Genomic DNA, 115,343 nt, shown 5'->3' on the forward strand with positions numbered 1-115,343 from the left:
TGCCGATGTGGAGCGGGTGATGTCACTTTGTAGCCGAGATTGGATAAAACTGACCTAATGTTTAATCCGATTGGTATGATGTGGCTGAGGCGGAGGACGAGTCAGCCTGGGTCAAGGTCTGTTAAATGGACCAGTGCAGGCGTGACTCAAGCTGGCGGGCAACCGGGGCGAGGGGCTCCTGCATGTCTCCGATGAGCACCATGTTGGCCCCCTTGAGCGGCAGTATCTCCCCCTTGAGGGTCCCGTCTGCAAAATCGGACTGGATCGTCAGTGGCAGATGCTTGGGGACGAGGAACAGGGTGACCGGTCCCATCTTGCCCTGGAGCACCATGTGCAGGGCCGGTCCCTGGTAGAAGGCGCAGTGGTTGACATAGGTTACCTTCATGCCCGGCATCTCGCTCAGGGTGGCACCATATTTCTCCATTTTTGCGTTGATGGTGTGCAGGCTGACCCGCTCATCCACCGCATGAATGAAGGGCTCTTCCCCATAAACGTGGGACATGGCGACCTGAGCCAGCGACAGGGTGTCCGGTGCCACAGGCCAGCTGATCCAGCGGGTGCTCATGCCGAGCAGGAAGGCGACCGAGGCTGCGATGGCCAGAGCGCGCCATTGCGTGCGTGCAGGAGTGGCGGGTAGCGAGACCACCTGCTCCTCTTCGGCTGCCATCGCCTGTCTGAGCAGGATCCGCTCCGCAAGACCGGCCGGTACGTCCACTTCCAGAGTGCTGCGCACCTGGCGCTCGAGCTGCTGCATCTCGTCCAGATGCTTGCGATTGGCCGGTGACGCCTCGGCGGCTTTCAAGAAGGCGGGATCCCTGTCCGAGGGGTGAGTGATGGCCCGGCGGCGAAATTCAAGCTCATCCATTGGTGTGTCCTCTCTGTTGTTTCGCAGACTCCATGGCCTCTTTTATCTGGTTGCGGGCGCGAAACAGCCTTGTCATGACGGTGTTCTTGTTCAGGCCGAGTTGCTCGGCGATCTCCTCCCCGCTGAATCCCCCCAGTACCTGCAGCAGCAGCGGCTCCTGATACTCGGCAGGCAGGCGGGCGATGTGGCGCCTGAGCCATTCGTGCTCCATCTCCTGCTCGCTTGGCAGGACACCCTGATCCCGCAGGGGGTGCTCGTCGAGGTCGACGAGATCGAACTGCTTTCGCTCAAAGCGGCGGGCATTCTCCCGCCGCAATATGGTGATGAGCCACGCCTTGGCAGCCTTGTCGTCCAGCAGGGTATCTATCGCCTTCCAGGCGCGCAGGAAAGTCTCCTGCACCAGATCCTCGGCGATTTGCGGATCCCGGCACAGCCAGTAGGCGTAGCGGTAGATGTCCCCGTGCAGGGCGTGCACCAGGGCTTCGTACTTGGTTTGTTTGTCTGCCATCTCCCCATAGACCGGAGACGCGCAGGGATCCTTTCCCGTGTCGGCCCTTTTTCTTCTGAAAAAACCTAACGCCATAAAGGGGTGTCCTGTTTCATGAGGGGCGCATCATGCACGCATCCACGCCAGTATTCGAAGACCATAGGCTATCGCAAAGCTCTCCCAGGTGCACAACTCCCTGGCGAGCGCCTGCCTGGGCAGGTGTTCGCCAGGGACTCGTTTGGGGGAAAAACAGGCCCGATCCAGGCCGTCCAGCAGCGCCCCCATGGCGGGGTCGCGGTGACAGGGCAGCCTGGCCAGATGCAGACAGGGGGTGTCCCAGCGCAGGACGGCCCAGGTCAGCAGGGTTTCCCTGGCCTCGTCAGGAGATCCCGTGGCGAGGGCCCGTTGCAGGCGATAGAAGGCGCGCCAGCGCGGCCAGCGGCGCATGAATGCCCGCAGCAGGATGGCCAGGAGCACCCAATAGAGATACTGGACCCCTGGTGCGGGGGAGGCGGGAGTGGCGCTCTCCCTTGCCGTGAACACCAGAGAATGTGCGGGCAGGCGCGCCTCCTCGATGCGGCCGCTCTGGGTGTTGAACCAGCGCAGGGTCTGGGGGGGCAGCACATAGCGCCCCGCCTCGTCGGCGGTCAGGGCCTGGCGCCACTGGCGCTCGAAGCGAAGCGCCCCCTCGGCCACGAATCGCTCCTGTTGCTGCTCGCCGTCCGGCTTCATGGAGAGGCCGGCGGGCAGGGGCGGGGCCGGCAAGGGGGGCAGGCGGTTGCCATCCCCCCCTTCCATCACCAAGGTGAGGATGCGGATCACCGGCTCACCCACCCTGGCCTGCGCCGGGCTGAACTGCTGGCGCAACACCAGGCTGCTCGCCACCGGCTCCAGGGGGGCCTTGTCCACCTTGATGAAGAGGGTCGCCGCCCTGGCGGACAGCAGATCCCCCGCGTTGCCCGGCGCGGTCGCACCGGCCTGGTCCTGGTGCGGCAACCGCCCCTGGAAGCGGGGGGATTCGACGGGATGGAGTCCGGGTCCTTTGGCCTGCAGCAGCCATTTTCTCGTGAGACGCCCGGGCAGGCCGGGGCTGGCAGGAGAGTCCCAGCGGTCCTCGCCAAGGCGGCGAATGGTAAAGGCCGGGGTGATGGGCTCGCCGAGGTTGGGGGCCTCCAGGTTGGCGGGCAGCCAGAGGGTCAGCTCATAGATGAAGGGCTGGCCGGGGTAGAGATTCCCCTCATGGAGCGCCCGGGCCTGCAGCTCGACCGGAGAGAATACCGGGTCTTGTGCCGGCATCAGGGTGCCGTCCAGGGAACGTGTCGGCACCGCCAGGGAGGGGGTGAGATCGGCGCCAAGGGGCAGGGAGGGCACCTGGCGCGGGCTTGTATCGAGCAGGTGCAGGGGGATCTGCCAGCGGGTCAGGCTGCGGCTCTGGGCACTGACCCGCTGGATGCTGACCCGCCCGACCGCAAACTGGCGCAGCAGCGGTTGCAGGTTGAGATCCTCATCGCGGTACATCCCGTCGGCCTCGATGATGAGCAGCCAGTCGCGCTCGCTCGCCCCCGGCAACAGCTCGGCCTCGACAGGGACGGCCTGCACCCGCATGGCGCACAGGGCGAGCAGCAGCCAGCAGCCGATCCGGGGGGAGAGCAAGCGCAGTACGAGGATCACCAGGGCTCCTCCACCTTGATCAGGGGGCGGCGCAGGGCCTCCTTGCGAAGGCGCTGCTCCAGCAGCAGCACGGGGGGCGCCGGGGGGCGAGGAGCCTCTGAGGCGCGGGCGGGGTCGGGAGTGTCGGCCTGCTCCGGGGCATTTGCCGAGGGCGCCGACTGTGGCGGGTTGGCCCGCAGCAGGGCCAGGTTGTGCAAGGCATCCCTGTGCCCAGGTTCAAGGCGAAGGGCGCTCAGATAGGCCTGCTCCGCGGCGGCAAGATCCCCGAGCCAGACCAGGGCATTGCCCCTGTTGTAGTGGGCAGTGGCGCTGTTTGCCCTGCCATAGGCGGCGACGGCCCTGGCGTAATCCCCGGCTCTATACCAGGCGTTGCCTTGCCAGACCGGATCCTGGAAGGCGTTGGCCGCTTCCCGATAGTGTCCCTGGCGATAAGCCTGCCAGCCTGCTTCATCTTGTCGGGAGGCCGCCTGCAGGGAAGGGGGCGCGACGCCAATGACGAGGATCACCAGCAGCCAGTGGGCGCCGATCCGTGCCAGCAGCGCCAGGGGGAGCAAGGGGATGAGCAGCCAGGGGCCGAGATCCCGGGATTGCCCCTGCGTCAGGGTCTGGCCCATGGGCAGGGGGGCAAAGCGGGGCAGGCCGGAATCAAGCCAGGCCTGCCTGCCTCCGGTACTGGCGGCAAGGGCGGTCATGGCCTCCTCGTCGGGCGCCGGCAAGGTGTGGCCGACCGGGCTGCCGAGCTGCCAGCGCTCGGCAGCCACGCCGGGCAACCGGGTCTCCTTGCCCCCGCTGGCCAGCAAGATGTCGAGCCGCGGGGCCGAGCCTGCCTTGCAGAACAGGTCGTTGAGGCAGGGCCAGAGGGCGGCGATGCGATCGCGCGCTGTCCCGGAGAGGCCGTCGGTCACGAGCAGTAGACGGGCGGACTGGCCCGGCGGGATCAGGGTGAGGGCCAGGGCCACGGCGCGCTCGGGGGCGCTGCCCTGGACAGGCATGATGGCCGGGCGCAGGTCCGGCAGCAGCAAGGCGATGGCCTGATGATCCCGGGTGGGAGGCATGGCGAGGTAGGCATCCCCGGCAAATAGAATGAGGGCGATGGGATGGGCCGCGTCCTGCCGCGCTATGTCGGCCAGCATCTCCTGCAATCCCAGCCTCACCCGGGTTGCCCGGTCCGGCGCCAGATCCTGTGCCAGCATGGAGTCGGATAGATCCAGTAGCCAGATATCGAGGGCCGGGCTCGGCATGGGGAGACTCTGCTGGCGCAGGGCGGGGCCCGAGAGCGCCAGGATCACCGGCAGACAGGCAAGCCAGCGCCAGGGGATGGCCCGATGGCGGCTCGGCAGCAGATAGGCCTGCATGGCCGGGGAGAGCAAGCCGGGATCGCGGCGGCGGCGCCACCCCTGCCACAGCCAGGGGATCAGGGCCAGCAACCAGAGGGGGCGCAGCAAGGTCAGCTCCATGGTGCCACCATCATGGCCTGCCTACTCATGGGATGGCCTGTGTGACAGGGGGATGCGCCAGCGGGCTGGCCAGCAGAGCAGCAGCCAGGCCAGGGCCAGTGGCCAGGGGTAGAGCTCCTGGTGGGGCCGAGAGAGGATCTGGGGCCGGGCGAGGGGCTCCAGGGTGTCGATGGCCTGGTTGATGGCGGCGAGATCGCCCCGGTTGCGGGCGCGAAAATAGCGGCCTCCTCCTAGTGTCGCCAGCTGCTGCAACAGGGCTTCATCCAGCTCGGCACTGGGATCGGCGTCCCCTGCGGGCGCGGCGAAGGTGTCGGGGTCGGCGCCCACCCCCAGGGTATAGAGACGGATGCCGGCTTTGGCGGCGAGCCTGGCCTCGGTCAGGGGATCCGCATTGCCCGAGGTATTGCGCCCGTCCGTCACCAGCAGCAGGGCGGTGGGGCGGGTGGGGTCGGCGTGCTGGCGTGCCAGCAGGATGGCTTCCCCCAGGGCCGTGGTGCGCCCCACCAGATCGAAGTCGAGCTCCCTGGCCAGGGTGAGCAGGGCCCCGGTCTCCTGGGTGAGGGGGGAGAGCAGATAGGCGTGATCGGCAAAGACGACAAGGGCGATGCGATCCCCCGGGCGGGAGGCGACAAGGTTGCTTATCTGCTGGCGCACCGCGGCAAGCCTGTCCGTTTGCTCTCCGTCATCCAGCATGTCCTGGGTGCGCATGCTGTCGGAGAGATCCACCGCCAGGATGAGGTCCCGGCTGCTTTGGTAGTGAATGATCGGGGGCTCCTGCCACTGGGGGCGGCACAGGGCCAGTACCAGGGCGCACCAGCAGATCATCATGCGCCACAAGGGTTGCCCCGCCTGGGGCTGGAGCAGGGGAAAACCTCCGTGAACGAGCTGGTTTCCTCCCTTGCGCCCCTTCATGGGAGGCAGGCCGAAGCGCACCAGCAGCGGCAAGGCGAGGGCGAGGGAAAACCAGGGCCAGGCGAGGATCATCGCGTACCCTCCGGGGGAGGTGCCCCTCGCTTGCTTGCCGGGAATCGCGGCGCACTGACGCAGCGGCGCCCCCAGGCGAGATAGGCGAGGCGCAATCTTTTGCGCTGCGCCTCATCGGGCACTCTGCCCCCATAGAGCCAGAGCGGCCACTGGGCGGCAAAGCGGGAAAAATCGCTCCCCCCCTTGTTGTCCAGCCAGGCGAGCCAGGCCTCCCCTTGCAGGGGGGCCGCCTCGGGCCAGCGGGCCATGGCCGCTTCTCGCAGGGCATCCTGCAGCCTGGGGACGAGATCGTCTGCCTGCCAGTCTATCCGGTGCGCCCAGCGGCGCTGGCGCAACAGGGTGAGGGCCGTCGTGGCGATCAGGCAAGCGGCGATCGCCGCGATCAGCAGCCCCCCGAGGGCCATCAGGCGAGGATCCTGTGCAGGCTCGAGAGCGGGGCCTTGGTGGATGTCACGCAGCTCGGCACGGATGGCTTGCAAGGACTCGCTGGACGAGGGCTGGCGATATGCATCCGGTGCGGGCACGCCCTGCTCCCCCCTCAAAACAGACGGCATCCGCCCTCCTGCCACTGGCGTTGCAGGGTGGCGCCGTTGTCGAGGCGATAGAGGCGCGTCACCAGGGGCAGCAACTGCTGGCGACAGGCCTCAGCCTGTTCGTCGGCCGCCCTCTGATAGCGGGCGCGAAAGCGGGGATCTTCTCCCGCGAGCCAACCGCTGTGTCTGCCTGCCTGCACTGCCATCTGCCCCTGTTCGGGCAGCGCGGCTTCCAGGGGATCGCGGATCTGCCAGTAGTGAATGTCGTGGCGCGGGCGAAGGCGTTGCAACTGCTGGCAGAGGGCCTGGTCCGGTGCCTGGTGGTGGCTTATCAGGGTCAATCTGGCCCCGTGGGGCAGGGTGAGTCGCGCCAGGGTCTGGGCCAGCGTCCAGGGCGGGGGGGCGCGATCCAGCCCTGCCTCGTAATGGCGACAGAGCGCTTCCAGCAGAGGCATGAGAGAGCCGCGCTGGTGCTCTGTGTGGGGGGCTGCGCCCTGGCAGATCAAGGTATTGGCCTGTTTCTCCCCCTGCCAGAGCAGGGCGGCGGCCAGCTCGCAGCCAAGGCGGGCCTTGAGCTGGGCGCGGGAGCCAAAGTACATGGCGGGTGAGAGATCCAGCAGCAACCAGTGGGCCTGATCCTGCTCTTCCCCGTAGAGGCGGGTGTGGGGGCGACCGAGGCGGGCGGTGACCCGCCAGTCGATGTGACGCACCTCGTCACCGGCCTGATAGAGGCGAAGCTCCCTGAAATGGAGCCCGGGCTGGCGCCCGATACGCCCCTGGGCCGCCTGATGAATGCGGGCACGCTCGCCCTGGCGCGTCCAGAGGCGCACCGCCAGCAGCCGCTGGAGGGTGAGGGCGATGTCGGGGTGATCCCGGGGCTCGGCGACGGGGGTCATGGCGATAGGGCTGCCTGTGGGGGCCGGCTCAGGGGCATGGAATGGCATCCAGCAGCAGGGTGATGAGCGCCTCGCTATCGAGGTTGTCCGCCAGCGCCTGATAACTCGGGATGAGGCGGTGGCGCAGCACGGCTGGCGCCAGTTGCTGGATGTCTTCGGGCAGCACGAAGTCGCGCCCGGCGAGCCAGGCCCGGGCCCGTGCGGCTCTTGCGAGGCCGATGCTGGCCCTGGGGCTGGCTCCCACCGCGACCAGGGGGTCTAGCTCGGGGCACAGGCCGCTGCCGGGGCGGGTGGCGCACACCAGTTGCACCAGATAGTGCTCGAGGCGCCCCTGCATCTGTACCCCCTGAACGGCGGTGCGGGCTTCCAGCAAGTCGGACTGGCTCAGGGTGACCGGCGGCGTCGGCAGGGCGTCGCCGCGGGCGTTGAGCTGGAGGATGGCCAGCTCCATGGCGGGGCTGGGGTAATCCACCAGCAGCTTGAGCAAGAAGCGATCGAGCTGGGCCTCCGGCAGGGGATAGGTTCCTTCCTGCTCGATGGGGTTCTGGGTGGCGGCGACCATGAAGAGGGAGGGCAGGCGCCAGCTCTTCTTGCCCACGGTGATCTGGTGCTCGGCCATGGCCTCCAGCAGGGCGGACTGCACCTTGGCCGGCGCCCGGTTGATCTCGTCCGCCAGCACCAGGTGGTTGAACAGGGGGCCGGGTTGAAACACGAAGCTCGCATCCTGGGGATGGAAGACCTCGCTGCCGGTGAGATCGGCAGGGAGCAGATCCGGGGTGAACTGGATACGGGCAAAGCGCCCCTCCACGGCCCCGGCCAGCGCCTTGACCGCCCGGGTCTTGGCAAGACCGGGGGCCCCCTCGATCAGCACATGTCCTTCACATAACAGGGCGATCAGCAGCCCCTCGATGAGGGGGCCCTGTCCCAGGATCTGGTTGCCCAGATAGTCTCCAAGTGCTCTGAACTCGGCCGCTGCCATGCGATAAACCCGTTGTTTTTATGGAAGTTGATCTTTTTATACCCCAGTTGGCTCACAAGGGCGAGGGAGGGTGGCAAGATGGGGACAATTTAGTTTCAATCAGCCGTATGAAAGTTGTGATTGGATTGTTAAGATGTGGCGCAATGAGGTCAGACCTCTGCCTTTTTAACCCAAGGAGCCAGGATGAAACAGCCATTGAAACTGACGACTCGCCAGGGCGAACGGATAGCCGTCGTGGCGGGTCTGCGCACCCCCTTTGCCAAGCAGGCCACCGCTTTTCACGGCGTGCCTGCGGTGGATCTGGGCAAACTGGTGGTGAGCGAGATGCTCGCCCGCACCGATCTCGACCCCAAGCTCATCGACCAGCTGGTGTTCGGCCAGGTGGTGCAGATGCCGGAAGCGCCAAACATCGCCCGGGAGATCGTGCTCGGCACCGGCATGAGCGTCAGCACCGATGCCTATAGCGTGTCGCGCGCCTGCGCCACCAGTTTCCAGGCGGTGGCCAACGTCACCGAATCCATCATGGCCGGCACGGTGGACATCGCCATCGCCGGCGGTGCCGACTCCTCTTCCGTGCTGCCCATCGGAGTCAGCAAGTCTCTGGCCCGCGCCCTGGTGGATCTCAACAAGGCGCGCAACCTCCAGCAGCGTTTCAATATTCTGCGCCGTCTGCGCCTGAAGGACCTGCTGCCGGTGCCCCCGGCCGTGGCCGAGTACTCCACCGGTCTCTCCATGGGGCAGACCGCCGAGCAGATGGCCAAGACCCACCAGATCAGCCGCGAGGCGCAAGATGCGCTGGCCCACCGCTCCCACACCCTGGCGGCCGAAGCCTGGGCGCAGGGCAAATTGAGTGGCGAGGTGTTCACCGCCCACGTGCCCCCCTACAAGTCGCCGCTGGAGCGGGACAACAACATCCGCGAAAGCTCGGATCTGGCGAGTTACGCCAAGCTCAAACCGGTGTTTGACCGGGCTCACGGCTCGGTGACCGCCGCCAACGCCACCCCGCTCACCGACGGCGCCGCCGCCGTGCTGATGATGCGCGAAGGGCGGGCCCGCGAGCTGGGTCTGGAGCCGCTGGGTTACATCCGCAGCTTCGCGTTTTCCGCCATCGATGTCTGGCAGGACATGCTGATGGGCCCCTCCTATGCCACGCCGCTGGCGCTGGACCGTGCAGGCATCACCCTTGGGGATCTCACCCTCATCGACATGCACGAAGCCTTTGCCGCCCAGACGCTCGCCAACCTCAAGATGTTTGCAAGCGCCGAATTTGCCCGTGACAAGCTGGGCCGGGATCAGGCCATCGGCGAGGTGGACATGGAGAAGTTCAACGTGCTCGGCGGCTCTTTGGCCTTTGGTCACCCCTTTGCCGCCACCGGGGCGCGCATGATCACCCAGACCCTGCATGAACTACGGCGACGGGGTGGGGGATTGGGGCTCAACACCGCCTGTGCGGCGGGTGGGCTGGGTGTGGCCATGGTGCTGGAGGTGGAATGATGAGTGCCAAGACTTTTTCTCTGGATATTCGCAAAGACGGCATCGGCATCCTCACCATGGATGTGCCCGGTGAGAGCATGAACACCCTGAAGGCCTCCTTTGCGGACGAGATCCGCACTCTGCTGGCCGAGGTAAAGGGGAACGGGGATCTGATCGGCCTGGTGATCGTCTCCGGCAAGAAGGACTCCTTCGTTGCCGGGGCCGACATCGCCATGCTGGCGGCCTGCACCAGCGCCCAGGATGCCGAAGCGCTGTCCCGGGCCGGACAGGAGGTGTTCGCCGAGATCGAAGCCCTGGGGATCCCGGTGATCGCCGCCATTCACGGCCCCTGCCTTGGCGGCGGGCTGGAGCTGGCGCTCGCCTGTCATGGCCGGGTGGTGACCGATCACGGTAAAACCGTGCTGGGCCTGCCGGAAGTGCAGCTCGGCCTGCTGCCGGGCTCCGGCGGTACCCAGCGACTGCCGCGCCTCATCGGGGTGGCCAAGGCACTGGATCTGATGCTGACCGGCAAGCAGGTGCGGGCCAAACAGGCCAGGAAGCTCGGGCTGGTGGATGACATGGTGCCCCCGTCCATTTTGCTGGAGGCCGCCATCAAGCTTGCCAAGAAGGGCAAGCCGCGCCACCACCTGAAACGGGATCTGCAGGGCAAGGTGCTGGAGACCAACAAATTTGGTCGCAAGGTGCTGTTCGATCAGGCCCGCAAGGGGGTCAAGGCCAAGACCCGGGGCAACTACCCGGCGCCGGAGCGCATCATCGAGGTGGTGCGCATCGGCGTGGAGGAGGGGATGCAGGCCGGCCTGCAGGCCGAGGCCCGCCACTTCGGCGAGCTGGTGATGACGCCGGAATCCGCCGCCCTGCGCTCCCTCTTCTTCGCCACCACGGAGATGAAGAAAGAGGTGAGCTATCAGGGGGCCGAGCCGCGCAAGGTGGGTCATGCCGCCGTGCTGGGGGGCGGCCTGATGGGAGGGGGTATTGCCTTCGTCACCGCCACCAAGGCGGGGGTACCGGTGCGGATCAAGGATGTGGCGAGCGCCGGCATCGGCAATGCCATGCGTTACAGCTACGACCTCCTCGCCAGGAAGCTCAAGCGTCGCCAACTGCTGCGCAGCGAGCTGGAGAAACAGATGAGCCTGCTGACCGGCACCCTGGACTATTCCGGCTTCCACCGGGTGGACATGGTGGTGGAAGCGGTGTTCGAGGAGATCAACCTCAAGCACCAGATGGTGCAGGACGTGGAGCGCGAGTGCGGCGAGCACACCGTGTTTGCCTCCAACACCTCCTCCCTGCCCATCCACCAGATCGCCTCGGCGGCGACGCATCCGGAGCGGGTGGTGGGGCTGCACTACTTCAGCCCGGTGGACAAGATGCCGCTGGCCGAGATCATTCCCCACGCCGGCACCAGTGCCGAGACGGTAGCCACCACCCTGGCCTTCGCCCGGGCCCAGGGCAAGACCCCCATCGTGGTGAAGGACGAGGCGGGCTTCTACGTCAACCGCATCCTGGCGCCCTACATGAACGAGGCGGCGCGCCTGGTGCTGGAAGGGGAGCCGGTGGAGGTACTGGACGGCGCTCTGCTCGACTTCGGTTTCCCGGTCGGCCCCATCACCCTGCTGGACGAGGTGGGGATCGACGTGGGGGCCAAGATCTCCCCCATCCTCGAAAAAGAGCTGGGTGGCGAGCAGTTCCAGGCGCCCAAGGCCTTTGACAAGCTGCTGGAGGACGATCGCAAGGGGCGCAAGAACGGCAAGGGCTTCTATCTCTATGGCAAGGCGGCTCCGCGCAACAAGCTCACCGGCAAGGAGGGCAAGAAGACGGTGGACGCGAGCGTCTACGACGTGCTGGGCGTCAAGCCCCAGGCCAAGCTGGCCAGGCAGGAGATCGCCGAGCGCTGCGTGCTGCTGATGCTCAACGAAGCAGCCATGGCCCTGGATGGCGGCGTGGTGGCCTCGGCCCGGGACGGCGACATCGGCGCCATCTTCGGTATCGGCTTCCCTCCCTTCCTGGGCGGCCCGTTCCGCTACATGGACAGCCTCGGCATCGACTATCTGGTGGGGCGTCTTGAGCACCATCAGAAGCGCTTTGGCGACCGCTTCGCCCCCTGTGCGCGGCTGAAAGCGATGGCGGCGGAGCAGCAGACCTTCTACTGATGGCTCTCGACGGCATGCATCGAGCGAGGCGACCCCAAGGTCGCCTCGCTTTTTGTTGGGCGTACCTTTCCGGTTTGGGGCGAGGGCGCGAAGAAAAACGGGGCGGGGAGGGGTAAAACCTTGATCTGGCGCAAACTGGTGCCCCATTTATTACTTTGGTGGCATAGGACTCAGGCGCGGGTTGAGGTCAAATAGTCTCATCAGGAACGGGGGCGACCCCGTCACGAAAGGGACACCCATTTCACTGGATGAAGGACACACTATGAGTCTGCTCGAACAAACCATCTGGAACATATTGGGATACGGGGCCATGCCCTTTATCTTTCTGAGTGGCTTCGTGGCCGTGGCAGTCACCTGCTGCCTGCTGCTCAATGCCTTCGGGGTCAAGTCCGCCGAGAAGTGAGTCACTCTCGTTCATGCCGCCAAATGCCAGTCCTCGGACTGGCATTTGTTTTTTGTGTCTTCTGAAGCACTTGCCCGCCCCTGATGGGGTAAAGGGAGCGCAAGACGGTCGAACCCGGCGGCCATTTTGATTACACTGACGCCCGGCATGTCCGCCCCCTTCTCTTTTATCAGGTATTCACGACTTCTATGGCGCTCAAGGCAACCATCTTCAAGGCCCAGATCAGCTTGTCTGACATGGATCGCAATCTCTATCAGGACTTCTCCCTCACCCTGGCCCGTCACCCCTCCGAGACCGACGAGCGCATGATGATCCGCCTCGCGGCCTTCGCCTGGCATGCCGCCGAGCGGCTGGAGTTCACCAAGGGCCTCTCCGCCGACGACGAGCCCGAGCTCTGGTGCAAGAACTATTCCGATGAGATTGAACTCTGGATTGAGCTGGGTCAGCCGGACGAGCGCCGTCTCAAGAAGGCATGCAACCGCTCTCGCCAGGTGGTGCTCTACCTCTATGGCGGCCGTGGCACCAGCGTCTGGTGGAAGCAGAACCAGGGCAAGCTCGGCCTGCACGACAACCTGAGCGTCATCGAACTCTCCGACAGCCAGACCCTGCCCCTGGCGGCCATGGTGGAGCGCACCATGCAGCTCACCTGCACCATCTCCGACGGCCAGCTCTGGGTCAGCAACGGCAGCCAGGAGGTGACGCTGGACCCCGTGGTGCTGATGGGACGCCCGGCCCGCGAACTGTAAACGGAATACCCATGTTCAGCGCCCTGCTCAATATCGTCATTCCCGTGTTTGCGGTGGTGGGCCTTGGCGCCCTCTATGGACGGTTGCGACCGGGCGGGGCCCTGGGTTATGTCAACCGGGCCAATATCGAACTCTTTACTCCGGCGCTGGTCTTCTCGGCCCTGGTGAAATACCCCTTGGATCTCGCGGCGCACTTGCCCCTTGTGGGGGCCGGTGCCCTGGTGATCCTGCTGCCCGGTTTGCTGCTCTCCCTGCTCAAACTCAAGGAGATAGAGCGGGCCGCGCTGATCCTGCCCGCCATGTTTCGCAACACCGGCAACCTCGGCATTCCGCTGATGGTGCTCGCCTTTGGCGAGCAGCAGCTCGGCGCCATCGTCATCCTCTTTGTGCTCTCCAACCTGCTCCACTTCTCGGTGGGCATGTTCATCCTCTCGGCCAGCAGCTCCCGCTGGCTCTGGCTGAGAAGCCCCGTGCTCTGGGCCGCCTTCGCCGGGCTGCTGGTGGCCAACCTGCATATCCCGCTGCCGGAATACCTGGTGACCAGCGCCGCCCTGCTCGGCCAGATAGCGGTGCCCCTGATGCTGTTTGCCTTGGGAGTGAGGCTGATGGAAGGGGAGCTGGATCATCTGGGGCTGGCCATCAAGTGCAACCTGCTCTACCTGCTGGCGGGGGGCCTCTCCCTGGGGCTCGCCGTCTGGCTGCTGCCCCTCGAACCTGACTGGATACCACTCCTGATGCTGTCGGTGGCGCTGCCCCCGGCGGTGCTCAATTACATCCTCAGTGAGCAGTACCAGTGCCAGCCCGACAAGGTGGCCAGCATCGTGCTCGGCGGCAATGCGCTCTCGGTGGTGGTGATCCCGCTGGCGGTCTGGTTGGCGCTGCATCTGGGGGCTAAGGTGTAGGGCAGACAGTCTTGGCTTGCCGACGAGCATTAGTCATTTGGTTAGTCAGTGGACAGCTGGAGCCGCTCCCTCGGGGTTTTCATTTGTAGATTTTCATCAACCTTGGTCGTAGAATTTGTGACCCAATTTGGTTGTCGGATCTGCATGGATCGCGTACAACTAGTCACAGACTTTTCTTAAGGCCTCTTTTGCATCTATGACACTGCCACAATCAAAAATGAGTGAGTTGATGGACAAACTCACACCTTACATTGACTCAAAAGTGGCTATTGGAGAGCTTGAACTTGCCCGCATTCGTAGAGAGATCAAAGCACTTCCTGACGCAGATGAGAGGGCCTTGCTCAATGCTTTAGCTCTAGGTGCTTATCAAGATGTTGAAGGGGCCAAGCGAGCTTTCGAGGATGCTGCCCATAGGTATCCATCATGGGTGATGTTCACTAATTACAAGACCTACTTGAAGCACATTGCTGATTACCCCAAGTTAGATGAAGTTATATACTCTCTTGCGGACATTTATGAGTCTAAGGGGTTAGTTCATCATGCGGTTGAGCATGCACTTTGGCTAAATCGAGATATAGAAAAGTACAATCACTATTTTGTTAAATATATGAAGTACTTAAATTTTGAAGAGCAAGAGTCTGAATCAGCGAGGTTTGTACCTGTGTTGAACGATATGACTAGTTGCATGCAACGTGTGGGGATAGGCTCTCAAGAGTTATCTCATTTATCCAATGTTGTCCATGAAGTCTCAGCGCTTAAAAAATTGTCACTGCTAGATAACCAGATCTCTGTACAAGGTGGAAATCTGACTATGGTTATCTCGGTTGAGAATGCAGACCCAGAAGTCTTGTGTGATGCCAATTTTGAATTGGCCATGAAAATGGCTGAAGATGAGCTAGTTTTTGACAAATCAATGACAGCATTTTTTAAAGCATCAGTTAATAGTACATTGGGCGAACAAAAGGGCTGATAGCTATGCCAGTGTGTGGTCAAGATTTCTATGATTTTGCAACCAAAGCAATAACATTTGGCGATGAAATTGCCTATAGAAACGCTATCGCAAGGGCCTACTATGCAATGTATCACGAGGTTCTAGGTACTTTGGAACATTGTCCTGCATTCTCATCAAGTGTTCATAGTAGTCTGATTGTCTATTTAAATTCGGCAAAAACTTCAGAGGCATTCGACGTCATTAAGTTGAGATCTTTGGCTGCTATATTGAAGCAACAAAAAGCCAAGCGTTGTATTTCTGATTATCAGTTGCTTGAGAACGTGACTGAATCTGATGCTAAGGAAAGTCTCCTTTTTGCTAAAAAACTATTTGATAAATGCCTTGAAATGAAAATATCTAGGGCTTCAAAGGTTTCATAGTCAAGTATTAACCCACCATTAACCAATGCAATTGAGGCGCCTAGGTATGCAGTGATAACGCTGCTAATCGAGGTGCCTTTTATTTATGTTTGTTATAACTTATTAGATTGTTCTTGACTCGCTGTTGTTACCCGATTCAGGCATGGCGAAAGTCAACTATCCAAATGCCCAAGGTAGCCAGCAATATACCGCCATCGAGCCGATAGCGTCAGCCTGCTCTGTCTCGGGTTTAATGGACAAGTGGGGAAGAAGGCAAAGGGGAGAATGGAGATATAAACCGGGCGGCCTTGGCCGCCCTGTTTTATTGTTCGCTGGCAGGCTGTGGCTGGCCATCCTTGCGTAGCTGGGTATAGAGGCCAACTCCCGCCAGCAGCCCGGCGAGGGCCAGCAGCCACCAGATGGCGGTGGCGGGGCGGCTGCCCGCATCCCCCAGCATAAAGCCGATGAGCAGGTTGCCAAAGAGCGCCATGCAGCCACCGGCGCTGGCATAGAAGCCGTAGTAGCTGCCGAGCTGCTCAGGGGGGGCGTAGCGGGGCAGCTGGGCGGCGAAGAGCGGGAAGCAGAGGATGGAGCCCAGGGAAAGCAGGGCCACCTGCGTCAACACGCCTGCCGTCGGCCAGGGGGCCAGCAGGGGCAGGGCGAGATAGCTCAGGCCCATCATGCCTATCCCCAGCCCCATGGCGAGCGGCACTCCCAGGCGGCGCTCCACCAGGCGGGAGGCCGGGAGCTGGAGCAGAACGCCGATCACCGCCGAGAGGGTGAAGACGCCGCCGAGCAGGTGGGTGGCGTCCGGCAGGCTCTGGATATGGGCGGGGAGGGCGAGGTAGAGCTGGTGGAACAGGATCTGGTAGCTGCCTGCCAGCAGGGTGAACCCCATGAAGGGGCGCTGGCGCACTATCTCCCCCCATTGGCGCAAGATGGCGCCACGGGGGCTCTGGTTGCTCACCGGGCGTTTGGGCAGCACCCGGTATTGCAGCACTCCGAGCAGGGCGAAGAGGCTCGCCGCCAGGATCCCCGTCAGGGTATAGCTTTGCTGGGTCAAGGTGAGGCCGACCAGGGGGCCGAGCAGCATGCCCGCCTCGCTGGCCAGATTGTGCAGGGCGAAGGCGCGCTGACGCTGGCTCGGGTTGTGGCATTCGCTGGCAAGGTAGGCCTGGGCGCAGGGGGTAAACAGGGCTCCCGCAAAGCCGGTGAGGGCGGCGGCCAGCAGCAGGATGGGCAGGGACTCGGCCCAGCCCAGCAGCACGAAGCCTAAAGATCGTACCAGGCAGCCCCAGACGATGGCGGGATGGTAGCCGATGCGATCTCCAAGGGTGCCGCCCAACAGGAAGAGCCCCTGCTGGCTGAAGACCCGCATCCCCATGACGAGGCCGCAGGCCCAGCCGGCCAGGCCCAGCCCGCTGCCCATGTGCTGGGCGAGGAAGGGCATCATCATGTAGAAGCCGAGGTTGAAGGCGAGCCCATTGGTGATGAGCAGGCGGGCGGCCGGGCTCATGCCCTGCCAGTCCCGCCAGTAGGAGGCGCCGTTCATGGTCGCCTCCCGCCAGCGCGTGGGGCGGTGGTCGCCGGGGCGGCGCAGCACTGTGTCATGATGTCTTTCGCAGGGTTCTGAGGAAGGGGATGCCGTGCTGATCGTGGCTTATCTCCACCGGCACCTGGTAGAGGCGCTCGATGAGGGCCGCGTCGAGCACCCGGGCGGGGGGGCCGAAGGCCTGCAGATTTCCCCCTGCCAGCACGATCAGCTGATCGGCAAACTGGGCGGCCAGGTTGAGGTCGTGCAGCACCACCAGGGTGATCCACTGCTGCTCCCGGGTCTGCTGGCACAGGTGCTCCATCAGTTGCATCTGGTGGTGCAGGTCCAGGGCGCTGACCGGCTCGTCCAGCATCATGATGCGGGGGTCGCGCAGCAGCACCTGGGCGAAGAGCACCATCTGCCGCTGGCCGCCGCTCAGGGAGTAGAGGGGGCGATCCGCCAGATGGGCGATCCCGAGCGCCTGCAGGGCCCGGCCGGCTGCCAGTATGTCCTCGTCCGCGAGGCGCATGGAGAGGCTGTCGAGGCGCCCCAGCACCACCACTTCGATGACGCTGAGATCCAGCTCCAGCTGGATGTTCTGGGGCATGTAGCCAAACTGCTGGCGCCACCTGGCCTGCGTCATCTGGCGGGCACTCTGGTCCCCGAGACGAATGTCGCCACTGTCCGGGGTCAGTTCACCAAAGAGGGTGCGCATCAAGGAGGTCTTGCCGGTCCCGTTCGGGCCGATGATCACATGGACCTGACCCGGATGCAGAGTGAGGCTGAGATCCCGCAGCAAGGTCTGCTGGCCGAGGGAGAGGGAGAGTCGGGATATTTCAAGCACGTTTACGCCCCCTGCCGAGGATCAACCAGATGAAGAAGGGCACGCCAATGAGCGCGGTGACGATGCCGATGGGGAACAGGGCCCCCGGAATGATGGACTTGGAGAGCACCGAGGCCGCCGAGAGCATGCAGGCGCCGCACAGGGCGGAGAGGGGGATCAAAAAGCGCTGATCTTCCCCCACCAGCATGCGGGCGATATGGGGGGCCACCAGGCCGACAAAGCCGATCACGCCGACGAAGCTGGTGGCGGTGGCGGTGAGCAGGGCGACCAGCACCAGGGTCTTCATGCGCAGTCTGTCGACGTTGACCCCGAGGCTGCGGGCGCGGGCTTCCCCGAGGCGCAGGCTGGTGAGGGCCCAGGCGTCACGGTAGATGAGCAGGGTGCAGATCAGGGTGACGACGGCGGTGATGATCAGGGAGTCCCAGGTGGTGCGCATCAGGCTGCCAAACAGCCAGAACAGGATCTGCTGGTTGAGCTCGGGGGAGGAGAGGAACTGCAGCAGGGAGAGCAGGGACTGGAACAGGAACAGCAGGGCGATGCCCGCCAGGATCAGGGTCTGGCTGCTGACATGGCGCATCATGGCCAGACCAAACAGCAGGCAGGCGGCAAACATGCACACAATGAAGGCACCGGCCGGGATGGCCACCAGGGGAGGAAGCCCGAGGCCGCCGGTGTAGAGGGCCAGCGCCGCGCCCAGGCCCGCCGCCGCCGCGAGCCCGAGGGTATAGGGACTGGCGAGGGGGTTGTCCAGCAGGGTCTGCATCTGCACACCGCCAAGACCGAGGGAGGCACCGACCACCAGGGCCATGAGGGCGATGGGCAGGCGCATGTCGTGGACGATGGTGCGGGTCATGGGATCGGCCTGGGCGGGGGCGATCAAGGCATCGATCACGTCGTGCAGGGCCAGCAGGGAGGGGCCGGTGGCGATGTCGAGCACCAGGGTAATGCACAGGACCAGGGCGAGCAGAAGGAGCCAGTGCCAGCGACGGCGCTCCCGTTGCCGCTGCCGGGCGAGGGTCTGCTGCAGGGCAGCCAAATCATTCATGATGTCAATCCTGAAACAGGCGCCACAAGAGGCGCCCACGAAGGTTGAAGGTTAAAGAGCGATAGCGAAGGTGCCGTCTGCCTTGACCGGCAGATAGCGCCGATAGAAGTCGAGGTAGTTGGCAAGCGGATCCATCTCCTTGAACAGGCTCGGATAGAGCGCCTTGGCCATGAACTGGACCATGGTGTAATCGAGCAGCGTGCGGGAGGCGCCCTGGTAAATCCCATAGATGCGCTTTTCCTTCACCGCTGGCAGGTTCGCCCAACCTTTACGCTCGGTAAAGGCCTGGAGCCGTGCCCGAGCGAGTGCGGGATTGACACCCTGGCCCAGCAGCACGGCGGTGGGGTTCTGGGTGGATTCAGTGCCGGTGAGGAAGATGACCTCGGGTTTGGAGACCAGAACCTGCTCGGGGTTCATGGGGCCGTACCATTCCACAAAGGGGGCGGCGATGTTGTCGCCGCCAGCCAGGTGGCCGAGCGGACCCCACATGCCCTTGCCATAGCTGAAGCCATATTCGTCAGGCCCCTTGTTGCCAAACTCTACGTAGAAACGGGGCTTGGGCAGATTGGCTGCGGCGATCCGGCCATGTACTTCGTCGATGGCATGCTGGTACTCGTCTGCGAGCTGGCGAGCGCGAGGCTCGGTGCCCGCAATCTTGCCGAGCAGCAAGGTACTGGCCTTGTGATTGGCGGGGAGTTCCATGTTGTAGTCCACGACCACCACGGGCAGACCGGCCTGTTCGAGACGGGCCACGTCCTGGCCAAGACCTTTGTATTGCCAGTCGGCCAGAACGACGACGTCGGGTTTGAGGGCGAGCACTTTTTCCACCGAGAAGGTCTGCACTTCTACCTCGCCTACGTCGGCTATCTCCTTGAGGGACGGGCGATGGGCGGTAAAGAGGGACCAGTTGGCAGGACGCCAGCCTTCCCAGGCCTCGCGAGAGATGCCGACGACCCGATCGAAGGCCTGTTCGCCACCGACGGCCATGTAGTCTTCAAAGTAAAATGCGAGCACTACCCGCTTGGCGGGGAGATCGACCTGGACTTCCCGTCCCAGCACATCTGTCAGGGTTTCAACTTTCGCCTGTGCGGTGCCAAACAAGCAGCAAAGGCTTGCCAGCACCAGGCAGGCATAGCGGGAGAAAAGTGTCATCTGCGTGTGAACTCCATCTTGTCTTGTGGTTTTTTATCGTTTTTGTCACCGGCAACCTGAGGTCGCCGGTGGGTTCTCCACCGGGTGGGGGAGGGAATGAGCCGGAGAGACCCCGGCCGACACTCAGTGCGCGTTGTGCTGATGAATGCCCAGCATGAAGGTGCCCTGGGGACGGATGGGCAGATAGTGCTGGTAGAACGCCTGATAGGTGGCCAGGGGATCGAGATCCTGGAAGAGGTCCGGATAGAGGGCCTTGGCCATGAACTCGATGAGGGCGGCATCCATGATGCTGCGGGTGGCGCCGTGATAGACCGCGTAGAGGCGACCCTGCTTCACCGCAGGCAGCTCGCTCCAGCCCGGACGGGCAGCAAAGCCTTGCAGACGCTGACGCACGGTCTCTGCCGACACATCCTGGCCGACCTGCATGGCGACGGCACTGCTCACGCTCTCATAGCCCGCCATCAGGATCACCTCGGGCTTGCTCGCCAGCAGTTGTTCCGGGTGGATGGGGCCCCAGCGATCGACGAAGGGGGCGGCCACGTTGTCGCCACCGGCCAGCAGGGCCATGGCGCCCCACATGTCCTTGCCATAGGTGTAGCTGTACTCGGCCGGACCCTTGTCACCCAGCTCGATGTAGACCCGGGGCGGCGTGCGCTTCGCGGCGGCGATGCGGGAGGTGATGGTGTCAATCTTGGCCTTGTACTCGTCGGCCATCTTCCGGGCACGGGCCTCCTGGCCGGTCAGCTTGCCAAGCAGCAGAGTGCTCGCCATGTGCTGTGCCAGGGTCTGGGCGTTGTAGTCGATGACCACCACCGGGATCCCCGCCTGCTCAAGGCGTGGCAGGTCGGCGCTCAGGGCCTCATATTGCCACTTCGCCAGGATCACCAGGTCGGGCTTGACCGCCAGGGTCTTCTCGATGGAGAAGCTCTGATCCTGCACGTTGCCAAGGTCCGGCACGTTGGCCAGTTGTGGCTGGCTGGCCACGTAGAGAGACCAGATGGCGGGACGGGACTTCATGAACCAGCCCAGGGACATGCCCACCAGGCGTTCGGCCCCGCCTTCACCGGCCACTGCCAGGTAATCTTCGGGATAGAAACCGAGCACGATGCGGTTTGCCGGAAGGCTGAGGGAGACCTTGCGGCCCATCACATCTTCCACTTCAACGGGGGGGGTGGCCTGCGCCATCCAGCTCACCAGGACGAGCTGGCCGAGCAGCAGCAACTTTGCCAGGGGGTGACGAAACATCTTGTAGCACCTCGAGAATAGAGACGGTCAAAAAAGAAAGTGAGAACTATTGCCATTCGCGAGCGCAAAAGCAACAAACGTTTGTGTCATCCCCTCTCTTGTTATTTCTGTCATTACTGGAACCGGTTCCACAAGAGCACCAGGAGAGAGTCCCATCCCCCGGTTTTCTGCCTTCTCGGGCCACGAAGGGGGTGGCGCCCGGTATGGCACCCATGGATTTGCCCATGATTCGGAGTCTGTGAGTGGCGCTGTTCACGAAATGGTACCGGGCAGAGGCCGCCGTAGTGTTCCCCCCGTCTGCCCCGGCGCCGATATCGCTCCCTGACAGAGGCCGCCAGCAGGGGCTGGGGGTGGCGACAACTTCCTGCGCAGCGATGGCAGACACTGCCCATTCGGGTATTGCCCGTCACCTTGGCGCAACATTTTGTTGTCATTGTTAGCCAGCTCGCAGCAGCCCCGGCGTTGACGGGGCAGAGTGGGCGCGCAGTTTCGGCCGGGGGCTGACATGCCTCCCGTTGATGGCTGCATCCAAGGTGCTGCGGCCCGCCTTGTGCGGGGCGCCAATAACATGATCTGCAAATAAAAAAGGAAACTGACCATGTCAGGAAGACACTCTCTGGTGGCGCTGGCCGTCGGGCTGGCGCTCGCTGGACAGGCACAGGCGCAACTGCTCATCACCGAATACCTGGAAGGGTCCGGCAACAACAAGGCGGTGGAGCTGAGCAACCTCGGCAGCGACGCTGTCGATCTCTCCCAATACCGGCTGGCCCTCTACGCCAACGGCAAACCCATCACCGATGCCCCCACCAACAGCCTGGCGCTGCAAGGCACCCTCGCCCCTGGGGCCAGTCTGGTGCTGGCCAACCCCTCTGCCAATGCCGAGATCCTGGCCAAGACGACCCAGACCAGCGGCAACCTGGTGTTCAACGGTGACGACGCCCTGGTGCTCTATCGCGGCAGCGAGATAATCGACAGCGTCGGCCAGGTAGGGGTGGATCCGGGCACGGCCTGGGTCTCCGGCAACGTTTCGACCCTGGACATGACCCTGCGCCGCAAGGCCACCGTCACCATGGGCCGCACTGATGCAACCGCTCCCTTCGATCCGGCGCAGGAATACGTGGCCGCCCCGAAAGATGACGCCAGTGGCCTGGGTTGCAGTGGCGATGGCCCCTGCGATGGTACCCAGCCGCCCGCCTTCGTCTGCCCGGTGGATCAGTTGGTGCCGGTGCCCGCCATTCAGGGCCCCGGCACCAGCAGCCCCCTGGTGCCAGCCGGCAAGTTTGAATCGGAACAGGCCTATGCCACTCGCGGCGTGGTAACCCAGGTAGTGAGCGGCCTCTACAAGGGCTTCTTCATTCAGGACGAGCAGGGGGACGGGGATCCGGCCACCTCCGACGGCCTCTTCGTCTACACCACCAAGGCCAACGCTGCCGTCGTGCCGGGGGCCGAGGTGTGTGTGTCTGGCAAGGTGAAGGAGTATTTCAACCAGACCCAGCTCAACGCCGACGATCTGGTGGTGACCCGGCCGCAGGGGGCCATCCCGGCCGCAGTGGATCTGCTGCCGGTGGCGGGCGAGAGCCTGAGCCAGCTGCTGGAGCGTCACGAGGGGATGCAGGTACGGCTGGTGCCCGGCTCCAGCCTGGTGGTGACCCGCAACTTCAGCTTCGATTACGACGGCAAGCGCAACAACCTGGTGCTCTCTTATGGCGCGCCGCTCATCAAGTCGACCCAGAAATTTGCCGCCATGAGCCAGGAGGCGAGCGACTGGGCCCTTCGCAACCAGCAGAACCAGCTGGTGGTGGAGACCGACGCCAAGGCGCCGGACGGTGTGCTGCCCTGGTTCCCCGGCTTCAACGCCGAGGACGGTTACCTGCGCATCGGCGACAAGCTCAACGGGCTGGAGGGGGCGCTTGGTTACTCCTACAACCTGTTCAGGCTGGTGGCCAGCAATCGCATCGACGCGAGCCAGATAGATCACAGTGGCTGGGATCGGGTGGAAACCCCCGAGCTCGCCGAGGCGGGGGATCTGCGGGTCGCGAGCTTCAACGTGCTCAACTTCTTCACCACGGTCGTGGGGGGCGATGCCAACCCCACCGGCAGCAACCGGGGCGCCCTGACGGTGGCGGAGTTCGAGTTGCAGCGCACCAAGATCGTCAGCGCCATCACCCGCCTCAATGCCGACGTGGTGGGGCTGATGGAGATCGAGAACAACGGCTACGGCGACAACTCCGCCATTGCCAACCTGGTGGCGGCCTTGAACGCGGCCCTGCCGGACGAGGCGGATCACTACCGCTGGATTGCCTCGCCGGATGGCAAGCCCATTGGCACCGACGCCATCACGGTGGGGCTCATCTACCGACCCGCCAGCGTGAGCCCGCAAGGGGCCGCCAGCCTCATCGCGCTGCCGGTGCAGCAGGCCGAGGCGGTGGACGCCAGCGGCAAGCCGGTGACCATCAATCAGGGGATGCGCGAGTCGCTGGTGCAGCGCTTCAGCTCCCCCAAGGGGGATGCGCCCCTGACCCTGGTGGTCAACCACCTCAAGTCCAAGGGCTCCGCCTGCTTCGAGGATTACCCCGACTACGCCAGCGCCGATCCGCTGGATGGCCAGGGCCACTGCAACGCGCTGCGGGTCTCCGCCGCCAAGGTGCTGGGGGAGCACCTCAAGGATCTGGCCGGGGATCTGCTGCTGATCGGTGACATGAACGCCTATGGCATGGAGGATCCCATCCGGGTGCTGACCGACTATGATCCGGCCGCCCAATCGCGCCAGATCATGAGCGCCTCCTTCACCACCCTGGCGGGCCAGCCCTTCGAGGAGAGCGGCAGCGCCCTTGGCAAGGGGTATGGGTTTGTGAACCTCAACACCCGCTTCCACGGCACCGACACCTACTCCTACAGCTACGAAGGGGAGCTCGGCAACCTGGATCACGCCCTGGCAAACCCGAGCCTCGCGGCCAAGGTGATCGGCATCGAGGATTGGCACATCAACTCCGCCGAGAGCAACTTCTTCGAGTACGGCAGCAAGTACAGCGGCCAGCTGGCGAAATCCGAAGGGCCCTTCAGCGCCTCGGATCACGATCCCGTGCTGGTGGCCATCCAGTACCCGCTGCCGCCCGCCGGGGTATTGAGCCTCGAGAGCGCAGCCGCCAGCGTGGAGGAGGGGAATACCTTGTCCCTGAGTGTCAGTCGCAGCGACGGCAGCCATGGTGAGGCCAGCGTGAGTTATCGCATCGTCCATGGCAGCGCGGACGCAAGCGACGTGGCACCCCTCACCGGTACCCTGCACTGGGCTGCCGGGCAGAGCGAGCCCCAGACCATCAGCATCCCGGTGAAAAGCGACACCCTGCACGAGGGGGACGAGACCTTTACCCTGGAGCTGTTTGACCCGAGTGGCGCGACCCTGGGGGCTCAGCACCAGACCCTGGTGACCATCAAGGACAAGCTGGCGCCGTCCACCATCTCGCTGGCTCAGGCCAGTATCACGGTGAACGAGGGGCAGTGGTTTGCCGAGATTCCCCTGGTGCGAAGCGGCGATCTCAGCAAGCCAGCCCGGGCCCGGGTGGCCCTTGACGGGGTCACGGCGCGCTGGGGGCTGGATTTCCTGCCCTGGTTCGGTCAGTCGGTGAGCTGGGCCGCGGGCGAGGGGGGCAGCAAGTCGGTCAAGGTGCTGATCATCGATGACTGGTTCGTCGAGCCCACCGAGCAGTTCAGGGTGAGCCTCGATCGGGTGGAAGGGGGCCAGCCCGGCGCCTTGCAGCAGACCCGGGTCGACATTCTGGACAACGACAAGTCCTGGTGGCCCTTCGGTCGCCACTGAGGATGATTGAGCAACAAGAAGGGGCCTGCGGGCCCCTTTCTTAGTTGGGAAGACGTTTGTTGGGAAGACTTGTTGCAGACAGGTTGGGTTGCGAAGATGAAAAAGGCCCACCGTCATGGTGGGCCTTCCTCATGGCAGGGCGCTCCTAACGGAGTATCAACCCTGCGCGTTGCTCAGTACCAGCTTGCCATCCTTGACCGGAATGGTGGGGCCGGGTTGCTTCTCCATGCGTACCACCCCTTCCTGGCCGGCGAGGCGGTAGGTGACGTCATAGCCGATGGTGCGGGTGCTGCTCTCCTGCACCGTCTTGCAGCGCTGCTCCGTGGTGGTGTAGGTATCACCCGCCTGCATGTTGCCCTGCACCTGATTCCCGGCATAACCCCCTGCCACGGCACCGGCGGCGGTGGCCACCTTCTTGCCGCTGCCACCGCCAAACTGGTGGCCGACCACGCCGCCCAGGGCCGCGCCAACCACGGTACCCAGGATCTTGTGCTCGTCCTGCACCGGCTTGCGGTGGGTCAGGGTGACGTTGCGGCACTCCTGACGCGGCGTCTTGATGGTCTCGGTCACCGGCTTGCTGGCCAGCACCTCGGCAAACTGGGGCTCTGATGAAAACAGGGATCCGCTGGCGACCGCCGACAATGCCAGCGCAGAGGCCACACCGATCCCGACACCTGCCAACATGGATTTGTTCATCACTCTTCTCCTCGTACTCATACCCGTTGAGGGCTTGGGATCATTCTTCGCATTTTGCGCCGCAGGCTCAAGGCAAGGGCCACGGGATCGCGACAGGGGCTGACTGCGCAAAAAGTGACCGCGCAAAAATAGCGTCGGCGATTGGCGACAGGGGGAGCAGGGCCGAGGGCCCCTAAGACGTTTCGCTAATACCTGGGATCTGCCCCCCTTGATACCCTTTCATCCGGTTCCAGCCGGCATCCTGGCCCCGCATCAGGGCGCAATGCCGGTCGTGGTGAACCGCGAGAGCCACCCCGTTTTGTGTCCCTGTGAGGAAGGATCCGATGACAGAGCAGAACATGTACGACGCCGGCCTTGGCAAGACGCCCGCCAATTTCGAGGCGCTGACCCCCTTGAGCTTTCTGGGGCGGGCCGCCCGGGTCTATCCCGACTATCCGGCGCTGATCCACGGGCCCCTTCGCCAGAGCTGGGCCCAGACCGAACGCCGTTGCCGCCAGCTCGCCTCGGCCCTGCGCCGTCGCGGCATTGGCGAGGGGGACACCGTCTCCATCGTTGCCCCCAATGTGCCGGCCATGTTCGAGGCGCACTTCGGGGTACCCATGAGCGGCGCCGTGCTCAACACCATCAATACCCGGCTCGATGCGGACGCCATGGCCTTCATCTTCCAGCACGCCCGGAGCAAGGTGGTGCTGGTGGACCGGGAGTTCGGCGCCGTGGTGCGAAAGGCGCTCTCTCTCATTGATAGCCAGCCCCTGGTGATCGCCATCGACGATCCCCTCTACCGGGAAGGGGAGCTGGTCGGCGAGCTCGACTACGAGGGGTTCATCGCCCTGGGGGACGGGGACGAACCCGGCTGGCTGCCGGCGGACGAGTGGCAGGCCATTTCCCTCAACTACACCTCCGGCACCACGGGGAACCCCAAGGGGGTGGTCTATCACCATCGCGGCGCCCACCTCAATGCGGTCAACAATGCCCTCTCCTGGGAGCTGCCCAAGCACCCCGTCTACCTCTGGACCCTGCCGATGTTTCACTGCAACGGCTGGTGCTTCCCCTGGACCCTGGCGGCCACCGCCGGGGTGAGCGTCTGCCTGCGCCACGTGCAGGCGGCGGCCATCTACGGGGCGCTGCGCGAGCACAAGGTGAGCCATTTCTGCGCCGCTCCCATCGTGCTCAATATGCTCAACAATGCCGATCCGGTCCTCAAGCAGGGGCTCGACCACCCCGTCAAGGCGATGACGGCGGGGGCAGCGCCACCCGCCACCGTGATCGCCGGCATGGAGGCGATGGGGATCGCCGTGACCCATGTCTATGGCCTCACCGAAACCTATGGCCCCTGCGTGGTGTGCGAGCCGCAAAGACACTGGCAGGGGCAGGATGCCACCACCCTCTCCCGTCTCAAGGCGCGCCAGGGGGTGGCCTCCCCCCTGCAAGGAGAGATGCGGGTCATCAACCCCGTCAGCGGCGAGCCGGTCCCCATGGATGGCAAGACCCTGGGAGAGATAGTGCTGCGGGGCAACATCGTCATGAAGGGCTACCTCAAGAACCCGGCGGCGAGCGAGGAGGCGATGGCACAGGGATGGTTTCGAAGCGGGGATCTCGCGGTCTGGCACCCGGACGGCTATGTGGAGATCAAGGACAGATCCAAGGACATCATCATCTCCGGCGGGGAGAACATCTCCAGCCTGGAGGTGGAAGACGTGCTCTATCGTCACCCCGATGTGGAAGAAGCCGCGGTGATCGCCATGCCGGACGAGACCTGGGGGGAGGTGCCCTGCGCCTTCGTCAAGCTCAAGGAGGGGCGCGAGCTCACCCAGGCCGAGCTCATCGGGTTCTGCCGCGAGCAGATGGCCCACTTCAAGGCCCCCAAGCGCATCATCTTCACCCCGCTGCCCAAGACCTCCACCGGCAAGGTGCAGAAATTCATGCTGCGCAAGCAGTTGGCGTGACGACAAAGGCGCCGCGCCATCAACGGGCCTGCGGGTCCGTTTTGTGTTGCGCGATGCAAAGAAGCAGGGCCTCGCCGGTAGCGGTCGCCAGCCAACAAGACGTGCCTTTTGAGCCCGTCCCGGCTTACCATGGCCGCCATGTCCCGCGAGCCTGAGGATGCCTGTGAGAAAATCGGACCGACTGTTTCAACTGACCAACCTGCTGCGGGCGCATCAACCCCTGACCGCCCGGGAGCTGGCGACGCGCCTGTGTGTGTCGGAGCGCACCATCTACCGCTATATCGACGATCTCTCTTTGGCGGGCATTCCGGTTTACGGGGAAGCCGGGCTGGGCTATCGGCTGAGCGAGGGGTTCGAAATGGCCCCGTTGCAACTGAGTGCGGCCGAGCTGGAGGCCCTCATCACAGGGGTGAACCTGGTGGCGGTGCTGACGGGCAAGGGGATGGCCGATCCGGCCCGCGCCCTGCTCGCCAAGATTGAGGCGGCCCTGCCCGCCAAGGAGGCTCGGGCACCTCGCGTCCCCGTGGTGCGGGTACCGGACTATCCCACGGCGCAGCCTGCATACGCTCGCTGGGACAGGTTGCACGACGCCATCACGGCCGGTCACTGGCTGCACATTGGCTACCGGGATGCCAGCGCCAGCAGGACGGAACGCCAGCTCTTTCCCCTCGGGCTCTTCTACTGGGGCGGATGCTGGACGCTCGGCGCCTGGTGTGCGCTGCGCCGGGCCTACCGGGATTTCAGGGTGGATCGTATCGACACCCTGGCGCCGTGCCGACCGGGAGAAGGGGCGCCCCCTGGCGCGACTCTGGCCGATTACCTTGCCCTGCGCCAGTCGGACGCGTTCCTCCCTGGGGGCAGTAGCGCCGAAAAGGTCATTCAGGACTGACACAAGGCTGTCAGTAGCCCTTCGTTATGCTGGGTTCTCCAGACCATCCACAACGGAGAAAACGAGATGATCATCAAGGGTGACATGCAAGAGGCAGGGGGCGTCGAATTTGCCACCTTCAGGCTCAGGGAAGGGGTGACGGAGGCTGATTTGCTCGCCCTGTCACGGCGGGTCGAGTCCGAGTTTCTTGTCCAGCAATCCGGGCTCATCATGCACTGCCTGCTGCGCGGCGCCGACGGCCTCTATGCCGACGTGGTGATGGCCCCCAGCCAGTCGCTGGTGGAAGCCTATTGCCAGCAGTGGCTGCACAACGACGTGGCAGGGGAGTACCTGACCCTGCTTGACCATCACTCGGTCAACATGAGCTTCTGGACCCGTATCGGCTGAGGGCGGCGCGGGGCCTGCCATCCCCCGGCGAGGGGGCAATCATGAAATGAAACGGGCCCATAGGGCCCGTTTTGTTGAACAGAATTCAATAATTACTTGGTGTGGCGCTCATGCAGGCGCTGCACCACATCCTTCAAACCCAAGCCTTCGTTTTGCAGCAAGACGGTCAGGTGGTAGAGCAGGTCAGCGGATTCGTTGATGAGCTCTTCCCTGTCTTTCGCCATGGCGGCCAGGGCCACTTCCACCCCCTCTTCACCCACCTTCTGGGCGATGCGCTTGGTGCCTTTGCCATAGAGGCTGGCGGTGTAGCTGGTGGCGGGATCTGCCCCTTTGCGTGATGCCAGGATCTGTTCGAGCTCGGCCAGGAAGCCGAGCGGCGGCACGGGGTGGCCGTCGAAGCAGGAGGGGTTGCCCAGATGGCAGGTGGGGCCGACCGGGTCGGCGGCAATGAGCAGGGAGTCCTGATCACAGTCGGTGGTGATGGCGACAAGCTTGAGCACATGGCCCGAGCTCTCGCCCTTGGTCCACAGGCGCTGCTTGCTGCGGCTGAAGAAGGTGACCTGGCCGGTGGTCTGGGTCTTTTCCAGCGCCTCGCGGGTCATGAAGCCCTGCATCAGCACTTCGCCGCTGAGGGAATGCTGGACGATGGCGGGGATCATGCCCTCACACTTGGCCCAGTCCAGGCGCTCGGCCAGCGGCAATGCATTGTCTACTGCTTGATTATTCACGGATGGCGACTCCTTCGTTTTTCAGCCAGCGTTTCAATTCGGGAATGGGAATGAGGCCCTTGTGGAACACCGAGGCGGCCAGCGCCCCGTCCACGTCGGCAAGGGTAAAGGCATCGCGAAAGTGCGTCATGGCCCCGGCGCCGCCGGAGGCGATGAGGGGCACCTTGCATACGGCGCGCACCAGCTTGAGCTGCTCAAGGTCGTACCCCTGACGCATGCCGTCCTGGTTCATCACGTTGAGCACTATCTCCCCGGCGCCCCGGCGCTGCACTTCCTGTACCCACTCCAGGGTGGTCCAGGTGGTGGTGCGGGTGCGGCTCTCGTCGCCGGTAAACTGTTTGACCTGATATTGACCGAGGGCGGCATCGAAGTAGGAGTCGATACCCACCACCACGCACTGCACGCCGAAGCGCTCGGCGAGCCGGGTGATCAGGGTGGGATCGGCCAGGGCGGGGGAGTTGATGGAGACCTTGTCGGCACCGAATTCCAGGATCTGGCGAGCATCCTCCACGCTCTTGATGCCGCCGGCGACGCAGAAGGGGATATCGATGACTTCCGCCACCCGGCTTACCCAGCTCTTGTCCACTACCCGTTCGTCGCTCGAGGCGGTGATGTCATAGAAGACCAGCTCATCGGCGCCCTCGGCGGCGTAGCGGCGGGCGAGGTCGACAATGCCGCCCATCACCTCGTGGTTGCGAAACTGCACGCCCTTGACCACCACGCCATCTTTGACGTCGAGACAGGGGATAATACGCTTTGACAACATGCTCATTGCTCCATGTAAAGCACGGTTAAAGAAACGTCGTTCTGCCGCCGGCGTTGGCCCGGACGGCGGACGGGAACAGGGTTGGCATGCCTTGAACGGGGGCCCCTGACGGGGGAAACGACAGGCCTGGCAGACCGTCTCGTCGCTTCTGGGCACCCCACTATATGCATGACTTTATTCAGTGATTCAACCCTTTGTCGCCCTTCACCTGCCCCGGATGGCAGGCTGGCGCCTCGGGGAGGGGAGCCCGATCGTCCGGGTGGGTCTCGTCCGTTGCCATATGCTGGCGCAGGGTGAGCAGGGCGGCATCAAAATCAAACGCCTTCAGTTGCCTGGTCAGGGTGTCGCTGCGAGACCCCAGCATGAGGCGAAGGGGACCGGCATACTGCTCGTAGAGGGGGATCACGGCGGTGTCGCTTTGCACCAGCAGGGCTTCCATCTGGCCCAGCAGTTGCTGGCGCCACTGATCCCCCAGAGGCACCAGATCGGTGGTCGGGGCGGCGAGATCGTCCCCGAGCAGAGCGCAAAGGGCGGTGATCTCTTCATCGATGGATGACATGAGTCCGGTGGGTTCAGTGTTGCCGTCCGCGATGGCCTGCTCCAGGGTCAGGCAGTGGCGCGACAGCTCATGTGCCCCCAGGGTGCTCGCCACGCCGCGCAGGCTGTGGACCATGCGGGTCGCACCACTGTGCTCCCCGGCCTGCAAGTGGCGGTGCAGCCGGGCCATGTCCTGGCCATGCTCATGGATGAAGTAGCGAAGCAGGGCCAGGTATTTCTCCTGATTGCCGTTGAGGGCCGCCAGCCCCTGGTCGAGATCCAGACCCGGGTGTGCCTGCAAGCGGGCAAGGGGGCCTGTCACGGGATGGCGAGTGCTGTCGTCCGGGGCAAGCTCGGGGACCTTGCCCTGGGGCAACCAGCGCTGCAGGGCTTCAAACAGCTTGGCGGGGGTGACGGGCTTGGCAATGAAATCGTTCATGCCGGCCGATGCGCTCGCCTTTCTGTCCTCCTCGAAGGCGCTGGCGGTGAGCGCCAGGATGGGCAGCCTGTCCATGCCGGGCAGGGCCCGGATGGCGCGGGTGGCGCTGTAGCCATCCATCACCGGCATCTGTATGTCCATCAGGATGAGGTCGAAGGGGTGCTGGCTGACGAGGGTCAGGGCCTCCTGGCCGTTGACGGCCGTCTCGATGACGAGGCCGCTGTGGCACAGGAGCTCGAGCACCACTTCCCGGTTGATGGCGTTGTCTTCCACCAGCAGGACTCGAGCGTGGCGAGGGAAGCTGAAGGCCTGTTGGTTCCCCTGCTCGGACGGGGTCCGGGAAGGAGCGTCCTCTTTTGCCTTGAACAGCCTGGCGGTAAACCAGAAGCAGCTTCCCTGGCCTGGCTCGCTGGTGACTCCGACCTCACCCCCCATCAGGGCGGCGATCCGGCTGGTGATTGCAAGGCCAAGGCCAGTGCCGCCATATCTGCGAGTGGTGGAGACATCCGCCTGTTCGAACGCCTGGAACAGCTTCTCGCGCTGTGCAGGGGTGATGCCGATGCCGGTGTCTTCCACCTCGAAGCGCAGCAGGTAGCCGGTGGTGAGGGGGCGGGCCAGCCTGACGCGCAGGGTGACGGTTCCCTGCTCGGTGAACTTGATGGCGTTGGTCGCATAGTTGAGCAGGGCCTGGCGCAGGCGGGTGATGTCGCCGTGCACCCAGGCGGGGGTATCGCCGATGTCCGTCACTATGGTGAGCCCCTTGGCCCTGGCCTGGTCGTTCATCAGGGCGCGGACGTTGTCCAGCATGGCGGTGAGGGAGAAATCGGTCAGCTCCAGCGTCATCTTGCCCGCATCGATCTTGGAGAGATCCAGGATGTCGTTGAGGATGCTGAGCAGGTGCTGGGCGGCAGTGTCTATCTTGGTCAGCCGTTCGAGGTCGGTGGGATCCCGGGTGTCGCGCTTGAGCAGATAGGTGAGCCCCAGGATGGCATTCATGGGGGTGCGGATCTCGTGGCTCATGTTGGCAAGGAAGGCGCTCTTGGCGTGGTTGGCACTTTCGGCCCGCTGGTGGGCCTGGGCCAGCTGCCGGGTGCGCTCGTTGACCATCTCCTCCAGGTGGTAGCGATACTGGTCCAGCTCCTCGCCGAGCTGCTTCTTCTCGGTGATGTCGGCCTGGACCGTGACGTAGTGGGTGATTTCACCGCTCTCCTGGCGGATCGGCGACACCGTGGCCAGCACCTGGTAGTGGGAGCCATCCTTGCGCTGGTTGATGAATTCGCCATGCCAGCGCTGGCCGTGGTTGATGGCATCCCACAGGGCGACATAGCTGGCATCCGGGGTGAGGCCCGAGCGCAGCAGGGACGGGGTCCGGCCTATCACTTCGTGCTGCTGGTAACCGCTGGCGGCGAGGAAGGCGGGGTTGACGTACTCGATGCGCGCCCGGGTGTCGGTGATGAAGACGCCGTCAGGGCTCTGCTCGAGGGCCAGGGACAACTGGCGCAACTGCTGCTCGGCCAGCTTGCTCTGGGTGATGTCCAGATGGATGCCAAGGAGGCGCACGGGTCGCTGCTGGGCGTCCCGATAGACGCTCCCTTTGCTCACCAGCCAGCGGATGCCGCCATCTGGCAGCAGGATCCTGAACTCCAGCTCGACGGGGGCGCCGCTGACCGCCCGCTCCGCCAGCAACTGCTCGATGCGGGGCCTGTCATCCGGATGCAGGCAGGCCTGCCAGGCGGCCAGCTCGCCGAGCACCTCGGCACTGCGGCCATAGAGGCGGGCGCATTCCGGCGAGAAGAAGAGACGGTTGCTGACCATGTCCCATTCCCAGATGCCGACATGGGCCCCTTCCTGGGCCATCAGCAGGCGCTGCTCGCTCTCGCGCAGGGCGCTGCTGACGGTTTCGGCGCGCACCCGTGCACTGATGGCGTCGTCCATCAGGTTCAGGGCTGCGAGGCGAGCACGACGCTGGGTATCGAGCGCCATCTGCTGATTGTGTTGCAGGCGCTGCTCCGCGAGCTTGCGCTCCGTGATGTCCTGCACGGTGCCGTAGAGCTCGAGTATGGTGCCATCCCTGTCCCTGAGCGCCGCCCCGCGGGCAATGACCCAGGCGGTCTCCCCCTGCTCCGTGATCACTTCGGCATCGCACTCGTAGGGCTGCCCGTCCATCCTGCAGCGCTCGACGGCCTGGGCCACCGTGTGCCACCCCTCCTGGGTGAAGTATTTTCTGACCTCGGGATAGACGGCGGGGGGGAGGGCAGGATCCCGGCCATAGATGCGATAGATCTCCGGTGACCAGAAGTGGCTGTCATCGGCCACGCGCCAGCGCCAGTTCCCTATCTTGGCGAGACGCTGGGACTCGCGCAGTATGGCTTCGTTGCGGCGCAGCGCCTCCTCGGTCTCCTTGTTCTGCCGGTTGTCCTCGATGATGGAGATGAAGTAGTCGGGATTGCCTTCGGCGTCGCGCACCAGGGCCACCGTCAGAGTGGTCCAGATGATCTCGCCCCCCTTGTGCAGGTAGCGCTTCTCCAGGGTGTAGTGGGGGATGGTCCCCGCCAGCACCCGGGCCACGTGGGCCTCATCGAGGTAGAGATCGTCCGGGTGGGTCAACTGCTGGAATGTCATCCCGGTGAGCTCGTCGGCCCGGTAGCCCAGGATGTGGCACAGTCGCTGATTGACACGCAGCCAGTGTCCATCGGGGGAGACCAGGGCGATGCCGACCGCCGCCTGTTCGAAGGTGACCTGGAAGCGGTTCTCGCTCTGCTGCAACTGGTTCTGGGTGTTCATCAGCTCCTGCCAGCGCAGGACCTCTCTGGCCCGGGCGCGATGAAAGGCGGCACTGAGCACGCTGATGAGCAGACCGTTGGCGATGAGCAGGCACCATTGCACCAGATCCTGGCCAGCCTCGACACTCAGTGAATAAATGGGGGGGAGCATGAAATAGCTGGTGACCAGGGCGGTGATCAGGGTGCAGAGCAGACCTGGCAACAAGCCCCCCAACAGGGCGCAAACGATGATGGGCAGCATGAAGAGAACCAGCAGCGGTCGCTCACCAAAGGCGATGGGCAGCTGGACACGGATTTGCAACATCAGAACGGGCAGCAGCACGGCCAGCAGGGAGATCCCCCAGCGCTGGGTGGAGGGGCGCACATGCCACAGGGGTGACCAGCTCATCATGGGAGATCCTCCGGTGGCATGGGGGCCTGGGGATAGGGGGGCGGCACTCCGAGCTGACGGGAGAGCCCGTTGATCTGGTGCTTGAGGGCCAGCATGGCGAGTTCCCTGTCCACCATCACCTTGTTGAACCGCTCCAGCTCATGGTTCTGCTGGCGCAGCTCGCTGGCCTGGCGGGTCAGGGCCTGTTCAACCTGCTCCCGTTCGGTGACATCGAGCAGAATGCCGATGATGGCCGGCTGGCCGAGGTAGTCGACGCGCCGCCCGTACAGCTCGACCTCCAGGGATTCCCCGTGCTGATGCAGGGCACTGAAGCGGGTGTGGATATCGCGCGCGTCCTGCTCGCACGCGCGCACCAGCTCGGCGACCCTGGTGCTGTCCTTGGGAGCGGCAAGGGCGTGCAACTGGCCAACGGCGATCAGCGCCCCCGGAGTGTCATAGCCAAACAGTCGGGCAAAACAGGGGTTGATGTAGCAGAGTCGACCCTGCTGGATGATGTAGATCCCGGCAAGGGATTGCTCCACCAGGGCACGGAACAGCCCCTCCCGCTCTCGCAAGTCGGCCTCGGCCCGTTTGAAGTCCGTGATGTCCCGAGAGATGCCGAAGATCCCGATCACCTGCCCCTCGCTGTCTTGCAAGGGTCCTTTGGTTGCGAGAAACACATGCTCGCCATCGGGCAGGGTCAGGTACTCCTCCTCGGTCTGCACCCGGTTGCGCTCTATGACCTGGCGCCCGGATGCCATCAGCATCTGCGCCTGCTGCGGCGGGAAGAGCGTCAGATCATCCTGGCCCAGCACCTCGTCAACCGGCTTGCCGACAAACTGGCTGGCGGCCCGGTTGAAGAGGATGTATCTGCCCTCCTTGTTCTTGGCGAAGATGGCGTCTTCCGAGCTGTCGGCAATGGCGGAGAGCAGTTGCAACGCCTCCAGCCGCTGGGACTGGGAGTGCTGGAGCTGTTCGGCCATCTGCAGCCGGGTGTGCTGGCGCAGCAGGATTATGCCGGCGTTGGTGACAAAGAGCACCAGCAGGCCGATGAGACCGATCCAGACGCTCTCCTTGAAGGTGGCCTGGTAGAGTTCCGCCTTGTCGATCTTGGCCAGCAGGTACCAGTCCGTGTTCATGACCGGATAGACAACCCCGAAGACCTCGCTACCCCGGTAATCCTGGCCATAGAGTACCTGGGGCGTGCCGCGTTCGGCGAGCCGCAAATACTGGGCTGCCAGCAGGGTGGGGTGGGTGACGGGATAGTGCAGGGTGAGAGCCGGTTCCGGGCGATAGCGCAGGCTACTCAGATAGTGGACCTGATCCCCCTGCTGGCGAAACAGAATGGCTTCTCCGCTGCTGTCTGGGACGGGCCAGGCCCCCAGGATCTGATCGAGCCAGCGATTTGCGCTTATCTGCATCACCAGCACGGGGGCAGGTCCTGCAGCGACCTCCAGATTGATCAGAAAGTCCAGCCTGGCGTGACCGCGATCATCGAGATAGGGACCAAGACGCATGACGTTGCCCTGCTCGAGCCGTGGCAGGGCGTCACGCAACGTGGCATTCATGGTGTCGCCACCCGGGGTATGCCACAGGGGTTGCCCGGCAGGATTGAACACGGCCGCACCGTGAAATCCGCGTACCGAGATGAATTCGAGCAGCCTTGCCAGTGGTGGCGTGATCGCTTCGGGTGAGGATGGTGCTTGTCCGGGACGATAGAAATCAGTACTGCCCAGACCCTTTATGAGCTGGTGAATATCCTCCTCGTGGGTTCCGAGCCACTCGGTGACGCGCTGGCTCTTGAGATCCGCGATGGCTTCGAGACGAGCCACCTCCTTGTTGCGTGCCAGTTCGATGTTGCGGGCGATGGCCATGGCGGTCAGGGCCAGAATGAGCCCGTTGAGCAACAGGAAGGGGATCCATTGACGCCGCGTAAAGACAGGTGTGCTGCCGGTGGTGTCAATGCGACGACGCAGCATGGCATAGAGCATGAGGGCCGTGATGAGGATGAAGAGCCAGCCCTTGATGGTGCTTGCCATGGCGAACTGGGCAGGGGTGCTGAACAGCCACTCCACCGCCTTGTCGGAGAGCAGGATCCACAGGCTTGCCACGGCGGCATAGGTGAGCACGACGTTGAGCACATGTGCCCGGGTCAGGGGAGCCTCAGCCATCAACAGCCTCGCTGCCATCCTGGTAGCGTTCGGCAATGGTGACGAATGCGTCGAAATGGCGATCGAAGGCGGTCACGACATCGGGGTCGAAATGGTGGCCGCTGCCGGAGAGGATGAGGGCGCGCGCCTCGCCGTAGCTCATGGCCGGCTTGTAGACCCTGGCGCAGATGAGGGCGTCAAACACGTCTGCCAGCGCCATCAGGCGAGCCGAGAGGGGGATGGCGTCCCCTTGCAAGCCGTCCGGGTAGCCGCTGCCATCCCACTTCTCGTGGTGCCAGTGGGCGATCTCCTTGGCCAGGGTGAGGAAGGCCAGGGGCTGCTCCATGTCCTGTTCGGCCTCCTCGATGGCATCGCTGCCGAGCTTGGCGTGGGTGCGCATGATCTGCCACTCCTCCGGGGTCAGCTTGCCGGGTTTGAGCAGGATGTGGTCGGGAATGCCCACCTTGCCGATATCATGAAGCGGTGCGGAGCGGCTCAGCAGGTCGATGTAACCCGGGGTCAGGGTATCGGCGAAACGGGGGTGATCAGCCAGGGCGCTCGCCAGCAGACGCACATAGCCCTGGGTGCGCAGGATATGATTGCCTGTTTCGGGGTCGCGGATCTCCGCCAGATGGGCGAGAGCGCGGATGGAGACCTGCTGGATCAGGTCGTTTTCCGCCATTCGCCGCGCGACCTCGGCTTCCAGCGCCGCATTCTGGTTTTGCAGGCCGTCACGGGCCTGCTTGGCCTCCAGCTGGGTACGTACCCGGGCCTGAACGACCACCGGCTTGATGGGCTTGGTGATGTAATCGGCGGCGCCGAGAGAGAGGCCGAACTCCTCGCTCTGGGGGTCGGCGAGGGCGGTGAGCAGAACGACGGGAATACGGCTGCTGATCGGGGACTGACGCAATTGCCTGAGCACTTCATAACCATCCATGCCGGGCATCATCACATCCAGCAGGATGAGGTCAGGCTTTGGATCTGCGCTGACGATGCGCAGGCTTTTTTCCCCGCTTTGTGCAGCCAGCACGCGGTAATGAGGCGAAAGCAATTCGGTCAGTACCATCAGATTTTCGGGTGAGTCGTCGACGATCAGGATGGTGGCGTTGTGAGGTGTCAACATATGTCTTCCATGACGCTATCCCTGTGAGGTCGAGTATAGAGCCAATTGCTGCCAAATCATAAGGTTCGCCCCCATCGGGGAGAAAGAGGCCTGCCCGGATGGGCAGGCTGTCTGATGCCGGAAAGGGGCGCGTCACGTAGCGCGGCCGTCACCCCAGCAGCGAATGGCTTCTGCCACGTCAAACTTGCCCTCCAGTAGGGCACGGCCGAGGATGATCCCCTTGACGCCGGTTCCCTTGAGCGCCTCGATATCCGCCAGACCGCCGATACCGCCGGAGGCCTGGAAGCCGACGCTCGGGTAGCGGGCACAGAGATCCCGGTAGAGTTCGACGTTGGTGCCCGCCAGGGTACCGTCCCGGCTGATGTCGGTGCAGAGCACGTGTCTGAGCCCGGCGGGGAGGAAGCGCTCGATCAGCGCCTCGATGGAGATGCCGCTGTTCTCCTGCCAGCCAGCCACTGCGATGTGGCGGTTGCCCTGTTCATCGATGTTGACATCCAGGGCCAGCACGATGCGCTCGGGGCCATATTTCTCCATCCAGCTGGCCACCAGATCCGGGGATTTGACGGCGGTGGAGCCGATCACCACCCGGCTGGCGCCGGCCGCCAGCAAGTCGGCCACATCCTGTTCGCTGCGCACGCCGCCGCCGACCTGCACCGGTGCCTCGGTGGCGGACAGCAGCTGGGCGATGAGGGCCAACTGGCGGGCCTTGGCATCCTTGGCGCCGTCCAGATCCACCAGGTGCAGCTGCGTCGCCCCCTGGCTGACATAGTCATCGAAGCGGGCCTGCGGGTTGTCGCTGTAGGCGGTTTTCTGGCCGTAGTCGCCCTGGTAGAGGCGCACGACCTGACCGTTGATGAGGTCGATTGCGGGAATAATCATGCCTGTCATAGCTCCAGAAAGTTTTGCAGTAGGCGGGCACCGGCCGGGCCGGATCGCTCCGGGTGGAATTGGGCGCCAAAGAAGTTGTCCCGCCCGACGATGGCGGTAAAGGGCAGGCCGTAGTCGCAGGTTGCCAGGGTCGCGTCGGTCACCTCCAGCGCATAGGAGTGGACAAAGTAGAAGTAGCTGCCGCTGGGAATGCCTTTGAGTAGCGGGTGGGTCTCGTCGTGCTCAATCTGGTTCCAGCCCATGTGGGGCAGGCGCAGGTTGCCCACCTCCATCAGGCGGATCCTGCCAGGCACGATGCCGAGGCAGTCGATGAGCGCTCCTTCGCTGCCATCGGCGCTCATGTTCTCTTCCGAGGCCTGTGCCAGCATCTGCATGCCGAGGCAAAAACCGAGCAGCGGCTGCTTGGCGGCGCGAATGAGGGGCACCAGTTCCCGCTCATTGAGGTTCTTCATGGCGGCGATGGCGGTGCCGACGCCGGGCAGGATCAGCTTGTCCGCCTGCTCGATGTCGGCGGCCTTGCAGCTCACCCTGGGCTGCACGCCGAGGCGCTCGAACGCCATGCGCACCGAGGCGAGGTTCGCGCAGCCGGTGTCGATGATGACCAGGTTCTGTTTCCCCATCACAGCACCCCCTTGCTGGAGGGAAGCTCGCTCCCTTCCACGCGAATGGCCTGGCGCAGGGCGCGGCCAAAGCCTTTGAACAGCGCCTCCACCTGGTGGTGGGTGTTGCCGCTGCCCACCTTCATCTGCAAGGTGATGGCCATGGCGTCAGAGAGGGAGCGGAAGAAGTGGGGCACCATCTCGGTGGCCATCTCTCCCACACTGTCGCGACCAAAGCCGCTCGGGCAGTCGAACACGAAGTAGGGACGGCCGCTCAGATCCAGCGCCGTGGCCACATCCAGCTCGGTCAGCGAGGTGTTGTCAGCCTCCTGGCGGGGACGCCCGTCGATCACCGCCTGCACCTCGTCCATCGCCAGCACGAAGCCGAAGCGGCCGATGCCGCGCTTGTTGCCAAGGGCCTGGCGCAGGGCTTGACCCAGCGCCAATCCCACATCTTCCACCGTGTGGTGATCGTCGATGTGCAGATCGCCGCTCACTTTGAGCTTGAGGCGAAAGCCCGCGTGGGTCGCTATCTGATCCAGCATGTGATCGAAGAAGCCGATGCCGGTGGCGATCTGGTTGCCACCGCTCTTGTCGAGATCCACCGCCACCTGGATGCGGGTCTCCTTGGTGTAGCGCTCCACCTCGGCCACACGCCCCTTGGAGAGCAGCTGATCACGAATGGCAGTCCAGCCGTGATCTTGCGGGTGGTAGCGTATGCCGCGGATGCCCATGTTCTCGGCAAGCTGGATGTCGGTCTGTCTGTCGCCAATCACGAAGGAGTTGGCAAAGTCGATGCGGCCCGAGGCGAGATACTCCTTCACCAGCCCAAGGTGAGGCTTGCGGCAGCTGCAACCGTCGGTGGGGAAGTGGGGACAGATCAGCACTTGCTCCCAAGTGACGCCCTGGGATTCGAAGAGGTGCATCATCAGGTCGTGGGGCGGCTGGAAGTGTTCAAGGGGCAGGCTGGCGGTGCCGAGCCCATCCTGGTTGGTCACCATCACCAGCACGTAGCCGGCGGCCTGGAGCTCACGCAGCACAGGTATCACCATGGGCTCGAAGCGCAGCTTCGCAAGGCTGTCCACCTGCTTGTCGGTGACCGGCTCCTCGATCAGGGTGCCGTCACGGTCGATAAACAAAAACGGGGTTTTCATCGCTACATCCTTGCTTGTCTTACAGAGAGGGTGGGGGCAGGTCACGCAGCACGGCGAGCACGGCGTCCATTTCGCCCTGATAGCCGATGGTGATGCGGATGCTGTTGTCAAGGCCAGGCTTGCTGGAGAAATCACGCAAGATGATGCCGGCGGCCTTCATGGCGGCGAACACGGCGGCGCCATCTTTGAAGCGCACCAGCACGAAGTTGCCCTTGTCCTCGAACACTTCCTTGACGCAGGACAGACGAAGCAGCTCCGCCTTGATGAGCGCCTTTTGCTTGTTGAGTTCCAGCACCCGCTCCTGCATCAATTCCAGCCCCATGGGAGAGAGCGCCTGGGCGGCAATCTGGGCGATGGGGTCGGGAATGGGGTAAGGCGCGATCACCTTGGCCAGCATGGCAATCACCTCGGGATCCCCCAAAGTAAAGCCGCAGCGGATCCCCGCCAGGGCGAAGGCCTTGGAGAGGGTACGGGTCACCACCAGGTTCGGGTATTGGGCGAGCAGGTCCACCACGGAGGCCTCCGGGCAGAACTCGATGTAGGCCTCGTCCACGACGATGATGGCGCGGTCCCGGGCCTTCTCCAGCAGGGCGACGAGTCCCTTGCGGCCCACCAGATCCCCGGTGGGATTGTTGGGGGAGCAGAGGAACACCAGCTTCACGTCAGAGAGGCGATCGGCGATGGCGGGCCAGTCCGGCTGACGGCTGGCGGTCAATGGCTGCTCGACAATCCCCACGCCACAGGTCTCGGCGCTGATGGCGTACATGCCGTAGGTGGGGGGGCAGATGAGGATCTGATCTTCCCCCGCCTCACAGAAGGTGCGGATCAGCAGCTCGATGGCCTCGTCGGCACCGCGGCTTACCAGCACCTGATCCGGATTGACCCCGGCGTAGGCGGCATAGCCATTCACCACCTCGGCCGGCTGGCACTCGGGATAGCGGTTGAGGCGGCTCCCCTCGACGGTGAAGGGATAGGCCAGGGGGGCCTCGTTGGCGTTGAGCCAGACGTGGCCCTGGCCGCCGATGCGGCGCGCGGACTGGTAGGGTGTGAGAGCCCGCACGACGCGACGGGCCAGATTGACGATGCTCATGACAAATCCTTCTGCTGTGCTGTTTGTTGGGGCTCGGCGGCCAGGGCGTTCAACCTGAGGGTGACGGCATGCTTGTGGGCATCGAGTCCCTCGGCCTGGGCGATGCGCTGGACGATGGGGCCAAGGCCGCGAATGCCGTCTGCAGTGAGCTCTTGAACCGTGTAGCGGCGCTGATAGTCGGCAAGCCCCAGGCTCGAGCAGGTGCGGGCATAGCCGTAGGTGGGCAGGGTGTGGTTGGTGCCGCTGGCGTAATCACCGACCGACTCCGGTGTCCATGCCCCGAGGAAGATGGAGCCCGCGTTCTCGAGCTTGTCCAGCAGATCCCGGGGGGCCCGGGTCTGCACGATGAGGTGTTCCGGGGCATAGGCGTTGGAGATGGCGCAGGCCTCCTCCAGGTTGTCGCAGAGGATCACCAGGCTTGCCTTCAGGGCTTGCTCGGCGATGTCGCGGCGGCTGAGCTCGGCGAGCTGCGCCTGGATCTCGCTGCCGATGGCATCGGCCAGGGGAGCAGAGGTGGTCACCAGCACCACCTGACTGTCGGGGCCGTGCTCGGCCTGGGAGAGCAGATCCGATGCCACGAAGGCCGGGTTGGCGCTCTCGTCAGCGATCACCAGCACCTCGGAGGGGCCGGCGGGCATGTCGATGGCGGCGCCCCGCCAGTCACGGGAAACCTGGCCCTTGGCTTCGGTCACATAGGCGTTGCCCGGGCCGAAGATCTTGTCCACCTTGGGGATGGTCTGCGTGCCATAGGCCATGGCCGCGATGGCCTGAGCGCCGCCGATGGCGAACACCTGGCGAACGCCACAGGCGCGGGCGGCAAACAGGATCTCGTCGCTCGCCGGAGACGGGGTGCAGAGCACCACTTCACGACAACCGGCTATGGCGGCCGGAATGGCCAGCATCATCACGGTGGAGGGGAGCGGCGCGCTGCCTCCCGGGACATAGAGGCCGACCCGGCTGATGGGTTGGGTGCGCAGCTCGCACAGCACCCCGGGCTGGGTCTCGACTCGCACGACGGGCTGCACCTGGGCGGCGTGGAAGGTACGGATATTGGCGATGGCGGCCTCGATGGCACCCTTGATGTCATCACCGAGTCGAGCGCAGGCGGCATCCACTTCCGCGTCGCTCACCCGAAGCTGTTCGCGGGGCGCGCGTTCGAAACGCTGGCTCAGCTCGCGCAGGGCCTCATCGCCCCGGCTGCGTACCGCAGCAATGATGTCTCGCACCACGGTACCGATGTCGGCTTCGTCGCCAAGGGCGGGCCGGGTCAGGACCTCGGCTTGCCGGGCGGGGGAGAGGGTCTTCCAGATCAGGGTCTGCATGATGTGTCTTCCTTATTCCATCATCTCGGCTTATTCCATCATCTTTTCAATGGGCAGCACCAGGATGGAGCTGGCACCCAGGGCCTTGAGCTGTTCCATGGTCTCCCAGAACAGGGTTTCGCTGGAGACGACGTGCAGGGCCACCTGGTTGGTGTCACCGGCGAGCTGCATGATGGTGGGACGCTCCGCCCCCGGCAGCAGATCGGTGATGGCATCGAGCTTGTCTTTGGGGGCGTGCAGCATGATGTATTTGCTTTCGCGCGCCTGTTGCATCCCCTGGATGCGGGGCAGCAGCTTGTCGATGAGTTTCTGCTTGGCATCGTTCAGGGGGTTGGGAGCCTGCACCAGGACGGCCTTGGAGCGGTAGATCACCTCGACCTCTTTCAGGCCGTTGGCTTCCAGGGTTGCGCCGGTGGAGACCAGATCGCAGATGGCATCGGCCAGACCCGCGCGGGGGGCCACTTCCACCGAGCCGCCCAGCATCACGCTCTTGAAGCCGAGGCCCTTCTCGTCGAAGAAGCGCTTGAGCAGGCCGGGGTAGGAGGTGGCGATGCGTTTGCCGGCCAGGCTCTCGGGTCCTGTGTAGTTGACATCGTCCGGCACCGCCAGAGAGAGGCGGCAGCCGCCGAAGTCGAGCTGCTTGAGGGTCTTCACCGCAAAGGGCTGCCCCTGGGCTGCGCGGATGAGCTGCACCTCTTCGAGAACGTTCTCGCCGATGATGCCAAGATCGACCACCCCTTCCATCACCAGACCCGGGATGTCGTCATCACGCACCCGCAGAATGTCGATGGGCATGTTCTCGACATGGGCGATGAGGCGCTGTTCCCGCAGGTTGATCTTGAGGCCGCAGCTCTTGAAGAGGGCCTGGGAATCCTGGCTCAGACGACCGGATTTTTGCATGGCGATGCGCAGACGTTGTGTTTCCATTGCTCGATTTCCTTCTAGTCAAAAACGAAAAAACCCTCGGAAGTATGTGCTTCCGAGGGTTCATGAATCTTGCGGTCCTTTTGGAAGTCACCAGTTAAGTGTCTTCCAGCAGTCAACCTCCTGAAAGACTATTCGGGATGATGATGGTGATGATGAGTCTTCAGGGTGGTGAACTTCATGATGTAATCAATCCTTTACAAATCAGATGCCGTTGTTGACGCCCGATTTAAACTACCTGCCTTGACAGAAAAAGCAACCGAAAAATGTGATCCGGACGATTAAAGTTGAGAAAACGGTTTTCTGGTCGATAACTAGACAATGAGATGCCAAAGGAGGCGACATCATGCCCAGCCAGGACCTGCTATTTCCCATCCTGCCCCGCGCACCCTCGACACCGAGCCCGGATGACATCAAGCGGGAGGTGACCCAGATCAGCCAGAAACATCAGCTGCGCAAGATAGGCACCGACAATGGCGGCGGTGGCCAGCATCACCAGCAGAGGGAGCAGCCGCCAAGGCCTGATCAACCAGCGGTGCAGGATGATGATCACAAACCGGATCCGGACCACCGGATTGATCTCTTCGTCTGAACGCATTATCAGTCCCGCTTTTTTCGCGCTTTTGGCATAATGCCCGCTTTTGCAGCGGGACATGCCTTTGACCATCATCCAGACCCTGTTCAAGCCAGACGGCCCCCTGGCCCGCCATATTGACGGCTTCAAGGCCCGAGCCCCGCAACTGGAGATGGCCGAGGCGGTGTCGCGCGCCATCAAGCAAGGTGGCCGCTTGCTGGTGGAGGCTGGAACGGGCACTGGCAAAACCTATGCCTATCTGGTGCCTGCGCTGGAATCCGGCAAGAGGGTGGTGATAAGCACCGGATCCAAGAACCTGCAAGAGCAGCTCTTCTATCGGGATCTGCCCACCATCACGGGGGCGCTTCACTACACCCCGCCGGTGGCACTGCTCAAGGGGCGCAGCAATTACCTCTGCATCGAGCGGATGAACCGGCTGTTGAGTGAATCCCATCTGCAAAAGCCCGAGATCCTGAGCGATCTCGTGAAGGTCAAATCCTGGTCGACCGCTACCGACAACGGCGATGTGGGGGATATCCCGGGGCTACAGGAGAACGCCGAGATCCTTGCCCACGTCACCAGCACCAACGACAACTGCCTGGGTCGCGACTGCCCCTATTACGATGATTGTCACCTGGTCATCGCCCGGCGCCGTGCCATGGACGCCCAGGTGGTGGTGATCAACCACCACCTCTTTTTCGCCGACATGGCGGTCAAAGACACCGGCTTTGGCGAGCTGGTACCCGAGGCGCAGGTCTATGTATTCGACGAGGCGCACCAGCTGCCCGAGATCGCCAGCCACTACTTCGGCAAGTCCGTGGGCAGTCGCACCATCCAGGATTTGGCGCAGGATATCCAGCTTGCCTACCGGGCAGAGGCTCATGACATGGCCCAGCTTGGCAAGGCGGCGGACAGGCTCGCCATTGCCAGTCAGGATCTGCGCCTTGCCTTCGGCGTGGAGGGGGGGCGCGGCAACATCCGGGATCTGCTGAGACAATCCCTCTGGGCCCAGGCGCTGGCCCGCCTCAATGATGCCATCGGGCTCTGTTATGAAGTGCTGAAACTGGCGCTCGGGCGAGGGGAGCAGCTGGATCACTGTTTCGAGCGCATCAGCGAGCTGCGTACTCGCCTTGGGGAGGTGCTGGCGGTCAACCAGACCGGTTTCTCCTACTGGTATGACTGTTCGCGTCTGCACTTTACCCTCAACCTGACGCCGCTGTCGGTCGCCGAGCGCTTCGGTGCCGAGGTGCAGCGCCCCGAGGTGGCCTGGATCTTCACCTCGGCCACCTTGACGGTGGACAATCGCTTCGCCCACTTCGTCGCCGAGATGGGGCTGGCCGGCAGCGCCGAACTCATTCTCGACAGTCCGTTCGATTACGCCGAGCAGGCGCGCCTGTGCGTACCCCGTTTCCTGCCAGAGCCCAATGCCTTCGGGCGCGGGGAGCAGCTGGCGACCCTGATGATCCCCCTCATCAACAAGACGCCAGGGGGGTGTTTTTTCCTCTGCACCAGCCATCAGGTGATGCGCCAGGTGGCCGAGGTGCTGCGCCGGGAAATCGGCCGTACCGTCCTGCTGCAAGGGGAAGACAACAAGCAGCGGCTGCTCAAGACTTTCGTGGAAAACGGTCGGGCCGTGCTGGTGGCCACCAGCAGTTTCTGGGAGGGGATAGACGTGCGGGGGGCGGCATTGTCCTGTGTTATCATCGACAAGCTGCCCTTTGCGAGCCCGGACGATCCCCAGCTCAAGGCACGGGTGGAGGATTGCAAGCTCAAGGGGGGGGATCCCTTTGCCGAGCTGCAGTTGCCCAAGGCGGTGATTGCCCTCAAGCAGGGGGTGGGGCGGCTCATCCGTGATCGCAGTGATCACGGTGTACTGGTTATTTGTGATCCCCGGGTGGTCAACAAGCCCTATGGCGCCACCTTCATCAAGAGCCTGCCTGCCATTCCACGGACCCGGGAGCTGGCGACCCTGGGCGAATTTTTCGGACCACGGGAGTGAGTCCGCCGCGCCGGGGCTGATTGCCCCCGGCCATGCATGACGGCAGGCCTTGGCCATGCTGACGATTTAACTGACTGATGTGAAGAGAATAAAAAGAATGGATGAGTTGAAGATCCTGGCCGTGGATACCGCCACCGAAGCCTGCTCCGCAGCCCTCTTGGTGGGCGATACCCTCTACTCCCGCTGGGAAGAGGCGCCCCGTGACCATACCCGCAAGATCCTGCCCATGGTTCAGGCTCTGTTGGATGAAGCCGGTCTATCGTTGGATGAGCTCGACGCCATCGCCTTCGGTCGTGGGCCTGGCTCCTTCACCGGGGTACGGATCGGGATCAGCGTGGCCCAGGGGCTCGCCTTTGGTGCCGGCGTGCCGATGATCGGTGTCTCCACCCTGGCGGCCATGGCCCAGGGGGCCCATAAGCTGGAAGGGGCCGAGCAGGTGCTTGCCGCCATCGATGCGCGCATGGACGAGGTCTATTTCGGCCACTACGCCCTGGTGGACGGAGTGATGACGCTGGTGGGCGAGGAGGTGGTGAGCGAGCCAGCCGCACTGGTGCAGGCCCGTGACAAGCTGACTGGCGCGGTGAGCTGCGTTGGCACCGGTTTTGAAACCTATGGCGAGACTCTGGGCGGCCTGGCAGATGTGCTGATGCCAAGCCAGGTGCGTTTCCCGGCGGCCGCCGACATGCTGCCTCTGGCACGCCAGGCCTGGTTTGCGGGTGAGGCGGTGCCGGTTGAGCAAGCCACCCCTGTCTATCTGCGTGACAAGGTGACCTGGAAGAAACTGCCGGGTCGCGAATAGGCGGCAACAGCTGCCCCGGGCTGCTTTGTCGGACGATGAAGGAGAGACGAATGAGAAAATCCGTGATCATGCTGGGATTGGTGGGGCTGCTGCTGGGCGGTTGCAGCACGGTGCCCAAAGAGCTTGCCTATGAGCCTGCGGATCAGCTGGTGGCCTATCAACCCGCTCTGCAGGGGATGGAAGGCAAGCCGGCCCGCTGGAGCGGTGTCATCTCGGCGGTCCACAACAAGGCGGATCAGAGTGTCATCGAGGTGGTCTATCTGCCCCTCAAGTCCAACGGGGTGCCGGAGCAGACCGAGCAAAGCCCCGGTCGTTTTCTCGCCATCATGCAGGGGTTTGTCGACCCGACCCTCTATGCCAAGGGTCGCAGCCTGACGGTGCTCGGCACCCTCGACAAGCCGGTGGACAGCCAGATTGGCGAGCACAAGTATCGCTTCTCGGTACTCAAGGTGACGGGGAGCAAGCTGTGGCCACCGGTGAAGGAGGTGGAGATCCGCTACATGGATCCCTACTTTTACGATCCTTTCTATGATCCCTTCTGGCCCAGACGGCCCCTGCGCCGCTGAGGAGCCCGGATGACGGCGACATTGCAGGAGCGCAGGCTGCGCCTAGCGGACGGGCGGCACATCGCCCTGCTGGACAATGGTCAGGAGGGCAGACCGCTGCTTGTGGCCCTCCATGGCTGGCTCGACAACGGTGCCAGCTTTTTGCCTCTGGCCCCCTGGCTGGGGGCGTTTCATCTGGTCTGCGTCGATCTGCCGGGCCATGGTCACTCCGATCACAAGTCGACTCCCTATGTCTTCGTGGACTGGCTGGATGATCTCTACCAGATCACCCAGGCCGCGGGCTGGCAGCGTTTCATCCTGCTTGGTCACTCCCTGGGGGCGTTGATTGCCTCTGCCTATGCCGGCGTTTTTCCCGAGCAAATCGAGCGGCTCATTCTGCTGGAGGGGCTCGGCCCCTTGAGCCAGCCCGACGAGGAGGTACCGGGGCAGCTGCGCCGCGCCATCCTCAACCGCACTCGTACCCGTGAGCGTGCAACCAGTGGATTTGCCACCCTCGAGGAGGCGGTGGCTGCCCGCTGCAAGGTGGCGGACATTCCCTCGAGTGCGGCACGCCTTATCTGCGAGCGGCAGCTGGAGGCGCGGGCAGGGCGCTGGTATTGGCGCAGTGATCCCCGTCTTCGCGATCTCTCGCCCCTGCGCATGAGCGAGGGGCAGGCCCAGGCCCTGATCCGGGCCATCGCCTGTCCGGTGCTCTTTATCCGGGGAGAGCAGGGCTTCCCCGGGCTCCTGGAACAGTGGCAGTTGCGGGAGGCGGCCTTTGGCCACATTGAACGGGTGACAGTGGCAGGAGGCCATCATTTTCATATGGAAAATTCATCAGAAACCGCCGTTTATATCGAAAACTTCGCTCAAATCCGGTAGGATCGGCGGCTTTGAATCATGTCAGGTTTGCTTTCTCCCTCACATTTCCCGTTGTTAATTCACTGTTAATTGATGTTGCCTTATGTAACTATGTGCGGCATTAGAGCATGAACTTAAAACAATTGATTGAAATGGATGTGACAGGGACGGAGGCAACACAGTGAGCGCACAGGTGCGAGTTATGCAGGAGAAGTTCGTGGAAAGAGTCTGGCTGAAGCGTTATCCAGAAGGGGTGCCCGCCGAGATCAATCCAGACCAATACGGCTCTCTGGTCGAGATGTTTGAAGAGTCGGTGAACCAGTTCGCCGATCAACCCGCCTTCGTCAACATGGGGCAGACCATTACCTACCGTCGGCTGGAGGAGCAGTCCCGAGCCTTCGCCGCCTACCTGCAAAACGAGCTGAAGCTCGGCAAGGGGGACAGGGTGGCCGTGATGATGCCTAACCTGCTGCAATACCCCATTGCGGTATTCGGCATCCTGCGGGCCGGCATGACGGTGGTGAACGTCAACCCCCTCTATACCCCGCGCGAGCTGGAGCATCAGTTGAAAGACTCCGGCGCCAAGGCCATCGTCATCGTCTCCAACTTTGCCCACACCCTGGAAAAAGTGGTGTATGACACCCCGGTCAAGCATGTGATCCTGACCCGGATGGGGGACAACCTGGGGCTGGCCAAGGGGACCCTGGTCAACTTCGTGGTCAAATACGTCAAGAAGCTGGTGCCCAAGTACAACCTGCCCCATGCCAGCACCATGCGCCAGGCCCTCGCCAAGGGGCGCTACCTGCAGTACATCAAACCCGAGATCAGCAACCAGGACATCGCCTTCCTGCAATACACCGGCGGGACCACCGGCCTCTCCAAGGGGGCCATGCTGACTCATCGCAACATGATCGCCAACGTCGAGCAGTGCCTCGGTGTCTATGGCCCCGTGCTGGAGCGCGGCAAGGAGTTTGTGGTCACGGCGCTGCCGCTCTATCACGTCTTCGCCCTGACGGTGAACTGCCTGCTGTTCATGCGCCTAGGGGGCTATAACCTGCTCATCAGCAACCCCCGCGACATCCCGGGTTTTGTCAAAGAGATCAAGAAGTATCCTTTCACCTGCATCACCGGGGTCAATACCCTGTTCAACGCCCTGGTCAACAACGACGAGTTCAAGGGCATGGATTTTGCCAAGCTCAAGCTCACCATCGGTGGCGGCATGGCGGTGCAACGGGCGGTGGCCGAGCAGTGGAAGGGGCTGACCGGCACCCCGCTGCTGGAGGGCTATGGCCTGACCGAGTGCTCGCCCCTGGTGAGCGTCTGCCCCTATGATCTGGTGGATTACAACGGCTCCATCGGTCTGCCGGTCTGCTCCACCGAGATCCGTCTGGTGGATGACGAGGGTAACCAGGTCACCGAACGGGGTGCCCCCGGCGAGATGCAGGTGCGCGGTCCTCAGGTGATGACCGGCTACTGGCAGCGCCCGGAGGCGACCGCTGAGGTGATGCAGGATGGCTGGCTCTGCACCGGCGACATCGCGGTATGCGACGAGCAGGGTTTCTTCAAGATCGTCGATCGCAAGAAGGACATGATCCTGGTCTCCGGCTTCAACGTCTACCCGAACGAGATAGAAGACGTGGTGGCCCTACATCCCAAGGTGCTGGAGGTAGCCGCCGTCGGCGTACCCAACCCGGTGTCCGGCGAGCAGGTGAAGATCTTCGTGGTCAAGAAAGATGCAAAGCTGGCGGAAGAGGAGATAATTGCCCACTGCCGCAAACATCTGACTGCCTATAAGGTGCCGAAACTGGTAGAATTTCGCGACGAACTTCCCAAGACCAACGTGGGCAAGATCCTGCGCCGCGTGCTGCGCGACGAGGAGATTGCCAAGCAGTAACCGGCATGCACTGCTTTGCAGTCCAGCGCTGTCGTTATGCAAAACCGTGGGACATCCACGGTTTTTTCTTTCTGGATCCGACCAACGTGCAGGCAACGATGCAATATCAACTCATTTCACAGCAAGCCGAACTGGATCAGTATCTCGCTTCTCTGGCCGACGTTCCCCTGGCCATCGATACCGAATTCGTTCGCACCCGTACCTACTATCCCCAGCTCGGTCTGTTCCAGATCTACGATGGCAAGCAGCTTGCCCTGCTTGATCCCCTGACCCTGGATCTCTCCGGTTTGTGGCAGCGCCTCGGTCGGGCCGGACAGATTGCCATCCTGCACGCCTCCGGTGAGGATCTGGAACTCATCCAGCATCAGGCGGGTCACCTGCCCAACCAGATGCACGATACCCAGCTGGCGGCAGCCTTCCTGGGTCATGGCGTGTCGGTGGGTTTTGGCGCCCTGGTCAACGAATTCCTCGGGGTCGAGCTTGAGAAGGATCAGGCCCGCACCGACTGGCTGGCGCGCCCCCTTACCCCTCGTCAGCTGGAATATGCCGCGGCGGATGTCTTCTACCTCATGCCCCTCTACGAGAAGGTGATGGCCAGACTGCGCGAGAGCGGCAAGTTCCCCTGGTTCGAACAGGAGTGCCAGAACCACTCCGCCCGCAAGACCCAGGGCAGCGATCCCCGTCAGGCCTACCTCGAGATCGTCAACGCCTGGCAACTGGGTCGCCGCGAGCTGGCCATCCTGCGCGAGCTGGCCGCCTGGCGCCAGCAGGAAGCGGTACGCCGGGATCTCGCCCTCAACTTCGTGGTCAAAGAGCTGCACCTGTTCAAGGTGGCGGAGCGTCGTCCCGCTTCCCTTCGGGATCTCAACGAGCTGGGCCTCTCGCCCATCGAGATCAAGATCCACGGCAAGCGGATGCTGGACATCGTCGCCGCCGCCCAGCAGAGCGACCCTGCGAGCTGGCCCGATCCCATCCGTCGCCTGGTGGACTTCCCCCAGTACAAGGCCGAGCTCAAGCGCATCAAGGCCATGGTGGAGGAGAAGGCCAAGGCCAGCAACATTCCACCGGAGCTGGTGGCGAGCAAGAAGATCATCCACCAGTACTTCACCTGGAGCTGGCGCATGAGTGCCGAGGAGCGGGCCAGGGCGGACAAGCCCATGCTGCTGCAAGGGTGGCGTCATGAGCTGGTAGGCCACCTGCTGGCCCAGTGACGAGTACGCAGTACGAGAAGGGGAGTCCATGACTCCCCTTTTTCATGCCTGTGCGGCTGCCCCCGGGGGTTGCCGGGATCGTCGCGCCAGGGGGTTGGTCATGATGGGAAGCGAGAAGGGGTGGAGGAGGAAAATGGCGGGCACAAAGGGTGCCCCCATCAGAGTTCGTGAGCGTGGAATCCCTTGCGGTAGCGGGCCTCGCAGCGCGGGCAGCGTTGCAGGGTCGGATCCTGTTCCAGCTGTTCAGGGAGCAGCGGCTCCTCACAATCGGAGCAGAAGCCATAGAGCCCCAGATCCATCTGACAGAGCGCCGCGTCGAGCCGCTTGAGGCGTGCCACGCTGTGTTCCACCCCGGGCAGATCGAGACGGCTGGTCAGATCAACCAGTTGATCTCGCTCGCAGCGCTCCACCTTCTGTGCCCAGTCATCTTGTCGACAGGCCTTGAGCTGACGGATCAGCTCCTCTCTTGTTTGCGCCCAGTCGGTCAGAAGGCGCTGATGCCATTCGGCCAACCGGGCTTGCGTCACTTCACACACAGCAGCCCCCAAATACGAGTGATAAAACTCGGCCAGTATAGGGAAACCCGCGGTTTATCAAGATGACATGAGTCAAGTTAACCGTGCTTTGACGGGTTTTTCCGGCAGGTGCTGCGGCTTGCCGGTGATGACGTAGAGCACCCCCGCCACCAGACAGACGACACCTACCAGGGTACTCATGGGGGGCATGATCCCGCGCAGCATAAAAGCGTACAAGAGCCCCGCCAGAGTCTCGAACACGATGAGCGGCCCGACCAGCACGGTCGGCAGGCGCTGGCTCGCCTCGTTCCAGCACAGGGTGCCGAGCCAGGAGCAGAAGAGCCCCACCGCCCCCATCAGCAACACGAAGCGCAGGGGCGTCGGCCCGAAGGGCAGGGGAAAGTTTGGTGCACTCAGGGCAAGATGGCCGAGGCTGCCGAGATAGGCAATGAGCGCCACCGGCAGGGTCACCAGCCCCTGGGCGGTGGCCCAGACGGCCGGACTGCGGCCCGGGTGCTCGCGCAGCCAGCGGGCGTTGCGCAGGGGATACCAGGTCCAGCACAGCACGGCGCCCACCGCCAGGGCGAGCCCAAGCAGTTGTTCGGTGCGCGCCTCGGTGTGCCAGGTGAGCTCGGCGCTGTTGACCAGACAGAGGCCGGCCCCCATCAGCACCAGGGACGGGTAGAGCCGGGTGCGGGAGAGGCGACCGTCCCGTGCGCCATAGAGGCGGTTGGCGGCCAGGGCCGTCACCACCGGCAGGGTGCCGATAAACATGGCCGCCAGGGGCGAGCCGATGCGCAAGATGGCCCCCGACAGGCAGAAGTAGTAGAGGAGGTTCCCCACCAGAGTGAGGGCGAGGGCCTCTCGCCAGTCGCTGGCTGAGAGGGCCGCCAGGTGCTTGCGGGCCTGCCAGGCGAGCGGCAGTACGATGAGGCCGAAGGCGAGGTAGCGGCCGCTCGCGAGCAGGGCGGGGGGATAGCCGTCCACCAAGAGGGGGGCGACGAAGATGAGCCCCCACATCAGGCCGGCCAGCAGGGCAAACAGGACTCCGATCAACATGTTTCATATCCGGTAAAGAAGAAGGAGGCCAGCCTAGCAGGGGGGAAGGGGGGCGTATTGAACCAGATTGCGCTTTAGCGGCCAGCCTGCACCTGTTTCTGGTAGCGGACCGGGGTGGTGCCATAGCGGCGCAGGAAGGCACGGTTGAGGTGGGACTGATCGGCCAGACCACAGGCGGCGGCCACCTCGGCTGCGGGTAGGCCGGCGGCCAGCCACCCCTTGGCGCGCTGCAGGCGGATTGCCATCAACATCTGCTGGGGGGTGACGTGAAAGCGGGCCTTGAAGCTGCGCTGGAAGTGGTAGGGGCTGAGGTTCACTGCACCGGCCAGCTCGGCCAGGGTCATGGGGCGAGCGAAATAGGCCTGCATATAGTCGATGGCGCGGCCCAGAGGGTGGGCCGCTTCGCGCGGGGCCGCCAGGGCCCGGGCATGGGGGCGCAGGGTCTCGCACACCCTTAGCAGCAGGCCGTCGGCGGCGAGCTCGCTGTCACAGTGCCAGAGGGCATCCAGGGCCGCCTGCAGGACGGGGGCAGTGCGCGGATCGCTTCGCACGGCATCGGTGAAATGCCAGTCGCGCTCGCCGCTGATGGCCTCGAGCCGATCGGCGGGCAGGTAGAGCATGCGATAGCGCCACCCTTGCTCGCAGGCTGACTCGCCCGTGTGCAGCTCATCGGGGTTCATCAGCACCAGGCTGCCGGGACCGGCCAGGAGCTGGCTGCCGCGATAGCGAAAGCGCTCGGCACCGCACTCGATGACACCGAGGCCAAACCCCTCGTGACTATGGGGATCGAAGATGTGGTGCTGGATGTGGGCGCGATAGAGCTCGGTCGCAGGCTGCCCCGGCAGGGCGCGAAAATCGGCCCTGTCGTGCTGATGGGTAAAGTTGACCGGTACGCCCTGCATCCTGACCTCCTGTCATCGAGCCTCTATCATAGGTCGCCGCGGGGCGGCAGCCAAGACTAGGCCCGAGCGGCGCACTCGCGCTCGAGGGCTGCGCGGATCTCGTCCGCGGTCTTGATGGTGCGGATGCGGCGAAACAGCTCGTCGGCCTGGGGGTATTCCCGCACTATGTAGGAGAACCACTGCTTGATGCGACTCGGATAGTAGTCGGCCTTGTCGCTCGCCAGATCCTGCTCGGTATAGGTCACCATCAGCTGCAAGACCTCGTCCCAGCTCATGTGGGCACACCCCGTCTTCATTACGTTGGCGAGGTTGGGCAGGGAGATGGCGCCCCGGCCCACCATCAGGGCATCGCAACCGGACACCCGGGCACAGGCGAGGGCATCCTTGTGATCCCAGATCTCGCCGTTGGCGGTGACGGGGATGGGCAGGGCGCGACGGATGGCGTCCACGTACTCCCAGTGGGCCGGCGCCTTGTAGCCTTCGCGCTTGGTGCGGGCATGCACCGCCAGCTCGTCGGCGCCCCCCTGATAGACGGCCTGGGCGTTGTCCAGATAGAGCTCCTTGTCGTCGTAGCCGAGGCGGATCTTGGCGCTCACCGGCAGGTGGGCGGGCACGGCCTCTCGCACCGCCTTGACGATGTGATAGACGGTTTCGGGTTCCTTGAGCAGCACGGCGCCCCCCTTGCTCTTGTTGACCGTGGGAGCGGGGCAGCCGAAGTTGAGATCGACCCCGGGCGAGCCGAGCTCGATGGCGCGCACCGCGTTTTCTGCCAGCCATTCGGGGTGCTGGCCCAGCAGTTGCACCCGTACCGGGGTGCCGGCCCGGGTCTTGCCATCCTGCTTGAGCTCGGGGCAGAGGCGATAGAAGACCTTGGCGGGCAGCAGCTGATCGACCACCCGGATGAATTCGCTGACGCAGAGGTCGTAATCGTTGACGGAGGTAAGCACCTCCCGCATCAGGTGATCCAGCACCCCCTGCATGGGGGCCAAAATAACGCGCATAGCTGCTTCCGAAGACAAGGGGAGAAAAAAGAGCGCAGATTGTAGTGGTAATGGCCGGGATTGTCAGCCGTCTGCCCACTCGATGGCCCCCATCGACGGCCGCCGACTGGGCCAGGCTGTCAGCTTCCGGGCCAACTCTGTTAGGCTAAAGGCAGAGATACATGCAGAGGAGTACCCATGAAACGCTGGTGTCTGATGGCCCTGGGCTGGCTTGCCTTCGCCACCGGGATAGTCGGGATAGTCCTGCCCCTGCTGCCGACCACCCCCTTCATGTTGCTGGCGGCGGCGCTGTTTGCGCGCTCCTCTCCCCGCTTTCATGGCTGGTTGCTGGCGCATCCCTGGTTTGGCCCCCCCATCCTCGACTGGCAGCAGTATCGCGGCATTCGCCGTCACGCCAGACGCCGCGCCATCATCTTCATCCTGATCTCGTTCTCGGTATCGCTGCTGGTGGTGCCGTTGCCCTGGGTGAGGTGGCTGCTGGTTGTCATAATGGTGATCCTGCTCACCTGGTTGATGCGTCTGCCGGTGCTGGAGCCGGTTGCAATGAAGAAGTGAAATCCCTAAGCTATCGCGGCAATAATGCTATGGAGTCGGCTCGTCATTTTTGCGTGACGGGCCTTTTTATTGCCCCCAGGCGGAGACCCCGTGCGCCGCCATGGCAGGGCTCAAAAAATAAGCGGTCAAATAATGAATCCGGAAACCCTGAAGTTTATCGAAGCGAGCATCAAGACCATTCCCGACTATCCGAAGCCGGGCATTCTGTTTCGCGACATCACCAGCCTGATCGAGAATGCCGAGGCCTTCAAGGCCACCATCGATCTGCTGGCCGATCATTACCGTGATCAAGGCATCACCAAGATTGTCGGCACCGAGGCCCGTGGCTTCATCTTCGGCGCCCCGGTTGCCTACGCCATGGGGCTGGGGTTCGTGCCGGTGCGCAAGCCGGGCAAGCTGCCCCGCGCCGTCATCGAGGAGTCCTACGCCCTGGAGTACGGCACCGACACTCTGCAACTGCACACCGATGCCATCGTGCCCGGTGACAAGGTGCTGGTGGTGGACGATCTGCTGGCCACCGGCGGCACCGTCGATGCCACCGTCAAGCTCATCCGCCGCGCCGGCGGTGAGGTAGCGGATGCTGCCTTCATCATCTCCCTGCCGTCCCTGGGCGGTGATGCCCGCCTGACCGCCGCCGGCGTCAAGGTGGTCTCTCTGGTGGAACTCGCGGGGGCGTAAATCGCCCCTTCGTGCGGCAGGCCTCGTCACCCTGCTTTCTGCCGCAAACCGGTGCCTGAACGGGCACCGGTTTGAAATTCAAGCGATCCCTCCCAAGGCGGCGCATCCCCCATACAGCCAGCCCTCCATTTGTGTTAGCATCCAGCCTCAATGCCTCGTTTCCCAGCATCGAGATCTATGAGCTATCAGGTTTTGGCGCGCAAATGGCGCCCCCATACGTTTGAACAAGTGGTCGGCCAGCAACATGTGCTGACGGCCCTGACCAATGCCCTGGATCAGGGGCGGCTTCACCATGCCTACCTGCTGAGCGGGACCCGCGGGGTGGGCAAGACCACCATCGCCCGCATTCTGGCCAAGAGCCTCAACTGCGAGCAGGGGATCAGCAGCCATCCGTGCGGTGTGTGCGATACCTGCCGCGAGATCGATCAGGGCAATTTCGTCGATCTGCTGGAAATCGATGCGGCGTCCCGCACCAAGGTGGAAGACACCCGCGAACTGCTCGACAACGTGCAGTACCGTCCGGCCCGTGGTCGTTTCAAGGTGTACCTCATCGATGAAGTGCACATGCTGTCGCGCCACAGCTTCAATGCGCTGCTCAAAACCCTGGAAGAGCCGCCCCCCTATGTGAAATTCCTGCTGGCCACCACGGATCCGCAGAAGCTCCCCATCACCATCCTCTCGCGCTGCCTACAGTTTCATCTCAAGAGTCTGGATCAGACCCAGATTGCCAGGCAGCTCGAATGGGTACTGGACCAGGAGGGTCAACCCTTCGAGCCTCGCGCCCTGCTGGCCCTGGCCAAGGCGGCTGACGGCAGCATGCGCGATGCCCTGAGCCTCACCGATCAGGCGTTGGCCCACGGCAACGGTAGCGTGCGCCTGGAGAGCGTGCTCACCATGCTGGGGACCCTCGATCATCACCACCTGCACCAGTTGCTGGAGGCAGTGCTGCGCCAGGATGCCCCGGCCACCATGGCCAAGATCACCGAGATTGCTACCCTGGGGCCGGATTTCGACCAGCTCCACGCCGAGCTGGAAGCCTTGCTCCACCGGGTGGCCATGGCGCAACTGCTGCCTGCGAGCGTGCAGGAGCAGGGGGCGGATGCCGATGCCTTGCTGCAGCTAGCCGGAGCCATGAGCCCGGAAGAGGTGCAGCTCTGCTATCAAATCGTGCTGGGGGGGCGCAAGGATCTGCCCTGGGCCCCTGACGGACGCACCGCACTGGAGATGACCTGTCTGCGGATGCTGGCCTTCTCTCCCCGGCTCGAGGTGGTCCATCCCGCCAACCTGGCGGCCCAGCCTCTCATGACAGGGCACACCGGCGTGATGGCGGCTGCGAGGGAAAACGCGCCGCTCCTGCCGGGAAAGCCTCAGGGGGCTGAGCCGGCCCCGGCTGCCAGCGCAGCACCACAGGCTCCCGCCGCGCCAGCATCGGTCCTTGAGGCCGAGCACGTCGCCCCCGCACTCAAGGCGGAGGAGGGCGCAGTGCTGGATCCGCTCTTTGCCGAGCAGGATGAGCTGCTGCGCGAGGCCGAACGGATGGGCTACGAGGCCGCGGTGCCCACCAGTCCGCCTGCAGAGCCAGCCTCTGCGCCGTTGGCGGCGGATGACACCGGGCAGACGCAGCAGGTTGAGGTCCAAGGGGAAGACGTCGCCATCTCTTCGACCTCCAGCATGCAGAGCCTGCTTGGCAAGCGCAATCTGCTGCGAAGCCGCCTGCGTGGCGAGCAGAGTGCAAACGCCGCGCCTGCCCGGGTGACTCCCGTCAAACCGGTGGCCGCGACCAAACCGGCCCCTGCGATGCCTGCCTTCGCAACTTCACCCCAGACCGAGGTGCAACCAGCGGCGCGGCCCGAGATGCTAGGGCAGGGACCTGCCTTGCAAACGGGGTATGACGACCTGCCCCCTCTCGATGCCTATGAAGAGGGGGCCAGTGACTACGAAGAGTATCTGAATCAGGGGTTTGACGAGGGGTTTGCCAGTGCCCCGTTGCCCACGCGGGCAGTGACTTCCGCCCAGCCAGCTCCCGCCACCATGGCACCTCCTTCGCAGGAGGATCTGCCGCCCTGGGATCTGGGCGCTGACGCCGGCAGCGCGGATGCGGCGGCACCTGTGGTTGCCGCTATGGTGCCTGCCGCGCCTCCAGTGGCTGCCAGCGAACCTCAGCCCGCCATTGCGTTGATGGAGACCATCGACTGGGATGCGCTGGAGAGCGACGCCCAGCCCGAGGAGGAGGGGGAGGTCGCCCGTCTGATCCCCTCGTCCTTGCTGGTCAATTGCGGGGACGCCTGGGCCGAGCTCATCGCCCGCACCGGGGTGGGTGGTCGGCTGCGTCAACTGGCCATCAACGCGGTGATGACCCGGGAAGGCAATCGGGTCTCCCTGCTGCTCAAACCCGAGCAGCGCCATCTGGTGAGCGACAAGGCCCGCGCCGATCTGGCCGAGCTCATCGGTCCCGAGCTGGGCGGCCCGGTTCACATCGATGTGACCCTGGGCTCGGATCCCGCGCGGGAGACGCCGCTCGAGATAGAGCATCGTCTCTATCTCGGGGTGCGTGAACAGGTGAGCCGGGATCTGGCGGCGGATCCCAACGTACAATTCTTGCAGCAGCGTTTCGGCGCCGTGCTCCATCCCGAGAGCATCGAACCACTGAGTCGCTGAATTGCGGTGAAAAAACCGTGCCGGGGTTTGTCCCCGGTTGAAAAGACTTTTGGCTGCCCCCACTTAGGGCAGATGAACCCACAGCCCGGCGCTGGATGCCGGATTTCAAGACGAGAGACGATCTATGTTTGGTAAAGGTGGAATGGGTAACCTGATGAAACAGGCCCAACAGATGCAAGAGCGCATGCAGAAGATGCAAGAGCAGCTGGCCCAGATGGAAGTGGTCGGCGAGGCGGGCGCAGGCATGGTCAAGGTGACCATGGCCGGCAGCCACAGCGTGCGTCGTATCGAGATCGATCCCAGCCTGATGGAAGATGACAAGGAGATGCTGGAAGATCTGGTCGCCGCCGCCGTCAATGACGCCGTGCGCCGCGTGGAAGAGCAGAACAAGGCCAAGATGGGCGAGCTGACCGGCGGCATGCAACTGCCCCCTGGCTTCAAAATGCCCTTCTGAGGATACTGACCGTATCTGTTTCCCCTCCTCTGAGAAGGGGAAAAATGAAAAGGCCAGAGCCAAGCTCTGGCCTTTTGCATGTCGGCACCCCCGGGAACGGCCATGCACAGATCATGGCGGGGGCGGCGCACTTGCCTGCCCCAGGGGGGAGAAGCCCTCGACCAGATGATCGATGAGGGCGCGGATGGCAGGCAGCAGACCGCGGCGTGAGGGGAAGACCGCGTGGATCACCTCCTGGCGCGGTGCCCAGTCGGGGAGCAGACGCACCAGCCGGCCATCGGCCAGGGGCTCATTCATCATCATGGTGGGCAGTTGCACGACCCCGAGCCCGTCGATCGCCCCCTGACGCAATGTCTGCATGTCGGTGGTGGCAAAGCGGGGGCTGTGGTGCTGTTTGACTCTGGCACCATCGGGGCCCAGCAGGGTCCAGTGATGGCCTTCCAGGCTGGCGCCGTGGCCGAGGCTCGGCCATGACAGCAGATCTGCGGGGGCCCGGGGCATGCCGAGTGATGCGACAAGGGCCGGACTTGCCACCAGACACTGGGTCGCATAACCCAGCACCCGCATGGCGAGATCGCTGTCCTCCAGGGGCAGTGGTCGCACCCTGAGCGCCATGTCCAACCCCTCCGCGACCAAATCCACCGCCCGGTTGACCCCGACGAGCTGCACCTTGACGCTGGGATGGGCCAGGGCGAAAGAGACCAGCATCCTCCCTACGTGGGCGTGCAGCAGATCGATGGGGCAGGCGATGCGCACCAGACCGCAAGGCTCGCTCTGGGTCGCGGCGATGAGATCCTGCGCCGCATCGGCTTCCACCAGCATGGCCCGGCAACGGGTGTAATAAGCCTGCCCGAGTTCGGTGACGGTGAAGCTGCGGGTGGAACGCTGGATAAGACGCACCCCGAGTCGTTCCTCCAGCATGGCGATGCGGCGGCTGAGCCTGGATTTGGGCATGCCGAGGGCCCTGCCGGCCTGGGCAAAGCCCCCGTGATCCACCACCTGGACATAGAAATAGAGGTCGTTGAGATCCTGTTGCATGGGGTTATCGTTCACAAAATAGGACGCTGATGGCAAATTTTACGTCTACCGGACGCAGCGTTCCAGACTCACAATGCGAGCAACGACACATCCCGTGACGATCACCCAGGAGAGCATCATGAAAAGAGTCATCGGTATTTACAGCGCCCCTCGACAACACTGGGTCGGCGACGGATTCCCGGTTCGCTCGCTGTTCTCGTATCAGACCCATGGCCGCGCCTTGAGCCCCTTCCTGCTGCTGGACAGGGCTGGCCCGGCACATTTCGAGCCCGCCGATCATGCCAGGGGAGTGGGGGAGCACCCGCACCGTGGTTTTGAGACGGTCACCATCGTCTATGAAGGGGAGGTCGCCCATCGCGACTCGACCGGCCAGGGGGGGACCATCGGTCCGGGAGACGTGCAGTGGATGACGGCCGCCGCCGGCATCATGCACGACGAGTTCCACTCCCAGGGGTTCACCCGTCGTGGTGGCACCCTCGACATGGTGCAGCTCTGGGTCAACCTGCCCGCCAAACACAAGATGTCGACGCCCGGTTATCAGGGCATCACCAGCGACACCATCCCGCAACTGAGCCTCAAGGAGGGCGACGTGCGGGTGCGCATCATCGCCGGGAACGATGCCGGGTTGCAACAAGGCGAGGTAGCGGGGCCCGCCCGCACCTTCTCGCCCATGAACATCTGGGATCTGCGGCTCAAGGGTGGGGCCAGCGTGGTGCTGCCGACGGTAGCGGGATGGAACAGCGCCTTGGTGGTGCTCAAGGGCTCTCTCTTGATCAACGGTCAGGAGCGCGCGGGCGAAGCACAACTGGTACTGCTCGATCCCAACGGGGAGGAGTTCATGCTGGAGGCGGAAGGCGAGGCCAGCTTGTTGCTGCTGAGTGGCGAGCCCATCGATGAACCCATCGTGGGTTATGGCCCCTTTGTCATGAACAGCGAGGCAGAGATCCATCAGGCGATAGATGATTTCAACAGCGGCCGGTTCGCCGTCATCGCCCCCTGAGACCATCCCGATAAAAACAAAGCGCCTGATGGCGCTTTGTTTTTTTGTGAGCCCTGGTCAACCGAGCCAGCCGAGGGCCAGCGCCAGCCTGCCGCACAAGGCGGCCAGCAGGATGCCAAGCAGGGTGCGCAGCAGCCAGATCACCACCAGCTGTCCCACGCTCACCGGGATCCGGGTGGCCAGGATGCAGGGGATGGAGGCAGAGAAGAAGAGCACCGAGCTGACCGAAACCACGGCCGCGACATAGCGAACCAGCAGGTCGGCATCCTTGAGCAGGATGGCGGGCAGGAACATCTCGGCCAGACCGGCAGAGAGGGCCTTGGCGGTGGCGAGCGGCTCGCCGAGATCCAGCAGCCAGGTCAGTGGCCAGAGCAGCCAGCCCAGCAGATCGAACAGGGGAGTGTGCTTTGCCAGCAGCAGGCCCAGCAGACCGACGGACAGTATGGTGGGCACCACGGCAGCGGCCATGTGAAGACCGTCCCTGAGGTTGTCCTTCAATTGCCGCAGCAGGGGATCTGCCTGGTGGGACTGGGTCAGGCCGCAGGTGAGGGCCGCCTGCCAGCGGCTCATGCCAGCCGGTAGCGGCTCGTCGGTCTCCCCATGGTGAGCCAGGCGACTGATGGGAGGAACACGCGCCAGGATGGCGGTGATGACGAAAGTGATCACCAGGGTGGACCAGAAGTAGAAGTTCCAGTGTCCCATCAGGTTGAGGGTCTTGGCCACGATGATCATGAAGGCGGCCGAGACGGTGGAGAAGCCGGTGGCGATGATGACGGCTTCTCGCACCGTATACTTGCCCGCGAGGAAGACCCGGTTGGTGATGAGCAGGCCCACCGAGTAGCTGCCGACGAAAGAGGCGACGGCATCGATGGCGGAGTGACCCGGCGTGCGCCACAGGGGGCGCATCACAGGTTGCATCAGCACCCCGATGAATTCCAGCAGGCCGAAACCGAGCAGGAAGGTCAGGGCCATGGCGCCGATAGGCACGATGAGACCCACAGACATGGCCAGTTTATCAAACAGGAAGGGGAGGCGATCCGGGGTCATCAACCAGGCAGGGCCCCAGTCTGTGACATACAAAATGGCCAGGGCCAGCCCGAGCAGCTTGAACAGGCTCAATACCCTGTCGATGGGACGGGCGCGCCAGCGGCCATCCAGCAAGGGGGTGATGGCGCCATAGGCGATGAGCAAGAGAATGAGGGTCAGGGCAAGGGGGCGCTGGGCAATCAGAAAGCCGGCCAGGTGATCCACCACTATGGTGCTGCGCCCGCCAAGCTCGAAGGGAACAAAAAAGATGGCGATGCCAAGCAGACTGGCCAGCAGCAGCTTGATGCCGGCCCCTGATCCTGCCGGTGCAGTGAGCGTGTGTTCAGGTTCCATTTTCTCTCCTTGTGATCCGCATGGTTCAATTCCGTTGAGGGGATGATTTGTATATACAATATCGTCCAGCGCTCAAAATGGAAACACCAAAGTCACCAAAATGCAACATGTGAATCGGTGTGGATGCAGATGACCCCAAGGTTGAAAAGCGTGATCTTGGGGGGAAGAGGGGCCGGGATGGCGAGTGGGTGGTGAGGCATCAAGAGGCAAAACAGGGAGGAAAGCGACCAGCGCCAGGAAAAACATGAGCGGCTATTTACCCTTTCTGGTCATATTCATTCATGGGCCTATATTCATGACTATTTATGAATAAATCATAAACCCTTTGTTCATTTGACTACTTTTCGGCTATCCCATTGCAGAGTAAGATGCCTCTTCAATAAAAATAAGAATTAGGAGTTCGGGTGTGAAGGCATTAGAGAAAGAAAGGATATCGCCCTATATCAGCCAGTTATACGAGTGCGGTATTAATGATTCTGACATTAAGCTCGTCGTGGACCAATTTCGCGCCGACGTTTCCTGCAGTTCATCCCTGTTTTTATTGCGGGATGATGACAAGAGCGACGGAATAAAGCTTTTTTCCAGCGGTCTGACCGAGGCCCAGCAGCAGTTTTACCTGCAACATCATCGCCAGGATGTGTGGTTCAACCATTATCTGGATAAAGGGTGCAAGGGGATCGTCAGCGCTAACAGCATGTACAGATCTAGTTATCACCTGACACCGGCCTCAAACCGGTGTCTTGTTTACGCTACTTTAGTGCGCACTTCCTTCGGTATCAATTTCAGACCCTTTTTGAACATGCTGTAGGGGGTTTGACCCTCCATCATCCTGCCCTGATGTGGCCGCTGGGTGTTGTAGTGATCCAGATAGCTGTCCAGGTCTGTCTGCATCTGCTCCACTGATTCATACCAGGTCGTCCTCCCCTTGATACGGAAGTGTTCATCCAGCAGGGTGCGATGTAGCCGCTCGATAAAGCCGTTGCTCTGCGGCCTGCGTACCTTGGTGGTCCGGTGCTCAATCCCCTCCAGTTGCAGGAACAGCTCGTAGGGGTGATGGTCAGGGCGCCCGCAGAACTCGCGCCCGTTGTCCGACAGGATGGTATAGACCCGCGCCTCGTGAGCCTCGAAGAACGGCAGGACCGTTTCGTTGAGCACATGGACCGAGGTCACCGGCAGCTTGCTGGTGTAGAGCCGTCCCCAGGCGTGGCGGCTGTAGCAGTCCAGTACGGTTTGCAGATACACCTTGCCCACCCCCTTGAGTGCGCCGACGAAGAAGGTGTCGACCGCCACCAGTTCCCCGGTGTAGTGAACCTCAATTTGGCGTTCGCGAAACTCGGGGCTGAAGCGCTCGAGCAGGCGGATCTGCTCGTCATTGAGCTCAATCGTCTGTTCCCTGTGGGTTTTCTCGAGGCGCAACAAGCGGTCATGCTTGGAGAGCAAGTCGTGACGTTGCCACACGCCACGCACACCGCCCGCACTGACGTTGATGCCTTGCAGAGCCAGTTCTTGCGCGGCCCGCAGCGGGCCATGGGTTGGTCTGGTGAGGGAGTAATCGAGGATGGCCTGCTCAATCTCGGGAGCGACCCGGTTGGGATGCGCCCCTTTACAGCCGGGGAGTTTGTCGAGCAAGCCCTCAGCCCCATAGGTCTGGTAGTTACGGCGAATCTCGTAGAACTGCTGGCGGCTGTAGCCGATGAGCTTGCAGGCTTTGCTGACGTTATTGAGCTCTTTGGCGAGCTCTAGCAGGCTGAGTTTACGACGTGCTACTTTCTCGTTGGTGGTCATACGGTGACTCCGGATAATACGGTAGGGGTACCGTTTTGTTATCCGGTTTGAAGCCGTATGACCACTCCCTTTTGTGGGCAACTGTCAGGTGAATACCATCTCCATACAAACAGCATTTCAAGCTCGGTGGGCCTGCTGGCAAGTTTCGGCGCCCAATTCGCCGCCGGCGGCGTCTGCCAGGTCAAAGGGCGTGGGCTGAGCAGCCTGTGCAGTTACCGTGGTGCAGCGCAAGATGATTTCAGCAGTCGCGACCTCACCTCGCTCTCCGAAATCTATTCCGGACTGGCGGCTTGGAGTCACCATTATTGGAACTTGCTGGCCCTGGAAACCCAGAACTATCAGTTGCAACAGCTGGTGAAAAACCATAATAAGCCCAGCGCCATCATAGACGACAAGGGGCATATTCATTATTCCAATGTGGCCTTCAACCGTATCGCCGATGAAAATGTGGAATTGCGGGCCATCAATGGCATTTTCTCTTTGCAGAATAAGGAGCAGCAACGTCAGCTCAAGGAGATCCTCAATGGCTTTTCCTATTTGCTGCCCGGCGCCAGCGCCTATATGTCCATTCCCCGTCAGCCTAACCTGCGCCCGCTGCTGGTCCAATGCACCCTGATGAGCGGACTCAGCCGCTTTGAACGCTATGTGGAAGTGGTGCTGCGTGACCCCGAGCACGCCTTCAACCCCGACATCGAAGCGCTGGCCAGCCTCTATCCCCTCACCATCGGCGAGAAGGAGTTGCTGGTGCTGATGAGCAAGGGTTACAGCAGCAACGACATTGCGGAGCTGCGCGGTGTCAAGGTGGAAACCGTGCGCTCCACCCTGAAAGGGGTGTTCAAGAAGACCGACTGCCACAGCCAGAACGAGCTCTTGCTCTTGCTGCAATCCATCTCCTGATCCATGCGGACTATGCTTGGAGTGAGCCGGACATAGTGCCCGGCTCTTGCCTCCCCTCGGGAGGCTCGTTGGGGGAAAGCGTCATGGAATCACTCAAGGCAAAGGACTACATGCAGACCAAGCCCATCACCTTCAGCGCAGAGATGATGGTACAGGCGGCGGTGGAAAAATTTCTCAACAGTCATCAGTTGGGCGGCCCCGTAGTGGACAGCCAGGGACATCTGATTGGCTGGGTCTCCGAGCAGGATTGCATCGCCGTCATGCTCAAGGAGGCCTACCACTGTGAACAGGTGGCCCAGGTCAGGGATGTGATGCGCAAGGAGGTGCTGGCAGTCGGCCCCGACACCAGCATCCTGGATCTGGCGGAGATGATGATGGGTCAAAAGCCCAAGATCTATCCTGTGGTGGAGGAGGGGCGCCTGCTCGGGGTCATCAACCGCCACAATGTGATGCAGGCCATCCACGCCCAGCTTGGCACCTGTTTCGTGCATCAGGCCAGAGTCTGAGCGGTGTTGTCTGGTTGTTTTCAAAGAGCAGGCTCCGGCCTGCTCTTTTCATCCGTGACGGTCATGACGCCTCCGGCTTGATGTGCTGGCGCGGCGCTTTAAGGCTTGCACCGCCCAGCCTCGCTCTTTAGGATCTCCCCCAGCTATCGATATGGCCCTTGATGGGCACTCTTTTAAGGAATTCGTACCTTGTCTCTCTCTATCGAGGCGCTGCGCCGCCGTCTTACCGCCTGCATGAATCTCGACGCCCGCCGTCTTTCCAGTCGACTGCACGGGGTCAAGAAGCTGCCGGAAGCCAAGCAGGCTGCCGTGCTCGAGACCATCGCCGCTGACCTGGATGTGGCACAGGCGCGCTATCAGTCCCGTCTGGCGGGCGTGCCCAAGGTCACCTATCCGGACAATCTGCCAGTCAGCCAGAAGCAGGGGGAGATCGCCAAAGCCATTGAAGAGCATCAAGTGGTGATCATCGCCGGCGAAACCGGTTCGGGCAAAACCACCCAGATCCCCAAGATCTGTCTGGCGCTCGGGCGTGGGGTCAAGGGCTTCATCGGCCACACACAGCCACGCCGTCTGGCGGCCCGTACCGTGGCAGCCCGTATTGCCGAGGAGATGGAGTCCGAGCTTGGCCACTACGTGGGTTACAAGGTGCGCTTTACCGATCAGGTGAGTGAGCAGACCCACATCAAGCTGATGACCGACGGTATCCTGCTGGCCGAGATCCAGAACGACCGGATGCTGACCCAGTACGACACCATCATCATCGATGAGGCCCACGAGCGCAGCCTCAACATCGACTTCATTCTGGGTTATCTCAAACAGCTGCTGCCAAAGCGCCCCGATCTCAAGGTGATCATCACCTCGGCCACTATCGACCCGCAACGTTTCTCCCGCCATTTCAACAAGGCGCCGGTGATCGAGGTCTCTGGCCGCACTTACCCGGTGGAGGTGCGCTACCGCCCGCTCGTCAGTGATAAAAGCGAAGGGCTGGAGGAGCGCGACGAACTGCAGGGGATCTTCGATGCGGTGGAAGAGCTGGCCCGCGAAGGGCTGGGGGACATCCTCATCTTCATGAACGGCGAGCGGGAGATCCGCGATACCGCCGATGCCCTGCGCAAGCTCAATCTGCGCGACACCGAGGTGCTGCCGCTCTACGCCCGCCTCTCCAACGCCGAGCAGAACAAGGTATTCCAGCAACATGCCGGACGGCGCATCGTGCTCGCCACCAACGTGGCGGAGACCTCGCTGACGGTGCCGGGCATTCGTTACGTGATCGATCCGGGTACCGCCCGCATCAGCCGCTACTCCTGGCGCACCAAGGTGCAGCGCCTGCCCATCGAGCCGGTCTCCCAGGCCAGCGCCAACCAGCGTAAAGGGCGTTGCGGTCGGGTGGCGGACGGTATCTGTATCCGTCTCTACTCTGAAGAGGATTTCAATAGCCGCCCCGCCTTTACCGACCCCGAGATCCTGCGCACCAATCTGGCCTCGGTCATCCTGCAGATGCTGGCGCTCGGCCTTGGCAATATGGAGGCTTTCCCGTTCGTCGAGCCGCCTGAGTCGCGCCATATCAAGGACGGTCTGACCCTCTTGAAAGAGCTGGAGGCGGTGCGCGAGCTGCCCGCCACCGGCGATCGCGAAGCCAAACTGCAGCTGACAGAGATCGGTCGCCAGCTCTCGCGCATCCCCCTTGATCCGCGTCTGGCCAAGATGGTGATCAGCGCAGCGCAGACCGGCTGTTTGAGCGAGGTGATGGTGATCACCGCCGCCCTCAGCATTCAGGATCCCCGCGAGCGGCCCATGGAGAAGAAGCAGGCCGCCGACGAGCAGCACAGACGTTTTGAAGACAAGGATTCCGACTTCCTCGCCTTCGTCAATTTGTGGAATTACCTGAAAGAACAGCAGGATGCCCTTGGCAGCAACCCGTTTCGCCGCATGTGCCAGAAGGAGTTTCTCTCCTACCTGCGGGTGCGCGAGTGGCAGGACATTCACTTCCAGCTGCGTCAGACGGTCAAGGAGCTGGGTTTTAAAGCAAACCAGGAACCGGCAGACTTCAAGACGGTGCACTGTGCGCTCTTGAGCGGTCTTTTGAGCCATATCGGCAACAAGGATTTGGAAAAGCCCGAATTCCTCGGGGCCCGCAACGGCCGTTTCCACCTGTTCCCGGCCTCCGGTCTGTTCAAGAAGCCGCCCAAGTGGGTGATGGCCGCCGAGCTGGTGGAGACCTCGCGCCTCTATGCCCGCATCAACGCCAAGATTGAACCCGAGTGGGTGGAGCCGCTGGCGGGGCACCTCATCAAGCTACACCACAGCGACCCCCACTGGTCGAAGAAAAATGGCGCCGTGATGGCCAAGGAGAAGGTGACGCTTTATGGCCTGACTCTGGTCAACGAGCGCACCATCAACTTCAGCCGTATCGATCCGGCGTTGTGCCGCGAGCTGTTTATCCGCCGTGCGCTGGTGGAGGGGGATTTCGAGACCCGCCACCGTTTCTTCAGCGATAACCGCAAGCTCCTGGCCGAGGTAGAGGCGCTGGAGCACAAGTCGCGGCGTCGCGACATCCTGGTGGATGACGAGGACTTGTTCCGCTTCTACGATGCCCGTTTGCCGGAGGAGGTGATATCAAGCCGCCACTTCGACAAGTGGTGGAAGGAAGCGCAAAAGCAGGATCCCGAGCTGCTCAACTTCGAAAAAGAGATGTTGATGAAGGGGGATGCCGCCCACATCAGCGATCTCGACTACCCCAACTTCTGGCAGCAGGGGCGCCTCAAGCTGAAATTGACCTACCAGTTTGAGCCGGGGGAGGCGGCGGACGGCGTCACCCTGCATATCCCGCTGCCGCTCCTGAACCAGGTGGAGGTGAAGGGGTTCGAGTGGCTGATCCCGGGCCTGCGTCACGAACTGCTGGTTGCCCTCATCAAGTCGATGCCAAAGCCCATGCGCAAGAACTTCGTGCCGGCGCCCAACTATGCCGATGCGCTGCTCGCCAGCATCAACCCCGAGCAGGGGCCGCTCTTGGACGAGATGGAGCGCCAGCTGCGCCGCATGACTGGCGTGACCGTGCCCCGTGAATCCTGGGATTGGGCTGCGGTGCCCGATCACCTGAAACTCACCTTCCGTGTGGTGGACGACAAACACAAGAAGGTGGCGGAAGGCAAGGATCTGGAGGCATTGAAAGAGTCGCTGCGCGGCAAGGTGCAGGAGACTCTGTCGCAAGTGGCGGACGACGATATCGAGCAGTCTGGCCTCACCCTGTGGAGCTTTGGCGAGCTGCCCCAGGAGTACAGTCAGAAGCGGGGCGGTTTCGAGGTGAAAGCCTATCCGGCCCTGGTGGATCAGAAGGATTCGGTCGCCATCCAGCTGGTGGAAAGTCCTGTGGTGCAGCAGCAGCTGATGTGGGCGGGTCAGCGCCGGCTGGTGCTGCTCAACGTGCCATCTCCCATCAAGTACCTGCAGGAAAAGCTGCCCAACAAGGCCAAGCTCGGGCTCTATTTCAACCCGTTTGGCAAGGTGGCCGAGCTGATTGACGACTGCATCGCCTGTGGCTGTGACAAGCTGATTGAGCAGCACGGCGGCATGGCCTGGGACGAAGCCGGCTTTGAGGCGCTCAAGGAGTATGTCCGCGCCGAGCTCAACGATGCGGTGGTGGAGGTTGCCAAGCAGGTGGAAGCCGTGCTGACCCTCTCCCATGAGATCAAGAAACGGCTCAAGGGCAAGATGCAGCTCGACACCGCCTTTGCCATGTCGGACATCCAGCAGCAGCTCGGCAACCTCATCCACAAGGGCTTTGTCACCGAGACCGGCTGGCAACGGCTGCCTGACTTGCTGCGCTACCTGCGGGCCATCGAGCGGCGCCTCGAGAAGCTGGCCATCGATCCCAACCGGGATCGGGTCTACATGCTCAAGGTGCACAGCGTGGAGTCGGAGTACAAGGCACTGCTCGCCAAGATCCCCAAATCCCAGCTTATTCCCACCGAGGTGGCCAATATTCGCTGGATGATCGAGGAGCTGCGAGTCTCCTTCTTCGCCCAGCAACTGGGGACGCCATACCCCATCTCGGATAAACGGGTGCAGAGCGCCATTGCCCAGTGCTAAGCTGCTATCTATCTGTTTTCTGAGCCATAGTGTGAAAGCAACGGGACGCCAAAGGGAAGGGAGGCCGTCATATGCTGGGGATCTGGTTGGGGGTGGCACTGGTCAACATCAGCGGGTATCAACCCATTGCGGAACAAACCTGGGTGCAGCTCAACCCGGAGTTCTATCCGGTGCAGCGCCCCGTGCCGCCCATTTTTGCGGCTTGGCGGGGCAATCAGTTTCCCCCACTTGAACAGAGAAAGAAGAATGGCCGCTGGCAGATCCTCTTTCCTGCCCGGCTGGTGCCCCCCTTCGATCTGTTCGAAGGGGAGGCCCAGCTCTCCAAGGCTTACCTGGCCAGGCTAAAGCGCATCGATGAGATGGCCTATGGCATGGCGCCCCACCAATCAGTACAGCAAGCCGCTTCCTCGGCCCCCTCGTTCGAAGTCCCGGGCGCTGTCGCCTTTGTCGCCGAGTTCTCCCTGCCTCGGGAGAGGAAGGCGCGGATGCCCCTGGGGGAGCCCTTGCTCGCACGGATTGGGGGGCAGGTCCCCGCCCAGGCCTTGGCAAGACAGGAAAATGCACAGCCCATGGCCACCGCAGATTCTGCCCCTGAGCAGGCGACCTTGACTCTTTCCGCCACGGCGGCAGGGGAGGCATCGCGGGTTTGTCATCAGGTGGCGGCGGGAGAGACCCTGTGGCGTATCGCAAGCCAGCTTCAGTCAAAGGAGGCCGGCGGTTCGGACACTTACAGCTATCTGCTGGCGCTGGTGCAGGAAAATCGTGACAGGATGGTCAAAGGGATCCGGGTGCAGGCCGGGCTGCGCCTCTATTGCCCCACAGCGCAGACCCTGGCGCAATTCGATGCCCTGAGCCCGACCCAGCGACAGCAACAGTTTGCCCGTCTGGAGCAGGGGCGCTAAGGGATGGCGAGAGGCGTGGTGGAGTGCCTCTTGGCCAAACAGGAGCAACGCGGGTTCTTTCCTTGTATCCCCTCCGGGCCCGTGCTAGTATTCGCGCTCGTTTTACGAGGTGCTGACCGGTCGCAGTCAACACCATACATTCATCTAAAAGAGATAATCACTATGTCTTTCGTATTCCAAGCTGAAGTCCGTTCTGACCTGGGGAAAGGTGCGAGCCGCCGCCTGCGTCATGCTGACCTGGTTCCTGCCATCGTTTACGGTGCAGGCAAAGAAGCCGTGTCCGTTACCCTGGACCACAAAAAGCTGATCCTGGCCCAAGAGAAGCCGGAGTTCTACTCCTCCGAGCTGACCCTGGTCATCAACGGTGAAGAAGTCAAAGTGAACGTGAAGGCTATCCAGCGTCACCCGGTTCGCTACAAGCTGGTTCACCTGGATTTCGTTCGCGTCTAATCGACAACGAACTTTCCTGTGAAGAGGCCACCCAATCGGGTGGCCTCTTTGTTTTTACAGCATTTTTTCCGGGAAAATAAAATACTCAAACAGCACTATTGGTCTTTACTTGTAGGCATGATTGACAGCAGGACACGTGTTGTGGTGCTCTGATGTTCAAGAAGTACTCGGACAAGTCCATTTTTCGGGGCGATGTTGACCGTTATGAAAGGAATCGTACGGACATATATCCTGCTGTTTTCACCTATTCTGCTGCTGGTCCTGGCGGGTGGCTATTTGCTGGGCAATGCACTGATCGAACGCGAGCTCTATCGCGTTCGCAGTGATGAGAGCACCTTCCTGGCGCTTGCCAGCGGCCGCCTTGACGGCGAGCTGGCGGTGCCGCTGCGCCATGTGCGCAGCATGTCGGAAGAACCCATCCTGCTCGAAGCGGCGGCTCGCAATGACCGTGAGACCCTGGCCGTCCAGTTCACCATCCTGCTGAACCGCAATCCCGACTATGCCCAGGTGCGTTGGCTTGCCCCGGATGGCATGGAGCTAGTGCGCATCGATCGTCAGGGTCAGCGTCTGTGGCGGGTAGCGGACGACCAGTTGCAGAACAAGGGGGATCGTTACTACTTTCGTGATGCCATGGCGCTGCCCTGGGAGCGGGTCTACGTCTCGCCGCTCGATCTCAACGTTGAACACGGGGTGATCGATCGCCCCTTCAACCCCATGATCCGCATTGCCAAGCGTCTGCGCCTTGGGGGGCGTGATCTTGGTTTGCTGCTTATCAACGTCCAGGCCGCCCGTATGCTCAAGGAGTTTGCCGACAGCAGCGGCAAGGCAGCCGATCACACCATGCTGTTCAACCAGGACGGATACTGGCTGCGCAGCCCGGACCCATCCCGGGAGTGGGGCTTCATGCTCGAGCGCCCGGATCTGACTCTGAAGCAGACTTCACCCCAGGCTTGGCAGGCGTTCTGGGACGCATCAAACGGCCAGATGGAGTCTGCCGACGGACTCTGGAGCTGGACCACCCTGTACCCGGCACAGAATCATGATCAGCTGATCTGGAAAGCCGCGTCCCTGGTGCCGCACAGCGAGCTGCAGGCCATTCGCACTCATATCTGGGGGATCATCTTGGCCGCCAGCGCCGTGCTGCTGCTGTTGTTTGGTGCCGGTGTGGCTGCACTGGTGCGCAGCAGGCACAAGGAGCAACTGGCCCAGCAGGAAGCGGCCAGGTTGGCACAGGTCAAAGGTGATTTCATCGCCAACATGAGCCACGAGATCCGCACCCCCATGAACGCCATCATGGGGCTGACCTACCTGCTCGAACAGGGAGGTCTCGACGATGGTCAGCATGCCTTGGTGCGCAAAATCCACCAGGCCGGGCAGGCGCTGCTCGGGATCATCAACGACATCCTTGATTTCTCCAAGATTGAGTCGGGTCGGCTCGAGCTTGAGCGGGTGCCATTCAGTCTCGAAGAGGTGCTCGATCACGTGGCGGCCATCATGTCCACCTGCGTTGGCCAGAAGCACCTCGAACTGGTGGTGAGCAGTGCCCCCGAGCCGGTTTCCCATCTGATTGGGGACGCCCTGCGCCTCGAGCAGGTGCTGCTCAACCTGACCGGCAATGCCATCAAGTTTACCGAACGCGGCGAGGTGGAGGTCAAGGTTGTGCTGGAATCAGAGCAAGACGGCATGGCCACCTTGTTGTTTCGGGTGCGCGACACCGGGATCGGCATTCCCCCCGAGCAGCAGGCCAACATTTTCAATGCATTCTCCCAGGCAGACTCCTCCACCAGTCGCCGCTTCGGGGGCACCGGGCTTGGTCTGACCATCAGTCGCCGCCTGGTGAATCTGATGGGGGGGATATCGGCGTCACCAGCGAGCTTGGCAAGGGGAGCGAATTCTGGTTCCGCGTCCGGCTGGAGCAGGTGGAGCGGCCCGAGGCCTTGAACGAGCGCCTGCAGCACATCTCGCTGCTCATCGCCGACGACAATCAGGTGACCCGCGACGCCCTGTCGATGACGGTGGGTTCCCTCGGATGGCAGTCGCGGGTGGTGGAGTCCGGTGAGCAGGCGCTACACCATCTGCTGCGCCAGGGGGAGCGTTTCGACGTGATCCTGCTCGACTGGATCATGCCGGGCATGGACGGGCTCGAGACCTGCCTGGCCATTCGCCGCGCCTTCGAGCAGCAGGAGCGTTCACCCATCATCATCATGGCGACCGCCTATTCCCAGGATGAACTGATGCACCGCCCCGGCTCGGATCAGGTGGATCTGGTACTGCACAAACCGGTCACCGGCTCCAGTATCTACAACGCGGTGGCGCGTCTCATCCACGAGAAGCGCGAGCATGTGGAGCCCCTTGAGAGTGGCCAGCGCCGTCTGCGCCTGCCGGGCGTGCACATACTGCTGGTGGATGACAGCGACATCAACCTGGAGGTGGCGACCCGATTGTTGCAACGGGAGGGGGCCGAGGTGATGACCGCCATCGATGGGGAGCGAGCCCTGGCCTGCCTGGCAGATCCGGCACGGCGCATCGATCTGGTGCTCATGGATGTGCAGATGCCGGTGATGGATGGCTACGAGGCGACCCGTCGCCTGCGCCTGCTGCCGGGGCGGGAGGAGACTCCCGTGCTGGCACTCACCGCAGGGGTATTCAAGGATCAGCGGGAGGCGGCGCTGGCCTCTGGCATGAACGACTTCATAGCCAAGCCGCTCGATGTGGAGCAGCTCATCGCGACCTTGCTGCGTTATCTGCCGGACGTAGTCCTGCCGCTCACCGTGAACGACGAGCGACTCCCCCACGAGCCGGTGGCCGGCATCGATATCGATACCGGACTGCGCAACTGGGGTGAAGCCTCGGTCTATCTTAAATACCTGCGGCGTTTTCGCGATGACTACATGACGGTCGGTACCGTGTTGCCGGGTTACATCGCCCAGCACGAGACCGATGCGGCCGCGAGCCTGACCCACAAGCTCAAGGGGGTGGCGGGCAGCCTGTCGCTCACCGATGTGGCGCGTATCAGTGCCGAGTTGAACGAGGCCATCGAGCAGGGTGGCGACACCAGCCAGCTTATCGCACCCTTCCTCGAGGCCCTGGAGCGGGCACAACACTCCATCGATACCTATGCCGGGCGCGAGCCGGGCGCGGTCAGCTCCCCGCTGGCCCAGGGGGAGGCGCGGGAGGTCTGCCTGCACGCCCTGCATCAGGCCCTGGTGAGCGAGGATCTGGATCTGATTGAGCCGGCGCTGAGCCAGGCAAGGAGTCACTTGCCTTGCGAGCTGGTGAGCGAAATAAGTGCAGCCCTGGAGCTGTTCGATATCCCGTTCGCCACCCGCAAGCTGGAGGAATATCTGGAGGATCGGGAGGAACCTGCGCCATGAGTCGACCGCGCGTGCTGATCATCGACGACGAGCCGAGCAACCTCGGGTTGCTGCGGCAAATCCTCAAGGAGGAGTACAACCTCTTCTTTGCCAAAGGGGGAGAGGAGGGGTTGGCCGCCGTGGGGCGTCACGAGCCGGCACTTATCCTGCTGGACGTGCGCATGCCCGACATGGATGGTTACGAGGTGTGCCGTCGGCTCAAGGCCGATCCGGCTCACGCCGGGATCCCGGTGCTCTTTATCACCGCGAGCGACAACGCAGACAGCGAGAGCCAGGGGTTCGAGGCGGGCGGAGTGGATTATATCTACAAGCCGGTCTGTCCGAGCACGGTGCGTGCCCGGGTGCGCAATCATCTCTCCCTGGTGCGCCTCGATCAGCTTGAGTGCAGCTATCGCACCGCCATCGTCATGCTGAGCGAGGCGGGCCACTACAACGACACCGACACCGGGGTGCATATCTGGCGCATGGCCGCATACGCCCGGGCCCTGGCTGATGCGGCTGGCTGGAGCCCGGAGCAGTCGGATCTGCTGGAGCTGGCGGCCCCCATGCACGACATGGGCAAGATTGGTATCCCCGATCACATCCTCAAGAAGCCTGGCCCCCTCACCGAGGAGGAGTGGGTCATCATGCGAAGTCACCCGCGTATCGGTTACGAGATCCTGAGGCGATCCGATGCCCCCATTTTTCGCATGGCGGCGGAGATTGCCCTGCACCACCACGAGAAATGGGACGGCTCCGGCTATCCCGCCGGCGAGATCGGCGAGGGGATCCCCGAGGCGTCGCGGATCGTGGCGATCGCCGACGTCTTTGACGCCCTGAGCGTACGTCGCCCCTACAAAGAGCCCTGGCCCCTGGACCGGGTGCTGGCTACCATGCGCGATGGCTCCGGCCAGCACTTCGATCCCCGGCTGCTCTCCCGTTTTCTCGAGATCATGCCGGAGATCTTGCGCCTCAAGGCGCAATGGGATGCCCGCGAGGCGCGGGGGGATTACCAGAGCGGCTGTGTCAGATAGGGATTGCTGGCCCGTTCGTGACCAAAGGTGGAGCTCGGGCCATGGCCCGGAATAAAGACGATCTCATCCCCGAGCGGCAGCAGGGTCTCGGTGATCGACTTGATCAGCGTCCCGTGATCCCCGCGCGGGAAATCGGTGCGGCCTATGCTGCCGGCAAAGAGCACATCCCCCACCCAGGCGAGGCGTTCTGCCTGGCAGAGCAGCACGATGTGGCCCGGAGTGTGGCCCGGGCAGAAATAGACCTCCAGCTCGCATTTGCCAACCTGTACCTTGTCACCCTGTTCGAGCCAGCTATCCGGTGTAAAGGCTGGAGTATGGGCAAAGCCGAACATCTGGCTCTGCTGGGGCAGGATATCGAGCCAGAAGGCATCCTCCTTGTGGGGGCCGGTAATGGCGATACCGGTTCTCTCGCGCAGTTCGGCGGCAGCGCCCACGTGATCCAGATGGCCGTGGGTCAGCAGGATATGGGTGAGGGTCAGCCCCCGTTTGGCAATGGCGGCCAGCAGCTTGTCCGCCTCGCCGCCGGGATCGACGAGGGCAGCCTGGCGGGTCTCGTCACACCAGATAAGCGAACAATTCTGGGCGAACTGGGTGACCGGGATCACCTCGAACTTCAACATGTGGGACTCTCCTGAGGGGTCTGAAGGGGGGAACGTTCGGCGAAGAAGGCGAGGCAGGCCTCCTTGTCACCACGAAACAGGATCCGCTCGCGCTTGTTGTCCAGCTGATAGCGGTACATGGGGTCATAGTAGCGAGTCAGCAGCAGCCTGATCCAGACCAGATGGGCGCGGGTGTCCCCGCTCTGGGCCTGTTCCCTGAGGGCGGCCTGCAACAGCCCATCGAGTTCGCGATAATCCTTGTCACCGAGTCGGCGCTTGAGCCTGGCCATGGCGTCGGTGAGGTAGCCGGCAAAGAGCGGCCAGCCCGCCTCCTGGCCATACATTGCCAGGTAGCGCTGCCAGAGATCCTGCACATAATCGATGCGGATCTGCTCGGCGCGTTCATCTTGCGACACCTCCACCACCACCAGGGGCGCCCGGCACATGGCCTCATAGAGGTTCAACGGCAGGGCGCAGCGACCGATGAGGCGGCTCTCGTCCTCCACCACGAAATGCGTCTCCCCCCGGTGGCGGCGCTTGAGCAGTTCGATGGCGATCCGGTTCTCGAAGTCGATGTTGCTGGGCTGGCCCCCCGGCAGCTGGCCAAAGGAGGAGCCCCTGTGATGGGCGTGCCCCTCCAGATCCACCGCCTGGGCAATGTGGCCAAGCATGTGGGTCTTGCCGGAGCCGGTCATGCCGGTCAGCACCGTCCAGCGACACTCGGTCGAGGCGCTCGCCTGGGTGTCGATGAGGAAGCGACGCAGCTCCTTGTAGCCGCCATCCACCCGGGGACGGGTGACGCCGGCCTCGGCCAGCCACTGCTGCACCGTCTGGGAGCGCAGGCCGCCACGGAAGCAATAGAGCAGGGCATCTGGCTGCTGGCGCAGCTGGGCCAGCCATCCCTCGATGCGCGCGGCGCGCACCTCGCCCCCCACCAGCCGGTGACCCAGCGCGATGGCGGCGGCCTGACCCTGCTGCTTGTAGCAGGTACCGACCCGGGCACGCTCCTCGTCCGTCATCAGCGGAAGGCTGACGGCATTGGGGAAGGCCCCCTCATTGAACTCGACGGGGGCGCGCAGATCGATGAGCGGAACATCCTCGAGGAAGATGCGCGCCAGGTTCGTTTCGAGCGGCAGTGCACTCATTGGACAACCTCGATAAAGCGCGTGCCTTCCAGCGGCTTCATTGCCCCGACAGGGGTGAGGGAGAGCCCTTCCTCCCGCGCGATGGCCAGCAGCTCGGCCTCGCTCTGGGAGCCCACCGCCACCAGCAGGCCGCCGCTGGTCTGGGGATCGCACAGTATGTTGCGGGTGCGCTCATCCATGGCGTCCAGCTTGTGGCCGTAGGAGTCGTGGTTGCGCAGGGTGCCGCCCGGCACGCAGCCTTCACTCAGGTAGTGATCCACCTCGGGCAGCAGCGGCAGCGCCTTGAAGTCGAGGCGGGCGCAAACCCCTGAGCCTTCGCACATCTCCAGCAGGTGGCCCGCCAGGCCAAAACCGGTCACGTCTGTCATGGCGTGGACCCCGGGCAGGGCCGCGAAGCGCTGGCCAATCTTGTTGAGGGTGCACATGGCCTCTGGGGCCAGCTGCTCGTGCTCGGGTTTGAGCTTGCCCTTCTTCTGGGCCGTGGTGAGGATGCCGATGCCAAGGGGCTTGGTCAGATAGAGGGTGTCGCCCACCCGGGCGGTGTCGTTCTGCTTGATGGCATCGAGCGGCACTATGCCGGTCACCGCCAGGCCGAAGATGGGCTCGGGGGCGTCGATGCTGTGGCCGCCGGCGAGCGAAATGCCCGCCTCGTGGCACACCTGGCGGCCACCGTCGATCACCTGCTGGGCAATCTCGGGCGCCAGCGTGTTGATGGGCCAGCCGAGGATGGCGATGGCGACGATGGGTTTGCCGCCCATGGCATAGATGTCGCTGATGGCGTTGGTGGCGGCGATGCGGCCGAAGGTAAAGGGATCATCGACGATGGGCATGAAGAAGTCGGTGGTGGAGACGATGCCCTGGCCGTTGCCGATGTCCACCACGGCGGCGTCATCCTTGCTGCTGTTGCCGACGATCAGGGTGGGATCGTCAAAGCCCGGGATCTGGCTCTTCAAGATGGTGTCGAGCACCTTGGGGGAGATTTTGCAACCGCAGCCAGCGCCGTGGCTGTATTGGGTCAGACGAATGGAAGACATGCTTTCCCCTTGTGTGGGCAGACTTGTTTGTGCCAATAACTGCTGCGGCGCCGTCAAATGTGCGCGCAAAAATAGGGTGGCCCTGGCGGCCTGTGAACACAGTGATGTCAGGCTGCCAGGCAGGGCGGGAGGAGGGCAAGGATGCGCCGGCGAAGCCCCGCCGAGGACCACAGGACGGGCCATTATGCCACAGACGGCCCTCTTGATTCGAACTGGAATTCACACAAAGCGCAGGGGGTTGTCGGGTTCAAAAAGAGCCGTACTCTTCGCCTTGCTCAGGCTAGTCCCACTTTGAGCCGCCCCGACGGCGTGCCGGTCTTGCATCGGGGCAGCATGTGGCGACGGAAACTAGCCAGCTTGCTCCATCACTGGTTGGGGAGCCTTGCCTAGCCGGCGCAGTCGCCGTTGCAGCGGCCGCTCCAGCAGGGTGTAGCTCAGCGCCGAGAGCCCGATCAGCACGGCGAGCATCAACAGGGTGGCCAGCACCCCCAGCAAGGGGTTGGTCTGGGCGTACCACCACGCGGTGAGCCCCGGCGCCAGAGAGTGGACAAGCTCGCAGCCGGTGAGCAACACCAGGGCGTGGAGCAGGTAGATGGAGTAGGAAAGATCCCCCAGCCAGTTGGTGAAGCGGTTGTCCAGGAGGCGCAGCAGCGGGCTCTGGCGATCACCCTGGGCAGCGGCAATCCAGATCAGCAAGACGTAGGCGCTGATCAGCAGCAGGGTCAACAACGGCGTCATGGTGAACTGCATCAGTGCGAAGGGGAGCAGAAAGGCGAGCAGCAGCGGCAGATCTTGCTGCATCATGGGCCACTGGCGGGCAGCCTTCACCTTGGGCAGCAGCCAGAGGCCGAGCACGAATTCACTCACCCCGCGCCCGATGGCCAGCGCGCCGCTGGTGACATCCAGGGTACCCCGGCTGTGCACGATATAGGCCAGCACCGTCAAGGCCAGCAAGGGGGCGAGGTTGCTCCAGCGGCTGCGGGTGACAGCGAGGGGAATGAGCAGTGGAAACAGCAGATAGCTAATCCACTCCACGCTGAGCGACCAGGCGGCGAAGTTCCAGGTCAATCCGTGATCGGTCACCACCTGCAGCAGCAACAGGCTGCTTGGCAGCGCCTCGGCGGGAGTAAAGGGTGAGCCGAACGGAGGCATTCCTTCCCACTCCCACATCTTGAACAGGGGGCCGGCGTAGAAGCCAATCCCGTGGTGGGCCTTGTAGAGCTCCCAGCCTACCAGCAGCAGCAGGGTCACCAGGTAGAGGGGATACACCCGGGTCAGCCGCAGCCAGAGGAAGCGGCCATAACCGATGGTGCGGGGCGTGCGGGCGAAGGCCTCCCCGTAGACGTGGGCCAGCACCAGCCCGCTCAAAATAAAGAACAGATCGACCCAGAGGTAGCCGTTCTCGATGAGTTGGGTGTGGCCTGCGATCGACTCCATCCACTGGGGAAAGAGCAGCAAGCGGGCATGGAACAGCACCACCATCAGGGCAGCGATGCCCCGCAGCGGCGTCAACAGCGGCAATGATTGATTCATGACGGGATCCTTGATGATGTTCAGCTTGGCCTGACATCAATTTTTGTTGTGGTGCCGCTCATCAACCCTGATGAGTCGGTTGCCCCGGCTTGGCGGCCGCAGGCGGGATCACCCTACCTAAAAGAGAGTCATACGAGTGTGATTGCCGTCATGAATGGGCGTTTATCATCCCAAAACCAGCATGGGATAGGGACGCATCGAAAATAGAGAGGGGATCTAGACTAGGGAAGTCATCCCTCTGAGCGTCAGGAACATCCCCATGAAACTCTATGCCCACCCCTTTTCGTCCTACAGCCAGAAAGTGCTGATCGCCCTTTACGAGAATGCCACCCCGTTCGAGTATCGGAATCTCGAAGAGCCGGCGGCGAACGCCGAACTTGCCGCCCTTTGGCCACTCAAGCGCTTCCCGGTGTTGCTGGATGACGGTCGCTGCATCCTCGAGAGCAGCACCATCGTCGCCCATCTGCAGGCGCACCATCCGGGTCCCGTCAGCCTGATCCCGCCTGGCGATGCGAGTCTGGAGGTGCATATGCTGGATCGCGTCTTCGACAACTATGTGATGACGCCGATGCAAAAAGTGGTGCTGGATGCACTGCGCCCGGTCGCGGATCGCGACCGCTATGGCGTAGCGGAGGCCCGCGAGATGCTCAATCAGATCTACCCCTGGCTCGATCAGCGGCTGGAAGGACGCTACTGGATTGCCGGCGCAGACTTCACGCTGGCCGATTGCGCCGCCGCACCCTCGCTCTTCTACGCCGACTGGGCCCACGAGATCCCGGCTGGCTATGGCCGTCTGCGTGCCTATCGCGCCCGTCTGCTCAATCATCCCTCCATCGTGCGGGTGGTGGAGGAGGCGAGGCCATTTCGACACTACTTCCCGCTGGGCGCGCCAGCGCGTGATTGAGCGGGATGACTTGTGGTGGGCGAGTATTGTCGCCCCAGGCAATGTGCGAGGCGGACAGGGGCATGGCGTGATCCATTGCAGGGGAAAACAGCAATATTCATTCAAATGAGTGGGTATGCGTTTATGGCTGATATTTCCCCGAGGATTTTTTAATGTTGATGCGTAATATTTCATGTTTTCGCATAAAAAAATGCCGGGCATGTCTCTGCTGGTGGGTTGTGTAGTGAAAGAGAGATGAGAATCGGGTTAACGATGCGGCAACTCTTGATTGAGGATGGCAGTCGTCAGTCGAAGAGGAGGGATGGGGGCAGCAATCGCTGTTGGTGGCAAAGTCGGGGGGAGGTTGTCTCTTTGGCGGCCGCGTGAAAAAAGCCCGCTACGATCGCGGGCTTTTTGATGACTAGCAGAACCCAGTCCTGGCCCGGATCTGGAACCGGGGACAAGGGGGGCAGCGCTGGTCTGCTCGGCTTAGCGGGCGCGCACCACCAGTCCCTTGAGGTAGAAGCCCTCCGGATAGGCGGTGCCGATGGGGTGATCGGATGCCTGGGACAAGAGCTCCAGGATCTGGGCGTCGCGGCCGGCATCGAGGGCCGCATCGGCGACGATTTTCTGAAACAGGCTCTGCTCCATCAGGCCGGAGCAGGAGTAGGTCAAGAGCACGCCACCCGGCGCCAGCAGCTGGAAGGCCAGCATGTTGATGTCCTTGTAGCCGCGGCAGGCGCCCAGCAGCTGGGCCTTGCTCTCGGCAAACTTGGGCGGATCCAGCACGATGACATCGAACTTCTCGCCCTTCTCGCGATATTCGCGCAAGAGCTTGAAGACGTCGTGACGCACGAACTGGGTGTTGCTGGTATCGAGACCGTTCAGTTCGGCGTTCTGGCGGGCGATGTCCAGCGCATTCTGGGAGAGATCGACGTTGACTACCTCCTTGGCACCGCCCTGGAGGGCATAGACCCCGAAACCGCCGGTGTAGCAGAAGCAGTTGAGCACCCGCTTGCCTTCAGTGTATTTCGCTGCGGCAAGGCGGTTATCCCGCTGATCCAGATAGAAACCCGTCTTGTGACCGTTACGAATATCGACCAGGATCTTGACGCCGCCGTTCTCCTCGATGACCACGGGGTCGGTCGGGGTCTCGCCATGGATGACGCCGGTGCGCTCCTTCAGCCCTTCCTTCTTGCGTACTGCCACATCGGAGCGCTCATAGATGCTGCACTCGGGGTAGAGGGTACGCAGCGCTTGCGTGATCAGCTCGCGCTGGAACTCGGCACCGGCAGAGAGGATCTGGCACACCAGAAAATCGGCGTAGCGGTCGATGGTCAGACCCGGCAGACCGTCGGATTCGGCGGCGCAGAGGCGATAGCCGGTGAGGCCCTGACGCTTGATGAGCCCGTCGCGGGACTCCTGCGCGTATTTGAGGCGACGGATGAAGAAGTCGAGATCGACGCTCTCATCCTTGTCGAAGGTCCAGACCCGGGCACGGATCTGGGAGCTGCCGGACCAGGCGCCACGGGCGAGCCATTTGCCGTCATGGGTGAAGATCTCGACGGTATCGCCGTCAACGGGGTTGCCCTGCACCCGCTCAATGCCCTTGGAGAAGATCCAGGGGTGGCGACGCAGCAGGGATTTTTCGCGGCCTTTGACGAGATAGATGGAAGCGCTCATGGGTAGTTGCCGATGGTAGAAAAGAAGGGGGCATATAGTAGGGGCTGTGAGGGTAGGCACGCAAGCCGCGTCTACCGGGATCCGTGCATCCACACGCGGTCAGGGTCGAACGGGCTGTTTCGCGCGTCCCCAGCGCCTGGCCCAGACATGGCAGGCCATCTGGACGATGGCCTGCCGGAGTGGTCAGATCCGCAGGCCGGTGAGCGCCTGACCGAGTTCGCTGGCGGTTCCCTTGAGGCCGGTGGTGCCGGCGACCGCCGCGCTGGCGGACTCCTCCACCCGGCTTGCCTCGTGGCGCACCTTGTCGAGGTTGCGGGTGATCTCCTCGGCCACCGAACTCTGCTCTTCGCTGGAGGTGGCGATCTGGGTGCTCATCTCCAGCACCGCATCGCTGTGGTTGCTGAGCCGCTCGATGTCCATGCCCACCTCGGTGATGAGCTGCTGGCTGTCGGCCGCGCGCCCCACCGTCTTCTCCATGATGTCGTTCAGCGCCCCGGTCCCGGCTTGGAGCTCCTCGATCATCTGCTGGATCTCCACAGTGGCCTGCTGGGTGCGGCTGGCGAGGGTGCGCACCTCGTCGGCCACCACCGCAAAGCCGCGTCCCTGTTCACCAGCCCGGGCGGCCTCAATGGCGGCGTTGAGGGCCAGCAGGTTGGTTTGCTGGGAGATGGCGTTGATGACGTTGACCACTTCGTTGATGCGATTGGCGTTGTGAGTCAGCCGCTCGACCGCGCCCGATGCATTGCCAATTTCGTCCGCCAGGGTGCGGATGGCGGTAATGGTACGTGCCACCCGCTGTGCCCCGTGAGTCGCCTCGTCGCTGGACTGGCGGGTTTGCAGCAGGGTGTCATTGGCGTTGCGGGCCACTTCCCGGATGGCGGCGGACATCTGCTCCATGGCAGCGGCCAGGGAGTCCATGTGCTGGCGCTGGGCACGGGCAAGCTGCTCGCCGTCGCTGGCATGCTCGCGAAACTCGTCGGCGGCCAGGGTAAGGGCATCGGCGGACTCTTCCACCAGTTGCACTATCTTGTGCTGGCGGTCGGTGAAGGTGTCGATGCTGCCCGCCAGAATGGAGAACTCGTCCCGTACCGGGAAGAAGTTGAGCCGGAAGGTGAGATCGCCGTTCGCTACCGTCTGCAGCGCCTTGTTGGTGGAGTAGAGCGCCCCCGAGACAAAGGTCATCAGATAGTGGGTGATGAGGGCCAGCAGGGCGGCCAGCACCGCGATGATGGTGAGCGTGGTGCCCTGACCATCCCAGAGGGCGTAGTGACTCGTATCCAGGGTGCCGGAGACGACGCCCGCCTGACCTGCGCTGGCGCCATAGCGATAGATGTTTCCCTGCTGGCTAAGGCCGGTGGCGGCGCCAGGCGTGAGTACGAGATCCGCGGGCAGGGTAAGGGTCGGCTGCTGGCTCACCAGCTGGGCCGTGGTCTCGACCCGCCCTTTTAGCTGATCCACTCTGAGCTGCATCGCCTGATCATGGCCGTCGGCCAGCAGATACCAGGTGAGGAAGGCGATGAACACCAGGGGGCACCAGAAGGTGATGAGAAATTTCTCGCTGATCGTGAGGTGAATGAGATAACGGTCAACCCACCGAAACTTTACTTCTTTCATAATGGTATTGCGTCCTGCAAGGGGAAGAGAGTGTCGCGCTCATTATCGCCCCGGGGAAAAATTACTTAAGGGAAAGGTGTGATAAATGGGAGAGCAATCGTTTGTCGTGCGGGTGTGGGGTCAGGTTCAGGGGGTGGGGTTTCGCTACTTCACCCGGGAGCGGGCGCTGCAACTGGGGCTGCGGGGGCATGCCTACAACCTGGAAGATGGCTCGGTGGAAATCCTGATTGCCGGTCCCGAACAGAAGGTACAGATGATGCTGGGCTGGCTTGAGCACGGGCCCCGAACCGCCACCGTCACCCGAATGGAGTGCACCCAGGCGTTGCCACCCACCGGAACCGGTTTTCATACCAACTAGCCGGGAGGGTTCATGGGCGAGAGCGGGATTGCGCAGGCCAACCGGCTCGTTGGGCAATATCGGGGGGCGGCCCTGGCACTGCGCCAGCACAAGGGGATGGAAGAGGTGCATGCCTATCGGATAGCGGCCCGCCGCCTGCTGGCGCTGCTCGCCCTGTGGCGACCCCTCATTCATGAGCCCGAGCTGGAGCGGCGATTGACCCGTGCCGTCGGCACGCTCTCCGCCCTGCGCGATGCCCAGGTCTATGCGCAGCATCATGGTGGCTCGCTTCGGCAGAACCGCTTGCCACGGGTCCCCCTGTTGACCGGCCCGCTGGCCCGTTGGCTGGCCCGACTGGAAGAGGTGCCCGTCGGTGTCGATCTCTTGCCGCTGTTTCAGCTGCATCTGGCGCTGTCACTGTCGGATGCACTGGCGAAGACCACCTCCCTTCCTGTGGGCATCAGGGCGAAACTTCGGTGCTGGCACCGGTTGCGTCAGGTGCTGAAACAGGCGCGCTACGGGATGGAGCTGCTGACGGCACAGGGGGGAGGGGATCCGGCCTGGTTGTCCATGCTGGTGAGCTGGCAGGAGCGGCTTGGGCAATTGCAGGACAGGCGCCAATGGCTCAGACGCCTTGGGGGCGAAACGGGGCGAGGCCAGCAACGGCGAGCCCTGAAAACAGAGATCCGCTGCCAACTACTGCAACTGGATTGCCATCAGGCGGAGCTGGTCGGCCTTCGCATGGCATTGCTGCAGAGCGGGCAGTAAGCACCCCACAAGATAAAAAAAGAGAGGCCATTGGCCTCTCTTTTCATTGGGACTGTCCGGGAAGGGGCGTATTACTTCACGCGCATACCCGGCTGGGCACCTTCCTGGGGCTCGAGGATCCAGAGATCCTTGCCACCCGGACCTGCCGCCAGCACCATGCCTTCGGACATACCAAAGCGCATCTTGCGCGGGGCCAGGTTGGCCACCATCACGGTCAGCTTGCCTTCCAGATCTTCCGGGTTGTAGGCAGACTTGATACCGGCAAACACCTGACGGGTTTCGCCGCCGATGTCCAGCTGCAACTTCAGCAGCTTCTCGGCTTCCGGCACCGCTTCGGCCTTTTTGATCAGCGCCACCCGCAGGTCAATCTTGGCAAAGTCGTCGTAGGTGATGGTCTCGCTGATGGGATCGTCCACCAGGGGGCCTGCCGGCTTCTTGCTCTGCTCCTTGGCGAGATCTTCCTTGGACGCTTCCACCATGGCATCCACCTTGGCGGACTCGATGCGGGAGAAGAGTGCCTTGAAGGGGGCGACGCCGTGGTCGACCAGAGGGGCGGCGATGCCGTCCCAGGTCAGGGTTTCGCCAAGGAAGGCTTCGGCGCGCTCGGCCAGTTGCGGCATGACGGGCTTCAAGTAGGCCATCAGCACGCGGAACAGGTTGATGCCGACGGAGCAGACGGCTTGCAGCTCGGCATCCGCCCCTTCCTGCTTGGCGATGACCCAGGGAGCCTTGTCGTCCACATAGCGGTTGGCCTTGTCGGCCAGTGCCATGATCTCGCGGATGGCGCGGCTGAATTCGCGCGCTTCATAGGCTTCGGCGATGCTGGCGCTGGCGTTGGCAAACTCGGCGTAGAGTGCGGGCTCGGCGCAGGTGGCGGCCAGCTTGCCGTCAAAACGCTTGGCGATAAAGCCGGCGTTGCGAGAGGCCAGGTTGACCAGCTTGTTGACCACGTCGGCGTTGACGCGGGAGACGAAGTCTTCGAGGTTCAAGTCCAGATCGTCGATGCGGCTGTTGAGCTTGGCGGCGTAGTAGTAACGCAGGCACTCCGGATCCAGGTGCTTGAGATAGGTGGACGCCTTGATGAAGGTGCCCTTGGACTTGGACATCTTGGCGCCGTTGACGGTCACATAGCCGTGTACGTTGACCTTGGTCGGCTTGCGGAAGTTCGCGCCTTCCAGCATGGCCGGCCAGAACAGGCAGTGGAAGTAGGCGATGTCCTTGCCGATGAAGTGATAGAGCTCGGCGTCGGAGTCCGCTTTCCAGTAGCTGTCGAAGTCGATGTCGCCACGCTTGTTGCACAGGTTCTTGAACGACGCCATGTAGCCGATGGGGGCGTCCAGCCAGACATAGAAGTACTTGCCGGGGGCGCCGGGAATTTCGAAGCCGAAGTAGGGGGCGTCACGGGTGATGTCCCACTGTTGCAGGCCGCTTTCGAACCACTCTTGCATCTTGTTGGCCATCTCTTCCTGGATGGCGCCGGAGCCGCGCACCCAGTCGGCGAGCCAGGCTTCGAACTGGGGCAGGTCGAAGAAGTAGTGCTCGGAGTCCTTCATCACCGGGGTCGCACCGGAGACGGCGGATTTCGGATCAATCAGCTCGGTCGGGCTGTAGGTCGCGCCGCAACTGTCGCAGTTGTCACCGTACTGATCGGGGGACTTGCACTTGGGGCAGGTGCCCTTGACGAAGCGATCCGGTAGGAACATGGATTTTTCCGGATCGAACAGTTGGGAGATGGTGCGGATCTTGATTTTGCCGGACTCTTTGAGGCGGCCATAGATCACGCCCGCCAGCTCGCGGTTCTCGTCGCTGTGGGTGGAGTGGTAGTTGTCGAAGCTGATGTTGAAACCGGCAAAATCCCCCTGGTGCTCCTGGGAGACGGCGGCAATCATCTCTTCCGGCGAGATCCCCATCTGCTGAGCCTTGAGCATGATGGGCGTACCGTGGGCATCGTCGGCACAGACGAAATGCACCTGATGGCCACGCATTCGCTGATAACGAACCCAGATATCGGCCTGGATGTGTTCCAGCATGTGGCCGAGATGGATGGAGCCGTTGGCATAGGGGAGGGCGCAGGTTACCAGCATTCTACGAGGATCAGTTGCCATAATACGTTCTTTATGTGCCTGTTGGGATGATACAGTGCCGTGCATGTTACCCGAATTGGGGGCGGCCTGCCTAGGGTTGTGGCCCCCGGTGCCCTGACTGGCGGCATCGCGATGACGTCGGCAAGCCACTGATTTATGTGCGGTAACCGTTCACCTCAGCATAACGACAACATAATGGGGAGTTAATGGTGATTGATTCAGTAAAACAGATCCTGGCCGAATTTAAGCCGGCAGGATGGGGCAAGGATCTGGTCGCGGCCGGTTTTGTGCGTACCGTCGAGCGGCACGAACAGACCCTGGCTATCACGCTGGTGCTGCCCTTTGCCGGCCAGTCCCTGTTTGAACAGATCAAAGAGGAGTTCGATTCCCGGCTGCGCAGCGTCACCGGTGCGACCCGCATCGACTGGACGGGGGAGATAGACGTGGCCAGCATGCCCCGCGCGCAGCAACTGGCGGCGGTGCAGGGGATCCGCAATATCCTGGTGGTTGCCTCCGGCAAGGGAGGGGTGGGCAAGTCCACTACCGCGGTCAACCTGGCGCTGGCGCTGCAAAAAGAGGGGGCGCGGGTCGCCCTGCTGGATGCGGACATCTATGGCCCCTCCATCCCGACCATGACGGGGACCCTCAAGGAGCGCCCTGTCAGCTTTGATGGCAAGCTGATGGAGCCGGTGATGGCCTGCGGCATCAAGAGCAACAGCATCGGTTATCTGGTGGCTGAGCAGGATGCCACCATCTGGCGCGGTCCCATGGCGAGCAAGGCACTCGGGCAGATCCTGCACGAGACCCGCTGGGGCGAGGTGGACTACCTGGTGGTGGACATGCCCCCGGGCACCGGCGATATCCAGCTGACGCTGGCCCAGCAGGTGCCCACCACGGCGGCGGTGATCGTCACGACGCCCCAGGATGTGGCACTGGCAGATGCCCGCAAGGGGATCGCCATGTTCAACAAGGTCAATGTGCCTGTGCTTGGCATCGTCGAGAACATGAGTTACCACGTCTGCAGTGCCTGCGGGCATCACGAGCCGTTGTTCGGTACCGGCGGTGGCCAGAAGATGGCGGAGCAGTATCACGTGGCGCTGCTTGGTCAGTTGCCGCTGCATATCGACATTCGCCAGCACATGGATGACGGCTGCCCCACCGTGTTCGGTACGCCGGATGGCGAGCTGTCACAGACTTACCTGAAACTGGCTCGCCGGGTAGGGGCCGAGCTCTATTTCAGCGCAAAACCGATTGCGACCCCGCTCTACACGGTGGCGCTGGACGAATAATCGGCGTTCGGCCAAGGGGGACGGATTTGGGGTGGGCATGGCCACCCCTTTTTCATATAATGGATCGGTTTAAACAATCCCCAGTGCTCTTCTCTTTAGGTATTTTCAATGTCTGATACTCAACATTCCTGCGTGATCATCGGTATTGCTGGTGCATCCGCGTCCGGCAAGAGTCTTATCGCCCAAACCATCTATGAAGAGCTGGTGGCCGAGCTGGGAGCGGGTCAGATTGGTGTGATCACCGAGGATTGCTACTACCGTGATCAGACCCACCTGACCATGGAAGAGCGGGTCAAGACCAACTATGACCACCCCAATGCTCTGGATCACGATCTGCTGGTGCAGCATCTGACCCAGCTGACGCAAGGGGAGGCGGTCAACATCCCCCAGTACTCCTATACCGAGCACACGCGCATGACCGAGGTCACTACCTTTGCACCGCGCCGTGTCATCATCCTCGAAGGGATACTGCTGTTGACCGACAGCCGCCTGCGCGAACTGATGGACGCCTCCATCTTCATGGATACCCCGCTCGACATCTGTTTGCTGCGCCGTCTGGTGCGCGATGTGCAGGAGCGCGGTCGTACCATGGACTCCGTACTCAAGCAGTATCAGAAGACTGTGCGTCCCATGTTCATGCAGTTCATCGACCCGTCCAAGCAGTATGCCGACGTGATCGTGCCCCGTGGCGGCAAGAACCGCATCGCCATCGACATGCTCAAGGCGCGTATCCGCCATATGTTGATTGGTTGAGAGAAAACAAGCCGGGTGATGCCCGGCTTTTTTTAATGAATCTTTTGTCAGGAGAGTCGCAGAATGCGTCTTTGTGATACCGATATCGAACGGCACCTGGATGAAGGCAAGATCGTCATCGAGCCGCGGCCCGGTGTTGAGCGGATCAGCGGCGTCAGCGTCGATGTGCTGCTGGGCAACGAGTTTCGGGTGTTTCGCGATCATACCGCGCCTTATATCGACCTTGGCGGTACCAGTGCCGAGATGGCCGATGCCATCGAGCGGGTGATGAGCGAGGAGATCCACGTGCCGGACGGTGAAGCCTTCTATCTGCACCCGGGTCAGCTGGCGCTGGCGGTGACCTATGAATCGGTTACCTTGCCCGCCGATATCGTCGGCTGGCTGGATGGTCGCTCCTCCCTGGCGCGCCTCGGCCTCATGGTGCACGTCACCGCCCACCGCATCGATCCGGGCTGGTCCGGTCGCATCGTGCTGGAGTTTTACAACGGCGGCAAGTTGCCTCTGGCCCTGCGTCCCAAGATGAAGATCGGTGCCCTGAACTTCGAGATGCTGTCAGGTACCGCGGCTCGCCCGTACAACAAACGGGAAAATGCCAAATACAAGAGTCAGCAAGGGGCTGTGGCCAGCCGGATCAACCAGGATTGACCCCCGCACCGTGCGGCTTGTCTATCGAGGAGGGTGCCAGGGCACCCTCTTTTATATCTGACAAAAGGAAACGGACGTGCCGAGCGGGTTGAAAAGCGGCCTTTTTCGGGACATCGAGCGATGCTTAGGCTTTGATTGGCGCCTATCCACAGCAATGGAATGGACTTAAATTAATCCTCGACAAGCCCCGTTCCTACAGGCCCTAAGACATTTTCTGACGGAATGCCCTTTTTTTTTTTTGCTGAAATATTTCAACAACGGGTATGGCGCATCGAGCCTTCTGGCATAATCCGCCGCAACTCATAAACAGGTTCGTTTTTATGTTTGAAATGTTTAGTGGTTTGGGTTTGTGGTGGTCAATCGGTTTGGTATTGGCCGTTTTTTTTGTGCTGGCCTATGAATTCATCAACGGCTTTCACGATACCGCCAACGCGGTAGCAACGGTTATCTATACCAAGGCGATGCCGGCTCATATGGCGGTGGTGGCTTCCGGTCTGTTCAATTTCGCCGGGGTCATGCTGGGGGGATTGGGGGTGGCCTACGCCATCGTTCACCTGCTGCCCATCGATCTGCTGCTTGGCATGGACTCTACCCAGGGTCTGATCATGGTGTTCTCCCTGCTGTTCTCGGCCATCGTCTGGAACCTGGGAACCTGGTACTTCGGTATTCCGGCATCCAGCTCCCACACCCTGATCGGTTCCATCCTGGGGGTAGGCGGCGCCTATGCCCTGATCAGCCATCAACCCCTGAAAGAGGGTATCAACGTCGGCAAAGCCATCGACATCATGCTCTCTCTCATCATCTCTCCCACCGTGGGCTTCATCATTGCCGCCCTGCTGCTGTTCGCCATGAAGCGCGTATGGCTTGGCAGCAAGATCCACAAGACCCCGGAAGAGCGCCTGCTGGTGGACGGCAAGAAGCATCCACCGTTCTGGGCCCGTGTCACTCTGATTTGTTCCGCCATGGGGGTGAGCTTCGTGCACGGCTCCAACGATGGTCAGAAAGGCATCGGTCTGGTGATGCTGGTGCTGATCTGCATGGCGCCTGCCTATTTTGCGCTGGACATGAACAGCCGCTCCTATGATCTGGACAGAACCCAGGATGCCAACCAGCGCATCATGGAGATCTACCAGCGTAACCAGGAACAGGTTTCCCATCTGGTGAACTTCAGTGTGCCTGCCAAAGCCCAGGAGGAGCTGATGAGCCACTGTGCGGCAGGGGAGGCCCTGCAGGCCATGGCGACCCTCGACAAGCGTCTGGGCCAGGTGCGCACCTACGAGGAGATGAATCTGGTGGATCGCCGCGAAGTGCGTCGCCTGCTGCTGTGCATCGACGACACTGCCCGCAAGGTCTCCAAATTGCCGCTGCCGGCCAAGGAGTTGACCGATCTTGCCAAATGGCGCAAGGATCTGACCGCCACGGCCGAATATGCGCCGACCTGGGTCATCGTGTCCATCGCGCTGGCGCTCGGTTGCGGCACCATGGTGGGCTGGCGTCGTATCGTCTACACGGTAGGGGAGAAGATCGGTTCCTCCGGCATGACCTACAGCCAGGGCATTGCAGCCCAGATCACGGCCGCCGCGTCCATCGGGATTGCGAGTCTGACCGGGATGCCGGTGTCCACCACCCACATTCTCTCCTCCGCGGTGGCGGGGACCATGGTGGCCAACAAGTCCGGCCTGCAGAGCCAGACCATCAAGACCATTCTGCTGGCCTGGGTGCTGACGTTGCCGCTCACCATGCTGCTCTCCGGCGGCCTGTTCCTGCTGAACAACCATCTCTTTGGCGGATAAGCGCGACAGTCATTGGAAATGAAACAAGGGCCTTCGGGCCCTTTTTTGTTGCCTGGTGAATGTCACGTCATGCGGCAATAGTTCAATGAGTAATAGCTATATGCCATCAGACAAGAAGTTGAATGACATTATCTATCACCTCTTTAGCTTCTCTACATCCCTCAACCACTCTGTTGTACACAGTGAGGACAGCATACCCGGAGCTACCTTGTTACGAGCTGACGCTTGCACGTGAAGCTGAAGGGAGGGCTTTCAACGCTCACTACAAATGATGAGAGTAAAGAGTGCCACAGGTTGCCCTATGTCTGGCATTCCCGTTCAACCTGGGCTGTCTCAGCCACCACTGAACACACCGACTGTGCTACCAAAGGGGAACGCTGCCAGACTGTTTGCCAATGGCATCATATGCCGTCAACTATCGACAAAGCAGAGCATGTCGTGATGCTTTGACAGAGATGAATCCTCTGTCTGGTGTGTTATTCACGTCTTGTTTGGACTGTGTGTGGTCGCTGAACATCGGGAAAGCGGCGGATATCGAACAGGCAGGGGGGAGAGCAAGGCGATGTCAGCCCCAAAAAAGAGACAAAAAAAGAGCCACACAATGTGTGGCTCTTTATTCAGACTACGAGTCTGCTCAGGGGCGACCGGCCGGGCTGGTTGCCACGTTGCTGGCAGCGGTGCTGCCACCGTGGCGACCGGAGGTCACGACTTCGCTGCGTACCAGGGGAGCGTACTCCACGGGTTCACGGGGTGTCGGGGCAGGAGCCGCAGCCGGCGTTGCCATGGGGGCATAAGCCTTGCGGGCACGGGCCAATACACCGGCACCCTTGCTGACCTTCACTTCGGGGCTGGTTGCTGGCTCGGTTTGCACCACGGCAGCCGGCATCTCGACGACCTCCGCCTCGGCGGTGGCCGTCTCCTCAGCGATCACGACAGGTGCCGCTTCAGCAACCGGTGCAACCTCTTCTGGGATGGCCTCCACTTGCTGGGTCTGCTCGACAGCGTCGATCACGGCGACAGGTTCGTCATGAGAGGCGGTGTTGACGATAGGTTCGACCATCTCGGGTTCGACAACTGCCACTTCGGCGACGGGTTCAGCGTCTGCTTGCGCAGCCTGCTCAACTTCGTCAGTGGAGGGCGCATCCACAGCCTGGGCTGCCAGTGCCTGCTCTGCCGCTTCCTCAGCAACGGCTTCAGCCACCACGTGTTCGGTCAGTGCGGCGGAGGCCTGCAGGGCGGCTGCAACCGCTTCTGCGCTCGGAATGGTGATGACAGGCACAACCGGTTCTTCCACCTTCACCTGAGCCGCATCGGCCTGGGCCGCGGTAGTCAGCTGCACTTCACCTTGTGCTTCGTCTTCACGCTGGCCACGAGCCTCTTCGTTGATGCGCTTGCGACGTTGCCCTTCGATGCGCTGATTGCGCGGGGTACGGCGGGAACGACGCTGACCTTCGCCTTGCTCTTCTTGCTGCTCAGCGGCGGCTTGCACGTCGGCGACATCGATGATTTGCTCGTCAGTCGGCAGGGCAGGGGTGTCGGTCGCGGCGACATCGACACGGATCTGCTTGCGCAGTTGGCGACGTTCGCGGCGCTCGGCCACTTTTTGCTCTTTTTCCTGACGCGGTTCAGCGCTGGCGACCGCAGTATCAACGGTATCAACCGCCTCGACGATCACCTCGGCACGGGGTTCGCGGGGGACGCGAGGTTCACGAGCCGGACGCGGGGCACGAGGTTCGCGCTCCTGGCGGGGTTCGCGAGGCTCACGCTCCATGCGCTGTTCGGTGCGCACGTCACCACGGGGTTCCCGTTCCTGGCGCGGCTCACGCTCTTTGCGCGGGCGACGATTGCGGTTCTCTGCGCCATCGCGGTTTGCCGCACCTTCACGCTTGTCACCGCTCTCGGCGTTGCGACTGCCGCGGTTGTCGTCACGACGGCCACGTTGACCACGGCTGCGGGATTCATCGCGCTGGTGACGGTGCCCGTCATCTTTGCGAGCTTCGCGCTGGGCGGCCGGTTTGTCGGCAGGCGCCTTCACCTCGGCCGGAGCCGCATCGGAGGAGGCACCGAACAGGCCGGAGAAGGCCTTGGCCAGCTTGCCAAAGAAGCCGACTTGTTCTGCAACCGGAGCGGGAGTCGCAACAGGAGCCGGGGCGGCGGGCGCAACCGGCTGGGGAGCCGGGGCAAACCCTTGCAGCAGCGGCTGTTCGCGCTCGACTACCTGAGCCTGGCGCGGCTGGTAGACCGGCTTGGCAATCTCGGTTTTGAGCTCGTAGCTGGCCGCTTCCGGGATCTCGTTCTGACGGATGCGGGTCACTTCGTAGTGCGGGGTTTCCAGATGCTGGTTCGGAATGATGTAGACACGCACATCATTGCGCTGTTCCAGATTGGCGATGGAGGTACGCTTCTCGTTGAGCAGATAGGCGGCCACATCGACCGGCACCTGGGCATGCACCTGCTCGGTGTTGTCCTTCATGGCCTCTTCTTCGATGAGACGCAGGATGGACAGGGCGAGGGATTCGTTGTCACGGATGACCCCCTGACCCTGGCAACGGGGGCAGATATGGCTGCTGGACTCGTTGAGGGAGGGACGCAGACGCTGGCGAGACATCTCCAGCAGACCGAAACGGGAGATACGGCCCAGCTGGATACGGGCACGATCCTGATGCACCGCTTCACGCAGACGGTTTTCCACTTCGCGCTGATGGCGAACCGGGGTCATGTCGATGAAGTCGATGACAATCAGGCCACCCAGGTCACGCAGGCGCAGCTGGCGAGCGATCTCATCGGCCGCTTCCAGGTTGGTCTGCAGGGCGGTCTCTTCGATATCGCCGCCCTTGGTGGCGCGGGAGGAGTTGATATCGATGGAGGTCAGTGCTTCGGTCGGATCGATGACGATGCTGCCGCCGGAGGGCAGGCGCACTTCGCGCTGGAAGGCCGATTCGATCTGGCTCTCGATCTGGAAGTGGTTGAACAGGGCGACATCACCCTTGTACAGCTTCACGCGATTGAGGAAATCGGGACGGACCAGCTCGATATGCGACTTGGCGCGCTCGAAGATGACCGGGTTGTCGATCAGGATCTCGCCCACATCGCGACGCAGATAGTCACGGATGGCGCGCACGATGACATTGCTCTCCTGGTGAATGAGCACCGGAGCGGAACGTTGTTGTGACGCCTTGTGGATGGAGTCCCAGTGATTGAGCAGAACGTTCAGATCCCACTCCAGCTCTTCCGGGGACTTGCCCACACCGGCAGTGCGCACGATGAGGCCCATGCCGTCCGGCACGGTCAGTCCGCTCAGGGCTTCCTTCAGCTCGGTCCGCTCGTCACCCTCGATGCGACGGGAGATGCCGCCGGCACGGGGGTTGTTCGGCATCAGCACCAGGTAGCTGCCAGCCAGACTGATGAAGGTGGTGAGGGCTGCACCCTTGGTACCACGCTCTTCCTTGTCGATCTGGACAATCACTTCCTGGCCTTCGCGGACCACTTCTTTGATGTTGGGACGACCCTGATAGGAGTAACCGGAGGGGAAGTAATTGCGGGCGATTTCCTTTAACGGCAGGAAACCGTGGCGTTCGGCGCCATAGTCAACAAAAGCAGCTTCGAGACTGGGTTCTACTCGGGTGATTTTGCCCTTGTAAATGTTCGCTTTTTTCTGCTCGTGTCCCGGACTTTCAATATCCAAATCGTAGAGCTGTTGTCCGTCAACCAGCGCTACGCGCAACTCCTCTTCCTGAGTCGCGTTGATTAGCATTCTTTTCATTGAGTTCTCATTATTTTGTCATTTTGATTCCTCCACTGGGTCCTGCCGGCGCCGGCCTCGGGTCTTCAGCATGCTGGGGCAACCTCCCGGTTGGGGTATGCATGAGGCGCAAACTAAGGGCACTCTGGTTCAGCCTTCTCGAGAGGGCGTGAATTAAGGATACCGATGTGGAGACAATTTACGTCGGCTCTGTTTGTGTTCTCCATGCGTTGTACCTCGCACCCGGGAACCGTCATGTTCTTGTATACACGGTGTTTCGGGATTGGGTGGCATACATTTTGGCCACTTAGTACAAGGCTTGAACACAATGACAAAACCTTGTTTATTATCCCATTTAAACCACTTTTATAGCAAGACGCCATTTTTTAACAAAGCATGCAGCCAAGGGCTGTCGGCGGTGTTAAAATCCGCGCCATGACACAGATACATCAACAAGTGCAGCTGCTCACCATCGAAGCTGAGCATGACGGGCAGCGCATCGACAATTTTCTCAAGACTCAGTTAAAGGGCGTCCCCAAGAGCCTGATTTATCGCATCCTTCGGAAAGGGGAGGTGCGGGTCAACAAGAAGCGCATCAAACCGGAATACAAGCTTTGTGCCGGTGACGAGGTGCGGGTGCCCCCCGTGCGTGTGGCCGAGAAGAATGAGTTGCCTTCTGCCAACCTCGGCAGCATCCAGCGTCTGGAGAGCCAGATCCTGTTTGAAGACGATGCCATGATAGTGCTCAACAAGCCGTCCGGCATGGCAGTGCACGGCGGCAGCGGCCTCAGCTTTGGCGTCATCGAAGGGCTGCGTGCCCTGCGCCCCGAAGCCCGTTTCCTCGAACTGGTGCACCGGCTGGATCGCGACACCTCCGGCGTGCTGCTGGTTGCCAAGAAGCGCAGTGCCCTGCGCAGCCTGCACGAGCAGTTGCGGGTCAAGACCATGCGCAAGCAGTATCTGGCGCTGGTGCGCGGCCAGTGGCAACCCCACGTCAAGGTGGTCAATGCGCCACTTCGCAAAAATGATCTGCAATCCGGCGAGCGGGTGGTGCGGGTCAGCAGCGATGGCAAACCTTCCGAGACCCGGTTCCGGATTGCCCGTCAGTTTGCCGAAGCCACCCTGGTCGAGTGCAGTCCCATCACTGGCCGTACTCACCAGATCCGTGTCCACACCCAGCACGCCGGCCATCCCATCGCCTGCGATGACAAATATGGTGAGGCCGGGTTTGATGAAAAGATGCGAGGGCAGGGGCTAAAGCGTTTGTTCCTGCACGCCTGGAAGCTCACCTTTACTCATCCGGTGGACGACCGGGAGATGCAGGTGGAAGCGCCATTGTCACCGGAGCTTGAGGCGTTCCTCGCCAAGCTGCCACGCTGACAACCATGAAAAACGGGAGCCTTGGCTCCCGTTTTTCATGGCAGAGTTCTTGTTATGGGAGAGCCAGGCCGTGGCGACCCAGGAGATCAACCAAGCCTATCAGGGGAAGACCGACAAGGGCGTTGGGATCACGCCCCTCCAGCGCCTTGAACAAGACGATGCCCATTCCCTCGCACTTGAAGCTGCCGGCACAATCCAGAGGACGTTCGGCCTCCACATAGCGACGGATGGCGGCTTCATCGAGCGAACGAAAATGCACGGTGAAAGGCTCGACGAGCTGCTCGGCATGGCCATTCGCAGCATTGATCACACAGAGCCCGGTGTAAAAGATGACGCGCTTGCCTTGTGCCCGCAGCAACTGCTCGACCGCCTTCTCCACCGTGCCGGGTTTGCCGAGGATCTGCCCGTCACAGACGCACACCTGATCTGAACCGATGATCAATCCTTGATCACGGTCAGCGGCAACGGCATTCGCCTTGGCAAACGCCAATCTGCTGACCAGAGCTTCTGCGGTCTCCCCGTGTCGCGCCGTCTCATCGACTTGAGGCGCAGCACAGTGAAATGGCTGACCGAGTTTTTCCAGCAAGGCCTTGCGGTAGGACGAGGTGGACGCGAGGATCAAGGAAGGCTGCATGTTTTGATGATATCCATTTATAAATCAATTGGTTGATTCTATCTGTGCAGATGGGGCCACGCAAACAGGAGATGTCTACAGCGGGACTCGCCTAATTAGCGGGAAGCATGCATGCTGAGGAAACCACAGCACAAACACAAGAGATCGGAATTGAGCGTGATGACACGATATGCGGCCTTGGTCATGGCACTGATCTCCTTCGCCAGCTGGGCAGGGACATGGCAACTTCGCCAGGGGGATGAGGGGGTGATGCTCTGGACCCAGCCACATCCTCCGACCTCTTTTCAGGCCTTACGTCTGGAGATGCGGGTGAATGCCGACCCTGGCGCGCTGATCACGGTGCTGCGCAACACGGCGCGCCATGAAGAGTGGTTGCCCCAGAGCCGTGAAGTCAGGGTGCTGGCCAGATCGGGTCCCGACGATGATCTGGTCTATACCCGCCTGGCGTCTCCCTGGCCGGTGCAAGACAGGGAGCTCATCACCCGCTCCCATTTGAGTCGACGCATCGATTGCGGCCTGACTCTCGAGGTGTGGGCAGAGCCGAATGCCCTGCCATTGCATGCAGGGCTGTTCCGGATCCAGGAAAGCGCCGGACGGTGGGAGGCGCTACCCCAACGGGATGGCAGCACACTCGTTCGGCTCGAAACCTATACCAACCCGGGCAACAACTTGCCGGGCTGGCTGGTCAATCCCATTGCCATCAAGGCTGCCGTGGGCAGTTTCAAAGCCATACGCCGACTGATGGAAGCCGAGCCCAGAGTGGCTGCGACACCAGGCCTGCTGGGGAGCGACCCGCGCTGTTCTGCCACCTGATGAGACACCAAGGAGCACATCCGGTGGACAGACAGGGGAGGGGAACAGGATCCTGTGCCAGATCCTGCACGATATGGCATAATCGGCCACCGATGAGCACAAGTTCCTCTTGCAGGGGCCTGTGAAGGTAAAATCATCGGCGGTAAGGACTTTTTCCTTTGACTATCCCTTGTTGGACCTATAATATTCGCGCCCTATGCAAAAGGTGAAGTTGCCCGTTAAGGTTGATCCAGTCCGTAATGCCTTGAAGCTACTCGATTATGTCGGGATAGTGGAAAAGTCGCAGATGCCCAGGCTGGAGGAATCAACCGAAGGCTTGCGAAGTGATGTGGATGTCACACTGCACTTTGGCAAAGATGTCCAGAAGTTGACCGTTATGAAAGGCACTGCCCATGCCAAGGTCGACCTGGTTTGCCAGCGTTGTGGTGAGACGTTTGAACACCTTTGTGAAGCTAGTTTTATTTACACTCCGCTGTTCGAAAGAACAAACGAGGAAGAACTGCCGGAAGCTTATGAGCCCATTGAGTTGGACGAAAACGGCGAGATAGATCTTCATCAAATCCTGGAGGATGAACTCATCCTCTCGTTGCCTCAGGTAGCCATGCATCCGGTGGATGTGTGTCCCAGAGGAAACATGGAGATGACCTGGGGTGAAATCGAACCTGCTGATGAGCGGCCGAATCCCTTTGCAGTTCTTGAAGCGCTCAAACGTAAGTGAATTTTAGGAGTTAGCCTACCATGGCCGTACAACAGAACCGTAAAACCCGCGCCAAGCGTGGCATGCGTCGTTCCCACGATGCGCTGACCACCGCTGCCCTGACTGTTGATCAGACCAGTGGCGAAATTCATCGTCGTCACCACGTGACTGCCGATGGTTTCTACCGCGGTAAAAAGGTAATCGCTTAAGGATTGCCTTTGTCTACGCAAACTGTCGCGCTAGACATAATGGGGGGAGATATCGGCCCCTCGGAAACAGTGCCTGCCGCCGTGCAGGCACTGTCTCTTCTACCCCAGCTAAAACTTGTTCTGGTCGGTGATCAACACCAGACCGCCCCTCTTCTGCAGCAACATGGCCTGCTCAACCACCCTCGCGTTCGTCTCGTGCATGCCTCCCAGGTCGTGGGCATGGGCGAAAAGCCTATCGTGGCGCTGCGTACCCTGAAAGACTCCTCCATGCGCGTGACCCTGGATCTGGTCAAGAGCGGCGCTGCCGATGCCTGTGTCAGTGCAGGCAACACCGGTGCCTTGATGGCCATGGCCAAGTGCGTGCTCAAATCCTTGCCCGGTGTTGACCGGCCAGCCCTCATCAAGGCGCTGCCCACATTGAGTGGAAAGCGGACCGTGATGCTGGATCTGGGTGCGAACGTGAGCTGCGATGCCGACACCCTGCTGCAATTTGCCGTGATGGGCGCCGTAGTCGCAGAGAAGGTGGAGGGGATACCTTCACCCAGAGTGGCACTGCTCAACGTAGGGGAGGAGGAGATCAAGGGCAACGACCTGGTGCGCCACAGCGCCGAGTTGCTGCGCCAATGCTCCGCCCTGAATTTTGTCGGTTTCATTGAGGGGGACAGGATCTTCAGCGGCGAGTGCGACGTGATCGTCTGCGACGGTTTCGTGGGCAACGTGGCGCTCAAGACCGCGGAGGGGGTGGTGCGGATGATGGCCGAACTGGCCGGATATCCGCGCAAAAAACGCAGTTTTCTTGGTCGACTCGCCGGATTTATGTTCAAACGGCGTTTCTCTTACCTGAACCCCGACCAGTATAATGGCGCGAGTCTGTTAGGATTGCGCGGCATTGTGGTAAAAAGCCATGGGCGGGCCGAGCGCCGCGCTCTGTGTCATGCGATTCTGCTGGCCGCACAAGAAGCCAGACATCAACTTCCATTGCAAATTGCAGATCGCCTTGAATCTGTCTTTTCCGACAGGGATTTATAAAACTCTATGCATAGCAAAATTCTGGGTACTGGCAGTTATCTGCCGAGTTCGGTTCGTACCAACGCCGATCTTGAACAGATGGTTGAAACCAGTGACGAATGGATCGTGGAACGCACCGGGATCCGTGAACGCCGTATCGCCGGAGCCGACGAAACCGTCGCGACCCTTTCTCATCAGGCGGCCTTGCGTGCGCTTGATGCGGCAGGTCTGACTGCCGCCGATCTGGACATGATAGTGCTGGCCACCACCAGCGCAGAGAATGCCTTCCCAGCTGCTGCCTGTGAACTGCAGGGGCTGCTTGACGTACCGGGGATCCCGGCGTTTGACGTAGCCGCCGCCTGTGCCGGCTTTACATATGCTCTCGCCATCGCCGATCAGTTCGTCAAATCCGGCGCTGCTCGCCACGTGCTGGTTGTCGGTGCGGACGTGCTGTCACGCATGTGCGATCCCGAGGATCGCGGCACCATCATCCTGTTCGGGGATGGGGCAGGGGCCGTGGTCATCGGTGCCAGCGACACTCCTGGGATCCTCTCCACCCATCTGCATGCCGATGGCCGTTATGGCGAGCTGCTCAAACTGCCGCAGCCCCGTCGCGGCATGCCGGGTGCTGAGCTCGAAGCCTACATGTACATGAAGGGCAACGATGTCTTCAAGGTGGCGGTGACACGCCTTAGCGAGATCGTGACCGAAACCCTGGCTGCGGCCAACGTCGAGCCGAGCGAGCTGGACTGGCTGGTGCCCCATCAAGCCAACTTCCGCATCATCAATGCCACCGCCAAGAAACTCGGCATGGGGCTCGACAAGGTGATCCTGACCCTGGATCGTCATGGCAATACCTCCGCGGCCTCCGTGCCCATCGCCTTCGATGAAGGGGTGCGCGATGGTCGCATCAAACCCGGCCAGCTGGTCCTGCTGGAAGCCTTCGGCGGCGGTTTTGCCTGGGGCTCTGCGCTGGTTCGCCTCTGATACCGAGCGGTGCCCGGTCCTCGGGCGCCCGCTTACCGAATTCGTCTTACCTTAAAGGAATCAATGATGACCCGATTTGCCATTGCCTTCCCGGGACAAGGCTCCCAGAGCGTCGGCATGCTGGCCGAGCTGGCCGAGCAACACGCCGTGATTAAAGAGACCTTCGCCGAGGCGAGCCAGGTGCTGGGTTATGACCTGTTTGCCCTGGTGATGGCAGGCCCGGCCGAGGATCTCAACAAGACCTGGCGTACCCAGCCAGCGCTGTTGACCGCCTCCGTCGCGCTGTGGCGCCTGTGGCAACAACAAGGCGGGGCAACCCCTGCCGTGATGGCCGGCCACAGCCTGGGGGAATACTCCGCTCTGGTGTGCAGCGGCGCGCTGGCGTTTGCCGATGCCGTCAAACTGGTCGAGCTGCGTGGTCTGGCCATGCAGGAAGCCGTACCGGAAGGGACTGGCGCCATGGCTGCCATCATCGGTCTGGACAACGAAAGCATCGCTGCCAACTGTGAGAAAGCGGCCCAGGGGCAGGTGGTCTCTCCGGTCAACTTCAACTCTCCGGGCCAGGTGGTCATCGCCGGCCACAAAGAGGCGGTCGAGCGTGCCAACGTGCTGATGAAAGAGTCAGGTGCCAAACGTGCTCTGCCGCTGCCGGTCTCCGTACCCTCCCACTGCGCCCTGATGAAACCGGCCGCAGAAAAGCTGGCCGCCGCCCTGGATGGGATCGAGATCAAGGTTCCTGCCATCGCCGTCATCAATAATGTCGACGTCTCTTGTGAGCAGGATCCTGCCGCCATCAAGCAAGCCCTGGTGCGTCAGCTGTTCAGCCCGGTTCGCTGGACTGAAACGGTAGAGCGCATGGCAAACGACGGTGTAACCCTCGAAATCGAGATGGGCCCGGGCAAGGTGTTGACCGGCCTGGCCAAGCGTATCGATGCGCGAGTGGAAGGTATTCACGCCAACGACGTCGCCTCGTTCGAGCAGGCGCTGGCCCAGATCAAGTAAACAGGAGCAAGTCATGAGTTTTACCGATAAGGTTGTGTTGGTCACTGGCGCCAGCCGTGGCATTGGTCGTGCGATTGCGGAGACGTTTGCTGCTCGTGGTGCCAAGGTCGTGGGTACTGCGACCAGCGAGAGCGGCGCCGAAGCGATCAGTGCTTACCTGGGTGAGCAAGGCTGCGGCATGGCACTGAACGTGACCAGTCAGGAATCCATCGAAACCGTCTTCGCTGCCATTAAGGCGCGTTTTGGCGACATCGACATCCTGATCAACAACGCCGGCATCACCCGCGACAACCTGCTGATGCGGATGAAGGATGACGAGTGGAACGAGATCATCGACACCAATCTCACCTCCCTGTACCGTCTGAGCAAGCCGGTATTGCGAGCCATGATGAAGAAGCGCAACGGTCGCATCATCAGCATCGGTTCCGTGGTCGGCACCATGGGCAACGCCGGTCAGGTCAACTATGCTGCTGCCAAGGCGGGCCTGGTTGGCTTTACCAAGTCGCTGGCCCGTGAAGTGGCATCCCGTGGCATCACGGTGAATGCGGTTGCTCCCGGTTTCATCGAGACCGACATGACCAAGGCGCTCAATGAAGAGCAGCGCGCCGGCATCATGAATCAGGTGCCTGCCGCCCGTTTGGGCGATCCGAAAGAAATTGCTGCCGCTGTGGTATTCTTGGCATCGGATGATGCCGCCTATATTACCGGCGAAACCCTGCATGTTAATGGCGGGATGTACATGGTGTAATCAATTTGTCGTGAGTTCTGTTCAAATTTGCGATAATACGCCGAAGTTTGGCACATTTCGTGGTTTGACCAGCGGCAAGTCACTTGCAAACTCACGTCAATTGAATACACTACCCCAACCAGACGCAATAGCGTATTTTTAAAGGAAAATTCAGGTCATGAGCAACATCGAAGAACGCGTAAAGAAAATCATCATCGAACAACTGGGTGTTAAAGAAGAAGACGTGAAGAACGCTGCCTCCTTCGTCGACGACCTGGGCGCTGACTCTTTGGATACCGTTGAACTGGTAATGGCGCTGGAAGAAGAATTCGATACCGAAATTCCTGATGAAGAAGCCGAGAAGATCACCACTGTTCAAGCGGCTATCGACTACATCACCGCTAATCAGGAATAAGTTCCTGTTCTGAAAGAAGCGGCCCAAGGGCCGCTTCTTTTATGTTTACCCCTTTCAAAACACCTCTCGGAGACTACCTCAGTGTCAAAACGCAGAGTCGTGGTGACCGGCTTGGGGATGCTTTCCCCGGTAGGCAACACTGCCGAATCCAGCTGGCAAGCCCTGCTCAACGGGCAGAGCGGCATTTCCCTCATCGACCACTTTGATGCAAGCGAGTTCGCAACCCGTTTCGCAGGCCTGGTCAAGGATTTCGACCCCGAAGAGTTCGGCATCAACCGCAAAGAAGCCCGCAAGATGGATCTCTTCATCCAGTATGGCGTGGCGGCGGGTGTTCAGGCCCTGGAAGATTCCGGCCTGATCATCAACGAAGAGAACGCGGAGCGGGTAGGCGTTGCCATCGGCTCTGGTATCGGCGGTCTGGGTCTGATTGAGCAGAACCACAGCAGCCTCATCAATGGCGGCACCCGCAAACTGAGCCCTTTCTTCGTTCCGTCCACCATCATCAATATGGTGTCCGGTCATCTTTCCATCATGAAAGGCATGCAGGGCCCGAACATCGCCGTGACAACCGCCTGTACCACGGGTACCCATGCCATCGGCATGGCTGGCCGGATGATCGCCTATGGCGATGCGGACGTGATGGTCGCCGGTGGTGCCGAGAAAGCCTCCACCCCCATGGGCATGGGCGGCTTTGCCGCTGCCAAGGCGCTCTCCACCCGCAATGACGAACCGCAGAAGGCGAGCCGCCCCTGGGACAAGGATCGCGACGGTTTCGTGCTGGGCGACGGTGCCGGCGTGCTGGTGCTGGAAGAGTATGAACATGCCAAGGCCCGCGGCGCCAAGATCTATGCCGAGCTGGTCGGCTTTGGCATGAGTGGGGATGCCTATCACATGACGGCCCCTCCCTCGGACGGCGATGGTGGCGCACGCGCCATGAAGAACGCCATAAAGGATGCTGGCATCGCACCCGAGCAGATCGGTTACATCAATGCCCACGGTACCTCTACCCCCCTTGGGGATGTGGCAGAGCTGCGCGGCATGAAGAAGGTGTTTGGTGAACATGCCAGCGCCCTGATGGTCAGCTCCACCAAGTCCATGACAGGCCACCTGTTGGGGGCGGCTGGCGCCATCGAGGCGATCATCACCGTGCTTTCTCTGCGTGACCAGATGGTGCCTCCCACCATCAACCTGGACAACCCGGATGATGAGTGCAACCTGGATCTGGTGCCGCATGTTGCCAAGGCCGGCAGCTTCGAATATGCCCTCTCCAATTCCTTCGGTTTTGGCGGCACCAATGGCTCCCTGATCTTCAAACGCGTATAATTCGCTCTGGGCGAATGATAAGGCCCGATACGGCAGTATCGGGCCTTTTTTATCGGAGGGATCCCCTTGCTGATTAATGGAATACCCACAGAAACACTGTCAGCCAGGGATCGTGGACTGGCATACGGTGATGGTCATTTCACCACCATGCTGGTGAGGGAAGGGAAGGTACTCTGGTGGCAGGACCATCAGGCCCGGCTGCAACATGCCAACGCCCGGCTTGGTTTTGGCGAGCACTCCTGGGACCTGCTTGCCGACGAGGCGGCGCAGCTGGCTTCTGGGCAGACACAGGCTGTCGTCAAGATAATGCTGACCCGGGGCGCCGGTGGGCGGGGATATGACGGCGCAGGCTGTGACACGCCGACTCGCATCGTCTCTCTGGCACCTTATCCTGAGCATTATCATGATTGGCAGCAAACCGGCATCAATGCCCTGGTATGCCAGCAGCAGCTTGGGGACAGTCCCATGCTCGCCGGTCTCAAGACGCTGGGGCGCCTCGAACAAGTGATGCTGAAGCGCGAACTTGCTGCGCGTGGCGGGGTCGAAGGTATAGTCTTGAACAGCCGGGGATTTCTGGTAGAAGGGGTCAGCGCCAATCTGTTTTGGCGTCGCGGCAGGACGGTGTTCACACCGGATCTCACCCGCGCCGGGATCGATGGCATCATGCGCAAGCGCGTGATGACGATGCTTAAACAGATGGGCATTGAACTGCGTGTCGTCGAGGCTCCATTGGAGTCACTCTGGCAGGCGGAAGAGGTCTGGCTGACCAATACCCTGATGGGGATTGTCCCGGTCACCCGCATCGGGGATATGCACTATCCCAGTCCGGTATTGATTCGCCGTTTACAGGAGCGCTTGGTCATTGAAGTTTAATCGGCTTTACACCCTGCTCGCGGGGGCGGCACTCTCTGTCGCCGTTGCCGGAGGGTACGTGTATCACAAGTGGCAACAGGTGGAGACGCTCACCAACAAGGGGCCAACCCGCCTCTTTACCGTCGAAAAAGGCGCCCATGCGGCGCGCCTGATTGCCGAACTGGGGGAGGGGGAAACCAGCCCCTGGGCGGTGCGTCTCTGGTTGCGCGGTCATCCCGAACTGGTGGCCATCAAGTCCGGTACCTATGAAATCAAGGAAGGGGCGCCGCTCAAGGAGACTCTCTCTCTCTTTGCTTCCGGCAAGGAGTTTCACTTCAGCCTGACCTTTGTCGAAGGGTCCCGTTTTGAGGATTGGCTGAAGCAACTTTCCAGCGCTCCCTATCTGGAGCGCCTGACTCTGGAGCAGAGCGAAACCGAACTGGCTCAGGAACTCGGCATCGAAAATGGCAAGCTGGAGGGGTGGTTCCTGCCGGAAACCTACGCCTATACCACTCATGCCAGCGATCTTTCCATCCTGCGCCGCGCCTATCAGGACATGAAAACGTTCCTGGAGGCTTCCTGGGAGAAGCGTCAGGCCAATCTGCCCTACAAGACACCCTATGAGGCGCTCATCATGGCCTCCATCATCGAAAAAGAGACGGGCCAACCGGATGAACGGGCCCAGATTGCCTCTGTGTTCGTCAATCGTCTACGCCTTGGCATGAAGTTGCAGACCGACCCTACCGTCATCTACGGGGTGAAGGACAGGTACGATGGCAACATTCGCCGCAGCGATCTGACCGACGTTAACCCCTACAACACCTATGTGATCGACGGTCTGCCTCCGACGCCCATCGCCATGCCGGGCAAGGCCTCCATCGAGGCGGCGCTCAACCCCAAATCGACCGACTATCTCTACTTCGTTGCCAAGGGGGGCGGTGCCCACTACTTCTCCAAGACCCTCGATGAACACAATCGGGCGGTGCGTGAATACATATTGAAGAAACCCTAATGTCTAAATTTATCGTGATTGAAGGATTGGAAGGGGCAGGGAAGAGCTCTGCGGTGCGCTATGTCACCGACTATCTGCAAGCCCACGGAGTGGCGCGGATCGAGTGCACCCGGGAGCCGGGCGGCACGCCGCTGGCGGAACGCATGCGGGCCATCGTCAAGGAGGTGCACGACGAGCGCCTGACCGTCGAGGCCGAGCTGCTGTTGATGTACGCCTCCCGGGTACAACTGGTGGAGACCCGGATCAAGCCTGCCCTGGCAGACGGCATCTGGGTAGTGGGCGATCGCCACGATCTCTCCTCCCAGGCCTATCAGGGGGGTGGCCGCGGCATCGATGCGAACCTCATCGGCGCCATCAAACGGGCGGTCCTCGGGGATTTCAAGCCGGATCTGACGCTCTATCTCGACATTGATCCTGCCATCGGCCTGCAGCGGGCCCGCCATCGCGGCGAGCTGGACAGGATTGAGCTGGAGCAGATCGGCTTCTTTGAACGTACCCGCCAGCGTTACCTCGAGTTGGCGGCCGCCGATGATTCCATCCAGGTCATCGATGCCGGGTTGCCCCCGGCGCAAGTCAAAGCCGCCATCGAGGCAGCCCTTGAGCATTATCTGGCAAGCGAGGGGCTATGTATCCCTGGCTGATCCCGGATTGGCATGCCTTGAGCGAGACGGCCCGGGCCGGACGGCTCGGCCACGCCTGGTTGCTGCTAGGCGATCCCGGCCTTGGCAAGGAGCAGCTTGCAGAGCGACTGGCGCGACTGCACCTGTGTCAGCATCCACAACGAGGTGAGCCCTGCGGTCAGTGCCACTCCTGCCAGCTTTTTGAGAAGGGGCATCACCCGGATCTTGGCACCCTGGGGCCCGAGGGCAAGACCATAGGTGTCGAAGCCATCCGGGAGATTTGCAGCCGCCTCCAGAGCACGTCCCAGCTCGGTCGCGGCAAGGTGGTGATCATTCAAGAGGCGGAGCGCATGACGGAGTCTGCCGCCAATGCTTTGCTGAAGACGCTGGAAGAGCCGGCTGGCGACAGTCTGTTGCTGCTCATCGCATCCCGGGTATCTCGCCTGCTCCCCACCATCTTGAGCCGTTGTCACAAGCATGTCTGCCAGCTCCCCTCTGAGGGGGAGACCCTTGCCTGGCTCGCCGAGCAGGGCCATCAGGCCACCCAGGCCCAGGTGCGGATCTGCCAGGGTGCGCCGCTGCGGGTGCTGAGCTACATCGAAACACAGCAAGATGATGCCAGACTGGCATTGCTCGACGGATTTGTCTCGCTGGCATCGGCCCCCACCCGTGCGGCGAATGTCTGTGCCCAGTTGGCCGAGGATACTCAGGTCCGGCTGCACTGGTTGCAGCTCTTCCTGTGTGATGCCCTCAAGCTTCAGGCTGGCTGCGGCCATCATCAACTGGCAATGCCTGACCTTGCATCACTCAGCCAGCAACTGGCAGAGAAACACTCCAGCGAACGGCTCCTGGAAGCCGAACAGCAGCTGGTTATGCTGAAAGAGGCTTGTCAGCCAGGACAGCTTTCCAATCCCACCATCCATTTGATGAACTGGCTCAATCGCTGGTTATAAACAAGGTTGTCTATGTTACTCGTTGATTCCCATTGCCATCTCGATCGCTTGAGTTATGGCTCCAAGCAGACCGACATGGCCGATGTATTGGCCAAGGCGGCGCAGCAGAGCGTGGGATATTTTCTCTGCGTGAGTGTGACCCAGGCCCAGTTCCCGACCATGATGGAGGCCATCGCTCCCTATCCCCAGGTGTTTGCCTCCTGCGGTGTCCACCCGCTCAATCAGGATCCCGGGGTGGATGCTGCCTTGCTGCTGACTCAGGCGGCCGATGAGAGAGTGGTGGCCATCGGCGAAACCGGGCTCGACTACTTCTATTCACCGGAAAACAAGGATGTACAGCAAGCCTCTTTCCGCGAACATATCCGGGTAGCCCGGGCACTGAACAAACCGCTCATCATCCACACCCGGGATGCCCAGGAAGACACGCTGCGGATCATGCGAGAGGAGGGGGCCGAACAGGTGGGCGGAGTGCTGCACTGCTTCACCGAGTCTCTCGAAATGGCCGAGGCCGCGATGGCCATGGGGTTCTATATTTCCATCTCGGGGATAGCCACTTTCAAGAACGCCTCAGCCCTGCAGGCAGTGGTCAAGGCGTTGCCCCTGGAGCGACTGCTGGTTGAAACCGACTCTCCCTATCTGGCACCGGTTCCGCACCGGGGGAGGGAGAACGAGCCGGCCTTTGTTCGCGACGTTGCCCAATTTATCGCGGATCTTCGCCAGATTCCGCTTGCTGAATTGGCGGAGGCCACCAGCCACAATTTCTTCGAATTGTTCAAGTTGGCAAAGCGATAACAGACAACGCCCCGCATAGCGGGGCGTTTTACTATGACAATCTGCACTATCATGATTCATCCAAAAATGATCATCTGAGTTCGTTATCTCTCACCTTTGCAGTGGATACTGATGAGATTAAATCCACAATCCTGATAAAACGGACCAAGCATAACAGAGTGCTTGAAGAATAAATGAGGGAGCTGAAATGGGTTAAAGCAGTCTTCATAAGTATCGATAATATTCATTATCGATACTTGATAGATCTGGATGATCCTGTAAGATCCACCGAAACTCCGCTTTAAATCATATAGTTAAGTGAACTACCCACGCCTTCAAAACCCAGTTCAGCAATCTTTGCAGAGCGTCTTCGATCCTCAGCTGAACAGCCGGGCAAGACGCTTCCTGCGCAGCGCCAAAGCCGACTCCACCCTCAATGCCTATCAGGCAGATACCCGCATCTTTGTCTCCTGGTGCCAACTCCACGGGCTGGATCCCTTGCAGACGACACACCACGACATCATGAATTTTTTGGCGGATCAGGCCGACGGCATCCTGGCCAACTGGGTCTGGCTCGACAAGGAAGAAGGGAAGGGGGAGCTTCGCAACGGGGAGCCTCGCAAACCGGCCACCCTGGTAAGACGGCTTGCCGGCATTCGCTATGCCTTCAAGCAGAAGGGGATCCACCCCATGCCGACTGAGCATGCGGAGATAAAGGAGATGATGCGGGGCATAGTACGGCTCGGTGATAACCGCAAACGCAAAACGGGGGCGCTGACCCTGAAACCATTGGCCTGCGTGCTGGACGAGATAGATACCTGCAACCTGGCGGGACTTCGGGATTACACCCTGTTGCTCCTGATGTTCAGTGGCGCCTTGCGCCGATCGGAAGCGGCCAGGATCGAGGTGAATGACGTGCAGTTTGTGGGGCAGGGGATACGCCTTCGTCTCAAACCAAGCAAACATCAGCTCCATGAATCGGAGATAGCACTCATTCCAGGTACCCGGTATTGCCCGGTCTCTGCACTGCAACAATGGCTGAAAAAAAGCCGGATTGCTGAGGGCCCCCTGTTTCGCCGGATGAATCGCTGGGGACAGCTGATGGCAGACCCCCTGGGGCCGCAAGGTATCAACCTGATGATCAAGCGGCGAACCGGCCAGGCCATCGACGATCTCCACGTCAGTGGCCACAGTTTGCGGCGGGGATTCATCACCTCGGCGGTAACGGCGGGCAAACCGATGAACAAGATCATCGAGGTGACCCGACACAAGGACATGCGCACCTTGCAGGAATATTTCGATGATGCCCACAAGTTCTCCGATCACGCCCTGGATGGGTTGTTATAGCAAACCGCGCCCCTGCACAGATTACGTTAAATGAGACCTCAAACTATGCCCGGCTGGAATATGCCAGTTATAACGGTTTGAACAACATGGAACGTAATCTGACTAAAAATTTCATATTTCGATGGTTTGAGTGCGGTTTGAACAAGGAAGAAACAGCCAAACTTTGTTTTGTATCTGTGACAGAGGTCACATTATGGGATGAGGGGAAAAAGATACCAGACGTGTGCAAAAGGGTCATGAGAATGGCTGCAGGCAGGGAACTACCGTCAATTTTCGAGAGATACTGGGAGGGGTGGCGTATGTCAGGCTATCACCTAATCACCCCCGCAGGCTCACAAATGACCCGGCAACGGCTGGAGCTAATCGACATCATGGGGGCAGAGCACTATAAGCGGTGGCAGTCGCCAAGGAAGAAGTACAGGTTTTATAGGTAGCAGCCTGGAGCGCTAAGGCGTTTACCTACCTCTGATAATGAGAGCCTCAAAAGCCGGTTTAGCAGGAGGAGGGGGGCCCCACCTCTGGTCTAGATGGGCATGTTCCGCCGCCTACCGCATGGTGTCCCCATCACCAGCAGTGGGCGGCTTGTAGGGGCTGACGCCCCTCAGTGCCAAGAAGGATTGGCGCGATACAATTCCTTCGCGAACTGGCGCAGTTCTCTGATGTTGACCCACTGGATCGGGCAATGGTTGTTATCCTTGGCCTTGGCCAAGTTCACCAAACGTTCCAGGAGCTGAAGGAAAAACAGATAGGAATAGCCAAGTTCATCAGCATCGGCCGCCATATTGAAGTAACGCTCACGTAGATTGATGCCGAAGGGGTTCGCCATAATAACGTCATTGAACACAGCCCAAGCCTCATGAGCCTTACGCTGAAGCGGCCCCACTTCAGGAACCGGAGAAGGAAACGGCAAATCGACCTGTTTATGAGCATCACCAGCTTGTTGAGCAGGCAATGAAGGCAATTCACCGCCGTTTCTGTAGACAGAAATCAATTGCCGAACCTGTTCCAGGCAACCATCCGGCACCCTGACCATCGTCGTTGTTTCTCCCTTGGGACGTCCGGCACCTGGACGAGCACCACCACGCTTTGCATCAGCCATTTCCGTATCTCCAATTGATTTCCGTTTACATTATTCATTATAGCAGATGAATGATTTACGTATACGAATTTCAATTGTTTTGGATAAAAAAAGAACTGGCCACGGCTTGGGATTAGGCGGGGTTGACGGGGTATCATCTGGCCTCGCTTCGCTCGGGCGCCCTTCGGGCGCAGGACGATGAAAGAGGGTCGCCCCCTATGGATAGACGCTATTCCTTTGGACAAAACAAGGGAGGAAAGGGGAAGAGATCAGATCAGCTTTGCCAGGATGAATCCCGCCATAAAGCCAAGCATCAGGCCGACGAGAAAGGCCGCATTGCCCGGTTTAACTGACGGGGTTAGGGGAAGTGGGGTAGGGGAAGAGGAAGAGCCACGGGGCCGTCTGAAGAGCTTGGGATTGTAGATATAGTCCTTTTTGTTCTTGTTCATCACTGGGCTCCTGCCGTGTGGAAAACACACTACAGCATAACCCGACCATGATAATCCACCGTTGATTTGAGGCCGTAGCGACGCAACCAATATTGCCGACGAATGACGGGGCCGAGTTCGGGGTGAGAACGTGCCGTGGCGTAGCTGACAAGGCCCCAGCGCAGCAGGACAGAAGCAAGAGGAACGTTCTGGGATCGAGCAACACGGTCAGCACACTTCATCATGACGTAGCGCGGGATAAGGAATGGATTGGTGATCGGGAATCGGATTTGAGGCGCATCCGGTAGAGGGGATTTCGCCTGGTCTTTTGCACCATACCACTGATGAATGTACTTGGCCGGGAGGATGGTATAGCAGGCCCGCATATCAACGAAACGGGGTTCTGTGATGCGCTCACAATCGGGGGTGGCATCAATGGCTGACGGGTGCAAATAGGCCTCTTTGTAATCGCCATTGCCGAGCCTGATGCGGCACTTGTACAAACCCTTTGAATCCCGTACCGGAAAATCAAACAGCTCTTTGCCATCGTCAAATTCCTGGGCGGTGTCATAGGCCTTGTAGAGCCAGCGGCCCCAAGCGTATTTGGTGCCACAGGGGGATCCCGTGGTCTTGCTCTTGCCCTTGAAGTAGCTGGCAACGTGAACACGGGGAACTCGGAGCACAAACCGGATGAAGAGACGGGCGAACCAGATCAGCGGGTAGACAAGGAAACCCTTGGCCCCCATGGAAGCGCTGAACATGGTGTCGGTGCTGTAGCACCAGCAGACAGTGCGGCAAAGGGCATTGACGATCTGTTTGTCGATAGACTCGATATCCTGGACACCGAGGAACGCATTCCAGCCGCGCTTTCGAACAAGCCGGAGCCACTTGATAAGCTGGGCACGATCCGGGTTGTTCCAGTCACGGGTATTCATGAAGAAGGCGGTTTCGTCCAGGGCGAGGCAGCCATTTTTGGATTCGTCATAGAGCTGTTCTTGTGCAGACCAAAGGGCGGTTTTCTTGGGGCGCTCATAGGCATAGCCGAGGTTTTCAAGGTCGGACGAACGGGGCTCTTCGGGAAGCCGGATAATAGGAGTCTGTTTACCGATTTCATTGAGGGGCATGTGCTCGGGATAAACATCAATGTTAGTGGCAACAGGACGGCCCTCATTAAGATACCCGACCATAATATTGACCATATTAACGGTCTTACCCGCGCCAACAGGCCCCGTGACGAAATAAGGCGCTTTCATTGAACCCCCTTATTTGCCATCAAAAGTAGAGCGGGCAAGTGCCATCTGCCAGATAAAGAGCCATTGGGCAGCCTTGGCAACACCTATGGCAGCAATACAAGCGGCAGTGTTAGATGGAAGCAGTCCGAGGCCAAAGAGGATATAACCATTGGCAACACTGGATGTTGAAATACCTGCAAGCAGTCCATTGATGGCTGATGTAAACGTGACAACCATGGTAGTCATTGCAAGAATCAAGGCAGCAACAGCCGCCTTACGTGAAAAGAAAGAAACTATTTTAGCGAACAATTCGCCAATCTTTTCAATCAAAAAAGCAATTAAAAGTTTCATTACCTACCTCCAACAACAGATGTCATAGTACGGGACCATATAGAAAATATGTAAATGGCGGTGAGCATATTTAAAAACCAGAATATAAGAGGGTGGACAACTTCATTATAGGTTTGGCAAAAAGCCCCATTATCATCAGCATGGGCAGAGCCTGCTTGAATGGTGAACGTAAAAGGGTAGGGCTGACAATTACCAGTTGGAAGGGTCCACTTGAATATATTTGGCATGGTGGAAGGCGGTTGCGCTGTAGGGGCATCCGTTATCATCCCTTCCAAGTCCGCTTTTTCATCATTGAGTTTATCAAGGGCAGTGGCGGCAGGAGCCAGAGCGGAGGCGGCTTGTGTAACAGCAGCGGCATCAGCCTTAGCCTCAGCAGCAGCCTGTTTCTTGAGTATCTCCTCAAGCTGAGCTTGTGTGACAGGGGATTGAGCGGCTTGGTTAGCCGCATCAACGGCAGCCTCGGGATTTAAGCCCTGTTGTAACTGACCCGCCAAGGCAGCAATCTCTGCCAGCTTCTCAGGGGAAACGTAATGAGCAGCATTAGGATTAGTCGATTGCAGTAAACCTTGAGCATACAAATCAAGCAGCTCTTGGTCTGATTGCGTAACACCGGGGATATAGGGAACGGTGTCGGGGAAAATCTCAGGATATGGATATGGCCAAGGGTCAGGGACCATAAAAGCCTGAGGGGCTTTATCTGGATTCTGGAGCATATATGAAGTAAGGGAATCATACATAGAATCGTCAGGAACAGGTACCTTATCGACAACAGGAGTAAGAGGGGGGCCATTAGGACTGTTATGAAGAATAATAAACCCCACCAAAGAACCAGAACTAAAAGAATACCTAGCAGGAATTTTACAGGAATCACCCTCGCAAACTATATTGCCACGAATTTCAAATTTAGGATCTGTTTTTAATGCAGCTAAACAATCAGAATAAGTGGGGTAATTACCGGAAGAGCTATATGACAAGATAACAGTTTCAATATTGTAAGGGTAACGTCCCCTACCACACCTTTGAAGTGGGTGAGATGGTGAAATATATGGATTGCCACTAGGGGCTAAAACTTGATTGGTTAACTCATCAATAGCCCAGCCAGCGGCAACCATAGTTGCAAACCAACCAGCATAAAAAGCATTTTTCTTAACAAGGGAACCCACATTAGATTTAACATGCCCCATGAATCTGGTTTTAGGAACATCAACAGTTTTAATTTGATAAGGGTCATTGGCAGCAAAGCCACGAATAGTTGTGCTGACCGTTATGGCGGTATTAGTGGCAGCGGTAACGGCATTGACACGAATTATTTCAGCCTGCTTGATGACTGACGACATGGAAAAAGCAGCCACGCCGCCGCTGAAGGTCAATAAGGCTGTAAAGAGTATGATGAACGGGCGCATATATCCCCCATAAAAAAGGGGGGCAGAGCCCCCCGACAGTACAGGGGCAAAGCCCCGAGGTTGATCAGCCTTGTGCACCCTTACGGGCGAAGGTCTGGAGCAGACCGAAGCCGATGGACAGGGACAGAACGACGGCCATGATGGCGAAGCCAGCCGCAGAAGCGGTGCCAGCGTCAGCGATGACGGCAGTCTTGACGGCAGTCACGGCAGCAGCATCGATTTCAGCGGATGCGATACCGGAGACCAGGGCAGAGCCAACAACCAGAACGGGAGCGGCGTACTTACGAACCATGTTGCGAATTTTCATAATCAGTTTCCTTTTGATTACTGTTTCACTTATCAAAGATTTGATAAGCGTTTACCACTATCAAGACCCGCGAGAGGCCTTTTCAAAAATCTGGCGAGTGTGTCGAAACACCGTGCCAGAACCATATCCGACGAGCCAAACAAGCAGCCCGCCAGCGATATACAGTGCGATTGTTGAGTCCATCAGCGTTGATTCCCTCCCATGAACCCAACAGCGAATAGCAGCATGTAAGAAGCGGCCACTATCAGTTGGGAGTAATCAACGTCCACGGCTTACACCTTTGCCTGGACGCTGGCAGGGAGATCCACGAGGCGGAACCCGTTGTAGGAGCGGTGACGGTTGTTGTCATCACCGAACGAACCGGAGCGATACTCGACCATGAATTCGGTCGGGCCTTTGCCGACGAGGGTC

At 61.6% G+C, this 115,343-nt stretch carries 100 protein-coding genes, 3 pseudogenes and 1 other annotated feature (1 of these 104 running past the window's edge); of the genes and pseudogenes, 55 read left to right on the forward strand and 48 right to left on the reverse strand.

The features are described 5' to 3' along the window. Positions 1-121 precede the first annotated feature (121 nt). The 8 genes from OKC41_RS01715 to OKC41_RS01750 all read right to left on the reverse strand — a co-directional run bounded on the left by OKC41_RS01715 (position 122) and on the right by OKC41_RS01750 (position 7,872). On the reverse strand, positions 122-865 hold the full coding sequence (locus OKC41_RS01715; RefSeq protein ID WP_042878935.1) for a DUF3379 domain-containing protein: 744 nt from the start codon (positions 863-865) through the stop codon (positions 122-124). Then, entirely contained in the window at positions 858-1,448 is a 591-nt protein-coding gene (locus tag OKC41_RS01720; protein ID WP_080769901.1) for a sigma-70 family RNA polymerase sigma factor, read from the reverse strand. The genes OKC41_RS01715 and OKC41_RS01720 overlap by 8 nt, the downstream gene beginning before the upstream one ends. 30 nt (positions 1,449-1,478) lie before the next feature. Next, positions 1,479-2,957, reverse strand: coding sequence for a BatD family protein (locus OKC41_RS01725; protein WP_197055475.1), 1,479 nt, complete (start codon positions 2,955-2,957; stop codon positions 1,479-1,481). 62 nt (positions 2,958-3,019) lie between these two features. Beyond that, entirely contained in the window at positions 3,020-4,480 is a 1,461-nt protein-coding gene (locus OKC41_RS01730) for a tetratricopeptide repeat protein (RefSeq protein ID WP_270671648.1), read from the reverse strand. A 21-nt stretch (positions 4,481-4,501) separates the two neighbouring features. Then, a complete protein-coding gene (locus OKC41_RS01735) occupies positions 4,502-5,464 on the reverse strand; it encodes a VWA domain-containing protein (RefSeq protein WP_201894034.1) in 963 nt (320 codons plus the stop codon). Next, positions 5,461-6,018 carry a DUF4381 family protein gene (locus OKC41_RS01740; protein ID WP_234921656.1) on the reverse strand — a complete coding sequence of 186 codons (558 nt, stop codon included), beginning with the start codon at positions 6,016-6,018 and terminating at the stop codon, positions 5,461-5,463. Before OKC41_RS01740 ends, OKC41_RS01735 begins: the two co-directional genes overlap by 4 nt. Further along, positions 6,003-6,893 (reverse strand): DUF58 domain-containing protein, encoded by an 891-nt coding sequence (locus OKC41_RS01745; RefSeq protein WP_201894032.1) that lies wholly within the window; start codon positions 6,891-6,893, stop codon positions 6,003-6,005. The genes OKC41_RS01740 and OKC41_RS01745 overlap by 16 nt, the downstream gene beginning before the upstream one ends. 28 nt (positions 6,894-6,921) lie before the next feature. Continuing rightward, positions 6,922-7,872, reverse strand: a complete 951-nt coding sequence (locus OKC41_RS01750; protein ID WP_201894030.1) for a MoxR family ATPase — start codon at positions 7,870-7,872, stop codon at positions 6,922-6,924. Positions 7,873-8,055: 183 nt separating this feature from the next. Between OKC41_RS01750 and fadI the strand changes: the two genes are divergently transcribed. From fadI to OKC41_RS01785, 7 genes are all read left to right on the forward strand, one after another. Next, the gene (gene fadI / locus OKC41_RS01755; protein ID WP_010674668.1) at positions 8,056-9,366 is read left to right on the forward strand and encodes an acetyl-CoA C-acyltransferase FadI; all 1,311 of its coding nucleotides are present in this window, start codon (positions 8,056-8,058) and stop codon (positions 9,364-9,366) included. After that, positions 9,366-11,513 (forward strand): fatty acid oxidation complex subunit alpha FadJ, encoded by a 2,148-nt coding sequence (gene fadJ / locus OKC41_RS01760; RefSeq protein WP_201894028.1) that lies wholly within the window; start codon positions 9,366-9,368, stop codon positions 11,511-11,513. Before fadI ends, fadJ begins: the two co-directional genes overlap by 1 nt. 262 nt (positions 11,514-11,775) lie before the next feature. After that, positions 11,776-11,916 (forward strand): TIGR02808 family protein, encoded by a 141-nt coding sequence (locus OKC41_RS01765; protein WP_005325161.1) that lies wholly within the window; start codon positions 11,776-11,778, stop codon positions 11,914-11,916. A gap of 188 nt (positions 11,917-12,104) precedes the next feature. Then, positions 12,105-12,662, forward strand: coding sequence for a YaeQ family protein (locus tag OKC41_RS01770; protein ID WP_010674671.1), 558 nt, complete (start codon positions 12,105-12,107; stop codon positions 12,660-12,662). A gap of 11 nt (positions 12,663-12,673) precedes the next feature. After that, positions 12,674-13,564: an AEC family transporter gene (locus OKC41_RS01775; protein WP_201894026.1), complete on the forward strand. Its 891-nt coding sequence runs from the start codon at positions 12,674-12,676 to the stop codon at positions 13,562-13,564. A gap of 229 nt (positions 13,565-13,793) precedes the next feature. After that, a complete protein-coding gene (locus OKC41_RS01780) occupies positions 13,794-14,534 on the forward strand; it encodes a hypothetical protein (protein WP_201894025.1) in 741 nt (246 codons plus the stop codon). Positions 14,535-14,539: 5 nt separating this feature from the next. Further along, positions 14,540-14,935, forward strand: a complete 396-nt coding sequence (locus tag OKC41_RS01785; protein ID WP_201894024.1) for a hypothetical protein — start codon at positions 14,540-14,542, stop codon at positions 14,933-14,935. Positions 14,936-15,236: 301 nt separating this feature from the next. On the opposite strand, the gene OKC41_RS01790 is transcribed toward OKC41_RS01785, so the two are convergent. The 5 genes from OKC41_RS01790 to OKC41_RS01810 form a co-directional block, all read right to left on the reverse strand. Continuing rightward, positions 15,237-16,466, reverse strand: a complete 1,230-nt coding sequence (locus OKC41_RS01790; RefSeq protein WP_201894023.1) for an MFS transporter — start codon at positions 16,464-16,466, stop codon at positions 15,237-15,239. Positions 16,467-16,521: 55 nt separating this feature from the next. Further along, complete coding sequence (locus OKC41_RS01795) at positions 16,522-17,292, reverse strand: ABC transporter ATP-binding protein (RefSeq protein WP_069651229.1); 771 nt, start codon at positions 17,290-17,292, stop codon at positions 16,522-16,524. Then, positions 17,285-18,337, reverse strand: coding sequence for an iron ABC transporter permease (locus OKC41_RS01800; protein WP_103243163.1), 1,053 nt, complete (start codon positions 18,335-18,337; stop codon positions 17,285-17,287). The genes OKC41_RS01795 and OKC41_RS01800 overlap by 8 nt, the downstream gene beginning before the upstream one ends. A gap of 51 nt (positions 18,338-18,388) precedes the next feature. Next, the gene (locus OKC41_RS01805) at positions 18,389-19,489 is read right to left on the reverse strand and encodes an ABC transporter substrate-binding protein (protein ID WP_201894022.1); all 1,101 of its coding nucleotides are present in this window, start codon (positions 19,487-19,489) and stop codon (positions 18,389-18,391) included. Between the two features lie 123 nt (positions 19,490-19,612). After that, on the reverse strand, positions 19,613-20,734 hold the full coding sequence (locus OKC41_RS01810) for an ABC transporter substrate-binding protein (protein ID WP_201894021.1): 1,122 nt from the start codon (positions 20,732-20,734) through the stop codon (positions 19,613-19,615). A 598-nt stretch (positions 20,735-21,332) separates the two neighbouring features. On the opposite strand from OKC41_RS01810, the gene OKC41_RS01815 reads away from it, so the two are divergent. After that, positions 21,333-24,551, forward strand: coding sequence for an ExeM/NucH family extracellular endonuclease (locus OKC41_RS01815; RefSeq protein WP_270671649.1), 3,219 nt, complete (start codon positions 21,333-21,335; stop codon positions 24,549-24,551). Between the two features lie 156 nt (positions 24,552-24,707). Here OKC41_RS01815 and OKC41_RS01820 read toward each other — a convergent pair whose 3' ends face one another. Further along, the gene (locus tag OKC41_RS01820; RefSeq protein ID WP_010674678.1) at positions 24,708-25,247 is read right to left on the reverse strand and encodes a glycine zipper 2TM domain-containing protein; all 540 of its coding nucleotides are present in this window, start codon (positions 25,245-25,247) and stop codon (positions 24,708-24,710) included. A gap of 323 nt (positions 25,248-25,570) precedes the next feature. Here OKC41_RS01820 and OKC41_RS01825 point away from each other — a divergent pair, with 323 nt between their 5' ends. The 3 genes from OKC41_RS01825 (at position 25,571) to OKC41_RS01835 (ending at position 28,469) form a co-directional block, all read left to right on the forward strand. Then, complete coding sequence (locus OKC41_RS01825) at positions 25,571-27,193, forward strand: acyl-CoA synthetase (RefSeq protein ID WP_201894020.1); 1,623 nt, start codon at positions 25,571-25,573, stop codon at positions 27,191-27,193. 190 nt (positions 27,194-27,383) lie between these two features. Further along, entirely contained in the window at positions 27,384-28,082 is a 699-nt protein-coding gene (locus OKC41_RS01830; protein WP_201894264.1) for a YafY family protein, read from the forward strand. A gap of 66 nt (positions 28,083-28,148) precedes the next feature. Next, on the forward strand, positions 28,149-28,469 hold the full coding sequence (locus OKC41_RS01835; protein WP_042881380.1) for a hypothetical protein: 321 nt from the start codon (positions 28,149-28,151) through the stop codon (positions 28,467-28,469). Between the two features lie 92 nt (positions 28,470-28,561). Here the strand turns inward: OKC41_RS01835 and hisIE are convergent, their stop codons facing one another. From hisIE to hisG, 11 genes are all read right to left on the reverse strand, one after another. Further along, the gene (hisIE, locus tag OKC41_RS01840) at positions 28,562-29,197 is read right to left on the reverse strand and encodes a bifunctional phosphoribosyl-AMP cyclohydrolase/phosphoribosyl-ATP diphosphatase HisIE (RefSeq protein WP_029314506.1); all 636 of its coding nucleotides are present in this window, start codon (positions 29,195-29,197) and stop codon (positions 28,562-28,564) included. Continuing rightward, positions 29,190-29,963: an imidazole glycerol phosphate synthase subunit HisF gene (gene hisF / locus OKC41_RS01845; RefSeq protein WP_201894019.1), complete on the reverse strand. Its 774-nt coding sequence runs from the start codon at positions 29,961-29,963 to the stop codon at positions 29,190-29,192. Before hisF ends, hisIE begins: the two co-directional genes overlap by 8 nt. Positions 29,964-30,141: 178 nt before the next feature. Continuing rightward, positions 30,142-34,113: a PAS domain S-box protein gene (locus OKC41_RS01850; RefSeq protein WP_201894018.1), complete on the reverse strand. Its 3,972-nt coding sequence runs from the start codon at positions 34,111-34,113 to the stop codon at positions 30,142-30,144. Next, positions 34,110-36,263, reverse strand: coding sequence for a PAS domain S-box protein (locus OKC41_RS01855; protein ID WP_201894016.1), 2,154 nt, complete (start codon positions 36,261-36,263; stop codon positions 34,110-34,112). The genes OKC41_RS01850 and OKC41_RS01855 overlap by 4 nt, the downstream gene beginning before the upstream one ends. Then, positions 36,256-37,365, reverse strand: a complete 1,110-nt coding sequence (locus OKC41_RS01860; protein WP_201894014.1) for a two-component system response regulator — start codon at positions 37,363-37,365, stop codon at positions 36,256-36,258. Before OKC41_RS01860 ends, OKC41_RS01855 begins: the two co-directional genes overlap by 8 nt. 132 nt (positions 37,366-37,497) lie before the next feature. Continuing rightward, positions 37,498-38,244, reverse strand: coding sequence for a 1-(5-phosphoribosyl)-5-[(5-phosphoribosylamino)methylideneamino]imidazole-4-carboxamide isomerase (hisA, locus tag OKC41_RS01865; RefSeq protein ID WP_201894012.1), 747 nt, complete (start codon positions 38,242-38,244; stop codon positions 37,498-37,500). A gap of 5 nt (positions 38,245-38,249) precedes the next feature. Further along, positions 38,250-38,873 (reverse strand): imidazole glycerol phosphate synthase subunit HisH, encoded by a 624-nt coding sequence (hisH, locus tag OKC41_RS01870; RefSeq protein ID WP_039039129.1) that lies wholly within the window; start codon positions 38,871-38,873, stop codon positions 38,250-38,252. Continuing rightward, entirely contained in the window at positions 38,873-40,006 is a 1,134-nt protein-coding gene (gene hisB / locus OKC41_RS01875) for a bifunctional histidinol-phosphatase/imidazoleglycerol-phosphate dehydratase HisB (protein WP_041211397.1), read from the reverse strand. Before hisB ends, hisH begins: the two co-directional genes overlap by 1 nt. 19 nt (positions 40,007-40,025) lie before the next feature. Further along, the gene (gene hisC / locus OKC41_RS01880) at positions 40,026-41,096 is read right to left on the reverse strand and encodes a histidinol-phosphate transaminase (protein ID WP_104455914.1); all 1,071 of its coding nucleotides are present in this window, start codon (positions 41,094-41,096) and stop codon (positions 40,026-40,028) included. Beyond that, positions 41,093-42,418, reverse strand: coding sequence for a histidinol dehydrogenase (gene hisD, locus OKC41_RS01885; protein ID WP_201894010.1), 1,326 nt, complete (start codon positions 42,416-42,418; stop codon positions 41,093-41,095). Before hisD ends, hisC begins: the two co-directional genes overlap by 4 nt. A gap of 30 nt (positions 42,419-42,448) precedes the next feature. Further along, complete coding sequence (gene hisG, locus OKC41_RS01890; RefSeq protein WP_010674694.1) at positions 42,449-43,345, reverse strand: ATP phosphoribosyltransferase; 897 nt, start codon at positions 43,343-43,345, stop codon at positions 42,449-42,451. A 28-nt stretch (positions 43,346-43,373) separates the two neighbouring features. After that, positions 43,374-43,498 (reverse strand) — a sequence feature (His leader region). Between the two features lie 190 nt (positions 43,499-43,688). On the opposite strand from hisG, the gene OKC41_RS01895 reads away from it, so the two are divergent. From OKC41_RS01895 to rnd, 7 genes are all read left to right on the forward strand, one after another. Then, positions 43,689-43,934, forward strand: a complete 246-nt coding sequence (locus OKC41_RS01895) for a hypothetical protein (RefSeq protein ID WP_167825579.1) — start codon at positions 43,689-43,691, stop codon at positions 43,932-43,934. A gap of 61 nt (positions 43,935-43,995) precedes the next feature. Continuing rightward, positions 43,996-45,915 carry an ATP-dependent DNA helicase gene (locus OKC41_RS01900; RefSeq protein ID WP_201894008.1) on the forward strand — a complete coding sequence of 640 codons (1,920 nt, stop codon included), beginning with the start codon at positions 43,996-43,998 and terminating at the stop codon, positions 45,913-45,915. Positions 45,916-46,012: 97 nt separating this feature from the next. Continuing rightward, positions 46,013-46,714 carry a tRNA (adenosine(37)-N6)-threonylcarbamoyltransferase complex dimerization subunit type 1 TsaB gene (gene tsaB, locus OKC41_RS01905; RefSeq protein WP_042017608.1) on the forward strand — a complete coding sequence of 234 codons (702 nt, stop codon included), beginning with the start codon at positions 46,013-46,015 and terminating at the stop codon, positions 46,712-46,714. 50 nt (positions 46,715-46,764) lie between these two features. Beyond that, positions 46,765-47,280, forward strand: a complete 516-nt coding sequence (locus OKC41_RS01910) for a Slp family lipoprotein (RefSeq protein WP_039039136.1) — start codon at positions 46,765-46,767, stop codon at positions 47,278-47,280. A gap of 9 nt (positions 47,281-47,289) precedes the next feature. Next, positions 47,290-48,141 (forward strand): alpha/beta fold hydrolase, encoded by an 852-nt coding sequence (locus OKC41_RS01915; RefSeq protein WP_201894006.1) that lies wholly within the window; start codon positions 47,290-47,292, stop codon positions 48,139-48,141. 196 nt (positions 48,142-48,337) lie between these two features. Continuing rightward, positions 48,338-50,014 (forward strand): long-chain-fatty-acid--CoA ligase FadD, encoded by a 1,677-nt coding sequence (fadD, locus tag OKC41_RS01920; RefSeq protein ID WP_010674700.1) that lies wholly within the window; start codon positions 48,338-48,340, stop codon positions 50,012-50,014. A 98-nt stretch (positions 50,015-50,112) separates the two neighbouring features. Then, entirely contained in the window at positions 50,113-51,225 is a 1,113-nt protein-coding gene (rnd, locus tag OKC41_RS01925; RefSeq protein WP_039039174.1) for a ribonuclease D, read from the forward strand. A gap of 158 nt (positions 51,226-51,383) precedes the next feature. On the opposite strand, the gene OKC41_RS01930 is transcribed toward rnd, so the two are convergent. The 4 genes from OKC41_RS01930 to dusC form a co-directional block, all read right to left on the reverse strand. Next, complete coding sequence (locus OKC41_RS01930; protein WP_039039175.1) at positions 51,384-51,752, reverse strand: TraR/DksA C4-type zinc finger protein; 369 nt, start codon at positions 51,750-51,752, stop codon at positions 51,384-51,386. An 81-nt stretch (positions 51,753-51,833) separates the two neighbouring features. Beyond that, positions 51,834-52,799, reverse strand: a complete 966-nt coding sequence (locus OKC41_RS01935; protein ID WP_270671650.1) for a DMT family transporter — start codon at positions 52,797-52,799, stop codon at positions 51,834-51,836. 74 nt (positions 52,800-52,873) lie between these two features. After that, on the reverse strand, positions 52,874-53,701 hold the full coding sequence (locus tag OKC41_RS01940; protein ID WP_201891083.1) for an AraC family transcriptional regulator: 828 nt from the start codon (positions 53,699-53,701) through the stop codon (positions 52,874-52,876). 56 nt (positions 53,702-53,757) lie between these two features. Then, entirely contained in the window at positions 53,758-54,702 is a 945-nt protein-coding gene (gene dusC, locus OKC41_RS01945) for a tRNA dihydrouridine(16) synthase DusC (RefSeq protein WP_201894001.1), read from the reverse strand. A gap of 177 nt (positions 54,703-54,879) precedes the next feature. Between dusC and OKC41_RS01950 the strand changes: the two genes are divergently transcribed. The 4 genes from OKC41_RS01950 (at position 54,880) to OKC41_RS01965 (ending at position 59,047) form a co-directional block, all read left to right on the forward strand. After that, positions 54,880-55,257, forward strand: coding sequence for a YbaN family protein (locus OKC41_RS01950; protein ID WP_039039141.1), 378 nt, complete (start codon positions 54,880-54,882; stop codon positions 55,255-55,257). Between the two features lie 132 nt (positions 55,258-55,389). Continuing rightward, complete coding sequence (apt, locus tag OKC41_RS01955) at positions 55,390-55,935, forward strand: adenine phosphoribosyltransferase (RefSeq protein ID WP_010674707.1); 546 nt, start codon at positions 55,390-55,392, stop codon at positions 55,933-55,935. A gap of 177 nt (positions 55,936-56,112) precedes the next feature. Then, a complete protein-coding gene (gene dnaX, locus OKC41_RS01960; protein ID WP_270671652.1) occupies positions 56,113-58,593 on the forward strand; it encodes a DNA polymerase III subunit gamma/tau in 2,481 nt (826 codons plus the stop codon). Positions 58,594-58,717: 124 nt separating this feature from the next. Next, positions 58,718-59,047 (forward strand): YbaB/EbfC family nucleoid-associated protein, encoded by a 330-nt coding sequence (locus OKC41_RS01965; protein ID WP_005301028.1) that lies wholly within the window; start codon positions 58,718-58,720, stop codon positions 59,045-59,047. 111 nt (positions 59,048-59,158) lie between these two features. Here the strand turns inward: OKC41_RS01965 and OKC41_RS01970 are convergent, their stop codons facing one another. Further along, the gene (locus OKC41_RS01970) at positions 59,159-60,085 is read right to left on the reverse strand and encodes a LysR family transcriptional regulator (protein ID WP_042863849.1); all 927 of its coding nucleotides are present in this window, start codon (positions 60,083-60,085) and stop codon (positions 59,159-59,161) included. Positions 60,086-60,203: 118 nt separating this feature from the next. Between OKC41_RS01970 and OKC41_RS01975 the strand changes: the two genes are divergently transcribed. Further along, positions 60,204-61,085: a pirin family protein gene (locus tag OKC41_RS01975; protein WP_270671653.1), complete on the forward strand. Its 882-nt coding sequence runs from the start codon at positions 60,204-60,206 to the stop codon at positions 61,083-61,085. A gap of 57 nt (positions 61,086-61,142) precedes the next feature. On the opposite strand, the gene OKC41_RS01980 is transcribed toward OKC41_RS01975, so the two are convergent. Continuing rightward, the gene (locus OKC41_RS01980; protein ID WP_010674712.1) at positions 61,143-62,465 is read right to left on the reverse strand and encodes a YjiH family protein; all 1,323 of its coding nucleotides are present in this window, start codon (positions 62,463-62,465) and stop codon (positions 61,143-61,145) included. Positions 62,466-62,871: 406 nt separating this feature from the next. Between OKC41_RS01980 and OKC41_RS21070 the strand changes: the two are divergent. Next, positions 62,872-63,162, forward strand: a pseudogene (locus OKC41_RS21070) (LuxR family transcriptional regulator); the annotation flags it as partial. A 47-nt stretch (positions 63,163-63,209) separates the two neighbouring features. On the opposite strand, the gene OKC41_RS01985 reads toward OKC41_RS21070, so the two are convergent. Beyond that, entirely contained in the window at positions 63,210-64,250 is a 1,041-nt protein-coding gene (locus OKC41_RS01985) for an IS481-like element ISAs19 family transposase (protein ID WP_182935625.1), read from the reverse strand. Between the two features lie 111 nt (positions 64,251-64,361). Here OKC41_RS01985 and OKC41_RS01990 point away from each other — a divergent pair. The 7 genes and pseudogenes from OKC41_RS01990 to OKC41_RS02025 all read left to right on the forward strand — a co-directional run. Next, positions 64,362-65,147: pseudogene (locus OKC41_RS01990) on the forward strand (helix-turn-helix transcriptional regulator); the annotation flags it as partial. An 83-nt stretch (positions 65,148-65,230) separates the two neighbouring features. Continuing rightward, positions 65,231-65,653 (forward strand): CBS domain-containing protein, encoded by a 423-nt coding sequence (locus OKC41_RS01995; RefSeq protein ID WP_010674714.1) that lies wholly within the window; start codon positions 65,231-65,233, stop codon positions 65,651-65,653. 189 nt (positions 65,654-65,842) lie between these two features. After that, positions 65,843-69,742, forward strand: a complete 3,900-nt coding sequence (hrpA, locus tag OKC41_RS02000) for an ATP-dependent RNA helicase HrpA (RefSeq protein WP_270671656.1) — start codon at positions 65,843-65,845, stop codon at positions 69,740-69,742. Positions 69,743-69,813: 71 nt separating this feature from the next. Further along, positions 69,814-70,644 (forward strand): hypothetical protein, encoded by an 831-nt coding sequence (locus tag OKC41_RS02005; protein WP_270671657.1) that lies wholly within the window; start codon positions 69,814-69,816, stop codon positions 70,642-70,644. Positions 70,645-70,806: 162 nt separating this feature from the next. Then, positions 70,807-71,094, forward strand: a complete 288-nt coding sequence (gene rplY, locus OKC41_RS02010) for a 50S ribosomal protein L25 (RefSeq protein WP_010674717.1) — start codon at positions 70,807-70,809, stop codon at positions 71,092-71,094. 204 nt (positions 71,095-71,298) lie between these two features. Next, positions 71,299-74,468: pseudogene (locus OKC41_RS21075) on the forward strand (response regulator). Beyond that, positions 74,465-75,481 (forward strand): HD domain-containing phosphohydrolase, encoded by a 1,017-nt coding sequence (locus OKC41_RS02025; protein ID WP_270671660.1) that lies wholly within the window; start codon positions 74,465-74,467, stop codon positions 75,479-75,481. Before OKC41_RS21075 ends, OKC41_RS02025 begins: the two are co-directional and overlap by 4 nt. Here OKC41_RS02025 and OKC41_RS02030 read toward each other — a convergent pair. The 4 genes from OKC41_RS02030 to OKC41_RS02045 all read right to left on the reverse strand — a co-directional run bounded on the left by OKC41_RS02030 (position 75,457) and on the right by OKC41_RS02045 (position 79,792). Continuing rightward, on the reverse strand, positions 75,457-76,101 hold the full coding sequence (locus tag OKC41_RS02030) for an MBL fold metallo-hydrolase (RefSeq protein ID WP_270671661.1): 645 nt from the start codon (positions 76,099-76,101) through the stop codon (positions 75,457-75,459). The genes OKC41_RS02025 and OKC41_RS02030 overlap by 25 nt on opposite strands. Continuing rightward, the gene (mnmH, locus tag OKC41_RS02035) at positions 76,095-77,225 is read right to left on the reverse strand and encodes a tRNA 2-selenouridine(34) synthase MnmH (RefSeq protein WP_270671662.1); all 1,131 of its coding nucleotides are present in this window, start codon (positions 77,223-77,225) and stop codon (positions 76,095-76,097) included. The genes OKC41_RS02030 and mnmH overlap by 7 nt, the downstream gene beginning before the upstream one ends. Further along, on the reverse strand, positions 77,222-78,259 hold the full coding sequence (gene selD, locus OKC41_RS02040) for a selenide, water dikinase SelD (RefSeq protein WP_270671663.1): 1,038 nt from the start codon (positions 78,257-78,259) through the stop codon (positions 77,222-77,224). Before selD ends, mnmH begins: the two co-directional genes overlap by 4 nt. A gap of 348 nt (positions 78,260-78,607) precedes the next feature. Next, positions 78,608-79,792 (reverse strand): acyltransferase, encoded by a 1,185-nt coding sequence (locus OKC41_RS02045; RefSeq protein ID WP_201893987.1) that lies wholly within the window; start codon positions 79,790-79,792, stop codon positions 78,608-78,610. A 259-nt stretch (positions 79,793-80,051) separates the two neighbouring features. On the opposite strand from OKC41_RS02045, the gene OKC41_RS02050 reads away from it, so the two are divergent. Beyond that, the gene (locus OKC41_RS02050; protein WP_201893986.1) at positions 80,052-80,696 is read left to right on the forward strand and encodes a glutathione S-transferase family protein; all 645 of its coding nucleotides are present in this window, start codon (positions 80,052-80,054) and stop codon (positions 80,694-80,696) included. 468 nt (positions 80,697-81,164) lie between these two features. Here OKC41_RS02050 and OKC41_RS02055 read toward each other — a convergent pair whose 3' ends face one another. Both OKC41_RS02055 and OKC41_RS02060 read right to left on the reverse strand, forming a co-directional pair. Further along, positions 81,165-82,358 (reverse strand): class I SAM-dependent methyltransferase, encoded by a 1,194-nt coding sequence (locus OKC41_RS02055; protein WP_039039155.1) that lies wholly within the window; start codon positions 82,356-82,358, stop codon positions 81,165-81,167. Between the two features lie 183 nt (positions 82,359-82,541). Further along, positions 82,542-83,972: a methyl-accepting chemotaxis protein gene (locus OKC41_RS02060; protein WP_201893985.1), complete on the reverse strand. Its 1,431-nt coding sequence runs from the start codon at positions 83,970-83,972 to the stop codon at positions 82,542-82,544. A gap of 85 nt (positions 83,973-84,057) precedes the next feature. Here OKC41_RS02060 and OKC41_RS02065 point away from each other — a divergent pair, with 85 nt between their 5' ends. Then, positions 84,058-84,330 carry an acylphosphatase gene (locus OKC41_RS02065; RefSeq protein ID WP_010674727.1) on the forward strand — a complete coding sequence of 91 codons (273 nt, stop codon included), beginning with the start codon at positions 84,058-84,060 and terminating at the stop codon, positions 84,328-84,330. Positions 84,331-84,342: 12 nt separating this feature from the next. Beyond that, positions 84,343-85,077, forward strand: a complete 735-nt coding sequence (locus OKC41_RS02070; RefSeq protein ID WP_201893984.1) for a CHAD domain-containing protein — start codon at positions 84,343-84,345, stop codon at positions 85,075-85,077. 71 nt (positions 85,078-85,148) lie between these two features. Here the strand turns inward: OKC41_RS02070 and metG are convergent, their stop codons facing one another. Continuing rightward, on the reverse strand, positions 85,149-87,182 hold the full coding sequence (metG, locus tag OKC41_RS02075; protein ID WP_010674729.1) for a methionine--tRNA ligase: 2,034 nt from the start codon (positions 87,180-87,182) through the stop codon (positions 85,149-85,151). Positions 87,183-87,367: 185 nt separating this feature from the next. On the opposite strand from metG, the gene apbC reads away from it, so the two are divergent. The 4 genes from apbC to OKC41_RS02095 all read left to right on the forward strand — a co-directional run bounded on the left by apbC (position 87,368) and on the right by OKC41_RS02095 (position 91,641). Then, positions 87,368-88,450 carry an iron-sulfur cluster carrier protein ApbC gene (gene apbC, locus OKC41_RS02080; protein WP_201893983.1) on the forward strand — a complete coding sequence of 361 codons (1,083 nt, stop codon included), beginning with the start codon at positions 87,368-87,370 and terminating at the stop codon, positions 88,448-88,450. 108 nt (positions 88,451-88,558) lie between these two features. Further along, the gene (udk, locus tag OKC41_RS02085) at positions 88,559-89,203 is read left to right on the forward strand and encodes a uridine kinase (RefSeq protein WP_010674731.1); all 645 of its coding nucleotides are present in this window, start codon (positions 88,559-88,561) and stop codon (positions 89,201-89,203) included. Positions 89,204-89,266: 63 nt separating this feature from the next. Beyond that, positions 89,267-89,848, forward strand: coding sequence for a dCTP deaminase (dcd, locus tag OKC41_RS02090; protein ID WP_010674732.1), 582 nt, complete (start codon positions 89,267-89,269; stop codon positions 89,846-89,848). 320 nt (positions 89,849-90,168) lie between these two features. Beyond that, the gene (locus OKC41_RS02095; protein ID WP_041211421.1) at positions 90,169-91,641 is read left to right on the forward strand and encodes an inorganic phosphate transporter; all 1,473 of its coding nucleotides are present in this window, start codon (positions 90,169-90,171) and stop codon (positions 91,639-91,641) included. Between the two features lie 634 nt (positions 91,642-92,275). On the opposite strand, the gene rne is transcribed toward OKC41_RS02095, so the two are convergent. Then, positions 92,276-95,404 carry a ribonuclease E gene (rne, locus tag OKC41_RS02100; protein ID WP_201893981.1) on the reverse strand — a complete coding sequence of 1,043 codons (3,129 nt, stop codon included), beginning with the start codon at positions 95,402-95,404 and terminating at the stop codon, positions 92,276-92,278. 414 nt (positions 95,405-95,818) lie between these two features. Between rne and rluC the strand changes: the two genes are divergently transcribed. Further along, positions 95,819-96,763, forward strand: coding sequence for a 23S rRNA pseudouridine(955/2504/2580) synthase RluC (rluC, locus tag OKC41_RS02105; RefSeq protein ID WP_201893979.1), 945 nt, complete (start codon positions 95,819-95,821; stop codon positions 96,761-96,763). A gap of 52 nt (positions 96,764-96,815) precedes the next feature. Here the strand turns inward: rluC and OKC41_RS02110 are convergent, their stop codons facing one another. Further along, complete coding sequence (locus OKC41_RS02110; protein WP_201893977.1) at positions 96,816-97,397, reverse strand: nucleoside triphosphate pyrophosphatase; 582 nt, start codon at positions 97,395-97,397, stop codon at positions 96,816-96,818. Positions 97,398-97,556: 159 nt separating this feature from the next. On the opposite strand from OKC41_RS02110, the gene OKC41_RS02115 reads away from it, so the two are divergent. From OKC41_RS02115 to OKC41_RS02190, 16 genes are all read left to right on the forward strand, one after another. After that, complete coding sequence (locus tag OKC41_RS02115) at positions 97,557-98,210, forward strand: START domain-containing protein (RefSeq protein ID WP_039041175.1); 654 nt, start codon at positions 97,557-97,559, stop codon at positions 98,208-98,210. Positions 98,211-98,406: 196 nt separating this feature from the next. Then, on the forward strand, positions 98,407-98,928 hold the full coding sequence (yceD, locus tag OKC41_RS02120) for a 23S rRNA accumulation protein YceD (RefSeq protein WP_029314532.1): 522 nt from the start codon (positions 98,407-98,409) through the stop codon (positions 98,926-98,928). Between the two features lie 20 nt (positions 98,929-98,948). Further along, positions 98,949-99,116, forward strand: a complete 168-nt coding sequence (gene rpmF, locus OKC41_RS02125; protein ID WP_005300935.1) for a 50S ribosomal protein L32 — start codon at positions 98,949-98,951, stop codon at positions 99,114-99,116. Positions 99,117-99,125: 9 nt separating this feature from the next. Then, complete coding sequence (gene plsX / locus OKC41_RS02130) at positions 99,126-100,145, forward strand: phosphate acyltransferase PlsX (RefSeq protein WP_045524864.1); 1,020 nt, start codon at positions 99,126-99,128, stop codon at positions 100,143-100,145. A gap of 6 nt (positions 100,146-100,151) precedes the next feature. Next, positions 100,152-101,111 carry a beta-ketoacyl-ACP synthase III gene (locus OKC41_RS02135; RefSeq protein WP_010674740.1) on the forward strand — a complete coding sequence of 320 codons (960 nt, stop codon included), beginning with the start codon at positions 100,152-100,154 and terminating at the stop codon, positions 101,109-101,111. Between the two features lie 66 nt (positions 101,112-101,177). Continuing rightward, positions 101,178-102,113 (forward strand): ACP S-malonyltransferase, encoded by a 936-nt coding sequence (gene fabD, locus OKC41_RS02140; protein ID WP_042863866.1) that lies wholly within the window; start codon positions 101,178-101,180, stop codon positions 102,111-102,113. A gap of 13 nt (positions 102,114-102,126) precedes the next feature. Beyond that, entirely contained in the window at positions 102,127-102,861 is a 735-nt protein-coding gene (fabG, locus tag OKC41_RS02145; protein ID WP_039041169.1) for a 3-oxoacyl-ACP reductase FabG, read from the forward strand. Positions 102,862-103,018: 157 nt separating this feature from the next. Continuing rightward, positions 103,019-103,255: an acyl carrier protein gene (gene acpP / locus OKC41_RS02150; RefSeq protein ID WP_005300909.1), complete on the forward strand. Its 237-nt coding sequence runs from the start codon at positions 103,019-103,021 to the stop codon at positions 103,253-103,255. An 81-nt stretch (positions 103,256-103,336) separates the two neighbouring features. Then, positions 103,337-104,578: a beta-ketoacyl-ACP synthase II gene (gene fabF, locus OKC41_RS02155; protein ID WP_201893975.1), complete on the forward strand. Its 1,242-nt coding sequence runs from the start codon at positions 103,337-103,339 to the stop codon at positions 104,576-104,578. 66 nt (positions 104,579-104,644) lie between these two features. Beyond that, on the forward strand, positions 104,645-105,451 hold the full coding sequence (gene pabC, locus OKC41_RS02160; RefSeq protein WP_180344748.1) for an aminodeoxychorismate lyase: 807 nt from the start codon (positions 104,645-104,647) through the stop codon (positions 105,449-105,451). Beyond that, positions 105,441-106,442 carry an endolytic transglycosylase MltG gene (gene mltG / locus OKC41_RS02165; protein ID WP_042017642.1) on the forward strand — a complete coding sequence of 334 codons (1,002 nt, stop codon included), beginning with the start codon at positions 105,441-105,443 and terminating at the stop codon, positions 106,440-106,442. Before pabC ends, mltG begins: the two co-directional genes overlap by 11 nt. Further along, positions 106,442-107,083: a dTMP kinase gene (gene tmk / locus OKC41_RS02170; RefSeq protein WP_042017643.1), complete on the forward strand. Its 642-nt coding sequence runs from the start codon at positions 106,442-106,444 to the stop codon at positions 107,081-107,083. Before mltG ends, tmk begins: the two co-directional genes overlap by 1 nt. After that, a complete protein-coding gene (holB, locus tag OKC41_RS02175) occupies positions 107,068-108,015 on the forward strand; it encodes a DNA polymerase III subunit delta' (protein WP_201893967.1) in 948 nt (315 codons plus the stop codon). The genes tmk and holB overlap by 16 nt, the downstream gene beginning before the upstream one ends. 12 nt (positions 108,016-108,027) lie before the next feature. Then, on the forward strand, positions 108,028-108,807 hold the full coding sequence (locus OKC41_RS02180; protein WP_042863871.1) for a TatD family hydrolase: 780 nt from the start codon (positions 108,028-108,030) through the stop codon (positions 108,805-108,807). A gap of 297 nt (positions 108,808-109,104) precedes the next feature. Beyond that, complete coding sequence (locus OKC41_RS02185) at positions 109,105-110,133, forward strand: site-specific integrase (protein WP_270671667.1); 1,029 nt, start codon at positions 109,105-109,107, stop codon at positions 110,131-110,133. 242 nt (positions 110,134-110,375) lie between these two features. Beyond that, on the forward strand, positions 110,376-110,567 hold the full coding sequence (locus OKC41_RS02190) for a DUF3653 domain-containing protein (RefSeq protein ID WP_270671750.1): 192 nt from the start codon (positions 110,376-110,378) through the stop codon (positions 110,565-110,567). A 167-nt stretch (positions 110,568-110,734) separates the two neighbouring features. Here the strand turns inward: OKC41_RS02190 and OKC41_RS02195 are convergent, their stop codons facing one another. The 7 genes from OKC41_RS02195 to OKC41_RS02225 form a co-directional block, all read right to left on the reverse strand. Then, positions 110,735-111,232: a hypothetical protein gene (locus tag OKC41_RS02195; protein ID WP_270671668.1), complete on the reverse strand. Its 498-nt coding sequence runs from the start codon at positions 111,230-111,232 to the stop codon at positions 110,735-110,737. 248 nt (positions 111,233-111,480) lie between these two features. Next, positions 111,481-111,660: a hypothetical protein gene (locus OKC41_RS02200; RefSeq protein ID WP_139736327.1), complete on the reverse strand. Its 180-nt coding sequence runs from the start codon at positions 111,658-111,660 to the stop codon at positions 111,481-111,483. Positions 111,661-111,689: 29 nt separating this feature from the next. Next, on the reverse strand, positions 111,690-112,892 hold the full coding sequence (locus tag OKC41_RS02205; protein ID WP_270671670.1) for a zonular occludens toxin domain-containing protein: 1,203 nt from the start codon (positions 112,890-112,892) through the stop codon (positions 111,690-111,692). Positions 112,893-112,901: 9 nt separating this feature from the next. After that, a complete protein-coding gene (locus tag OKC41_RS02210; RefSeq protein ID WP_270671671.1) occupies positions 112,902-113,222 on the reverse strand; it encodes a hypothetical protein in 321 nt (106 codons plus the stop codon). Beyond that, a complete protein-coding gene (locus OKC41_RS02215; protein ID WP_270671672.1) occupies positions 113,222-114,625 on the reverse strand; it encodes a hypothetical protein in 1,404 nt (467 codons plus the stop codon). Before OKC41_RS02215 ends, OKC41_RS02210 begins: the two co-directional genes overlap by 1 nt. Before the next feature lie 64 nt (positions 114,626-114,689). Further along, positions 114,690-114,932, reverse strand: coding sequence for a hypothetical protein (locus OKC41_RS02220; RefSeq protein ID WP_270671673.1), 243 nt, complete (start codon positions 114,930-114,932; stop codon positions 114,690-114,692). A gap of 272 nt (positions 114,933-115,204) precedes the next feature. After that, positions 115,205-115,343: the 3' end of a hypothetical protein gene (locus OKC41_RS02225; RefSeq protein ID WP_270671675.1), read on the reverse strand. The gene runs 176 nt beyond the window's last position; only the last 139 of its 315 coding nucleotides appear in the window; its start codon lies off the right edge, out of view; it ends in the stop codon at positions 115,205-115,207.

It is taken from the genome of Aeromonas sp. QDB17, from assembly GCF_027705305.1.
Classification (GTDB): Bacteria; Pseudomonadota; Gammaproteobacteria; order Enterobacterales; family Aeromonadaceae; genus Aeromonas; species Aeromonas caviae.

Excerpts from the sequence above, each read along its gene's own strand:
- OKC41_RS01715 (WP_042878935.1), bottom strand. The coding sequence starts at position 865 with ATGGATGAGCTTGAATTTCGCCGCCGGGCCATCACTCACCCCTCGGAC.
- OKC41_RS01720 (WP_080769901.1), bottom strand. The coding sequence starts at position 1,448 with ATGGCGTTAGGTTTTTTCAGAAGAAAAAGGGCCGACACGGGAAAGGAT.
- OKC41_RS01725 (WP_197055475.1), bottom strand. The coding sequence starts at position 2,957 with ATGCGGGTGCAGGCCGTCCCTGTCGAGGCCGAGCTGTTGCCGGGGGCG.
- OKC41_RS01730 (WP_270671648.1), bottom strand. The coding sequence starts at position 4,480 with ATGGAGCTGACCTTGCTGCGCCCCCTCTGGTTGCTGGCCCTGATCCCC.
- OKC41_RS01735 (WP_201894034.1), bottom strand. The coding sequence starts at position 5,464 with ATGATCCTCGCCTGGCCCTGGTTTTCCCTCGCCCTCGCCTTGCCGCTG.
- OKC41_RS01740 (WP_234921656.1), bottom strand. The coding sequence starts at position 6,018 with ATGCCGTCTGTTTTGAGGGGGGAGCAGGGCGTGCCCGCACCGGATGCA.
- OKC41_RS01745 (WP_201894032.1), bottom strand. The coding sequence starts at position 6,893 with ATGACCCCCGTCGCCGAGCCCCGGGATCACCCCGACATCGCCCTCACC.
- OKC41_RS01750 (WP_201894030.1), bottom strand. The coding sequence starts at position 7,872 with ATGGCAGCGGCCGAGTTCAGAGCACTTGGAGACTATCTGGGCAACCAG.
- fadI (WP_010674668.1), top strand. The coding sequence starts at position 8,056 with ATGAAACAGCCATTGAAACTGACGACTCGCCAGGGCGAACGGATAGCC.
- fadJ (WP_201894028.1), top strand. The coding sequence starts at position 9,366 with ATGAGTGCCAAGACTTTTTCTCTGGATATTCGCAAAGACGGCATCGGC.
- OKC41_RS01765 (WP_005325161.1), top strand. The coding sequence starts at position 11,776 with ATGAGTCTGCTCGAACAAACCATCTGGAACATATTGGGATACGGGGCC.
- OKC41_RS01770 (WP_010674671.1), top strand. The coding sequence starts at position 12,105 with ATGGCGCTCAAGGCAACCATCTTCAAGGCCCAGATCAGCTTGTCTGAC.
- OKC41_RS01775 (WP_201894026.1), top strand. The coding sequence starts at position 12,674 with ATGTTCAGCGCCCTGCTCAATATCGTCATTCCCGTGTTTGCGGTGGTG.
- OKC41_RS01780 (WP_201894025.1), top strand. The coding sequence starts at position 13,794 with ATGGACAAACTCACACCTTACATTGACTCAAAAGTGGCTATTGGAGAG.
- OKC41_RS01785 (WP_201894024.1), top strand. The coding sequence starts at position 14,540 with ATGCCAGTGTGTGGTCAAGATTTCTATGATTTTGCAACCAAAGCAATA.
- OKC41_RS01790 (WP_201894023.1), bottom strand. The coding sequence starts at position 16,466 with ATGAACGGCGCCTCCTACTGGCGGGACTGGCAGGGCATGAGCCCGGCC.
- OKC41_RS01800 (WP_103243163.1), bottom strand. The coding sequence starts at position 18,337 with ATGAATGATTTGGCTGCCCTGCAGCAGACCCTCGCCCGGCAGCGGCAA.
- OKC41_RS01805 (WP_201894022.1), bottom strand. The coding sequence starts at position 19,489 with ATGACACTTTTCTCCCGCTATGCCTGCCTGGTGCTGGCAAGCCTTTGC.
- OKC41_RS01810 (WP_201894021.1), bottom strand. The coding sequence starts at position 20,734 with ATGTTTCGTCACCCCCTGGCAAAGTTGCTGCTGCTCGGCCAGCTCGTC.
- OKC41_RS01815 (WP_270671649.1), top strand. The coding sequence starts at position 21,333 with ATGTCAGGAAGACACTCTCTGGTGGCGCTGGCCGTCGGGCTGGCGCTC.
- OKC41_RS01820 (WP_010674678.1), bottom strand. The coding sequence starts at position 25,247 with ATGAACAAATCCATGTTGGCAGGTGTCGGGATCGGTGTGGCCTCTGCG.
- OKC41_RS01825 (WP_201894020.1), top strand. The coding sequence starts at position 25,571 with ATGACAGAGCAGAACATGTACGACGCCGGCCTTGGCAAGACGCCCGCC.
- OKC41_RS01835 (WP_042881380.1), top strand. The coding sequence starts at position 28,149 with ATGATCATCAAGGGTGACATGCAAGAGGCAGGGGGCGTCGAATTTGCC.
- hisF (WP_201894019.1), bottom strand. The coding sequence starts at position 29,963 with ATGTTGTCAAAGCGTATTATCCCCTGTCTCGACGTCAAAGATGGCGTG.
- OKC41_RS01850 (WP_201894018.1), bottom strand. The coding sequence starts at position 34,113 with ATGATGAGCTGGTCACCCCTGTGGCATGTGCGCCCCTCCACCCAGCGC.
- OKC41_RS01855 (WP_201894016.1), bottom strand. The coding sequence starts at position 36,263 with ATGGCTGAGGCTCCCCTGACCCGGGCACATGTGCTCAACGTCGTGCTC.
- OKC41_RS01860 (WP_201894014.1), bottom strand. The coding sequence starts at position 37,365 with ATGTTGACACCTCACAACGCCACCATCCTGATCGTCGACGACTCACCC.
- hisA (WP_201894012.1), bottom strand. The coding sequence starts at position 38,244 with ATGATTATTCCCGCAATCGACCTCATCAACGGTCAGGTCGTGCGCCTC.
- hisH (WP_039039129.1), bottom strand. The coding sequence starts at position 38,873 with ATGGGGAAACAGAACCTGGTCATCATCGACACCGGCTGCGCGAACCTC.
- hisB (WP_041211397.1), bottom strand. The coding sequence starts at position 40,006 with ATGAAAACCCCGTTTTTGTTTATCGACCGTGACGGCACCCTGATCGAG.
- hisC (WP_104455914.1), bottom strand. The coding sequence starts at position 41,096 with ATGAGCATCGTCAATCTGGCCCGTCGCGTCGTGCGGGCTCTCACACCC.
- hisD (WP_201894010.1), bottom strand. The coding sequence starts at position 42,418 with ATGCAGACCCTGATCTGGAAGACCCTCTCCCCCGCCCGGCAAGCCGAG.
- hisG (WP_010674694.1), bottom strand. The coding sequence starts at position 43,345 with ATGGAAACACAACGTCTGCGCATCGCCATGCAAAAATCCGGTCGTCTG.
- OKC41_RS01895 (WP_167825579.1), top strand. The coding sequence starts at position 43,689 with ATGCCCAGCCAGGACCTGCTATTTCCCATCCTGCCCCGCGCACCCTCG.
- OKC41_RS01900 (WP_201894008.1), top strand. The coding sequence starts at position 43,996 with ATGCCTTTGACCATCATCCAGACCCTGTTCAAGCCAGACGGCCCCCTG.
- tsaB (WP_042017608.1), top strand. The coding sequence starts at position 46,013 with ATGGATGAGTTGAAGATCCTGGCCGTGGATACCGCCACCGAAGCCTGC.
- OKC41_RS01910 (WP_039039136.1), top strand. The coding sequence starts at position 46,765 with ATGAGAAAATCCGTGATCATGCTGGGATTGGTGGGGCTGCTGCTGGGC.
- OKC41_RS01915 (WP_201894006.1), top strand. The coding sequence starts at position 47,290 with ATGACGGCGACATTGCAGGAGCGCAGGCTGCGCCTAGCGGACGGGCGG.
- rnd (WP_039039174.1), top strand. The coding sequence starts at position 50,113 with ATGCAATATCAACTCATTTCACAGCAAGCCGAACTGGATCAGTATCTC.
- OKC41_RS01935 (WP_270671650.1), bottom strand. The coding sequence starts at position 52,799 with ATGTTGATCGGAGTCCTGTTTGCCCTGCTGGCCGGCCTGATGTGGGGG.
- OKC41_RS01940 (WP_201891083.1), bottom strand. The coding sequence starts at position 53,701 with ATGCAGGGCGTACCGGTCAACTTTACCCATCAGCACGACAGGGCCGAT.
- dusC (WP_201894001.1), bottom strand. The coding sequence starts at position 54,702 with ATGCGCGTTATTTTGGCCCCCATGCAGGGGGTGCTGGATCACCTGATG.
- OKC41_RS01950 (WP_039039141.1), top strand. The coding sequence starts at position 54,880 with ATGAAACGCTGGTGTCTGATGGCCCTGGGCTGGCTTGCCTTCGCCACC.
- apt (WP_010674707.1), top strand. The coding sequence starts at position 55,390 with ATGAATCCGGAAACCCTGAAGTTTATCGAAGCGAGCATCAAGACCATT.
- dnaX (WP_270671652.1), top strand. The coding sequence starts at position 56,113 with ATGAGCTATCAGGTTTTGGCGCGCAAATGGCGCCCCCATACGTTTGAA.
- OKC41_RS01965 (WP_005301028.1), top strand. The coding sequence starts at position 58,718 with ATGTTTGGTAAAGGTGGAATGGGTAACCTGATGAAACAGGCCCAACAG.
- OKC41_RS01970 (WP_042863849.1), bottom strand. The coding sequence starts at position 60,085 with ATGCAACAGGATCTCAACGACCTCTATTTCTATGTCCAGGTGGTGGAT.
- OKC41_RS01975 (WP_270671653.1), top strand. The coding sequence starts at position 60,204 with ATGAAAAGAGTCATCGGTATTTACAGCGCCCCTCGACAACACTGGGTC.
- OKC41_RS01980 (WP_010674712.1), bottom strand. The coding sequence starts at position 62,465 with ATGGAACCTGAACACACGCTCACTGCACCGGCAGGATCAGGGGCCGGC.
- OKC41_RS01985 (WP_182935625.1), bottom strand. The coding sequence starts at position 64,250 with ATGACCACCAACGAGAAAGTAGCACGTCGTAAACTCAGCCTGCTAGAG.
- OKC41_RS01995 (WP_010674714.1), top strand. The coding sequence starts at position 65,231 with ATGGAATCACTCAAGGCAAAGGACTACATGCAGACCAAGCCCATCACC.
- OKC41_RS02005 (WP_270671657.1), top strand. The coding sequence starts at position 69,814 with ATGCTGGGGATCTGGTTGGGGGTGGCACTGGTCAACATCAGCGGGTAT.
- rplY (WP_010674717.1), top strand. The coding sequence starts at position 70,807 with ATGTCTTTCGTATTCCAAGCTGAAGTCCGTTCTGACCTGGGGAAAGGT.
- OKC41_RS02025 (WP_270671660.1), top strand. The coding sequence starts at position 74,465 with ATGAGTCGACCGCGCGTGCTGATCATCGACGACGAGCCGAGCAACCTC.
- OKC41_RS02030 (WP_270671661.1), bottom strand. The coding sequence starts at position 76,101 with ATGTTGAAGTTCGAGGTGATCCCGGTCACCCAGTTCGCCCAGAATTGT.
- mnmH (WP_270671662.1), bottom strand. The coding sequence starts at position 77,225 with ATGAGTGCACTGCCGCTCGAAACGAACCTGGCGCGCATCTTCCTCGAG.
- selD (WP_270671663.1), bottom strand. The coding sequence starts at position 78,259 with ATGTCTTCCATTCGTCTGACCCAATACAGCCACGGCGCTGGCTGCGGT.
- OKC41_RS02045 (WP_201893987.1), bottom strand. The coding sequence starts at position 79,792 with ATGAATCAATCATTGCCGCTGTTGACGCCGCTGCGGGGCATCGCTGCC.
- OKC41_RS02050 (WP_201893986.1), top strand. The coding sequence starts at position 80,052 with ATGAAACTCTATGCCCACCCCTTTTCGTCCTACAGCCAGAAAGTGCTG.
- OKC41_RS02055 (WP_039039155.1), bottom strand. The coding sequence starts at position 82,358 with ATGAGCGCTTCCATCTATCTCGTCAAAGGCCGCGAAAAATCCCTGCTG.
- OKC41_RS02060 (WP_201893985.1), bottom strand. The coding sequence starts at position 83,972 with ATGAAAGAAGTAAAGTTTCGGTGGGTTGACCGTTATCTCATTCACCTC.
- OKC41_RS02065 (WP_010674727.1), top strand. The coding sequence starts at position 84,058 with ATGGGAGAGCAATCGTTTGTCGTGCGGGTGTGGGGTCAGGTTCAGGGG.
- OKC41_RS02070 (WP_201893984.1), top strand. The coding sequence starts at position 84,343 with ATGGGCGAGAGCGGGATTGCGCAGGCCAACCGGCTCGTTGGGCAATAT.
- metG (WP_010674729.1), bottom strand. The coding sequence starts at position 87,182 with ATGGCAACTGATCCTCGTAGAATGCTGGTAACCTGCGCCCTCCCCTAT.
- apbC (WP_201893983.1), top strand. The coding sequence starts at position 87,368 with ATGGTGATTGATTCAGTAAAACAGATCCTGGCCGAATTTAAGCCGGCA.
- udk (WP_010674731.1), top strand. The coding sequence starts at position 88,559 with ATGTCTGATACTCAACATTCCTGCGTGATCATCGGTATTGCTGGTGCA.
- dcd (WP_010674732.1), top strand. The coding sequence starts at position 89,267 with ATGCGTCTTTGTGATACCGATATCGAACGGCACCTGGATGAAGGCAAG.
- OKC41_RS02095 (WP_041211421.1), top strand. The coding sequence starts at position 90,169 with ATGTTTGAAATGTTTAGTGGTTTGGGTTTGTGGTGGTCAATCGGTTTG.
- rne (WP_201893981.1), bottom strand. The coding sequence starts at position 95,404 with ATGAAAAGAATGCTAATCAACGCGACTCAGGAAGAGGAGTTGCGCGTA.
- rluC (WP_201893979.1), top strand. The coding sequence starts at position 95,819 with ATGACACAGATACATCAACAAGTGCAGCTGCTCACCATCGAAGCTGAG.
- OKC41_RS02110 (WP_201893977.1), bottom strand. The coding sequence starts at position 97,397 with ATGCAGCCTTCCTTGATCCTCGCGTCCACCTCGTCCTACCGCAAGGCC.
- OKC41_RS02115 (WP_039041175.1), top strand. The coding sequence starts at position 97,557 with ATGACACGATATGCGGCCTTGGTCATGGCACTGATCTCCTTCGCCAGC.
- yceD (WP_029314532.1), top strand. The coding sequence starts at position 98,407 with ATGCAAAAGGTGAAGTTGCCCGTTAAGGTTGATCCAGTCCGTAATGCC.
- rpmF (WP_005300935.1), top strand. The coding sequence starts at position 98,949 with ATGGCCGTACAACAGAACCGTAAAACCCGCGCCAAGCGTGGCATGCGT.
- OKC41_RS02135 (WP_010674740.1), top strand. The coding sequence starts at position 100,152 with ATGCATAGCAAAATTCTGGGTACTGGCAGTTATCTGCCGAGTTCGGTT.
- fabD (WP_042863866.1), top strand. The coding sequence starts at position 101,178 with ATGACCCGATTTGCCATTGCCTTCCCGGGACAAGGCTCCCAGAGCGTC.
- fabG (WP_039041169.1), top strand. The coding sequence starts at position 102,127 with ATGAGTTTTACCGATAAGGTTGTGTTGGTCACTGGCGCCAGCCGTGGC.
- acpP (WP_005300909.1), top strand. The coding sequence starts at position 103,019 with ATGAGCAACATCGAAGAACGCGTAAAGAAAATCATCATCGAACAACTG.
- tmk (WP_042017643.1), top strand. The coding sequence starts at position 106,442 with ATGTCTAAATTTATCGTGATTGAAGGATTGGAAGGGGCAGGGAAGAGC.
- holB (WP_201893967.1), top strand. The coding sequence starts at position 107,068 with ATGTATCCCTGGCTGATCCCGGATTGGCATGCCTTGAGCGAGACGGCC.
- OKC41_RS02180 (WP_042863871.1), top strand. The coding sequence starts at position 108,028 with ATGTTACTCGTTGATTCCCATTGCCATCTCGATCGCTTGAGTTATGGC.
- OKC41_RS02190 (WP_270671750.1), top strand. The coding sequence starts at position 110,376 with ATGGCTGCAGGCAGGGAACTACCGTCAATTTTCGAGAGATACTGGGAG.
- OKC41_RS02195 (WP_270671668.1), bottom strand. The coding sequence starts at position 111,232 with ATGGCTGATGCAAAGCGTGGTGGTGCTCGTCCAGGTGCCGGACGTCCC.
- OKC41_RS02200 (WP_139736327.1), bottom strand. The coding sequence starts at position 111,660 with ATGAACAAGAACAAAAAGGACTATATCTACAATCCCAAGCTCTTCAGA.
- OKC41_RS02205 (WP_270671670.1), bottom strand. The coding sequence starts at position 112,892 with ATGAAAGCGCCTTATTTCGTCACGGGGCCTGTTGGCGCGGGTAAGACC.
- OKC41_RS02210 (WP_270671671.1), bottom strand. The coding sequence starts at position 113,222 with ATGAAACTTTTAATTGCTTTTTTGATTGAAAAGATTGGCGAATTGTTC.
- OKC41_RS02215 (WP_270671672.1), bottom strand. The coding sequence starts at position 114,625 with ATGCGCCCGTTCATCATACTCTTTACAGCCTTATTGACCTTCAGCGGC.
- OKC41_RS02220 (WP_270671673.1), bottom strand. The coding sequence starts at position 114,932 with ATGAAAATTCGCAACATGGTTCGTAAGTACGCCGCTCCCGTTCTGGTT.